Origin of the sequence: Paenarthrobacter sp. NPDC089322, from assembly GCF_040684895.1 — a bacterium.
Classification (GTDB): Bacteria; Actinomycetota; Actinomycetes; order Actinomycetales; family Micrococcaceae; genus Arthrobacter.
This window is the reverse complement of the sequence record NZ_JBFBGW010000009.1, coordinates 57,084-146,636: the sequence shown is the minus strand read 5'-3', so window position 1 is coordinate 146,636 and position 89,553 is coordinate 57,084. Positions and strand designations below refer to the sequence as shown.

Here is an 89,553-nt window from a genome sequence, read left to right as displayed (position 1 = left end):
GCCCAGATGTCTCCACTGATATCGGCAACGGGCCGGTCGCTCAGTTGGGGGGCTTCGCCGGCGGCCCACCGCCAAACCCATACATCCCCCGTGGCTCCTCCGCCGGGTGAGATTGCGTAGTAGACAGCGGCATCATCGATCGATCCGTAAACCACACTTTTTTCAGAGGATAGAGACGGGATCGGTGCATGGGCGAGCACGTCCCCGGTGCTTGGACGCACGACGACGATGTCCCCGCTGTATGCGCCCCTGTGGACCCAAGAGACCAGGTCATGGCCGGGGTTGCCGACTATGTCCCGAATGTCCCGAAACTCACCCCATTCACGGCCGACGCGGGCTTCTTTGGGTTCCAGCCAGGCGAGCATCCTGATGCTGTTTCCCCAGTCTGCCCAAACAAGCCTCGATGTCTCGGCATCGACATAGACCACGCCAGTGGAAGTCGTTGTGAATGATGCCACGCGAGCCGGTGGCCATCTGTTTTCCCCGACATAGAGGTTTCCCAAGGCGGTGTAGAACAGGGCATCCGGACCCCAGCCTTCGCGTGGGGCAACAGATAATTCAGGTTCAGAAGTCGAAGGCACCGGAAAGGGCGACGCGGGAAGCGGTCGCTCCCCATTCGGCTCCTCATACGTGCAGCCACAAACCCAAAACGCCAATCCCAGGCTGACAATGAGCGCTGCTACCAGCTCAAGCCCTGATTTACGGCACACCCAGCTGCTCACTTCCACACTTTGTGTTGGCAGTCGCGGGGAGTCGTTGAGCTCATCGGGTTCCACCAAGCCGCTACAGGGAACTGTGAGGCCCCGCAGCCGAGTGGCCCCGCGGGCGGCTCCGAGGTGGGAAGCCGTCGCCTCAAGTCTCCTCCGGCACAGAACCCGTGACAATAAAGAGATGCTTCTATGTCTTGTCAAGCGTTGGGATTCAGGCAGTTGCAGTTGACCCCCGTTCAGCGTTCATGCTTACCGTGCAGGGTAAACGTGCGTTCCACATATTGATGAGGATGGGTTGCCGCGGTTCGAATGTGCGGAACGGTGAAGGACCGGCTTGCGGGCGTGCCGCTCTCGTCTTCTCGTGATGGCTGGACCTTACCGGCCCCTGTTATGCCTCGGGGAATGTTTGGGGCGTCTCGCCGGAGAGAGCGCCGGGCGACTGTGCGCTAGGTTATGGCTCGCCGGCGATTTCAGGCGCTCAATCAGGAAGCAGGACCGTTAGTTCCCTTGGCGCTTCACGGGTTCGCGTTATCCTTCCGGTTGAAATATTTGGTTCCTGCTAACGATGCGCAGATCGGTAGCTATAGAATTCGCTGGTTGACGCGATGGTCGCGCATTGAATTTGGGGGTTGAGCCTGTTGGCTGCTCTGCTTTTTTCTTCGTTTTCCACAACAAGGGCTGGGCGTGGGGTCGTCTCCGCGGTGCTGGCTGTGGGAGCTGCCGCGTCGGTTTTGTGTGGGTTTTCGCTGACGCCGGCCCAAGCTGACACCATCACAGGCTCCATCCACCTAGAGTGGACCCCATTCGCTCTGGCGGTGAACGAAGCAACCGACAAGGTTTATGCCACGAGTAAGGAGACGAACTCCGTTCTCGTTCTAAATGGAGCTTTGAAACTGGAGCGGACCATCCCTGTCGGCTCACGGCCCCGTCAGTTGGCCGTGAATGAGAAGACCAACAAGGTCTATGTAGCCAACGATGGCAGTGCCTCTGTCAGCGTCATCGACGGCGCTACAGGTACGGCCAAGACCATTGCCGTACCCGAGGGGCCATACGGGATTGCGGTGAACGAGACCACGAATAAGATCTACGTCGCAACCTCCGGCTCCAACGGCATTACCGTGATCGACGGTGCGACGAATTCCACCACCGCTCTGCCGGCAAGTGGTTCCGGCTTCGCGGTCAATGAGAAAACCAACAAGATCTACTCGGTTTCCCGAGGCGGCAGCCAGGTAACAGTGGTCGACGGGGCAACGAACGCCGTCTCGACGATTCCTGTCTGTGACGACGTCCGCGGCGTGGCAGTGAACGATGCGACGAACACGATCTTCGCGACCTGCCTTGGTTCCAAGGCGATCGCGGTCATCAATGGCGGCACCCAAGGCGTCACTACGGTCCCGACCGGCGCCAACACCGGACCCAAGGAGATTGTGGTCAATCGCAACACCAACAAGGTTTACGCCCTGAATTCAGAGCTCGACAGCACGACCGTCCTTGATGGCCGAACCAATTCCGTCACCACCATCTCCACTGGGGCGAATGCCTCGGGCCTGGCCGTCAACGAGGTGACCGGCAAGGTCTATGTGTCCAACTGGTACGCCCAAAGGGTGGCCGTCGTTGACGGTACGACGAACGCCGTGGGCATCCTCCCCGGATTCAATTTGCCCGGGCAGATGGCAGTCAACACGAAAACCAACAAGATCTACGTACCCAACACTCCCGGGGGCTTCAGCGAACTCAGCAAAGACATCATTGTCATCGATGGTCGAAGCGTCGCTCCTACATTCACGTCCGGGCCTCCACCGGCTACGGGCACCGTCGGCACGTACTACTCCTCTGGGTTTACTGCCGCCGGTTCGCTGACTCCGCAATTCAAATTAGCCAGCGGCGCCCTGCCGCCTGGCTTGTCTCTCTCAACTGGTGGCGGCCTCTACGGAATCCCGACGAAGCCCGGGACCTTCACTTTCAGTGTTTCAGCCAGCAATGGTTACAGCCCCGACGCAACGAGTCCGGTATTCACCGTCACCGTCAAAACAGCGCCGATCACCCACGACTTCAACGGTGACGGGAAACCCGATGTCCTCTCACGCGACGCGAACGGAATTCTATGGCTTTACCCAGGGAACGGCGGCGGTGGCTGGCTGGCACGAGCCCGGGTTGGCCAGGGCTGGAACGAAATGGCATCGATAGTGGCCCCCGGTGACTTCAACGGCGACGGTAAACCCGACGTGATAGCCGGCGACACCACCGGAGCGTTGTGGCTCTACCCCGGCAACGGCCATGGCGGCTGGTTCCCGCGGGTCCAGATAGGCCAGGGATGGAATGCCATGTCGGCCATCACCGCAGCAGGGGACCTGAACCTGGACGGAAACGCAGACCTCGTCACCCGCGATTCAAGAGGCGTACTTTGGCTCTACCCCGGCAACGGGAAAGGCGGCTGGCTCGCCAGGACCGATGTTGGGTCGGGTTGGAACATCATGACTGCCGTGATAGGCCCAGGCGACTTCAACCCAGACGGCTACCCCGACCTTCTGGCCCGCGACGGCAACGGTGCCCTTCGCCTCTACCAAGGGGCGTCGACCTATTACAACGGCGGCCCGCGGCCCTACTACTCGGGACCCACCCAGGTGGGCACCGGCTGGAACGACATGACCGCTATCATCGGGCCCGGCGACTTCAATGGCGACGGCTACCTGGACATCCTGGCCCGTGACGCTACAGGAGCCCTGTGGCTCTACCCGAGCAACGGCCACGGCGGCTGGCAACCACGCACCATGGTCGGCTCCGGCTGGAACACCATGAACATGATCATCTAGCCGCCCTAAAAAGAACCATCCACAAACACATCACGGGCCGTCCGCAACCTCGAAAAAGAGTGCTTCGCTTCCCAGCCGGAGCCCACGCGTGGAACAGGTTTACCCCATCGCCGGACACCTCCCCGGACAACCCCAAGGCACCCCCTGATCCACCGGCACGTAACAGGACCACGAAACATCCCCCGGACGGGAGATTGTGGAGGCAGCATCTCCGTCCGGTAGAGGATCCTCTTGCGTTCCATGTCCTCGCAGGATGCGTCGGCTAATTTCGAAGTGACCTTTACATCGATGTTCTTGAAATTCTGGCAGCGCGGAGATACATCCATACGGCGACACCCAAGAGGACTACATTCATGGCCATAACCAGCCAGAAAGAAAATGTGGCCGGGCGTCCCTCCACCAACACGGCCACCGCATTGCTGGCCATCAACAGCAACGCAATGACGCCCATGAACACTGCCTGGCCTTTCGTCGGCTGATTCTTCCTTTGAGTGGTCATGCCCAGAGCCTAATCCCACGGTCCGGAGTCCATACTCAAAGCCGCAGCCTGCCTGTCCTGTTAGGCGATCCTAAGGGCGCTTGGTGCGTCCGGAGAGCCACCTCTACCGGACAGTTCTGCATCGGCTCGCACGCGATGCCCGACTGATGTTGGAGCATGTCACGACCGCGCCTCTGCGAAGTGCTTGTGGGCATTGGCATGTGGGGCGTCTGGGGAGCCCATATGCTTCGATGACGTTGTGCCCATTCTTCCGAAGACCGATGATTCACTACTGATACGTACCGATTTTGAAGGCGAAGAGACTTGGATTAGAGCCATGTTGACGGCCATATCACCGGATGACGCCGGGTTCCGTGCTTACGTTCAGGTCGTTGACGACAGTGGCTGGGACGGAGTCTGTTGGGAGGATCTTCGCCAAACGGTGACTGCCACCGGAAGCCAAGCCTCTGTTCTCTTTGTTGTCGATGAAGCGGCACTGGATCCTGGGTACCCCATCTTGGTTGTCGATCTAGTGGGCGATAAAGGGACTTTCCGCTGCATCGCCAGTGAAGTAGGCAACGTCGAAAACAACTTGAACATTGGCAACATGGACTGGGAAGACTTCGCAGGGCAGGCTGACGACGATGGAGTTTTCAGGGGTTTTCCTAAAAGGCTCAGCAGGATACACGTCCACTTCCAGCAGCACCATTAGGGGATCCTTTACCGGGCGGCTAGGTCGATGTCCGCGACCTGCCGTGCTCGGTGGCCTTAGCAAGTGCCGAGCGTCCATTTCGTCTGGCTGCCGGGCGTTGCCCTAGCGCCGTAACTCTGACGCGTAGCTTGCCAAGGAGTCCAGAGGGCGGCCGGAATCATAATCCTGGATGAAGACGGTGTTGAAGGGTATTTCCCCGTGGCCACGCTTGTATCCCAGCCCGACAGTTGTGGACCACGTCTTTCCGACGCTCTGAACAACGCGACGAAATGTCCCAAGTTCCGACAGCTCCGTTGACAGCACCTCGTCGGCGTGGGTGATGATGGTCAGGTACTTCCGCGCAGGTAGCCATTCCAGATCCCCCAGGCACTCCTTGAAGGCGTTCCAATTCCACCCGAAGTACTCAGGGAAGGAGAACTGCTCCTTGTACTCTGCGAACAATCGATCGAGCGTGCGCATCCTTGAACCATCCAGTTCAATGACTAGGACGTCGGCTTTGCTGGCGGCCTCGCGGATCAGCTCCACCTGTGACTCGATCAGCTGGTGAACCCACGGGGCGCCCAAGCTCGTTGCTGATTCGATGATTCTGGATATGGTCATCCGCTTATTCTGTACCAGCGATGGGAAAAACGACCCAGGATTTTGGGTCACTGGTACCAAAATCAATCCTCAGCGGACGCGCGGCGCTGGTCTCGGACGGCACGGTTCTCGCTTCACGCAGCACCGCTGCTGACCCCCAGCACGCGCCCGGTGAAGGATTCATCACCGGCCAGCGGTGAACGCTGTACCCGTGATGCAGCGGACGGGCTATATGCCTTCGATCTCGTAGCGTCGCTCGATGTCTGCAGTTGCCCTGCCCCATTCGCTCTCAGCGACGCGTTGCTGGTGGGCACGGAACGCTGCGGCGTCCTTAAACTGTTCATCGACCTGCCAGATCAGCGGGTTCTGAGTGGGGTTCACCTCGAAGGAAAGACATCCTGGCTCAGCGCGCGTCAGGTTGATGTGCAGGGGTAGGTGCTGGGCCACCACCGCGACCTGCTCTTGGTCACTGCAAAGAAGTTGGCCGGAGAGGAAGACATTGCTCACAACTCATCCTTGCATTCCGAATACAGCGCCAGGCATCGTCCCGTCGGAGGATCCTCTAGCGAACGCTCTGGTGCTCTCCTCTGCGAGCCTGGGCGTTAGGTCAGCCGCAGCCAGAGGGCAACGGCCACCTCATCGGCGGGCCCACAAAGCCCGGGCGTGGACACGCTTTTGAAGAAAATACTCTTGTGTTCAGCGGCGACTTCCCCACGTCGTGTGCCAGTACTCAGCGTCCTTGCTGTTGGAGCATAGGATGGCGTCCGGTTGCGGCGAAGCTGGCCACATCTCCAGTAGGTAATGATCGACGACCATTTCGGAGAATTCTCCGTCATGGCCTTCGTCGCGGCCTCTGGCGCTGGTCTGCAATCGGTAGCTGCCGGGCTTTACTTCGTGTAGATCACCGCTGTTCTCGTCGGCCCAGGAAGTCCACCGTATATGATGTCCCTCCGGAAGAGTGAAGGACACCGCGACGATGTCCTCCCACGGGGAAACAAGTACGCCGGCAATGGCATGTACAACCACCTGGGCCAGCTGACGCAATGGAGACCATTTGCTGAAGCTTCTTGAAGATATAGCCATATCAGATGCTGGCAAACCCAAAGACCCGAAGATCTGGCAGAAGTGGTTGGTTAGCACTGATTGGATCAAGTCAGGAAATTCTTCTAGGAATGTGTGGACCTCCTAAAATGGAAAGCACACGGTGGGTGCGTCACCATAGGTCCCGGAGGGCTGAGTAAAGCCAGTTGGCTGTACCTAGGAGTATTCATCGTCACCCACAGGTCACCCAGGCACAACAGAGCCCTGGCGAACTTCGCCGGCTTGTCCAAAGTAGTCGTGGATCGGTCAAGGATCCTCCAGCGGACATCCGGACTCAAACGGGCCGACACCCGATGTGGAGGCCTAAGTTTCTTTCTTGGCTTTCTGGTAGAACAAAGTAGGCTGGCGGAGTGCGAATCGACGGCGGCGAACTCTGGGCGTTGCTGCGCCGGCTGGATGACCCCGCGCACCTGGAGACGCCGCAGGGGTTCGACTGGGAGGCAGCTCGCCGACAGTTTGACGATCTCGTCTCCGGGCTCAACACCGCTTTTGGGACTGATTGTGGGGCAGATCGGAGTGTCCAGGACGCTACTTTTCACGCCCAGGTCATCGTTCCCGGCGATGCAACGGCTACCGGACGGGACCTCCTCGTCCGAGTCTCGAACTTCGGCAATCTTGCGGTGCTAGCGCTCGTAAACCCGGGAGCCTATGACCAAGAGGAGTTCGACGCGCTCGTTCACCAAAATGACGTCGCTCGAATTTCTAAGTCCTTGGACGAGGGGAATTACAACCTCGTTCCAGAAGCGCCACTGTGGAGACCCTACGACGGCCGTGTCCCAGCGGGGGTGTTCCTGCCAAACAAGCCGAGCTGGTGGACCAGGTATTTCGACTACCTATAGGTGCCGACGACGCCGCTCGCGACATTCTCAAGTCGGTTCTTTGTCCTTGGAAACGCGCCCATAAGCCGATCGCCTTCTGGAGCAAGCGACTCATGAATCCTCGACGGCTCGCAGAAGCTGCCGGAACTCTTCAAGCGCCACCGTACTCTGGCGATCAACGTCAAACTCATCTTCAACTGTCGCGGTGTCTGCTTCCGCGTCGAGCAGCACATTGAAGGCGTTGTACGTGAAGTATCGCCGCCCAGTTTGCAACTGTTCTATCGCCGTGTGGAGCTGAGCCCGGATAAAGTCGTTCAACTCCCCAGTAAGGAACTCGTCAAGGGGTGGCCGTGGCATGTCAGCGATCACCAAGTCGTTTCCGTGTCAGAAGCACGCGTTGATTTAACCTCAGGCGGTCGCGGAGAGTGCGAAGTCCGTCATTAAACTGTTGATGGGATGGCATTGAGTAACGGACATCATATTTTGGCAGACCTTTCCTTGAAGCCCACTGCTGAAGGGGGTTTACGAATGTCGCTACCTTCAGGGACACCCTCGCTGATATTTGAGTTCTACGACCAAAACGGCAGAACACAGTTGGGGGCGAGAGTAGAGACGGCTACGGGTGAACCCCTCCGTCCAGGAGAAGAAGCCTCAGGGGCAAGAGTCCATTTCTGGGCCCGATGAAGCGCGCATCTATGCCACAGAAGGCCAACAATTTGAGCTGTGGTACGGAAGACACGTCGGGCATGGCGTCGTTCAGCAAGTCCGCACGGAAGTGTGACTTTCGGCGCTAAGTGGCGGCGTTTTCGCGGCGGCATTGGGCGCATGGAGCAGCCCGCAAGGGCATCCTTGACCGGGCGCTGACAGATCCGCAAAGCCTTCAAGCTTGAAGATGTCTGTTTGCAGTAGCTCCGCTGGGCGCGCCGTCTCGTTTGTTTGATGAAGGCGCGAACGCCTTTAGCCTGTGGTTATGTCTTATGACCTTGCCGTGTATTTGCCCGAAGGCTTGGCGCCTGACGCTTTGTTTGCTCTAGTGGAGGCTTCGCCCGGGCTGCAGGTGGAGGATGAGACCGGCCCCGCCACGGACGGCCCACAGAACTGGCATGTATCGCGGGGCAAGAGGGCCGGCTACTGCTTCACAGTTGAAGGCCCGTTCCTGGTTGAACCGGAGGACGTCCCGCAGGAAGTGACCGCTGTTGTCCTTGGCGCTACGGTCATGTACTGCATTCTGGTTGAAGGCACCGACCCGGTTTCGATTCCGCACGCGGTCCGCTTCAGCAAACGCATGGCGAAAGAAGGAGAAGGCGCCGTTGTGGATGCTCAGACTGAAGAGGTCTGGCCCAAGACCAGCGGCCGTGCGGCAGCCAAGCCTGAACCTGGCACCATGGTCGACATGGTGGAGGTCCGCTGGTACCACCTCATGGACGAGGTTCGGGATGACTTTCCGCAGCGCTACCTGGATCTTGCCCGGCAGTATTTTCCGGAGGCAGCACCGAAGCGGTTCGGCAGTTACGAGCCGCTTCAGGGAAACGTTGCCCGGGACGGCGACCAGGCATTCGTGAGGTTCTTTGCCGAGGACAACAAAGTTTTTACGGCCGGGACGTTCCCTACCGCCGGCGCCTACTTCACCGGTGTTTTTGGCGGTCACCTGACGCAAGACCAGCCATTCAGGGAAGGCGATGTCCAGGCCGTTTCCCTGTCGGTCCATCGGGTTGCGCTGGAGGACCGTCGGTGGCGCGAGGCCGTGGAGCGCTTCTTTGTTGCAATGGCCATTGAGCTTCGCAGCTTCTACGCCACTGCCGAAGTTGATTCGGGATGGGGATGGAATGGGCGATCGCTGTGGTGCTACGCCTCGAAGCCCAGCCTCTATTTCCAGAAGGCCTGGGGGCGGTGGCTGGGCTTGAGTCCTCATCCGGTCTGGATGGCTTGGTTCTCGCCGTTGTATGCAGAACTTGTTCGCCCCCACCTTCAAGGAACGGTTCAGGAGTACCCGGAGGGTTTCCTGCATCGATTCAGTGAAGAGCCGTTGAGCAGGGAAGAGATCACGGAACGCTGGCCCGGCGCTGCCCAATGGGTGCCTGCCGAGTTGGTGGGTGAGATAAATCGCGATGGGGAAGTAATTGCTGAAGTCATGCCTGAACGGCTTACCCAAGTGCTCGTACCACCACCCCCGAAACCGAGCTGACCTTGGGCACAACAGCCAGACCTGAAAGAACTAAGGCCGAGGCGGAGAAGCGCCAAACCCTTTAGAACCCGCCGTAGGGGGATCCCTGATCGGGCGGAAGAGCAAGTCCTGGTCAGAAGTCCTCCGGCGTCACGCCATCTGTTTCCCGGATGAGGTGCGCGTCCAATTCCGGGTCACTCAGGACCCTCCCGGCGGTTGTGAGATCACAACCGATGATGAGGCTTCGGGCGTATATATCCTGGCCTATGCACCAGCTCAGGTCGTCCGGCCACCAGTACATGGGAATCCGGCCACTGGCCGTTATCGGGATGATTGGGGCGCCCGCTTCATCGAGGAGCTTTCCCGAGTACAACACCATGCCGCGATTGACCGGCGAGAAGTGGATCACGGCCGCGCCGTCTTCGCCCGAATATCCCTCCCAGCTGGCGAAGTTATAGCGGCCGGACCCGACGCCGAGCACGCGGATCAGGGCTTCTGCGACCGTCGGATGTGGATTGCCCATGTCCGGCTGCGCGTTATTGGCTGGCACTGCGTCGAGGCGGCTTGATACTTCCTGCCATTGCATCCATGGACTCGTCGTTAGTCCTGCGCGGCTTACGAAGTCGGACCACCTGACGAGGACGCCTTCGTGGACTTCAATGGGATTGAGGACGCGAACATATCGAGCGTAGCCGGGCGGGACTAGTGATGTGACCCTGTTGCCGGCGGCGTCGAGTGATCGCGCTAATGGCACAGCCGCCCGGTTGTCGGGTTCTTGGCTCAGAGAATGCATTCGGTGGCCCCCCTTTGGGCCACCCTATCTCTTATCCGCCGCACGCCGATGGTCTGTCGCATGGCACACGGGCGTCACGCATCTAGCTCTCGGTGAGCCAGGTCTATAGGCTTCACCCACCGGAGGCGATCATGCTCAGGGGGATCAGACATGCTCAAATACGATGAAATGTTGTTAATGCTGCGGCTCGAGCCACTTGACCGCTCGGCCAAGACGGCATTCGCCGCCGCTTGTGCCCAGCGCCTGGTGCCCTTATCCGACCGGTACGCCCTGCAAGTGGGCGACTCGTCGCGCCTGGCGCGGCTGGGCGTCATCGTCTCGGCAACCTGGGAAGCAGCCTCCGGTCGCGACGTCGAGGCGAGCCGTTTGAGCGAGGAGGCAGAATTGATGGTTCCGGACGAGGACGACGAAGGGTGGAGGGCCGGCAGGGCCTACGCCAGCAACGCTGCAACCGCTGCTTCCTATGCGCTGCGTACCTGGCTCACGAATGATCCCCAGGAGGCCGCTTGGGCAGCTCGGCAGCTCTTTGACGTGGCAGATCTCGTTTACTTTCAGGCAAACCCCGGCGGCAGTTTCGTTGCCGAGGAGCAAGACAAAGCGTCCTTGGAGTCTCCGCTCGTCCAGCCAGCCATTTCCGCCATCCATCGAGACCTTGAGGCTATTGAGAACGCGTGGCCCTGGTTGGAGGTGCGTCAGAGGGCCGAAGAGGAGGGCAGGGAGCGGGCGGCCTCTGTACCGTAGCGCGTGGACTTACAGTCCGGTGAGGGATCCCTTTCTCGCGAGATCCAGAAAGGGGGGCATGCCATGTCTACCTACCCGGCACTGGGAGAGATGCGAATGACCTCAAACGACTTGGAGGGAGATAGCCGTGAATGAGAGAGACGATAGTTTCCCACGCAGCAAGCGGACAACTGAGGCGTACCTCAGCGTCTTCAAGCCCCTGATCTGGAACGTTCCCCTTGTAATAGCCTTCGTCGTTTTCGCGCTGACAACGCGGCCTTCATTTGGCGACGCGGTTTCCGTGCTCATTTTGGCCGCCCTATTTGTTGCCATGTGCGTCCCTGTGGCTATCGCAGCGTCCCGACTTCCCGCCCTAAAACGTTCCGAACAGCAGGACAAGGAAAACCTCAACCGAGGACTTCGGCCAGATGGCAACCCCCTTTCATAACCTGGGGGATGATTTGGGGAAAGTAATCGCCGAGCAGACGTGCCAGTATTCGTCTGTAGCAGAATGGCTGTTCAGGGAAGGGACCGGGGCCCTCAAGCTCCCTCGGCAGGTCGGATCTCCACAAAACGGATGGGTGCTTGGATGAAGGCCAGGTCCAGCAAGGCGACATGGGATGGGCGTCGGAGCAGCGAGCAGCCGGGCAGTCGTCGACCTACAGCTGTGAGGATTCACCCAAGACCAGCGTCGGGCCATGGCTTCCCGAGCAGGAGAACTTAGGTCCATGTTGCCTGATGGGCGCTGGATGCCCGCTAAAGGATCGTCTTACGGGCCGTGATTTATGGAGTTGACCGTAGTTCACCAAAAGGCGTACTTGGTTCGGACTTCATTGCCGGCCCGGCTTAGCCGTGGCGTCTTCACGTAGTGGAGAATGTCGATCATGGGTGTTCTTTTTGACTACTTCTCTGCTGCCTCCGATGAGGAAGCAGCCACGGTGATCGATCGTGTCGGCGGTCCCGGATCCCAAGCGACGATCACTCCGCCGCCCGAGCCCCGGCGAGGCATCTTCGGACGCAAACGCCAACCGGCGGCACCGGCGACCGTGCCCCATCAGGGGGCGGCAGTGTTCGACACGGTATCGGGCAACGGTATTGATCCCGTGGTGCAGCTGGGAACACTAGAAGAGCTGCTCACCGGACGCTCCTTCGACGATGTCATGGACGATCCACGGAGCGGGCAAGCCCTCGCGGATCGGGATGGTGGGGAACGTCTTGTACTGACCCTCACGGATCCTCTCTCCACAGCGTTGGCGACCGCTTCCGACGAAGCCCTTGAGCAAGTCGCGATCCCATGGTCGGAGACTGAGGAGTTCTGGAACGCAGCTGACCCGGCGCTTCTTGCGGACTTCCTAAAGGATCTGGCCGGCCTGGCCCGACGATCCAAAGCGTCCGGGCAAGAGCTCTACTGCTGGGTAGGCGTGTAAGCAGCCCGTGGTTGGATTGCGTATCGGAAGCCAAGTGTTCCACGCAGATAGCAAGGGTTCCGCGGCAACGATGGAAGGAAAACTGATGAGTGAGACACTTCTGACCGCCGAGGAGTTGCCCGATGGTTTCGAGTATCCATCGGATTTCATCCGGTTTGTGGCCATGGAGATCATCTATCTTGAGCCGTGGTTCGTTCTGACTGATGAACGGTTGCGCGAGCGTTATCAGGGGCTGAAGAAGCGCTATCCCAACCGCAGACTGGTTCCGCTCGCCAGGCGCGAGGACAACGATGATGTTGCGTGCTGGGATCTTTCAACAGGCAAGATTTCAATTGTGCATGAATTTGCCGATCCAGGGTGGGAATCACGCGGTGACCGTGGATTTTCTGACTTCGCAGCGTGGCTGCATTCAGCTATCGACGAGATGCTTGAATTTCGCTGACGGACCCTTGCAGATCACCACCGAGTAACTGCAGAAAGCAGGAGGCACATGACCGACTTCCCGAAGCTCAGCCGGGCTGTATCGCATGCTTTACGCCACGAGCCCTGGCTTTATGAACTTGAGTTGGACGATGAAGGGTGGACATCTGTGGAGGACCTTCTTCAGGCGCTCCGGCGAGAGTCTCCCGATTGGGTTAACTTTGATGTCCCCGATCTCGAGGGTATGCTCCTGTCCTCGCCTAAGCGACGTCATGAGATGCGGGGCGACCGCATTCGAGCTTTTTATGGTCATAGTTTCCCGTCCCGCATAGTGAAGCCACAAGAAAGTCCACCTCAAAAACTGTTTCATGGGACATCAAGGAAGAGCCTTGAGGTCATTGAGTCTGAGGGTCTGCGGCCCATGCGACGCCAGTACGTTCACCTATCCGAGGACATCGAAATGGCCAGGCAGGTAGGACAACGAAAGGATACTGATCCGGTTGTCCTCGTCATTGACAGCGCGGCCGCTCACGGAGAGCACGTCAGCTTCTACCGTGGCGGCGAGAAAGTATGGCTGGCGGACAGCGTTCCAGCCAGGTACATCGCGGTCCTTCCGGAAGAAAACCGAGTTCATCTGCGCGGCCGTTGAGATGTCAGCCGCCCAAGTCGACGTCTGGATGTCCGTCGATTACGGACCCGACGAGGAATATCCCTCGGCTGCCTTCCGCTTCGTGACCCATAGGCCGGACGACCTGTGGGCCGGCGATTTGGAGGGCTTCAAACAACCGGTCCTTCGGATGACTTCTCAGCTGGACCGTAGAGATGGATGAAAATGATCATTGATTCAGCCACATTCATAGGCTGGTTGAAGGCAAACGATTCGCTCTCGGAGTCGCTCCTGCATAGTTTGTCTCTCGAAAAGCACGGCTATTCTGTACAGGCGGTTTTCAGACGAATAATCGATACTGACGGGAATCTCCTCAGTCCCTCATATGATGTTGAGGTTCATCTGGAAGCAGTGGACTCCCTGAATCTGCTAGGAGCCTTAATGGATGTTTCTGTGGAGCATCCTGAAGAGGTCAACTGGGGGTTCAGTGAAGTGTCTCTTGTCATTCTCGAGCCCGAGGCTGGTCGCTATCGCCTGCGTGTTCTCTGGGAAGGCTGGGATCGGAAAATAGAGATCCTTTGTCGTCGAGTGTGGGTGTCTCTACCCGATCACGTGGTCAATGACTAATCGTCGGTCACTAGACGCTACTGCTTCGGCTTAGTAACCGAGAGGCTTCCTCCGTGGCAATTGTGCTTTGGATTCCCTTGTTGCTCTGAGTGAAGGTTCTCCTCACTGTGGCGACAGAGTCTAGACAATTCCTGTTTCATTTGGCAGCCATTCACTGTGGGCTGTTTCCAAGGCTTCCCGTGCTTCGGGTGTCGGGGCGATGATGTCTGCTCCGCCGTCATAGGGAGCGTAGACCCATGTCATTGAGAGGTCGGTGACGATGAATTTGGCGACGTCCTCGGCAGCTTGTTCGAGAAGTCCAGTAAGTTGTCCGACCGTGTCGTAAGGCGAGACCCAGAAGTATGTTCCCGGGACTCTCCCTCCAGAGACGTCGTCGTGAAGGTCGGTGTCGAAGTGAACCCTCCAGGGCCAGGATCCGGGCATGTGCTTCTTTGTCCAGCCGCTGTAGTTGTCGTTTGTGTCGTAGTCCTGGCCGATGACTCGGATCCGGGTCGAACTCGAGATGGCAAGTAAGTCATTGAGAAGGGTTTGGTGGCGGTGCAACACCTCGCGCCGCTCTTCGCTATCGTCGGCGTAACGTTTGTCCTGTGGGAGGCTGTGCATCCTGACCCACAGGCCGGGTTTGTTGTCTCTGAGGCTGCTTCCGCTGGGTTCACACCCTGGCCACGCGGACTCCCACTGGTTTGTAAGTTCCTTCGCCCGCGGGCTGTTCTCGGCGTGCTTAGAGTTTCCGCCTTGGCGCCGCAGGCGGCGCCAACTGCTGATGAAGATCCACTTGACGCTGTAGCCGCGCAAGTTTCCAGAGAAGAAGAGCTTCCTAACTCTCAACAGCATCGTTTCGCTCTTCTTGTTTTCATCGGTCACTACCGGATCTTCACACATTCGGGCGGGTGAATACGACCGAAAGCTTCCTGCCGGACGGGAAGATCGAGTCATCCTCGACGTGTCCAATGAAGGTCCTTCCCCGGACCGCAGCCAGGATGCCCGGTGAAGGATCCCTTCCCGGAGCCAGGCATGCCTCCTTGCGTCGGCTTAACTACCGACCTCGCACCTTCGTCCGAATACGCTCAACACAGGGGATGGCGGAACCACCCCTCCTATCAGTTCGAACTAAGGGAGCGGGCAGCTGCGGTCAGTGCTGAAGGCATTCAATGAATCCGGGCCGGCATGGGAAGACCGCTCCGAAGATTTGCTGTTCATGCTCATGGAAGACATTGAACGAGGCGATGAAAAGTTTCTGGTAGTCGAGCGATTGGCGGATCGTAGCCAGCAAACGTACGCCCAGTCAGCACGTAACGCAGATGGAACTTATGTGGTGGAGTACCGCGATGGCAGCCCGCAGAACCATTTCGGCACAACTGTCGAAGACATCCGATCTGCACATTCCCTCATTACGGGATGGGCATTCGAATTGCCTGGCTGGAGGGATTCCGCAACTTGGGAGCGGATCAGCTTCGGCAGTTAGGGAATCACATGCCTGGCGTGGACACTGAATGCTGGTGTTATGAACTGCCCGGTGAAGGATCCCTGACCGGACATCCTCATCACGAAGGTGTTGCTATCCCTCGCCCGTTCTCCAGTGGGATAACGAAAGGCGCGAACCCTTCTCCGGCCTCCGTGACGACAAGATCGGAGAAGACGAGCTCGTGAAAATTGACGCCCCAAACATGCCCATCCACACCAGACTCTATGGCGGCGTCGTAGTCCAGCAAGCGTTCATCCAAGGAACTCGCCAACGTTTTTGGTGAGATAGCGGTCTTCACGGTGGTGCGAACACAGTGCGTGAATCGATAGGGAAGGTACTTTAGCTTGATCCCACTTCGTGGATCAGCAGACATGTATATGAACACGTCGTAGTCACGCAGATGCTCGGCGAAACTATGGAAGACGATCCGGTGCTCGGATGCTTCTTCAAACGCTGTTAACAATTCGTGGCCATTCACTCACAGATTCTCTCGCATCCCGCCCGACTGCGCTGCCGGTCTTGCCGATCATGGCGGACAACAAACCGCGACCGGAAGTCGGTGGCTCACCGGACGCTTCATAGCGTCCGCTTGGGGATCGGCTTACGGGCGTTAATGTGCGCTGTCTTACCGAGCGGGTGTGACAACATGTGTCCGTGTCCTTCGATGTGTACTTCCAGCGCTTCAAAGACGGCGACGTGGCCCCGGGGGGTGGCGAGAAAATGCGGCAGAACCTTCGGCCATTCATCGTGGATGAGGACCCCGAACGAAATTTTGCACTCGTGAAATACGGAGCCGGTTCGATCGACGCCTACCTTGGTGATGACAGTATGCTGGCCAATCACATCGTTGGCGACAGGCCCTGGGACCTGCTCGTTGAAGGAGCCCGGGCCGCTGGCTGGGTCATCCTCCCAGCGGGATGCCCACCCTGCATCACAGATGAGTCACAGCGAATTCACTTGCCAGAAGGCCTCGACCAGGGCGCGGTGACGGTGTCGTCAGGAGAAGAGTTGCTTCAGGTGATCCGCTCTCTGTGACAAGGTGTCCAGATAGGCGGAAAGCGTTCGTCATTGCGCAATCAATACGAAAGGCCGAGGTAAATTTTGGATCGAGCAGGACGCACGCCCCTCCACTACGCAGCTCTTGAGAATGATGTTTCGGCCATTGAAGCTCTCATAGCAAGCGGTTCATCACCGGATGTGCAGGACAAACAAGGCTTCACTCCACTTCACTTTGCAGCACAGGAGTACGCGGTGGCGGCTGCATCCACGCTACTCGACGCAGGGGCTGCAGTGGAACTGGAGAACTCCTATGGAAACACGCCGCTTTTCACAGCCGTTTTCAACTCAGACGGTCGCGGTGAGCTCATTAATCTCCTGCGAGCACACGGTGCTGATCCTCTCCACGTCAACAAGCATGGCCAGACGCCCGTCGGGCTGGCAAGGCTTATTGCCAACTACGAGGTCAGCAGGTTCTTCGTGGACCTGCCGGATTAGCTTGCTGTCTCTCAGCTCGAGCAGCGTGCGATGGCCAGGCTTTTGACCGCCCTTGGACATGTCCCTGTCCGGTCGGGATCCCTGACCGGACAGCCCATTCCTAAGCCATGTCGAACGTAACGTCCAGTGAGATGGGTCGCTGGTTTGTGCCAAGCGCCCATTTCCATCCGGCTAGGAGGGCTGCGTCCCGGAAGAAGTCTTCGGGGGAAGTGTCAAAGGACCACAGGCTACCGCTACCCAATGCCGTGGTATCCGGCGTTGGATCCCAATAAAAGGTGCATGACAGCTGCCATATCGAACCATCGTCGCCGGTCTCAATAAACTGACGCGAGAGGTTGACGCTGAATTCCTGGGTGCCCCGCAACCCGTATGTTCCGAACTGGGCCAGAATGCCGTCGCCATCCTCGTCTACAGGAGCGCAGTCGCTTGCTGAGACGGCTGCGAACGACTGGAAGGCCTTCATCACCGCTCCCAGGCTTACGGTGTTGCTGCCCTCAACGACATCTATATTCGCGAGCATCTGCTCTAGCCGGTCCTTCGCTTCTCGAATAAGCATGCCCTGATTATCCACGAGGAAAACGCCCGACCAGAGACGGCGCCAAACGGCACCTCAACTCAAGCAGCAACTCATCGCAAGTCGAGTCCGGGCCCAGCCGAACGACGTCCGTTAGCCGATCCTCCACCGGACATTGCACCTAGACCACCACCAAGCGCGCCGGACCCCGCTGTGGCCGCTTGAACTTCGTATCTTCGGCTTCTTCGTGGAACAAAGTATGCTGCCGGAGTGCGAATCGACAACGCGGAGCTCTGGGCACTGCTGCACCAACTGGACGACCCCGCGCACTTGGAGACGCCGCCAGGGTTCGACTGGGAGGCTGCACGCCGACAGTTCGACGGCCTCGTCTCCCGACTCACCACCGCCTTTGGGACTGCTTGCGGGGAAGATCGGAGCGTCCAGGACGCCACCTATCACGCCCAGGTCATCGTTCCTGCGGATGCAACGGCTACGGGCCGGAATCTCGTCGTCCGAGTCTCGAACTTCGGCAGTCTCGCCGTGCTAGCGCTCGAGAACCCGGGAGCTTACGACCAACAGGAGCTTGATTCGCTCGTTCACGAAAAGGATGTCGCGCGCATCTCTAAGTCCTTGGACGAGGAAAACTACGTTCTCATTCCAGAAGAGCCATTGTGGAAGCCCTACGATGGTTGTGTCCCCCCGAGGGTGTTCCTGCCAAACAAGCCGACTTGGTGGCTCAGGTACTTCGACTACCTATAGATACCTACGACGACGCTGGCGACAGTTCTAAGCCTCCATGCCCCTCCACGTTCCCGGGCTATGTTCACGACTTCTTGTCCGTGGAAGCGCGCGCCCGCAAGCGGATCCTTCAACGGGACAATGCCTCATTCCCTGCCAAGACCACCACGACCGCCCGATGCACCGTCGAAAAAGACGGCGCTGATGGGCTCGAAGAATGAGTCCCAGTCGGCGACCTCGGAGCCAAGGGTCGCGCGGTCATGATTTGCGTAGTTGGGCGGCGCCTCCGTCAGTCCCAGCACGTCCCCAGTAAAAAAGGCTGCGCTCTCGGCCTTCAGCGACAACTGGGCACCTGGAGCGGGCCACATTCCAAGCTGCAACGCGAAGAGTCCGTCAATCGATTGCGGCTCGCAGCCCGCAACAGTCCAGGCCGTCAAAGGAGTGTCCCGGCTGGGCCCCGACCACGTCATCTCACGGACACCATGGGCGATGAGGACTCCGGTGTTCGTCTCCCGCAATTGGAGGGCCACCCGAAGCTCAAACAACAATCCCGCCACGCCAGACAGAACGTCGAACTTAACGCCGAGGAGTTGCGCTTCTTGGAGGGCGCCTGCCTCCGTCAGCGGGTCCATCTCGGGCATCGGGGTGTACTGGCGAAGGTCGTAATCCGGGAGCAGAAGATCACCGATCCTCATCATGGCAGGGGAAGGTAGGCGGAGGAATGAGTGGAGAGCATCTTCTCGCCAACGAGCATGTTTGTGATTTGTCCAGTGCGGTTCATGTAGACAGGGTAGCGATCGGGGATCCGTGACCGTGCGGGTTAGCCATGTGAATTTTCTGAGTTTGGCGCAGTTTCAGATGGCCTCGGTGCGACCTGCATACTTGTCGGATGAGCGGACGCATTTTGTCAGGATTCAAGAAGAAGAGGCGGGCACCCCGCCAGGTCTGGAGCGATTGGCAGGCTGCCAACGAGGCAAACGATGCTGAGAGCGCCGAAAGGTTCGCTTCTGAGCTCCTCGACGTCGCGCCGCAAGTCTTCTTCAGTTGGTTCGAGGCAGGTTTGCTGTCGAAGGCCCGGGGGAAGTGGGCCGAAAGCGCCGAACGGAATCGGCGTGCACTGGCGTTGTTCACCGAAACGGAAGCAGCTGAGTTCGGTGGCGCCAACCCGGCTGCCTGGAATCTGGGAATCGCCGCTACCGCCTTGGGGGATTGGTCTACGGCCAGGGCGGCGTGGGCAGCGTACGGTTTGGCAGGGTTCGACAACGAGACCGGCCCCATCGACGACAACTATGGGATGACGCCGGTGCGGATCAACCCGGACCGGGCAAGCCTTCCACACCAGCTTCTGCCCGTTGCCGGCGAGACCGAGGTGGTGTGGTGTTGGCGGAGGAGCCCGGCCCACGCTGTGATCACGAGTGTGCCGATGCCCGAATCGGGCCACAGGTTCAGGGACGTTCTCCTCCATGATGGTGAACCCCAAGGGACCCGTCTGAATGAGGGGCGCGAGGTGTCGGTGTTCAATGAGCTCGAGCGGCTCGAAGCGTCCGAGTTTCCCACCTGGCAGGCTCAGATCAGCGGCGCAGGACGGGATGACCTTCAGGTACTGGCGGATACGCTTGGGCGCCGGGGACTCGGTCTGGACGAGTGGTCAGGAATTCGCATGATGTGCTCGGACTGCTCTCACGGCTCGCCGCGGGAAGGACATGACCACGCGGCACCGGCGTCGGATGCAACCGTTCTGGGCTTGGCGGGGCACGAATCGGATCTGCACCAGGCTATGGATGAGTGGCGGAAGTCCAGGCCGGCGGTTGAAGTCGTCAGCCTCGAACTGCTGTGGTGAATTGAGCCAACAACTCATCGATCGCCAAGTTTGTCCAGGACCGTGGCAGGCGGTTCCGGGGTTGGAAGGTCTTCGGGGATGACCACCCAAACGATGCCCTGCTCGCACCGACTCAAATGGCGCCCGCAAGCCGGTCCCTATCTGCAACAACCATGCCCTGACGTGCGGCTTGGCAGGGGCGGAGTTCGCTGTGTCCCATATACCCCGCCCGCAAAATTGCCCGGTGAAGGTGCCCTAAACGCTACACGCCAAACTGTCTCGTCTCATTCCTGCGACGAATGACCAGGAATCGGCTGGATCGCATTCCTGTGGATACATGGGCGACGTTTCTTACAACTGTGTCTCGAAACTCCATGGTCATCGGTTACACACAAGTTTCCACCGGGCAGCCGTCCACCGCCCGGTCGCGGGAGAACCTTCTCGCGCACTCGATGCGCTAGTTGGAGACGACACCAGGCGAGCTAGCAGCCCTCGAAGTCGCTGAGGACCTTCACCTTGGCAGCCGACCCGGAGGAGGGATCGAACGCGTAGCCGATCCACTCCTTGGCCAAGCGGCGTGCCAGTTCCACGCCCACAACGCGTTGGCCCATGGTCAGTACCTGGCAGTCGTTGGAAAGGATGGAGCGCTCGACGGAGAAGGAGTCGTGCGCAGCCGTGGCGCGGATGCCGGGGACCTTGTTGGCCGCGATGGCCACGCCGATGCCCGTTCCGCAGAACAGGATGGCCCGGTCAGCCTTGCCGTCGCGGATCATCTCACCGGCAGCGATGCCCACGTAGGGGTACGGCTTGGTGAAGTCCTCGTCTGCCCGGTTCACACCGAGGTCGAGCACTTCGGTGATCCGGGAATCGGCCTGCAGGTCGGCAAGGATCCGGTCTTTGTAGTCAACGCCGGCTTCGTCGGCGCCCACGATGATACGCATGGGGTTTCTCCTAGAGGGTGGCAGATACGGGAACTGCGGTGAAGTGGGGTCCGACGGCGGCAAACACCATCGCGAGGGACGTCGCCCCGGGGTCCGGGGTACCGATGCTCTTCTCGGCGAGGGGACGGGCGCGGCCCTTGAGCGGCCGGAGGTCGGCGGTTGCGGCAGCGGCGTCTGCGGAGACAGCGGCGGCTGAGGCCCAGGCTTCCGCAAGAAGCGTTCCAGTGGCCACGGCAGAAGTAAAGGACGAGGCAAATGGCAGCAGCGAGTCCACCATGGTCTTATCGCCGATCTCGGCCTTACCAAGGCTCGTGATCCGATCGGCGAAGGCGCGAACAGCGGCGGCGAGGTCGTCCGGCGTCGGGGTTTCTGCGTCACCCAGCCGCTCGCCAAAGGCGCGCAGTCCGGCTCCCCAGAGGACGCCGGAGGTTCCGCCGGCCTTGTCAGCCCAGGCGTCGCCGCCGGCGATCAGCACGGAGTCCGCCCCGGCACCGGCCGAGAAGGCGGCAGCAGCAGCCTCGAGTGCGGCGGCTGATCCGCGGACCATGCCACGGCCGTGGTCGCCGTCTCCGGCGATCGCGTCCATGTCGCCCAGCATCGATTCGGAGGAGCGCAGCAAGGCGGCAGTTGCTTCCAGAGCTGACAGGCATTGCACAGCGTACTCACGCGATTCTGCTGTGGAGGAATAGTCGGCGGCATCCGCCTGGACAACCTCCGCGGACGTGTCCTCAAAGGAAGCAACGTCGAACCCAACAGTCCCGCGTCGGAACGCCGGGGTCAGCGCCGGAGCGGTCCAGTACTGCTCAAGTTCGTCATCCAACCACGTCAAGGTAAGCGAAACGCCCGCCATATCCAGGGAGGTCACCAACTCCCCGACCTCCGGCATCACCAACGTGTGGCCGGCCTCGCGGAGGAGCGGAGCCACGGTGCGCCACAGGACGAACAGTTCCTCGTGTTTGGTGGAGCCGAGCCCGTTGAGGATCACGGCCACGCGCCCGCCCTCATACCCTGCAGGGGCCTCCGCCAGGACACGCTCCACCAGTTCACGGCCAAGCTCGACGGCGGTCGGCAGCTCCGTATCGAACAGTCCAGGCTCGCCGTGGATGCCAAGGCCCAGGCCCATGTGTCCTTCGGGAAGGCGGAACAACGGCTGCTCGGCGCCAGGAAAGGTGCAGCCGCTAAAGGCCGTGCCGATGGTCTTGGTGTGGCTGTTCGCTTTGCGGCCCACGCGAACCACGGAGTCAAGGTCCAGCCCGGCCTCTGCGGCAGCACCCATGACTTTGAAGACTACGAAGTCGCCGGCAATGCCGCGCCGTTTCTCGGCCTCACCCACAGGAGCGCTGGCAATATCGTCGGTGACCAGGACGTTCTCAGCCCGGATCCCCTCCGCGGCAAGGCGCTCGCTCGCCATCCCAAAGTTCAGGACATCCCCGGCGTAGTTGCCGTACGTGAACACAACCCCGGCCCCGGATTCCGCAGCTTTGGCCACGGAGTAGGCCTGTTGGGTGGAAGGTGAGGTGAAGATGTTGCCCACCACGGCGCCGTCAGCGAATCCCGGGCCGATGATGCCGGCGAATGCGGGGTAGTGCCCCGAACCGCCGCCGGTGATCACTGCGACTTTCGGGGTGGCCGGGCGGTGTCGACGCACGGCGCCGCCTTCGACCTGGCGGACGAGGTCCGAGTGGGCGTCGCAGAAACCGGCGAGGGCTTCGTCGGCAAAGTCGGCGGGATCGTTAAAGATTCTGGTCATGGTGGGGTTCCTTGAAAAGCAGAGACTAGTGGATGTGGCTGCCGCCGTTGATGTCGATGGTGGTGCCGGTCAGGTACGCGGAGTCCTCAGAAGAGAGGAACGTGATGACGGCGGCAACTTCCTCGGTGGTGGCGTTGCGGCCCAAAGGGATGCCTGCGTTGATCGCTGCTTCCTGCTCCTCGGTGCTTCCTACGCGGATGTTCGTGTTCACGGCGCCGGGCGTGATGGCGTTGACCGTCACGCCGGTCTCACCGATTTCACGGGCGAGTGCCTTGGTGAAGCCGAGGATGGCTGCCTTTGCTGCGGAGTAGGGCACCTTGCCGAACACGCCGCCGCCGCGCTGTGCGGAAACGGAAGACATGTTGACGATGCGGCCCCAGCCATTGGCGATCATGTCCGGCAGGAATGCCTTGGTGACAAGGTAGGTGCCTGTGGCGTTGACGTCCATGACCTTGTGCCACAGCTCGAGGGTGGTCTCCAGGAACGGGACGGGCGAGGTGATGCCGGCGATGTTGGCGAGGGCGCCAACGGGCGGGAGGTTTCCGGCTGCGACCTCGGCGGCTACGGCCGCCTGGGCTGCGGTTACGGAAGTCTCGTTGGCGACGTCGATCTCGTAACCGAAAGCGGGAACGTTGAATTCGTTGCCTATCTCGGCGGCAACCTTGGCGGACTTCTCGCCGTCGAGGTCCAGGATGACGACGCCCCAGCCCTGGCTTGCATAGCGGCGGGCGGTCGTGAGGCCGATGCCGCGCTCGGAGGTGGCTCCGGTGAGGACAGCGGTGCGCTGGATGGTGGTCATGATGCTCCTTGAAAGTGGTGGTTGGAAGTTCAGATGAGGTCTGTGATGAAGCTGGCTGCTTTGGCTGCGGCGGCCGGGCGTTCGTCGTGCGTGACGTCCCGGGTTTCGAGCTCCAGCGAAAAATGGCCGTCGTAACCGGCGTCCCGCAGCGCGGCAATCCCGCCGGCGAAGTCTGCCTCGCCGTTACCGATACTGAGGTTGATGTTCCCTGGCGTGGCGTCCGTGAATGCAACGGCGTCCCGAAGGTGGACATGCTTGATGCGCCCGCCGAAGCGCGTAACGAAATCCCCGGGATCTCCGCCAGAGGCGACGATGTGGCTGAAGTCCATGACGATTCCGACGTCGGATCCCGCCAGCCGGTCTGCCAGCAGCTGCGCCCGCTCCGTGTTCCAGCAAAGCCGGTAGTAGTGCAAGGACTCGGTCCACAGCTCCACTCCGACTTCCGCGGCGCGCTTGGACGCGTGGATCAACTGGGCGGCCACCAGGTCGATGTCTTCCTCGAGACTGCGCACGGGTTCGTGGTCGATCGCTCCGCAGGGCAGGACAAGTGCCTTCGCCCCGGTCTTGGCCGCCAAGGCGAGCAGCATCTCCAGGTGCCGTTCGCGTTCTTCCTGAGCGCCGCCGTCGAGCATAGCGTTCAGGTCCCCGACGTCCCCGTTGACCGAGCGGACGCGCAGTCCCGAGCTACTGACGACGGCGGCAACCGCCTCCACTGCCTCAGCGTCCAGTACGTAGGGCACATGGTCGCAGACCCCCGGAAGGGCGCCCAGGTCAATTTCCTCGAAGCCGAGGGCGGCCATGGTCTGCAGGGCGGTGGGCAGGTCCTGGTGGCGAAAGCTGATGGATGAACAGCCCAATCGTGAATGGAACATCGTCGTTGATCCTCATGTTGCGACGCCTCGTCCGAGAGACGCCTAAGTGATGGACACCACGTTAGCTAAGTTGACTGTCAACAGTCAACCTCCTAAGTTGACTGTTGACATTGCTGGTGGCGTCGGTCACAGTTGGACTATTATGTTGACTGTCGACAGTGTGGTTGCCGAGGACGTGGCCCACTCATCGAAAGGGAAATAAGCAATGAGCAATGAAGCTCTGACCATGCGTGGTCCGGTTCATGGAACCAAGGAAGCAAAGCGCGTCGCTGTCGGCTCAGGCGTCGGCGCAGTCATCGAAACCTATGACTTCATTGGTTTCGGCACCGCCGCGGCGCTGTATTTCGGTACGGCATTCTTCCCGGGCGCCGACCCGGTGACGGGCACCCTGGCATCCTTCGCGACCCTCGGTGTCGGCTTCGCCGCCCGCCCGCTCGGAGGCATTATCGGCGGCCACCTGGGTGACAAGCTGGGCCGCAAGCCCGTCCTTGTCGCATCGCTGATCCTCATGGGCCTGGCTACTTTCGCTATCGGCCTCCTGCCCACGTACTCGCAGGTCGGTCTCCTTGCACCGGCACTGCTCGTGATCGTCCGCATCATCCAAGGCCTCGCCTTCGGCGCTGAATGGGGCGGTGCCATCCTGATGAGCTACGAGCACGCGCCGTGGAAGAAGAAAGGCCAGTTCACGGGAATCGTGCAGGCCGGCTTCCCCGTGGGCCTGCTGCTCGCCAACCTGGTGTTCCTGGGCAGCGTAGGGCTGGGCAGCGAGTGGGCATGGCGCGTTCCGTTCCTCGCCAGCATCGTGCTGGTGGCCGTGGGCCTGATCATCCGGTCCAAGGTTCCCGAGTCCCCGGTCTTTGAGGACGTCAAGACCAAGGGCGACATTGTGAAGTCCCCCATCGTCGAGGTCATCAAGACCGACTGGCGCAACATCGTCCGTGGCATCGGCCTCCGCATCGCTGAAACTGCCGGCTACGCCGTGTCCGTGACGTACATGATCTCCTACCTGCACAGCAACCAGCTGGCCGACAAGACCCAGACCCTGGTTGCCCTCTGCATCGCGGCCGGCATAGGCATCTTCGCCACGTACGCCTGGGGCAGGCTCACCGACAAGGTGGGACGCCGTCCGGTCTACATCTGGTCCACCGCGTTCGCCGTGCTCTTCGGTATCCCGATGTTCCTGCTGGTCAACACCGGCCTGTTCATCTTCATCATCGCCACCATCGTGATCGCCTACGCCGTCTGCCAGAACTCCCTCGCCGGTGCGCAGGGCGCGTGGTTCCCGGAGCTGTTCCAGGCCAAGACCCGCTCGTCCGGAGCTTCCCTCGCGTACCAGATCTCCGCCATGGTTTCCGGCTTCACCCCATTCATCACCACCCTGCTGTTCGTCAGCTTCGGTTGGGTTGGACCGGCAGCGCTATTCAGCATCTACGGTGCCATCGGCCTGTGGGCAGCAGTCGTCACCAAGGAAACCTGGGGCAAGCGCGAGCGTCAGCTCGCCGAGGAAGCCGCCAGCAAAACTCCCGACACCGTAAACGCCTAAGCAACCACTCGACGTCGGGCGCGTTCTCCCCATCGGTACACGCCCGACTCCGGAAGGAAACCAGTGACTCTCTCATCAGTTGAAGCGGCCACCGCTTCCCCGGCCGCCGAGCGGGTAGACCGCATCCGTGCAGCCGCTTACCGAATCCGCCATCACGCCTTGAACATGGGCGAGGTCCAGGGCCAGGGCTATGTTGGCCAGGCTTTGGGTGCCGCGGACATGCTTGCCGCCGTGTATGGCGACCAGCTCACGTTCCGCGCCGAAGACCCGCACTGGGAGGGCCGCGACCGGTTCCTCCTCTCCACCGGGCACTACGCGATCGGGCACTACGCCGCGTTGGCGGAGGCGGGAATCGTTCCGGTCTCCGAGCTCGAAACCTACGGTTCCGACGATTCGCGCCTGCCGATGTCCGGAATGTCCACTTACACGCCCGGAATGGAAATTTCAGGTGGTTCCCTGGGCCACGGCTTGCCGATCGCGGTGGGGATGGCCCTCGGTCTGCGGGCACAGGGCTCGGCGTCCCGGGTGATCAACTTCCTTTCCGACGGCGAACTCGACGAAGGCTCCACTTGGGAAGCAGCCATGGGCGCGCACCACCACCAGCTGGGCAACCTCATCGCGATGGTGGACATCAACGCCCTCCAGGCCGACGGTGCCACGGACACCGTGCTCCGCACCGAGCCTGTCACCGAAAAGTGGGAATCGTTCGGTTGGTACACACAGCGGGTGGACGGGAACGACGTCGGTGCGCTGCTGGCTGCATTCGACAACATCGGCTCGGTTGCGGGTCCGGTCGGGCGGCCGTCCGTAATCCTGTGCGACACGAAGGTGGGCCGCGGTGTTCCGCTGCTGGAGACCCGCGAGAAGGCGCACTTCATGCGCATCGAAGAACACGAATGGCAGGTCTGCCGAGACCAGCTGACCGCAGGATACGAAGGGACGGCATCAGCATGAGCACTCTTACGACGGCGGCTGGTTCCGCAACGTCCGCAGCTTCGGCTTCTGCTTCGGCCGCCAAGCCGAAGCTGAAGACCTCCGCGATGATCGCGTCCTTCGCTGACCCGGGCCAGAAAACGACGTCTGCTCCGTTCGGGCACGCGTTGGTTGCCGCTGCTGAGGCTGATCCCAGGATTGTTGGTTTGACCGCGGACCTGGGCAAGTACACGGACATGCACATCTTCGCGAAGGCCTTCCCCGAGCGGTTCTTCCAGATGGGCATGGCGGAGCAGCTGCTGTTGGGGGCGGCTGCCGGTATGGCGGAGACCGGACTGGTTCCGTTCGCATCCACCTACTCGGTGTTTGCAGCGCGACGCGCCTACGACTTCCTGTGCTTGGACATCGCTGAGCCGAACCTCAATGTGAACATCGTTGGTGGGTTGCCTGGACTGACCACCGGCTACGGCCCGAGCCACCAGGCCACTGAGGACATGGCGATCTTCCGCGGCATGCCCAACCTGACCATCGTGGATCCATGCGACTCCGTGGACATCGAGCAGGCCGTTCCGCAGCTCGCGGCCTCCGAAGGTCCGACCTACCTGCGACTGCTCCGCGGCAACGTGCCCACTGTGCTGGACGAGTACGACTACAAGTTCGAGCTCGGCAAGGCCAAGGTCCTCCGCGGCGGAAACGACGTTGTGTTTGTTTCGTCCGGGCTCATGACCATGCGGGCTTTGCAGGCAGCCGATGCCCTGGCTGCCCATAACGTTGATGTGGCAGTGGTGCACACTCCCACCATCAAGCCGTTCGATTCTGAAACCGTGCTGGCTGAGCTGAACACGGATCGCCTCGCCGTGACGCTGGAGAACCACACCGTTGTTGGCGGTCTGTTCGAAACTGTTGCGTCCGCCGTCGTAAGTTCCGGCCTGGGGAAGCGCGTGGTTCCCATTGCGCTTCCGGACCAGTTCCTCGACGCCGGTGCGCTGCCGACGCTGCACGAACGCTACGGACTGTCTGTTGACCGGATCGTGGCGAAGGTGCTCGCTGAGCTGGGTTGAGTTTGTTGGATCGGGGCGCAGGACCGGCGGTACTGCCGGTCCCGCGCCCTTGCCCGTAGTATCAACTGTTAACAGTCGCCCACCGACATTCGAGGAAACATCATGGCCCTGAGCGCGTCCCTTCTGGGACTGGAGAAGAAGAGCCTGCGCGAACAAGCTCTTTCCGCGTTGCGCACTGCCATCACCAGTGGCGAGCTTGAGCCCGGACGGCATCTGGTGGAGACCGAGCTGTCCGAAATGCTGCAGATCTCGCGGGGGACGTTGCGTGAAGCGCTGCGCCAGCTTGAACAGGAAGGGCTGGTCTCTGCCGGCGCCCGCGGGCGCCTCTCAGTCCGGCATCTGGACGTCAAGGAAATCCGCGACATCTTCGCCGTCAGGGCTGTGCTCGAGTCGCTTGCCGCCCGGACGCTCAGCGAGTTGCCGGACAAAGAGACGGTGCTCGCAGAGCTGCGTGCCGCCGTCGAGAACATGGCCCAGGCTGCGAAGTTGTCCCTGGAGGAGCAGATCGAAACCGACCTCGAGTTCCACCGCACCCTCTGCCGCCTGTCCGGGAACGAGACCCTGCTGCACCAGTGGGAGTCGCTGGAGGGATCCATCCGGATGTCCATCATGTTCGCCGGCTTGGAGCGGGCCACGCGGAACATGAGCGTCGGGCGGCATCACGACATCGTTGCTGCCATCGAAACGGGCAACGCTGCCAAAGCGCGCGAGACGATCATTGCGCATATGGATGAGGCTGCCGAGAATTTGGTGGGGTAACTTCGGCAGTCCAGGCCGGCGGCTGGAACTGCGCTCCACCGAACATGGGGAAGGGCAACATGCCCTCCTGGTCGCGGAGCTGAGCCCAAGGCCGGTTGATGCCATGCGTGCCATAGCGGCGCAGCTGAGTCACGCGGTTGAGGTCCAGGACTGCGAACAAGACCTCCTCGCCGCCTCTGGCTTGCTGCATGATGGTGCCCTCGGGATCGACAATGACGCTCTCACCCACCGCTGAAGGGGCGGCGCCGTTGACGTTCACCACGTAGACCTGGTTGGCGAACGCGTTCGCTTGGGACATCACCAGTTCCATTGCCCTGTCACGGGTGGTGGTGAGTGTCGGCTGGATGATGACGTCGGCACCCAACCACGCCAGTTGCCGCGCAACTTCCGGAAAACTGCCGTCGAAGCAGATCGCCAGGCCAACGCGCCCGCAACCCGGGATGTCGAAGGTGACGAACGAATCGCCGGGCGTGGTTGTTTCGAAGGGGCGCCACGGGAAGAGCTTCCGGTAGCGGGCAACAATGTCGCCTTGCGGTGACACCGCGATGGCCGTGTTGTAGGTGTTGCCGTTGTCCGTCTCCAGTAGTGAGCCGGGGACCAGCCACACGTTCAGTCGGCGGGCCAGGTCCGAGATGCGGTCCGTCAGGGGGCTGGGTATGGGGCCTGCCGTTCTTGTCTCCGCCTCCGGGTCCGGGATCAGGAATTCACCGGGTGCCGAGAGCAACAGCTCCGGGGCGACGATGATGTCAACGTCAGGGCCCAACTTCTTGGCTGATTCGGCCTGGGCCGCAAAGCGTGCCCACGTGGCTTCCGGGTCATGGGGGACAGGGTTGGTCTGGATTGCTGCGATGGACAGGATGCGCATTTATGCCTCGGTTTCGTTGCTCAGGATGGTGTTGAGTTCATGGCGGCTGTTGACGTTGCCGCGGGGGATTGTCCTGCCGGAAAAGTAAGCGGGAAGGTGGCGCCGGATTGCGGCGGTGACTGCTATGCCAACCCCCTGCGCGCCGACTCCGATCCAAAACACGGATCCGATGCCGAGCCAGGAAAGGCCGACGTAGTCCGGGGAAATCATGTCGAAGGCGCTGTAGATGAATGCGCCGATCATCAGTACGGCGCCTGCGCCTGGTAGGACGCCCTTTGTGATTAGGGTGTTTGCGGACGAGCGCATGGCGGGGGCGAAGTAGACCACGGATGCCAGTGCCGTGGCAGCGTAGTAGGCCGCGATCAGGAGACCCACGGAGAGAATGGCCAGGCCAATGAAGTCCGGGTTGATGGCCGTGAGAAGCAACGTCACGGCAATCGTGATCGCTGCCCACCAGATGATGGAGGTGGTTGGGGTTCCCCTGAGTGGATGCATGCGGGTAGTGGCCTTGGGCAGCGCGTTGTAAGTGCCCATGCTCAGCCAGGTCCTGGGGGTGCTGACGGCTACGGTCATCAAGGCAGCCAATGCGGACAAGCCCACCGCCAGGACGATCACCTGGCCGAACACGCCGCCGGCCGCTTGCGGGCCTAGCACTGTGAGGACATCCGAGACCGTTTCCGGATCGGTGATTCCCTCAGTACCGGCAAAGCCGACGGCGGCCGTGGCAGTCGCTACGTAGAACACCAGCAGGATGGTGGTGGTGACAATCACGGCCTTGCCCGGCGTGCCCTTGCTGTCAGTCGTTTCCTCGTTCACGGCGATCAGTGCGTCCCAGCCCCAATAGATGAAAAGGCAGAGGATCACGCCGGAGACGAGTCCGGAGATGTCGCCGGTCTCGCCGGTCTCGCCGGGGGCGAAGGGGTTGAACCAGGAGAGATCCGGGTTTTCAGCTCCGGCGTTGGCTCCTGTGTGCATCGCCGCGAAAGCGGCGATGCAGAAACCCGCGAGTGCTACCAGTTGCAGGGCTATGAGGGCGTACTGGACCCACGTGGAGAGTTCGATCCCTCTTGCCGCGATCAATGCGCTCGCAGCAACCAGTCCGCAGGCAATGACAGCGACGGCGATTGGTTCTGCAGCCAGCCAGGATAGGCCCAGGAAGTTGAGCAGGTACGTAGTGGCCACTTGTGCCAAGGCGGCGCTGGCGAGGAACGTGGCAACTTGGGGGATCCAGCCTCCGAAGAACCAGCCTGCTGTTGGCCCGAAGACGCGGGTGATCCAGACGAAGACGCCGCCGCAGTCCGGCATCTCTTTGTTGAGATCACGGAAAGCGAACGCAGTGAACAGGATTGGAATGAAGCCCAGGAGAAACGCGGCCGGGGTGCTGGTTCCGACGGCGAGGACGACGAAACCCAGCGTGACGGCAAGGCTGTACGCCGGCGCCACCGCGGCAAGGCCCAAGGCCACTGTGGGGCCGATGCCGATGGCGCCGGACTTGAGTCCCTTGGTTTGTTTCTGCACTTGTGGCTGCTCTTGTGGGACAGGGGTTGGGGGAACGGGATGTGACATGGAGACTCCTCATCGAATCATAATTTGAATCACGTTCAAATTTTGAATGCCATTCAATATCTCTCTAGACTCGTTGTCAACAGGTCATCCGGGGAGTTGGTTGTGGGAAAGCTCGACAAGAAGGACATCCGGCGTCGCGAGATCGTCGCTGCGGCCCAAGCGGTAGCGGCGCGGGAAGGTGCGGAAGGAGCCACCCTCCGGGCAATCGCCGCCGAAGCGGGGATGGCCGCCAATGCCGTGCTCTATTACTACGGCAGCCACGCCGAAATCATCGCCGCGGCGCTTGAAGCTGCTTCGGCGAGGTTCCTCGAAAAGGTGGCTCACGCCGTCGAAGGTGAAGTTGGCCCAACGGCACGCCTCGCCGCAGTCATCAACGCGGGCACCATCGCGGACCTCGAAGATGATGTCTCGCGAATCCTGTATGAGTACTGGCCTCATTCGCTACGCGACCCGGAGTTGCGGCGCATCCAGGCGGAATTCAGCTCTGCCCAGCAACGCATTTACCGGGAAATCATCGAGGATGGGGTGCGAACCGGGGAGTTCGTTGCTGTTATCGAGCCCGACAAGATCGCCCGCACGTTGGTTGCGCAGGAGGACGGTTTGGTGATGGACGTACTGGCCGGGATTGTCGACGGCGAATATGTGCTGGATCTGTTCGGGAGCCTGGCGGCCGCACTGCTGGGGATCGAAAAGGCCGATTTGATGGCGTACTTGCAGGGGCGGACGGTGGGTGTGCGGGATTAGGGGCTCGCGGCTGGGGCTGTCAGGTTAGGGCTTGAGATTCTTTCCGGGGTTGTCAGAAAACCGTTGATTTGGATGCTAGCTTGACGGGTTTTGGGGTGGGGCCTGACGTCAGCTTGGGGTGTTCTCCGGCCTGACTCGCCTGGCCTGGGGGGGTGGCGGAACGCACGAAAACGCCCGGCTTTATAGAGTGGCCTGGAGCAATGGCTGGCGGGTTTGATGCACGACGCTGAGAGGAACGACGCTACCCGCCGTCCGGCGGGTAAGATGCGGTAAACCTGCCCTATTCGGCTGTTGTTCTCGTGTCATGCCGTTGCCAGACTGGGATTCCCGAAGCTCAAGCGAACGAAGGAGTTCCTATGGCGAACGTCTTTTCCCATCCGCACAGTGAGACCGTTGGATCGGTTGAATCCCGCCCCGAGTGGCCGTATGGTGAAGCTGCTTTCGTGACCGGTGCAGCGTCCGGCATTGGTTTGGGGATCGCGAGGGCGTTGGTCTCAGCCGGTGCGAAGGTCGCTCTTGCCGACATCGACGGTGCACGTTTGGCGGCTGTTGTTGAAGAGCTGAACAATGCTGGGGGACAAACGATCGGCGTCGAGCTTGACATTAGTGATCCGGATGCGTGGACAGTAGCGGCTGATCGTGCCGAAGATGCGCTAGGGCCGATCTCTATCCTGTGCAACAACGCCGGTGTCCATGGGGGCTCGGCCGTTGATCAGACTCCGCTGGAAGTCTGGCGGTGGGTAAACCGGATCAATGTCGAGGGGCAGTTCATTGGCGTATCTACGTTCTTGGCACGATTCAAGCAACGCGGAAAGCGGGCGCACATCATGAACACGGCGTCTATGTCGGCGCTCGTACCTATGGTCGACAACTCTGCATACACCGCGTCGAAGTTCGCCAGCTTGGGGTTCTCATTGGTGCTTCGCGATGAAGTGCGTGGCAGCGACATCGGAGTGTCTGTTCTGTGCCCCGGATCCGCCGCAACGCGGTTGAGTGAGACCGCGGAACTCGAGCAGGCCAAGTTGCTCGGTCGTGATCCGAACCTTGACGCGATCGCCCGCAATAGCGCCAGTCTGGCTCTCGGTGCAGACCCCGATCTCGTCGGCATCCAAGTGCTCGAAGCGATGCAGGACAGGCAGTTCCTGATCATCACCCATCGCGAATGGGAGCCGCTCGTGCTTCGCGTTCAGGATGAGATCCGCGGGGCATTCACTGAGTTCGACTCTCGCCATGGAGTGGACCCTGTGCCTGGGATTCTCCTCGGGGGCGGAAATCCGATCACGTCTTGAGCCCCGGTCGCGTCATGTCGCTCGGACAGGCATCATCGCAACCGACAGATGCCGGGCAAAAGGCTCGGATCACAGCCTCTCCAGTGGTGGTGGTTCCACTCCTGGCCCGTTCCTTATTTCTGTATGAAAGTCCCCATCCAACGAAGCACGGAGAATCACATGAACGCCGATCTGGTGAACCCGCCCTACGACCCCGAGCTGATGGCCAACCTGCAGTTCCCGCCACCCATTCTCACCGACGACGACTTCAAACAGTGGCGATCCATGCTTTCCGTGGACGAAGTTGAGCGTGACCGGGGGCTGCGCGCACTCTTCGGCCAATTCGACCTCTCCTACGAGGACCGCACTGTGCCAACGCCCGAGGGAGATGTCATTCTGGGGATCGTTCGCCCGCAAGGCTCGGAGAACCGCACCCTTCCCGTGCTTTATGACATCCACGGTGGCGGAATGATCCTCGGAACACGCCACACGACGCTGGTCCCCGAACGCCTGCAGTGGGCAGCCGACCACGGCTTGGTCTTGATCACCCCCGAGTACACTCTTGCTCCCGAAGCGCGTGCGCCACGCGCGGCAATGGAATGCTACTCGGCACTGCTGTATCTCACCGGTCATCCTGAGGAGTTCATGATCGATCCCTCTCGGATCATCCTCTCGGGGATCTCGGGAGGCGGAGGTCTTGCGGCGAGCGTCGGGTTGCTCGTACGGGACAAAGGGGGACCGCAGCTTCTGGGGCAGCTCCTGAACTGCCCGCAGCTCGAGGACCGTCACCAGACGCCCTCGTCGTACCAGTTCAGCGCAGAGCGAGGCGCGATCGACTCCTGGGTCCGCGAGACGAACATCTACGCATGGAATGCGCTCCTTGGCGAGGGCCACGAAGAGCGAGAAGTAAGCGTCTACGAGTCGCCAGCTCGTGCAGAGGATCTGCGGGGCTTGCCCCAGACATTCATCGACGTTGGGGGATGCGAAGTATTCCGTGATGCGGGCATCGCATACGCCTCCAAGCTGTACGCGGGCGGTGTTTCAACTGAACTGCATGTCTGGCCCGGCGGATATCACGGATACGAGACTTTCGCGGCTGAGGCGCCGGTCTCGATCCAGACGCGGGAGGCGCGCACCAAATGGCTGGCGCGAGTACTTGCCACCAGCAGTTCCGGCCAGGAGTGAGTGGACACGGAATACCCCCGCCAAGGATCAAGCTGCATGAAACCCACGCGAAGGAAACAACGCCATGGTCAGGAGCGGGATCGAAAAACGACGACCAGGAAGCAACATAGCCACCGCCTAGGGTGGCATTGGACAAAGGAGTTCAAATGGAGAACACGATCGCACGTCCGCCGTTTGACCCCGAGATCGAGGCCGCATTTGTCGCGATGGGCGGGATGCCCTCGTTCACACCCGAGATGATCCCGGTGCTGCGTGAGGCGCCGGTGGCGGTCGAGCGCGATCCCCGCGAGGTGCTGAGCGAACGGGGATTCGTGTTCAACGACAGGACGATCAATGGATATGACGGGGACGAGATCATTGTCTCGGTGATCACCAAGAAAGGGCGCACCGGTACTGGTCCTGGTTTCTTCCACATACACGGCGGCGGCATGATCCTGGGAGACCGGTGGGGCGGGGTTGCACAGTTCATCGACTGGGCCGAACGTTTCAATGGAGTGATCGTGACGGTCGAGTACCGACTCGCCCCGGAATTTCCGGATCCCTACCCGATCGAAGACTGCTACGCCGCGCTGCTGTGGACCGCCACACACTTTGAGGAATTCGGCATCGATGCTGCGCGGCTGGTCGTCGGAGGAGCCAGCGCCGGTGGCGGGCTCTCAGCCGGTGTGGCGTTGCTCGCGCGTGATCGTCAGGGGCCGACCATCCTCGGCCAGGTGCTGATGTGCCCGATGCTCGATGATCGCGACTGCACACCGTCGACTCTGCAGATCGACGGGCTCGGGGGATGGGACCGCACGTCCAACCAGACCGGCTGGGGAGCGCTGCTCGGTGACCGCAAAGGTACCGACGACGTTTCGATCTACGCCGCCCCGGCCCGTGCCACGGATCTGTCAGGGCTGCCGGCGGCGTACATCGACTGCGGAAGCGCCGAGGTCTTCCGCGATGAAGATGTCGCTTATGCAATGCGATTGTGGGAAGCTGGCGTCCAAGCCGAGCTTCACGTCTGGGCAGGCGGCTACCACGGCTTCGAGTTCCTCGCCCCGCACGCTGCGATCTCGCGGGAATCCGTCGCCACGCGCGACAAATGGATGAACCGCCTGCTAGGCGCCTGAAATCCGTCCTGCGCCGGTGCCCGCGACCGGCGCAGGACCGAGCATCTGCCCGAAGGAGCCGATATGCAAGATCTACTGGGCCGACTCACTGCTCTGGACCCGGACGCGAGCGAGACCCTCAAAGTCGTCTCGTACTTCGACACCCTGCTCGCTCGCTCGGTCGGCGTCGAAAGCATGCTCCGAGGCGCGGCCGTCCTCTCCGGGGTGGCCGTCGGATACCGGGACGGCCGGCAGGTCGTGCGAGTGCAGGCCGACGGCGAACGCATCGATCCCGTCGAACTTTCCGCCAGTTGGCCCGTCCGTGAGGCCGGCGGCGACGCGATCGTCTGGATCGAGAGGGAGGGCAACCCACATTCAAGCGATGCGATGATCCTCGAGCGGCTCGCTCTCGCAGTCGGGATCGTCCGGGCGCGGCGATCAATCGGCCAGGAGAGTTCAGTTGAACTCGCCCTCAGTACCTATGCCGCTGCAGATGAACGAGCAGCCGCGCTGTCAAGGCTTCGCCTCTCGGACATCCCAGTGATTGTTGTCGCATCTCCACCGGACCCAACACCATTGCCGCAACACCCCTCAGCCGTTATCGCGACCCTACACGGGCTTACCCGCGCCACGCTCCTTCCGAAGGGGCTGGATCCGAAGACGGCATGGCCGCAGGGCGCTGAACCACGCTTGGGCATAGGCCTGACCGGGACTACGCTGCCTGAATCCTGGGCATCCGCGATCACGGCTGCCCGGCTCACGAGCAAGAAAGAACCTGTCATCGCATCAGCGGATCTGGGAGCAGCCCTCATCGTCGCCCAGTCCGTGAAAGCAGCAGCGACGCATCCGGATGTGATTGCCCTGGCATCCTTGGACTCTCGCGATCTGGACCTCCTCGATGCCGTCGTGGAGGAGCAAAGCATACGAGGCGCAGCCACCCGTCTTGGCCGCCATCATTCCAGCGTGCAGGAAAGGCTCGCCACGGTGATCGATGCCCTCGGTTATGACCCCCGCACCTACCGCGGCCGCACCCGCTTCGCCCTCGCGAGGATGCTTTTCGCCCTTCGCGAGTGAAGATCAGCGCGACCGCAGGACGTCCCGCTCCCATGACTCACTAACCCGGTACTGGTAATAGTGCAGATACTTGCCGGTGCCTCGGGGGGCACCCGGTGCCTCGGGCGGGTGGTGGGGACGGCGTTCGAAGCTCAAGGCGCGTACCGCAGGGATGGCGTTGCCTGGGTTCGTGAAGAGCCGATTTTCGACGTCACACAACACCGTGTCTGTCGTTGCGTAGGCCCCAGCCAGCGCTTCCTCGTCACGGACCCCCAGACGCACAGCGCCGATGCGAGATCGGCCGTCAGGTCCTTCTGCGACGCCTGACTCGGGCTTCAGTGTCCACCGAACTGGAGCTGGTAGGTCGACCACACCTCGATGCGACGTTCATCGGAGTGCGGGCCGAACACGTACGGGAGTGAGCCGCGTTCCATACGGTCCTCCCTCCGCGGATCCGTGGTGTCGACACCCGAGAGTTGTCCACGGCCAGCGTGGCGCCAAGAGATAGGGACCGCAACGACTAGAGCCGCCCGAGCTCGACCAACTGATCGCTCTGCTGCTCGGGCCCATCTCCAGGACCAGGACGCTCGAGGGCCACGGGGCCGACGTAGGGCGCTGGGGGTCGACCGTCCTGCTGCGACTCGCACGTCGGCCATGAAAGGACGACTCCCGTACTTAAAACGCCGATAATGATATTATGTCGCGTAGAATGGTTGAAAGTTCAAGCATCTCGTAAGTTTTAGATTACCTCCCCATCTTGTCCTGCTCCCCACGTTCGCTCCCCCTGAAAACACAGCACTGGGACACTCGGGAAATTGCGCAGCAGGCTGTTGCGCAAATTGAAGCTGCGTGAACGCTGGCAGTGCCGAAGCTGGCAATACCTTGGGACCGGAATTGTTCGAGCTTGGACCGCGTCTTCAGGCCGCAGCTTGCGAACTTCTGAGCCTCGCCGGCGAAGGCGGCACCGTGGTCGTGCGCAGCATGGACCCGCTCGCCCGCAACCTGGATGATCTGCGCTATTTGGCGGTGGAGGCACAAGCCGTGGCATGCCAGATGATCGCATCGGTCCGGAATAGTAGGGTGCGGGAGCCCAGTGGACCACAAAAGTGGAGAGTGAAGGGGGAACTGTGATCGCAACGCTCAACCGGCTCATTGAATTCGTCGAAGAACACCTCACAGAGGACCTCGACATAACCCGTTTGGCAAGCAGCCTGGGTACAACCGAGTACCATCTTCGCCGAATGTTCTCGTCGTTGGCCGGCATGCCGTTGTCCGAGTACATCCGAAGACGACGGATGGCAGTCGCGGCAGCGGACGTTCTCGCGGGCGACGATCTATTGGGCACCGCGGTGAAGTACGGCTATGGATCTACTGAGGCATTCGGCCGGGCATTCAGGTCTGTGCACGGCGCCGGACCAAGTGACGTGCGCCGGAACGGTGGCCCCCTTCGAACACAACCGCAGCTCAGGTTCCGCCTGACAGTAGAAGGGAACACCACCATGGACGCCCGTATCGCAGATCGGCCGGCATTCCGGCTCGTGGGCTATTCGGCCCGTGTGCCGCTCATCCACCACGGCGCTAATCCGCACATCCAAGCACACATCGCTTCGTTACCAATGACCGAGCACGCCCGACTCAAGGAGCTAAGCAACACTGAGCCGGGCGGCCTCCTGCAGGTCAGTGCGGACGTCGATCCTGACTACGAGGAAGGCACCGAATTGACCTACCTTCACGGTGTCGCCATCACCGACCCTACGCCGGTACCTGAAGGACTCGACGTGATCGAGGTTCCCGGGGGTGCGTGGGCGGTGTTCCTTGCCAAGGGCGAATATCCGGCCGTGCTGCAGTCCACGTGGGCGGCCACGGCCGCCGACTGGTTTCCGTCCAACCCGTGGCGGCTGCGTCCCGGGCCCTCCATTGTGGCCGTTCTGGATCGCGCAGCCGATTTCAGCACAGCCACCTGCGAATTATGGCTGCCGGTGGAACGCGCCTAACCCCGCGGAAGGCCCGACGTCGGCACTCACGCGCTTGCCGACGTCGCCCTTTCTAGCCCCCCACCGGCTCGCCGGCATGGGCAGCGCCCCGCCGCCCCTGGGCCAGCAGCACCACCGGGATCAGCAGCAACGACAACGCCCCTCCGGCAAGGGCCAGCGTCCCATAGCCGGATGCCCCCACAACCACTCCGGACATCGCACCACCGCCGGCGCCGGCCAAGGCAATGAGGACGTCGATGCTCCCCTGGATCCGGGGTCGGTTCTTTGGCGTGGTGCCATCCACTACAAGCGCCGTGCCGGAGATAAGTCCAAAGTTCCAGCCAAGGCCCAGCAGGATCAGGGCGAGGATCAACAGCACCAGCGAATCGCCGGGCGCGAACGCCCCGAGCACACCCGCGGCCAGGAGCGTGACGCCGGAAGCCACGGCCATGGGCACCCTGCCCACTTTGTCCACCAGCACGCCGGTGAGCAGCGACGGCAGGAACATGGCGGCCACATGCAGGCCAATGACCAGCCCCACCGCGCCGAGGCCGTGATGGTGGGTGCGCATGTGCACCGGGGTCATGGTCATGATCGCGATCATGGCCACCTGCGTGACGATCATGACTGTCGCACCGACGTAGACGCCCGCACTGACGCGTTCGACGGCGGGTGGCGGCTCGGCGGGGTCGCCCGCCGCTGCTTGGGGTGCTTCGGCGGCTTCGAGCTCCCGGGCCAGCAGGTAAGGATCAGGACGCAGGAAAGCCACCAGGACGAAACCGGCCGCGAGGTAGGCGACGCCGGCCAGCAGGAACGGCCCGGACAACACCGGAAGCCCCAACGCTGAGGCGACCCCGCCCAACGGTTCCACCAGGTTCGGCCCTGCTACAGCGCCAAGAGTGGTGGAGACCATGGCGACGCTGATTGCTTTACCCCGGGTATCCGGCAGGGCCAGGTCGGCGCCCGCGTACCTGGCCTGCAGGTTTGTTGCTGTTCCGGCCCCGTAAACGAAGAGCATCACAAACAGCAGCAGCACGTTGTCCACGGCGGCCGACGCAACGACGCCCAAACCGCCGATCCCGCCGGCAACAAAACCGAAGCCCAGCCCCGTGCGCCGTCCCCAACGCTGCGTGGTCCTGCCCACCAAATACGCCGTCAGCGCCGCTCCAAGCGTGAACACTGCCGTGGGCAGGCCCGCCACTCCTTCGGAGCCGAGCATGTCCTGCGCCAACAAGGCGCCGACGGTGATTCCTGCGGCCAGGCCTGCACCGCCAAGGACCTGGCTGACCAGGACAACCATGAGCGTGCGCCGCTGGGTGCGCTCGCGGATTTCCTGCAGGTCACCGTCCAAAGCCGACATCAGCTGCCAGCCTTCAACAAATGATCCGGCAGCCGGTTCCCCGGTGCGCGTCCGCGAATTTCCAGCAACTCCCGGGCGTGTGCGTGCAGTTTCTTGTCTTCCTCGGACACTGGCACCCACGCCGGAATGGGCACAGCTGTTCCGGTTTCGTCCCGTGCCACCATGACCGTCAAGCAGTACGTGGTCAGGTTCATCTCGCGGGTCTTCGGGTCGCCGGACCGGACATGTACAGCGATATGCATGCCCTTGCCGCCGGTGTACACGAGCCGGGCCTCGACCTCCACCACATGCCCGATCAGCAGTGGCCGGTAGAAGCGAACGCCACCCGAGAAAACAGCTACAGTGTCCCGTCCGCAGTACCTGGAGGCGCAAACGTAGGCAGCCTCATCAATCCACTTCATCACGATGCCGCCGTGGACCTTGCCGCCCCAGTTCACATCAGTGGGGGACGCCATGAACCGCAGCGTCACGCGTTCGGCGGTACCGGCGTCGGTATATTCCTGCGCGTTCATCGCGTTGACGATCTGCTCGCGCACCTCAATGCGCGCCAGCGCGTGGTCCCGCGCCTCCACCTCTTTGGGCGTGGTCGGTTGGAACTGGGGGACAGGGATCGGCTTCCCGTCTGGACCGACCGCCACGAAAATCACCATGCATTGGCTGTGCATGGTCTCGGGCCCGCCCTTGGGATCGCGCGAGCTGACCGTGGTGTGGATGTGCATGGAAGAGCGCCCGGTGTAGACGATGGTGGACGTCACCTCAACCATGTCGCCGCTGTTGACGGGGTCGGCGAAGTGGATGTTGCCAACGTAGGCCGTGACGCAATAGGACTTCGCCCACCCAACGGCCGCCGCATACGCCGCTTTGTCCACCCACTCGAGGACGGTACCGGCGTCGACGGACCCACTATGACCCACATCCATGGGGGCGGCGAGGAAGCGAAGGGTTGCGGAGTTGGCGGGGGACTCGCTCATGCTGGCAGTTTACTGTCGCCGGGTTTCTGTTACGTGACCAAGTCGCGGCTCCGCTGTCCGGCTGGCCAGACGCAGTGCGGCGGCGAATCGGGCAAAGCCCGACGCCGGCACTCACCACGACGCCGGCACTCACCTTCCCCGGGACAGCGCCAGCTAGCCGCGCCGGAGGCCGAGTGTCGCGATCAGGTCTTCGTGGAGTTCGAACCAGACCCGGTGGAAGGAGTCCCTGTCCGTGGCAGTGATCCATGAGGGATCGGACGCTGCCTGCGAAAGGGCGTTATCCAGCCGCCGGGAGTAGCCCGAGAATCGAGGCAGGATGGACGTCAGCCGTGTCTCCAAGGGTGCCCAGGATGTGAGTGCTTGCTTCAAATCTTCCCGGGCCCGGCCAGCATCACCCCCGTTCATTCGGACGGCAGTGCAGGCGCTGACCACAGTTGCGTTCGGCCGGGTGAACTCCTGGTGCACCTCTTCGACTACCGTTGCGCCCCCATCCGTTCGCTCGAGTTCGGCCCGGAGCAGGCGTTCATTCTCTTCCCGGCCCAACTCCGACAACGACCAGCCGCTGGAATCTCCAAAAGTGTTGCGTGAGACAAAGCCATGCATCCCGGCGACGATGAGCTGCGCTTCCACCGTTTCCTGGTCTTGCGAAAAGCGTTCTGCCACCGGTTGTGTGTCGGCGAACCCCAAGAGCCGCACGGCGTGAAGTGTCAGGAGAATGTCGTTGCTCATTCGGCTGCGGGCCCCTTTATCATCACAGTCCCTTGTGATCCATCCACGGTCAGTAGTCCTCCGTCAGTCAGGGCATCCACCACATTCGTGACACCCAGAACAGCAGGGATGCCGTACTCGCGGGCAACTATCGCTGCGTGGGAGAGCATACCGCCGGTCTCCGTCACCACGGCGGACGCCAGCCCGAAGAGCGGCGTCCAGGCAGGATCGGTGGTTCGGCACACCAGAACATCCCCGGTGCGGAAGAGTTGGAAGTCGCTGGGCCCGTGGATGACGCGGGCCGGACCGTGGGCCACCCCGGCGCTGGCGCCGACACCTGTCAGAACAGTCATCTCAGCGCTCTCCGGATGCTTGTTGCCGACCTGAAGGTCGTCCATCCTCGCTGCGAAGTTCACCGATCATCGTGTTCTCCTTCTGCCCTGCGCCGGTAGCTTCCGCTCTGCCGGCCCACCCCTCAATATCTTGCTGTCAACGGCTTTTTTACGCCACTGGTGACATGATTTGCGGAACAAATGAGAATCAATATCATTTAACTCATGTCTCATCACCCCGCCCCGATTTCCGCACGCCCAACCACCCCGAGATGGCGCCGTCGCGGCACGAAGCCGCTTGCCGCCGTCGGGCTTTCCGCCCTGCTGCTCACCGCTTGCGCCGCCCCCGGCACCAATCCGGCCGCTGGCCCAAGCGAGTCCACAGCCGCAGCATCGAAGGAAAAGGAAGCCGGCGCCCCGACGCCTCGACTCGTCTACACCTATGACGGCGGCATTGCCGTAGTGGATGCGAAGACGCTTGAGCCGGTGGGTAACAACGCGGAACTCGAGGGCTTCAACCGCCTCAACCCCGCAGGCGACGGTCGGCATGTCCTGGTGTCCACAGGCGACGCTTTCCGCGTTTTCGACGCCGGCGCATGGACCGAACCGCACGGCGACCACAGCCACCACTACGTCGCCGACCCGCAGCTGACCGAGTTGAAATTCGAGGCCAGCAAGGCCGGTCACGTGGTGCGCCACGCGGACAAGACCGTGCTGTTCAGCGACGGCTCCGGCAAGGTGGAGACGTTCGAATCCAGTGCGCTCAGTGCCGCCGCTGAGGAGGGCAAGCTGCCCGCAACTGACGTTTACACCACGGCTGAAGCTCACCATGGGGTCGCGGTGGAGCTGGAGGACGGCAAGCTGCTGATCACCCTCGGCAATGAGGAAGGGCGCACCGGCATCGCCGTCCTGGAAGCGGGCAAAGGCCAGGCCCGCAAGGAAATAGTCCGCAACGAGGACTGCCCGGGCGTGCACGGCGAAGCGGTTGCCGCCGGGGAAGCCGTGGTGGTGGGCTGCGAGAACGGCATGCTGATCTACAAAGACGGCGCCATTACCAAGGTCGCGAGCCCGGACGCTTATGGACGCATGGGCAACCAGGCCGGTTCGGAGAAGTCACCGGTGATCCTGGGTGACTACAAGGTGGACAAGGCTGCAACGCTTGAGCGCCCCACCCGCATCTCCCTGGTCAACACCGAGACCGCCAAGCTTCAGCTCGTGGACCTCGGCGCCAGCTACTCGTTCCGCTCGCTGGGCCGCGGCCCGGCCGGGGAAGCGCTCGTGCTCGGCACCGACGGCGCGCTGCGCGTCATCGACCCGCTCTCCGGCACGGTCACCTCGACGATCCCCGTGGTTGGAGCCTGGGAAGAGTCCGAGACCTGGCAGGACCCGCGCCCCACGCTTTTCGTTCAGGGCTCGACGGCGTTCGTCACCGAACCTGCCACCCAGTCACTTCACGCTGTGGACCTGAAAACCGGGAAGGTGACAAAGTCCGCGAAACTGGAGCACGTGCCGAACGAGCTGACGGGCGTCCAGGGCTAAACGCTCTCTCACCTATGGCCCCCCGGGCGGCAACCGTCTCTCACCTATAGCCCCCGGGCGGCAACCGTCTCTCACCTATGGCCCCCTAAATCCCGACGTTCTCTCACTTTCTTGGTGAAAGTGAGAGAACGTCGGTCGATTTGGGGCCATAGGTGAGAGAGCGTTGGGGGGTGGGGTGGGGCTACGCGAGGACGCGCAGCTTGGAGCCCGGGCGGCCGAAGAGGGCGTTGTCGGCCGAGATCCTGCCTGCGCCGGCCAGGGCAAGAGCCAAGGCGGCGCCGGCGAACAGTAGGACGAGCTCGTATCCGCCGTTGGTGACGAAGACGCCGGCCGGAGCGTGCACCAGGAACAGCGCGCCCAGCATGTTGATGGTGAGAAGCGCCGCGAACACGCGGGTCAGGAGCCCGACAATCAGCGCGATGCCGCCAACGAGTTCCAGGGTCGCAACAATGGGCGCGATCACGGAAGCGCCAGGGACGCCCATCTGCGTGAAGGCTGCCTGGGTGCCGGCGAGGGTAAATTCATTGAACTTCTGCCAACCGTGCGCGGCGAAGAGAAATCCTGCGATAACGCGCAGGATGGTCAGGGCTGTGGTGGTCAGGGTCGACTTGTTCATGCACTCAACCCTTCCGGAAATAACTTGAAGAGTCAACTAATCGAGAAGTTTCGTGACCTATCCAACGCCTGGCGTTGCTCGACGGCCCCGCGGTTTCGCCTGCAGCCACGGCTGGAGCAAACGTGTAGTGATGGGCAGGAAGATGTACGTCATCAACGGGGTCAGGATCACGATGGTCAACAAAACGTGCAGAACCAGTGGCCACCGCTGAGTCAACGGATGCAGCAGGAAGTTCGCCAGCAGGCTCAACGGGAAGAACGGCAGGAAGATGCTGATCGCCTGCTTCCACCGCGGCGGGACCACCGTTTCCGGCACCACCACCGAAACGTCTCCGGGCTGCGAAAACCACCCTTCGATGCCCGTCCGGCGCTCCACCCGCGTGGTTTCCATCATGTCCCGGGCGCTGTCGATCCACCACCGCCGTTCTTCGGACTGCTCCCACGCCTGCAATGAACCGGCGTCCGCGAATCGATACAGCATGTGCCACTCGCTGGAATCGGCGCCGCTCCGAACCCAACCCGACCCCAAATATCCGGGCCATTCCCGAGCGAGCTCCTGCCCGGCATGTGCCCAGGCGTTTGCTTGCCGTGTATACCCCGGAAGAATGGTGCGCGCTACTGAAACTGTGACGGGATGCTCATGTGACACGCCCCCAACTTACCCGTCTCCCAGCGGACTACCCTTGTTTAGTGCCTGAAACCACAACCGCCCCCACGCGCTCAAACGCCCGCGAGATCCTGCGTCTTGCCGTCCCCGCCTTCGGAGCGCTGATCGCCGAACCACTCTTCCTCCTGGCCGACTCCGCGATTGTCGGTCACCTTGGGGTAGCGGAACTCGCCGGCGTGGGGCTTGCATCCACGGTCCTGCACACGGCGGTCGGGTTGATGGTCTTCCTGGCATATTCGACGACGCCGGCAGTCGCCCGAGCGATCGGCGACGGCAAGTTGGGCAAGGCCTTGGCTGCAGGGCGCGACGGCGTGTGGCTGGCTTTGTTGCTGGGCGTGGTGCTCGCGGTGCTCGGCTTCATCTTTGCCGAACCACTGGTGGGTTTCATGGGCGCCACCGGTGACGTCCGTGGGTTCGCCGTCGATTACCTGCGCTGGTCCATGCCCGGCCTTGCCGCGATGCTCCTGATTTTCGCCGGAACCGGTGTCCTTAGGGGACTTCAAGACACCCGCACGCCGCTGGTTGTGGCCACCGCCGGCTTCGCAGTGAACATCGCCTTGAACTGGTTCTTTGTGTATGGGCTGAACCTGTCAGTGGCGGGTTCGGCGATCGGCACAAGTATCGCGCAGTGGGCCATGGCCGCGGTCTACCTCGTCATGGTGGGCCGCAACGCCCGTCGCCACAACGTGTCCCTCAAGCCGGACTGGCATGGGATCCGGGCCATGACCAAGGTGGGTTCGTGGCTGATGCTCCGCACCCTGAGCCTGCGCTTGGCCATCCTCACCACGGTGGTGGTGGTCACGGCCCAAGGCGCGGTGAACCTCGCCGCACACCAGCTCGCGATGACCATCTTCTCTTTCCTGGCTTTTGCGTTGGATGCGCTCGCCATTGCCGCGCAGGCCCTGATCGGCAAGGAACTAGGTGCGCGAAACGCCGGGCGTGCCCGCGAACTCACCCGCACCATGGTCCGTTGGGGTCTCGGATTCGGCGTCATCACCGGCGTTCTGCTGGCCGCGGCCGCGCCGTGGGCAGGCTACCTCTTCACCTCCGACGCCGGGGTCATCAACGCGCTCACCCTCGCCCTCTGGGTCCTTGCGGTGGGTCAACCGTTGGCCGGCTACGTCTTCGTCCTCGACGGTGTCCTCATCGGCGCCGGTGACGCGCGGTATCTGGCGATTGCCGGCGTCGTAAATCTTGCTGTCTACCTGCCGCTCTTGGCGGCGGTCCACCTGGTAAGGCCCGACGGCGCGGCGGGGCTGGTTTGGCTGTGGCTTGCGTTTGCGCTGGGCTACATGCTGGCGCGCGGGGTCACTCTGGGGCTGCGGGCGCGGACCGATAAATGGATGGTGCTGGGTTCGCACTAAACTGGACGCGTGACTCTCCCAACAAATCCTGCCCGGACTCCATCTGCCCCGGTGGGCGAACCCTGGAAACCCGTGCTGATCCGCGCGGTGGTTGCGTTGGTGTTTGGCGTGGTGACCGCTTTCTGGAGCGGCCCGTCCGTCCAGGTCCTGGCGTGGGCAGCGGGACTGTACTTGTTGGCAACGGCAGGAGCTGTTTGGATGCTTCGGGCGCTCCCGGTGGCCGCTCCTGCAGCTCTGGCGATTGGTGGCGTGGGTGCGCTTGTGACGCAGTCTGATGCCGGCGTCGCGCTTTCCGCGGTGTTCGCGCTGGTGGTGCTGGGAGCCTGCGAACTCTTCCGCGGTATCCGCAAGCAGGACTTTCTGGCACGTGACTGGCTCATTTCGGGAGTCGTGACTGTGGGGACTGCCGTTGCGTTGCCGTTCTTCATCACGCTCGGCGCGCATGCGCTCTTGGGCGTGGCAGGCGGAGGTGCCATCATTGGCGGCGTGCTCTGGATCCTTTCCGGGCTCAGCCTGCGCCATGACACCCGTGCCGCCCGGTCCGGATCCCAGGCCGCTGCGCCGGGCGCTTCCCCTGAGGCCGTAAACTAGTAGCTGGACGTTCTACTCCTTGTAGAACTTTTGCAGACCGGCGGGGGCCGAACAGCCCGCCATCATTGGAGGAATGACCGTGGCAGACCAGACACCAGGAGAACCGCGCAAGATGCGGACCTCGGTCAAGGGACCGCTCATGTTCTCCGCGTTCTTCGGGATCCTGGCGTTCTTTGCCGTGCTGATTTTCGCCTCCGGCGGGAGCGCACGTGCCCCGCGTTTCGATCTCGCGTTCACCGGCGCCGGTATCGCGTTCATCGTGAGCCTCGTGGTGGCGGCGATGCTCTCCATGAGCCACAAGGAAAACGCCGAGCATCTCGGCAAGGGCTCCGGCGTCAACCTCAGCTCCAAACGCCCGAGCCGCGGTGGCCACGGTTCGGCGGGTTCGGCTGGGACTCCGGAAACGCCCGACGCCGACCGCTGACCTTCCAGCGCTTCCTCACCCAGGTGGGGGAGCGCTTTTTTCTTGCGCGTTTCGCTCCTGCCCACGCAGGCACCCGGCAGGGACGTTAGCCGATGATGGGCCGTTCCTCGGGCAACCGGTAAAGCTTAGGCCTGGAGGAAAGTGCCAAGGCGGAAGCAACCGTGATGGTGCCGATGCGCCCCATGAACATCAGCGCCATGAGCACCCATTGGGCGTTCTCCGGCATGTCGAACGTGATGCCCGTGCTCAATCCGACCGTGGCGAATGCGGAGATGCACTCGAAAAGGACACGCTCCAAGCCAAAGTTGGTGACCATCAGGAGCAAGAGGGTTCCACCGATGACGGCTGCCACACCCAGCAGGGCCACCGACAGGGCTTGCCTCTGTACCGCCGGAGAGATGGAGCGATGGGCGATAGTGACGTCATCACGCCCCCGGACCTCGTTCCATATGGCGAAGCCCAGGACCAGGAAAGTGGTGATCTTGATGCCCCCGGCCGTTCCGGCGCTGCCGCCCCCGATGAACATGAGGATATTGGTGACCATCAGCGTTTCCGGTGACGCGGCCCCGTAATCGATGCTGTTGAATCCGGCGGTACGGGGAAAGACGCCACCTGCCAGGGCGCCGAGGAGTTTCCCGCCGGGACTTAGTGGGCCAAGTGTCTGTTCGCGATCCCACTCGAACGCAGCGAACAGGGCAGTCCCAACAAGGAGGAGCAGCAGGGTTCCGTACACAGTCAACCGGATGTGCACAGTCCATAGCCTGACTTTCACGCCGTCCTTGAACAACGCGATCAACACAGGAAAGCCGATTCCTCCTACGACGATGGCAGCGCAGATCGGAACGATGATCCACGGGTCCTCGGCGAAACTGATCAGGTTGTCGCTGTACAGGCCAAAACCCGCATTGTTGAACGCCGAGACAGCATGGAAGCTGCCGTGCCACAGCGCAGTGGCGGGGTTCCGGTCGTAGGCGAACCAGAAGCGTGCGGTAAGGATGAGGGCGGTCATCGCCTCGAACGTCAGCATGATCCTGGCGACCCTGAACAACACGGAGCGAACATCCCCGAAGTTCAAGGTGTGCGTTTCGGATTGAGCCACGAGTTGTCCGCGGAGTCCCAAACTCTTGCGGACCATCAGTGCAAGCAGCGTTGCCAGCGACATGATTCCGAACCCGCCCACCTGGATCAGGCACATGATCACCCCCTGTCCGAAGGGTGTCCAGAACGTTGCTGTATCCACGGTGACCAACCCCGTGACGCAGACCGAGGAGACGGCAGTGAACAGTGCAGGCATGAACGGGTCCACAACCTGGTCGGTCCGGGAGATCGGGAGCATCAGCATCAGGGCACCCAGCACGATGACTCCCAGGAACGCTGCGGGAACTGTCCTTGCGGGGTGCAGCAGGGCGGCAGCGCTTCGTCCAGCACCGTCACGTCCCTTGCGCGGGTCAAGGCCCTTCGTCACTGGACGCGGGAGGGTCAGGCCGTCCTGCTTGTTGCCGCGTTTGACTCCCGTCTTCACGCGCTCTTCACATCCTCCTGGTTGATACCTCGCGGGCACATGGCCTCGAATCAAAGCATCATGGAAGAACGCGCCATTCTGAGTTGGATCGCTGGAATCTTAACGAAATCCATACGCCGGGAACGAAGCCGGCTGCCTACTCGCCTCCGCAGCTCCGCGGTTCCCTGCGCGCAAGGCGGGGGTGCTGCTCCTAGACGTAGTCCTGGGCACGTTCTTTGGCAATCTCCAGCAGGGTGGAGTGGAAGGCTACTTCCGCCGGAGCGTAGACCTTGTCCTGGCGTTGGGCCAGGAATACCCGCCGCAAAGGTGCCTCGGAACCAAGGCTGATGACACGGACATCGGGGTGCTGGAGGGCAACAGCGGTTTTGGGCACCATTGCCACCCCCATCCCAACACTCACCATGGCCTGGGCTTCCTGATAGTCGTTGGCCAGGAAGCCGATGGAAGGTTCGAAGCCAGCGGCGTGCGCAGAACGTTGCAGCACTTCAACCACGGGGTGCGCCTCGGCGCGGACGATCCAGGATTCCTTTCGTAGTTCTTCCATCCGTATCTCCTGACGGTCAGCCAAGGCGTGCCCCCGGGATACCAGGAGGACAGTGCTTTCTTGGAAGACCTCCGTTGTTCGGATCGAATCGTCATGGAACCGATTCCACGGGTAATCCCAAAGCAAACACAAGCCCGTGACGCCCGACTGCAAGTCGGCGACGAGGTCCTCGAAACGCGCGCTCCGAAGGGAAAGGCTGATGGCGGGGTACCGCTTCTTGAAGGAGCGAATGACCAGCGGCAGGAATGATCCGGCAAGGGTGGGGAATGTTCCAATGGTCAAGGAGCCGCGTTTGAGCCCCGCGATCTGGTCCAAATCCGACTGCGCTGCCCGCATTTGGCGGACGATCTTGCGCGCATGCCCAGCCAGGACCTGTCCTGCTTCGGTGGGGACCACGCCTCGGGAGCGGCGGTTCAAGAGGGGCTGCCCGACTTCCTGTTCCAGCTTCCGCAGTTGCTGCGAAACTGCCGACGGCGTGTACATCATGAGTTCGGCGGCCGCGGTGATGGAGCCCTGCTCCACCACTTCCACGAGCAGCGCCAAGCGGCGGATATCGAATAAATCGTTGTCTTCGGCCTTAAGCATCTCTATAACGCCCTCCATAGTCGCTTTATCCAGCTTAAACCACGGCTCATAGGCCGGAATTGTGTGGGACGGATTCAGCATCGCAGAGGTCCCAGCGTCTGTTGCAGGACCAAGCAGATAGGTGAATTAAGTTTCTCTACATACTCCCCCAGATATCCAACATTGTCTTCACTTGTGATCTGGCTCAATCTCGAAACATGCCCCTGAACACGTCGGGGAGTCGAAGAGCAAGGACAAGAGCATGAAGATCCAAGCGGAATGGATGCGCGGAGGAACCAGCAAGTGCTGGGTTTTCGAAGCTGCAGAACTGGAAGAGGCCCGGACGGCCCCGGACGTGCTGCTTCCCAGGCTCTTCGGCAGTCCCGACCACCGGCAAATCGACGGCGTAGGCGGCGCGACCTCGACCACCAGCAAAGCAATGATCCTCACTCGGCCCGTTGACGGCGATGTCGATGTCGAATTCACCTTTGCCCAGGTGGGGATCGAAGAAGCAGCGGTCGATTGGGGCAGCAACTGCGGTAATTGCTCGGCGGTGGTGGGCCTCTACGCAATCGAAAAGGGCTGGGTGACGCCAACCGGAGATTTCACCCAGATCGCTACCCGTAACACCAACACGGGCCAAATCATCATCCAGCGTGTGGGCACACCCTCAGGGGCGCTGCCCATCACTCCACAGGCACAAATGCCCGGGGTGCCCTTCCCCGGGTATCAGGTGGGGCTCGGATTCCAGGATCCGGCCGGAAAAACAACCGGCCAGCTACTGCCAACGGGCTTGGCTCTGGACGCGATGACAGCAGGCGGAAGCCTCTGGACTGTTTCGATGGTGGATGCCGGAGCTCCAGTGGTCATTCTCAGGGCAGAGGAGCTCGGCCTGGACCCGGAACGTTACGACACCTGGCGTGACGGGGTGGAACTTCAGCTACAAACCTTGGAGCAGATCCGGCGCCAAGCAGCCGTGCGAATGGGCCTCGCAGCGACCACGCAGGAAGCTGCGCGGGCCGTCCCCAAAGTCGCAGTCGTTGCATCCCCGGCCCGCTCAGACCAGGAAAGCGACATCAACGTCATGATGCTTTCGATGGGGAAGCCGCACCCCGCACTCGCCATCACCGGAAGCGTCGCGCTGACACTCGCCGCCCGCACCCCGGGCACTGTCGCCCATGAACTCACGGGCGGAGCCACCGGGGAAACCTTGCGGCTGCGCACACCATCCGGGGTCATCGCGACCTGGAGTGAGGAGCAGAACGGTTCACTCGTCGTCGGCGTGGACCGCACTGCCCGCACCATCGCCTCCACCACAATTCACCTTCCTGAGGTTCTCGACAGCACGGTCGAGCCTTCCCTTGCCGGCGCTACTCGATGAAGAGAGAGCATGATGACTAAAACAGCAGAGAAACCAGCAACTGGCACCATTGCGGACGGACGACTCCAGCCTCCCCGGCGTCGTCGTCGTATCCTGCTGGTGACGGCAGCCGCGATTACATTCCTGGGTCTGGTCGCCCTCCTCTTCGGAGGTGCCATTTTTGGCCCTGTGGCCGCCTCGGAATCGGAGCCGACCATGACCGCCACGCAGATCATCCCGCTCGTCATCCTCGTAGTGATGTTCGTTGTTGCTACGAAGTGGCCGTTGAACATAGGCGTCATGGGCCTCGTTGCGTCGTTCGGTGTGGGGTACTTCGTCCTTGGGATGACGGACAGGCAGATCCTGGAGGATTTTCCGGCCACCATCGTCCTGACGATCATCGGCGTCACCTACTTTTTCAGCATGGCCCAACGAAACGGGTCCATCGACATCATCGTCCAGTCCTGTGTCCGACTGGTCCGCGGCAAAACCATGCTCTTGCCCTGGGTCTTCTTCCTCATGGCTGCAGCATTGACCGCTCTGGGCACATTCAGCCCGGCTGCAGTGGCCTTGCTGGCGCCGGCCGCCCTCGGCCTTGCCTACGAGTCCCGAATCCACCCCGTTCTCATGGGTGCCTTCGTCATCAACGGAGCCCACGCCGGCGGCTTTTCACCGCTCTCGGTCGCAGGGGTGTTGGTCCACGACATCGCCCAAAAGAACGGCTTTCCCATCGACCAAGGCGCACTTTTCCTCGCCAGTTTCGCCCTCAACTTCATTCTCTCGGCCCTGACCATCGTGCTGTTCGCGCTCCTTGGCAAGCTACGGGACAAGCACGCCAACGAGTACGCCGGCCTGGACACGCCCCGCGTCGGACGTCCCAACGGCCAGCAGCTCCTCACCCTGGCACTGATCCTCGCGATCCTCGTGTGCACGTTGGGCTTCCACATGCCGATCGGCTTTGTTGCCCTGACAGCGGGCTTGCTCCTCGCCTTCGTCAACATCAAGGAACACAAGACCTTCATTGGTGGTATCTCCTGGTCAACCGTCCTCCTGGTGGCTGGCATGATTACCTACGTCTCCTTGCTCCAGCACGTTGGCGTGATCGACACCCTCGCGGAAATGGCGCTCGCGCTTGGTGCTCCCCTCTTGATCGCGTTGGTCCTCTGCTACGTCATTGGTGTGGGCTCTGCCTTTGCTTCATCCACAGCCCTCCTCACGGCGTTCATACCCATGGCGGGCCCGCTGTTGGCCACCAGTTCGCTGAGCGCCTCGGGAACCGTGGCCGCGCTTGCGATCGCCGCCACAGTTGTGGATGTATCGCCGTTCTCGACTGACGGAGCCTTGGTTGTCGCCAACGCCCGGGAGAACGACCGCCAGCGCGTCTACCGCCAGCTCATGATGTACGCAGGAGGAGTGGTGCTCGTGGCCCCCGCCTTGGCTTGGGTCCTGCTGGTACCCACGGGCATCATCTGAGCAGCAACACCAACAAAGGCAGGGCGCACAGTGCGTCCTGCCTTTGGCATGTCCGCGGCAAAGGTGCCAGGACTACTCGGCCTCCGCAGCTTTCCGCGCCCTGTACGCCGCAACGTGTGCACGGTTGGCGCAATTACCGGTATCGCAGTAGCGCTTTGAGCGGTTGCGGCTGAGGTCCAGGACTACGGCGTCGCAGTCTTCGGCGGCACACACAAGCATCCTGTCCATCTCTTTGCTACGGATGACGTCGATGATTGCCATGGCTGCTTCGGTACCCATCCGATCAGCCAAGGGGGCTTCCGGAGTGGTTGCGTGCAGGTGCCAGTCCCATTGGTCATGCTTCACCAGCTGGGGTAGTGCTTTCGCGTCGGAAAGAAGCTTGTTCACGGACTTCGCAGCGGTGTCTTCGTCGGCGGACCAAAGACCCGTCAGTTCGCTCCGCAAGCGCTTTACGCTGCGCAGTTCCGCGGTTGTCCGGGTCCGCGAACCGGAGAAACCTTCGGCCTGAAGGAAGGCATCCAAGTCCTCGACGGTAGCCAGCGAATCCTCTCCGTTTGCTGCTGTGTTGATCAAATGTACGACGCTGCGTAGCGCAACCTCGGTGTCAGGCGCAAAAAGCACTTTGACTCCTTACATGATTCGGGAGTACTGTCATGACCATAAGCCCACTTTACTCCTGACAGGAGGCTGCTGTGTCAGCTACAAAAACCAAGGCTGATGCAAAGGGTTTCCTGGCATCGGGACTCGGAATCGCCCTCTTCTCCTCAGCGGTTTTCGGCACGTCCGGCTCGTTCGCGAAGTCGATGCTGGAAACCGGCTGGTCACCCGGTTCCGCCGTCGCCGTGCGACTGACAGGTGCGGCGCTGATTCTGGCGATTCCCGCCGTCGTACTTCTCAAAGGCCGCTGGCACCAACTGAAGGACAACTGGCTGACTATCCTGCTCTTCGGCCTCATCGGGGTGGCCGGCTGCCAGCTGTTCTACTTCAACGCAGTGGAGCGCCTGTCCGTTGGCGTCGCGCTGCTGCTCGAATACCTGGCTCCGGTCCTGATCGTGCTGTGGCTGTGGATCGCCAGCCGGCGCCGGCCGCGCGCGCTAACTGCCGCGGGCGCGTTGCTCTCGCTGGGCGGGCTGGTCCTGGTCCTCGACCTGACCGGGGCTGTCAAAGTCGACTTCATCGGTGTCCTGTGGGGTTTGGCTGCGGCGGTCTGCCTGGTGATCTACTTCTTCATCACCGCCAAGGAAAACGACACCCTTCCCCCTTTGGTCCTCGCCTCCGGCGGACTCATTGTGGGCGCGCTGGTGATGTGGTTGGTTGGTGCGGTGGGCCTGCTGCCGATGACGTTCAGCACCGCGGACACCAAGCTTGGGCCGTGGACTACTCCTTGGTGGGTTTCTGCTGCCGGGCTCATCATCCTGGCTACCGTGTTGGCCTACGTGTCCGGCATCATGGCCGCACGGAGCCTCGGCTCCAAGGTGGCCTCGTTCGTCTCACTGACCGAGGTGCTGTTTGCCGTGGTTTGGGCTTGGCTGCTGCTGGGCGAACTCCCCGGCCCCATCCAGCTCATGGGCGGTGCCCTTATTGTGGGCGGCGTTGTCCTGGTCCGCGTCGACGAGCTTCGTGGCGACCGACGCGCCGCCCGCTCCGAAGCGGAGGCTGCCGCGGCCCGGGTCCTGGATCACGCGAACGACGTCGAACCCGTCCCCTCGGGGCCCGTCGCCAAGGCGCCGCGCGGCTAATGCGATGCGGGGCCGCTCTGTGCTCTTAACGCCGAATGGCCCGGACGCTGTGCGTCCGGGCCATTCCCAACTGTCTTAGTTGGAAGCCTGCTGCTGCTGCTCTGCGTTCTTCTGAGCGCGGTCACCGGCTTCGCGGAGGGCGTCAGCAACCTTCTTCAGGTTGGAAGCGTGGTTGCTGTCCCACTCGCTGCGGAACTTGTCAGCGTCCGGGCCCTTCCAGTCCGTGCCGTCAAGAGCACCCTTGAGCTGTGAGCGCTGCTGCTCGATGTTCTCTGCACCGGCCTTCAGCTTGTTACCGAGCTGGCGAAGCTGATCAACGTCTGCACCCCAAATAGCCATGAGATATCTCCTTCTTTTTTCGGACCCGAGCTCTTCGGCATCCCCAGCGGCCTCCGGCTCATCCGGAAGATCCATGACTAAAACCTATCCCGGGATTCGAAACTGCGTCGATGGGCACCCCTCCCCATGCAGCACTGCCCATAGTTAGCATGGGTTTATGTGCCGCAATATCCGGACCCTGCATAACTTCGAACCACGGGCCACATCGGCTGAAGTGGAGGCCGCAGCGCTGCAGTACGTGCGCAAAATCAGCGGTTCCACCAAGCCCTCCAAGGCCAACGAGGAAGCCTTTGCCGAGGCCGTCCACGAGATCGCCCACATCACGCAGCATCTCCTGGATTCGTTGGTGAGCCACGCCCCTGCGAAGAACCGCGACGAGGAAGCAGCCAAGGCAAAGGCCCGGGCTGCCGTCCGGTTCGGGACGGCGTAGCCCGGGCCTCAACCCGAATGTAAGTCGCAGCAGATGCCGTTTTGAGCCCTCAAAACGCGCTGTACTGCGACCTAGTTGGGCTTGCCGAAGGAGCGGAGCCGCAACGAGTTCGCGACCACCAGCACCGAGCTCGCTGCCATCGCTGCGCCCGCAATCATCGGGTTCAGCAGGCCAAGCGCCGCCACCGGGATTCCAATCGCGTTGTAGAAGAACGCCCAGAACAGGTTGGTCTTGATGGTGGACAAGGTCTTCCGCGACAACTCGATCGCCTGGACCAATTGGTTCAAGTCGCTGCCCATGACGGTCAGGTCCGAGGCCTCGATCGCCACGTCGGTTCCCGAACCCATCGCAATGCCCAGATCCGACTGCGCCAGCGCCGCGGCGTCGTTCACACCGTCCCCGGCCATGGCCACGGTAGCCCCTGAAGCCTGCAGCTTCCGGACAGCGTCCACCTTGCCTTCCGGCAACACCCCGGCGAACACGTCACCAGGTGAAATCCCGACGGCGGCAGCTACTTGGGCGGCGACCGCGGCATTGTCTCCGGTCAGGAGCATGGGACGGAGCCCTAGATCCTTGAGCCGCTGGATCGCGGCTGCGGAACCCGGTTTGATGGTGTCGCTCAAGCTCACGATTCCGGCCGGTTGGCCGTCCACGGCAACCCAGATGGCGGTTGCTCCGCCATTCTCCTGGGAAGCCAGTGCGTCCCTGTGTCCGTCCTCAAGGGCGATCGCGTTTTCCTCGAGCCAGCCCGAACGTCCCACCACAACTGTCCTGGCGGTGCCGTCCAGCTCAACGGTTCCCCGAACTCCGCCGCCCGGAGCGGAACTGAAGCCATCGACGCTTGGGAGAGTGCCGCCGTCGGGCCTTCCGTCCCTCGCGGCAGCGGCAATCGCGTGCGCGATCGGGTGCTCGGACGCAGCCTCGACGGCTCCTGCGAGCGTCAGGACGGTCGCCTCCGAGTGGCCGTTCAGCGCGACCGTGTGGTCAACTGCGAGCTTGCCACTGGTCACCGTGCCGGTCTTGTCCAGCAGGATCGTGTCCACGTGGCGGGTATCCTCGAGCACCTGCGGGCCCTTGATGAGGATGCCCAGCTGGGCGCCGCGACCCGTGCCGGTGAGCAAGCCAACGGGAGTGGCCAGTCCTAAGGCACAAGGGCAGGCAATCACGAGGACGGCCACCGCCGCGGTGAACGAGGCGTTGAGGTCGCCCGTGAAGAACAACCACAGTGCGAACGTCAGCAGCGCGATGACCAGCACGATCGGCACGAAAACCGCACTGATGCGATCCGCAAGACGGGCAATCGGTGCCTTGCCGGTCTGCGCCTGGCTGACCAGGCGACCCATCTGCGCGAGCGTCGTATCCGAGCCCACCCGCGTGGCACGCACCAGCAGCCGCCCGGAGGTGTTGATGGTTGCGCCCGTGACCGGGCTACCCGGCCCCACCTCCACCGGAACGGACTCGCCGGTCACCAGTGAAGCGTCGACGGCGGAAGCACCGTCCGTGACGACACCATCGGTGGCGATCTTCTCACCTGGGCGGACAACGAAGATGTCGTCCACGAGGAGTTGCTCGGCCGGAATCTTTTCCTCACGGCCGTCCACCAAGATCGTGGCATCCTTGGCGCCCAGGTTCAGCAGGGCCTTGAGGGCGTTGCCCGCCTTGGCCTTCGCGTTCGCCTCCAGATACCGGCCCAACAGCAGGAACGTGGTCACGACGGCGGCGACCTCAAAGTACAGCCCGCCACCGGACATGTTCTCCATGCCCGGGTGCTCCGTCATGCGCGGATCGGCGATCAGCTGCCACGCCGAATAGAGGTAGGCAGCGATGACGCCGATGGAAACGAGAGTGTCCATGGTTGATGCGAGGTGGCGCGCATTAACGGCCGCAGCCCTGTGGAACGGCCAAGCCGCCCAGCTCACCACCGGCAACGCCAGCGCGGCAACAACCCAGCCCCAATGAGCGAACTGGAAGGCGGGGATCATCGAAATGGCGAAGACGGGGACGGTCAGGATGGCTGCTGTGATGAGTCTTGGGCGGAGCGTTGAAGCGGCGGGGCCGTGGGCCATGTGGTCGCTTCCGTGGTGCGTTCCGTCCGCGGCGCCACTGGCGCCATGCTCTGCATGCTCGGTCGTTCCTCCCCGCGAGCTCCCTAACCTCGCAAGCTCGGTCAGGGAACCCTGCTCGCGTGGGCCCACCTTAGACGCATGCTGCCGCATGGCCCCACCGGCACCGCTCGTGGCAGCTTCGCGGCTGGCTTCTTCATCCGAAGGCGCTTGTACGCCTCCGTGACCGTCCTGGGGTGTGGAGGAGTGGTCGTGGCCCTCGTGTGTTTGAGAACGGGTGTGGGGGGCCGGGGTTGGGCGGAGGGTGGCTTTGTAGCCTGTCGCGTTGACCGTATCTACGATCTGTTGGTCTGTGACCGTGGACGGGACTGTGACGTGGGCGGATTCGAGGGGGAGGTTGACGCTCGCCTCGACGCCTTCGAGCTTGCCCAGTTTCCGCTCCACTCGATTGACGCATGAGGCGCAGGTCATGCCCTCAATGTCCAGCTCGATCACCCGGGTCTCGGGCGGGTTGAAGATCTCCTGGTTACTCAAGAGGGCTCCTAAGCTTCGTTGGCTACCACCAGGTAGCCGGCTTCTGCCACGGCCTCGCCAATTTCCGACGGCGAGAGCTCGCTGGTGGATGTGATGGTCACGGTGGACAGGCCGCCGGGGTTGAGGTCGACCGAGACGTCTTCGACGCCGTTGAGGGCTTCAAGTTCTTCGCTCACGCTTGAGACGCAGTGGCCGCAGGTCATGCCGGAAACGTTGACGTTGGTCTGGATGGTCTGGCTCATGATGCTCTCCTTGGTGGTGAGTTGAATGGTGTGGTGGGTCTTGGCGGAGTTACCGCAGCAGGCGCCCGATGGCATCGGTGGCCTCCTTCACTTTGGCGTCGATCTGTTCGGCGCGGGCTTCGGGATCGGGCTCGGAAGCGGCACCAACGACGCAATGGCCGATGTGTTCTTCGACGAGTCCCAGGCTTACGGCGTGGAGGGCCTTGGTGGCCGCAGCCACTTGCGTGAGGATATCGATGCAGTACTTGTCGTCCTCCACCATGCGTGCAATGCCGCGGACCTGGCCCTCAATCCGCTTCAGGCGGCGCAGGTAGGCGTCCTTGTTGCTGGTGTAGCCGTGGGGTGGGGCGACTGCCGGACCGCCGGTTGCATCCGTGGTGATGTCCAGATCTACGTGGCTCATGCCAACAATGTATACCCCACGGGGGTATCTGCACAAGTACCCCCTGGGGGTATGTGCCAAAAACAAAAGGCACGCCATCTCCTGTGCGGGGAGATGGCGTGCCTTCATTCCGGGAAGAAGCTAGAAGATCGCGCTGAAGCCGCCCCATCCCCAGCCGACCACTGTTTGCCCCTTCCAGTAGCCGCAATCGAGGCCGCAGCCGTTGATTCCTGTGCCATTGCCCCAGTACATGGTCATGGTCCCCTTGGCATCCACGCCAAAGACGTCCGGACTGCCGTCACCATTGAAGTCGCCTGGTCCACCCACCGTGACAACACTGTTCCAGCCCGAACCAACGGTAGTCCGGAAGTCAAAGAAGCCGGTATTGATCCCGGCGTACAGTTTGAGCTCGCCGGATGTGGTCTGACCCAGGATGTTGGCTTCGTGGTAGCCGGTCCACCAGCCCGGAGCAATGAGCCGTGAGTAGCCGCCCCAGCCCCAACCGACGGTCACGGGGGCTTTCCATCCTCCGTGGCCATCGCCGGGGTAGAGGATCAGCCGGTCCGAGCTGTCCCTGGCCAGAAGGTCGTGGGCGCCGTCGCGGTTGAAGTCTCCCGGCGCCACTATTTCTTTGAAGCCCTGCCAGCCCTGCCCGATCTGGCGGCTGCCTTTCCAGGCGCCGGATCCGTTTCCGGAGTAGAGGAACAGCTTGCCTGACCGGTCCCGCCCGATCACATCAGTGGCGCCGTCACCGTCGAAGTCGCCGGGAGCCAGGAGCGTGTCAAAGATGTCCCAGCCGCGGCCGATGGTCTGGGCGGGAAGCCAGCCACCTTTGCCGTTGCCGGGATACAGGAGCAGGTCACCCGATGCTGTGCGGGCGAAGATATCCGCGGTGCCATCAGCATTGAAGCCGAGACTGCGTTGCGTATGGGGAATAGGAACGTCGGCCGTCAACGTCTTTTGCGTCAGGGGTTCGTACATGATGTTGAGTTCGACGGTGAGCGTATGCCCCATGTCAGCTGCCGTGACAGTTCGGATGGCATTTGTGGCTCCTGGAATGACCACGCCATCGCGCTTCCACACATAGGTGTAGGCGGGCGTTCCGCCTTCGGGGGAGACCCATGGCGGGCCGGCCCATGTGGGGTAGACCTGCCCGCCCAGGACCGCATTGCCTGTCACCCACATGAAGTGGGTGTTCAGACGCCGCGGCATCGGACCGATGGGGTCGGAGGTAACCGTGGTTGGCACGTGGCCTTCGGCGTGGGCCGTGACGCGGACGGTCAGGACCTTACCGCCGATGGTGGCATCGAGTGATTTGGAGGTGGCTCCTTCGACTGGCGCGCCATCGATGAACCATTGGTATTCGAGCCGGGCGTTGGGGGGCGACATTCCCCCAACGTCCGCGACCGGCACCGTCTCCAAACCGTAGTCGGTGGCAATCTTCACCCCGGATGGAAACGCCACCGGTCTGAGGATCGCCTGAAGGTTTTGCACCGAGAAGTCGCCGTCTTCCAAGGGCGCACGATTCCCCGGGGATGGCATCATGACGCCGTCATACGAGCCGTTGCGGTGGTAAACGATGTTCGTCCCGCCGAGATAGGTGACAGTGGCTTTGTTCAGGGCATAGCGGCCGTGGAACGTGCTTGAGGTGATGGGAGCGGTCGCGACGCCGGAAGCTGGTTGTGCGGAGGTTGGGCCTGTCCACGTGAGGGACATTCCTGTAATTCCCGACTCATCCAGATAGTCCAGCTCCACGCGTTGCGCGGGGAGTCCAAGGGAGAACTTCACGGCAGCTGACTGTCCAGGTTCCACAGGAGCAATGGGCTCTTTCAACGCGGTGAATACGGGGGCCTCGCGGGGCAGCGCGGGATTCTCGATGTAGACGTCTTCCTCGTGGAAAGGGCCTAATGCGACAGCCGGGCCGATGAAGGAGCCGTCGCGCCGGAAGGACACCGGATCCCCATTGTGAACGCCAACCCCGATGTTCTGGATCTGAACGGGCCCATTTGGCCACGTGTCCACCGGGGTATCCAGTGCCACGGAACCGGATGTGGAGGGTGCCTGCGATTTCCACTCAGCGCTTGCGGTCCGCCTCTCACCGGTCCAGAAGGAAATCTCAACCGTCACCCGATTAACGGGCTTCGAGGCAGTGAACTCAAAAAGCGCCGGTTGGCCTGCCTGCAAGGTAGGCGGCGAGGTGCGCTTAAACGTGAAGACCAATGGGTCGGCGGCCATCGCCAGCGTGCCCGGCACCACCAGCAAAAGTGCGGCCATGGCAAGGCTAAGGACGACGGCGGCAGCGCGCCTTATGCGGGCAGGCGCAAGCAATGGAAGCGCGGAGTTCACAGATTCCCCCAATTCGGCCCTTTGACAAAGGCCAAGACAAAGTGATGGCTCACTCTACCAAGCGCGCGGGACGGCGACGCTCCGTTGCCCAAGAACGCCGATTTTGGTCCAGACCATAGGGCCAATGGCAGCCGAAACGAGCCTGCGGATCTCAGCGCAGCCAGGCTCCCGGCGGGCCAGTGCGAGGTTGGCGAGGCTAGTTGAGTAGCCGCGCGCAACCATGTAATGAAAACCGAGCCGATCCTCTGCGGCCCAGGCTTCGTAGTACTCGGACTTCTCAAAGAGCCGACGCCCTTCAACAGCCGTATGGACCCATAGAATCCGCCCGTCCTCCGTCACCGCGTCAACGGTGCCCCTGCAGATCGCTGCGCCCTGCTGCCGGATCTCCACGTGGGCTCCGGGCAGCGAACTCCAGTCGTCGATACGTCCGTTTGCCATGTCAGTACTCCTGTTCCCAGGGCTTACCCACTACGAAACCCTCTTGGAAGGGGCCGGTCGGGTCAAGAATGAGTTGGTCGAGGTTTAGCGGACGTAATCCGCGCCGGTGATATCTATGGTTGAACCCGTGCTGTGCCGGGAACGGCCCGATGCCAGGAACGCGATGACCTCCGCGACGTCCTCCGGCGGCGTGACCTCCCCGAGGGGAAGCCCCGCCAGGACCGATGGGTCTGTGGCGAGGTCACCGGCGATGTCCGTAGCCACCCAGCCCGGCGCCGGGTTCGCGCGCGCGAGTAAATGGCTCCTGGCGAGCCGGGACCCACAGTAGCGGTACTCCGCTTACCTCCGGCACCACATTTTCTTGGCGGAAGCTGGCCCCTCGATAGGTATACATATGTCGATCACCATCAAGTGGTGGCGACAAATGTCAGGCGGCAATCCGATGTGGGGCAGAGCTACCGTTGCTAGCAAGCCGCTACTGGCGTCCCCCGACCGACAACCTGAAAGCGAGAAGAAGCGTGTCAGTCAACCAAGAACTTCCCGTGCTGTCCCACTGGATCGGCGGCGCCGAGTCCCCGTCTGCGGGCGACCGCACCGCTCCGGTCTTCGACCCCGCCCGCGGCATCGAAACCAAGCGTGTGTCCCTGGCCAACGGTGCCGACATCGAGGCTGCGATCTCCTCGGCGCAGAAGGCTTTCCCGGCCTGGCGCGACCTTTCCATCACCAAGCGCCAGCAGATCATCTTCCGCTTCCGCGAGCTGCTCAACGAGCGCAAGGGCGAACTTGCCGAAATCATCACCTCCGAGCACGGCAAGGTCGTCTCCGATGCCCTCGGTGAAATCACCCGCGGCCTGGAGGTCGTGGAACTGGCCACCGGCTTCCCGCACCTCATCAAAGGCGAGCATTCAGAGAATGTCTCCTCCGGCGTCGACGTCTACTCCACCAAGGCGCCGCTGGGCGTGGTCGGCATCATCAGCCCCTTCAACTTCCCGGCCATGGTTCCGCTGTGGTTCCTGCCGATCGCGATCGCGGCGGGTAACGCCGTCGTCCTGAAGCCGAGCGAGAAGGACCCGACGGCGGCCAACTGGCTCGCTGCCCTCTTCAGCGAAGCGGGACTTCCGGACGGCGTCTTCAACGTCCTCCATGGTGACAAAGAAGCCGTTGACGGCCTCCTGGAGCACCCGGACGTGAAGGCCATTTCCTTCGTCGGTTCCACGCCGATCGCCCAGTACATCTATGAAACTGCCGCCCGCAACGGCAAGCGCGTCCAGGCCCTGGGCGGGGCGAAGAACCACATGCTTGTACTGCCCGACGCCGACCTGGACCTCACTGCCGACGCCGCCATTAACGCCGGCTTTGGTTCCGCCGGTGAGCGGTGCATGGCCATCAGCGTCGTGGTGGCTGTTGAGCCCGTTGCCGACGAGCTCATCGAAAAGATCACCTCGCGCATGGCCACCCTGAGGATCGGCGACGGCCGCCGCAACTGCGACATGGGACCGCTGGTCACAAAGCAGCACCGCGACAAGGTTGCCGGCTACATCGACGTTGCGATTGAGGATGGTGCCAAGGTTGTGGTTGATGGCCGCGGCATCACCGTGGACGGCGACGAGAACGGTTTCTGGCTCGGCCCCACCCTGATCGACGACGTCCCCGTCACCTCCCGGGTTTACAAAGAAGAGATTTTTGGCCCGGTCCTGGCCGTGGTGCGGGTGAAGAGCTACGAAGAAGGCCTGAACCTGATCAACAACGGCGCCTTTGGTAACGGCACGGCCATCTTCACGAACGACGGCGGCGCAGCCCGCCGCTTCCAGAACGAGGTGGAAGTGGGCATGGTGGGCATCAACGTTCCCATCCCCGTCCCTGTGGCCTACTACTCGTTCGGCGGGTTCAAGGACTCCATCTTCGGCAGTTCCAAGGCCTACGGACTCCAGGGCTTCCAGTTCTACACCCGCGAGAAGGCCATCACCTCCCGCTGGCTCGACCCGAGCCACGGCGGCATTAACCTCGGCTTCCCGCAGAATTAGCGGCCAGCTGAACATACGTCAGGGAATGGCACTGGTCCCTGTCAGCGAAAACCCCTGGCGCTCCGCGGCGCCGGGGGTTTTCTTGTGTAGGTGACGTGAGCGAGCGTTGGCCGGACGGGGGCGTTAGGTGAGAGAGCGTTGGCCGGAAGGGGGCGTTAGGTGAGCGAGCGTTGGTGGGTGTCGGGTCCGTCCTCCAGGAACTGGACCGCGGCGAACAACTCGAGCCTGTCGCGCATCCCGTCGAGGTTCAGCCCGAGGATTCTCCCGGCGGCGTCGATCCTGTTACGCAGCGTGTGCCGATGCACTCCCAACCGACGTGCCGTCTTGTCCCACACGCAGTTGTTCGCGAACCATTCCCGGACGGTGGCCAGCAGCTCGGTTTGTTCGGTGCGGTCGTGCTCGATCAGCGGCTGCAGCAAACCCCGCGCCACCGGACCTGCTTTCTCCTCGCGCAGGAGGCCCAGCATGCCACCCTCTGATAGCTCAGCAAATTCGACGACGGCCCTCCCCAGTTCGGTCGCGCGGCGCAGCGCCCGCGTGGCTTCTTCGAGCGCACCCGTGAGCCCGTCCATGCTGGTCTCTGCGGAAACCCCGCAGGCGCCATGGCGTTTCACCAGCTCGAGTACCTTCTCCTGGTGCGCGTTGCCGGCGAGAACCAGCAGCAGCTCACCGCGGAGGGCGTAGAACACGGCGCCGCGATAATCGTCGGCCAGCAGTTCCAGCGCTTCCAGCAGGTTAGGGGCGGGATTTTCCTGCCGTGACGCCGTTACAAGCAGCGGTTCCCGCGGCAGTTGGCCCCAGACTTGCCGGGCCGTTTTGACCGCGACGTCGGTGCTGCCCGCCAGCAATTGCTCGAACACGCCGGCGCGGAGGTGCCTCCGGGCGGTGTCCAGTGTGCGGGCCTGTTCCAAAGCGAGGCTGGCCAAGCCGATGACGCTGTTCACGATGTCTGCCCTGGCTGGATCCAGTGGCTCTATCGCGCCCAGGACCAAGGCACCCCGAAGGCTGCCCTTTCGTCCCAGGGTCTGAAGCGTCACCGATTGCCCGCCTACCTCAAGATGCGAGGCCGAGCGAGTGCCCAGATCCAGTGCCCGACGGACCTTCGCCGTAACTTCTCCGGCGATGTCCGAAGGAATCGGGCGGTTCCGTGGCATCCGCACGTAGTTGCCGGCGGCGTCGTAGAGCGCCACCCATGAATGCAGCTGCCGTTCCAGCTCGCCGAGGATCGACGTGAGGCCGTCCGGTCGGAGGGCTGCACGCGAGATGGCCCGTTGTGCCTGCAATGACCACTCGGACCGGGCGTGTTCTTCCTTGGCCAGATAATCCGCCACGGACCGGATGATCGCGATGAAGGGTGTCCGGTCGGGAACCTCCAACAGCGGCAGCCCGTGGTTTCGGCAGGCTTCCTCCAATCCCGGAGGGAGGGTTCCGTGGACGACCTGCGTGGCAAAGCCGAGCCCAACAATGCCGTGCTCAACGAGCCGCTGCACGTAATCCGAATACGCTTTGCCGTCCGCCGTGGTGCTTGACACCGGGAACTGTGTGCCGTCGGTGAGCAGGAGTTGCCCGGCGTCGAGGAAGGGCGTGGGGTCCCCAAGGTCGGAGCTGTGCACCCAGGAGATTGGTTCGTCCAGGACCGGCGCGCCGAGGTCCGGGACTACCAGGCGAAGTTTGAGTGTTCGGCTGCGAAGGAGGACATTCAGGCTTGGTGGCACGAGGAACCCTTGACTGTGAAAACGTCGATCGTGAATGGATGGATTGTACAAAGGTATAGCCTCGTGCGGGTCGCGTAAACCGGATGATGAAGGGACTCCCCAATCCGTCACCGAGAGGAACCGCCATGGTCGCCAGCCACGCAACCTTGCCAGCAGATCCAACCGCGGCCACTGTAGATATTGCCGCAACCGCCTCCAGCGCCATCACCAACGCCGACGCCGTGGCCTTGGACCGGGCGAACGTATTCCATTCGTGGTCCGCGCAGGGTTCTCTCAAGCCGCTGGTGATCGCGGGCGGCTCCGGCAGTGCGGTCTGGGACCACGACGGACGAACCTACCTGGACTTCTCGAGCCAACTGGTCAACACCAACATCGGCCACCAGCACCCCAAGCTCATCGCGGCCATCGCCCAGCAAGCCTCCACGCTCGCCACCTTGGCGCCGGCACACGCCAGCCACGTCCGCGGAACGGCGGCAGCGAAGATCCTGTCCCACGCGCCGTCGAACATGGAAAAGGTGTTCTTCACCAACGGCGGAGCAGACGCCAACGAGAACGCAATCCGCATGGCTCGCCTGCACACCGGCCGTGACAAGGTCATCTCGCGCTACCGCTCGTACCACGGCAACACCGGCTCGGCGATCGTGGCCACCGGGGACTGGCGCCGCATCCCCAACGAGTACGCACGTGGCCACGTCCACGTTTTCGGCCCGTACCTGTACCGCTCCGAGTTCTGGGCCGAGACGCCAGAGCAGGAAACCGAGCGCGCGCTGCACCACTTGCGCCGTACCATCCAGTGCGAGGGGCCGCAGTCCATCGCCGCGATCCTCTTGGAAACGGTGCCGGGGACAGCCGGCATCCTGGTTCCCACGCCCGGCTACCTCCAGGGCGTCCGGGAACTGTGCGACGAGTACGGCATCGTCATGATCCTGGATGAAGTCATGGCAGGCTTTGGCCGCACCGGTGACTGGTTCGCCTTCGACGCGTTTGACGTCACTCCGGACCTCATCACCTTCGCCAAGGGCGTCAACTCCGGCTACGTTCCCGTGGGCGGAGTGGTCATCTCCGGCGAGATCGCAGCCACCTTCGACGAGCGGGTCTTCCCCGGCGGCCTCACCTACTCGGGGCACCCGCTCGCGGCGGCTTCTGTTGTGGCTTCCATTGAGGCGTTCGAAGAAGAAGGCATCGTCGGCAACGCTTCACGCATCGGCCGCGACCACCTGGAGCCCGGCCTCCGCGCGCTCGCCGAGAAGCACAGCGTGATCGGCGACGTCCGCGGCCGGGGCGTGTTCTGGGCGCTCGAACTCGTCCAGGACCGCTCCTCCAAGACGCCCGTCACCGCCGAATACATGGGCCGCCTCAAAGCCGAACTGCTTCGCTTGGGCCTCCTGCCGTTCCTCGCCGATAACCGAATCCACGTGGTCCCGCCCGCGGTCGTCACCGCCGAGGAAATCGCCACGGCCCTGAACATTTACGATCAGGCGCTCACCGCCGTCGCGCGCTGAGTGAAGCGTTAAGGTTCGACGTCGGCACTCGGGTGAGTGCCGACGTCGAGCCTTATGTAGTGGCTGGCGATTTTCGAGATGACAAAAGACGCCCGGTTAATGCCGGTAAATATCCCGTCGATGGCCAATGGCTACAACGAGGACGATCAACTCGGAATCGCGGATCTCGTAGATGATTCGATAGTCCCCGGTGCGAACGCGCCAATCGTTGTCGCTGCCGACGAGCTTCTTGGCGCCAGGCGGTCGGGGTGATTCAGCAAGAATCTCTATGGCGGCCTGAATTCGCCGACGTGCCTCCGGAGGCAACTTTCGCACCTGTCGCAGCGCCGCAGGTGCCAGCTGCACGGCATAGGTCATGCGAGGCCTAATTCCGCCTTGACATCCTCCCATGGCACGGGATGGTCGCCGGACTCGGACATCTCGGAACGGGCCGCATTAGCCGCCCTCAAATCCTCGAGATCCTCCGCGGCTTCTATGAGACGGGCAAGATCCTCTGCATCAATCAAAGCGGCTACCCTGCGGCCCCGGCGGAGCAGGTACACAGGCTCGTGGCTGACTCGGGCTGTGTCTACTGCCTCGGACAGTCTGCTCCTCGCGTGCGTAACGGTCATTTCACTCATTGAGCAATTCTAGCCGAAATGTACATTTTGGCGCATCAGTCGCCCTTGTCTCTTTGCCTGTCTGCCCTCAGTCCGGAAGCAGACCTCCCAGGCAACGCGCGTAGTTGGCCATCGTGTCCTCAAAGGTCAGCAGGTCGACACGCCCGTCCGAAGTGACCTGCTCACCGTCCGCGTGGCCCAACACCGGCTCGCAGCTGGCGCCGTTCGCGCTGAGGATGGCGATGCCCCACGGGTGGCTTGGCTCCGCGACGTTGATGCCGGCCGCGTCGAAGGTGTCGCGAAGGACGTACCTGGTGACGGTCCTCCACGACTGCAGAAACGGCGGCCGCAACTGTTCGATGCCTTCGTCGTCGTTGTCCTGGTAGGCGCGGGCGAGGTTGGCGGACAGCTCGTCCCATTCGGCGGCGTCACGCACCATGAGGTGTCCGGCGCGGATTCGGGCAATGGTCTCGTTCAACGTCATGACGGGTCCCCCAAGATTTGTCGTCCTTGCGTCAGTAGAACGGACAGGACGGCAGCTTGATTCCCGGTTTCCGGAAAGCCCGACGTCGGCACTCAGCGTGAGTGCCGACGTCGGGCGCTAAGCGGTGCACGTCGGGGCCTGTTCATCCACGGGACGGTTCGGCTTCCCGTTCCCGTAGCCTGGCTCGCGTAGTTTGGCCGGTGCCCCCTAGCCAAACCGATCTGGAGCCTGACATGTCACTCACACAACGTGCCCTGGGCGTAGCCGCCGCCTTGGTCCTCATGTCCACCCCCGCCCTGCCGGCGCAAGCCGCACCGTCAACGCAGGATGAATCGTCCTTCACTTTCGGCGTGATCGGGGACGTGCCGTACGGTCCCGCCCAAGTTGAACGTTTCCCGCAGATGGTGACCGAACTGAACACCCAGGACGAGCTGAAGTTCGTCTCGCACCTTGGCGATATCAAGGCGGGATCCGCCCAATGCACCGATGAGTACTTCGCCGCTATCAAGACCCAGTTTGACCGTTTCGAAGCTCCGCTCGTCTACACGCCCGGCGACAACGAGTGGGTGGACTGCCACCGCGTCAACAACGGCGCCTATAACCCGCTGGAACGGCTCGACACGCTCCGCGAAATGTTCTTCAACACGCCGGGAAAGACCCTGGGCGGCACCATGCCGGTCAAGTCCGCCGTTGATCAGGGCCTGCCGGAGAACGTGACCTTCAGCAAGGAGCGGATCGCGTTCTCAGTCGTCAACGTCCAGGGCTCCAACAACTCTCTCGCGCCGTGGTCAGGTCTCGGGGAGACGGTGCCGAACGAGGCCCAGCTCGCTGAAGTTGAGGCGAGGACGGCCGCGGATGTCGCGCAATTGCAGCGCACCTTCGAAGACGCAGCGAGGACCAAGGCACGTGCCGTGGTGGTGATGACCCAGGCCGACATGTTCGATCCGTTCATGCTCTCGCAAGGCGCGGAAGCGAACCCGGAGTTGGTGAGCGGCTTCCGCCCGATCGTTGAAGCGATCGCCGCGGGCTCAGCGTCCTATGGCGGCCCCGTCTACATCTTCAACGGCGACAGCCACATCTTTAACGACGATTCCCCTTTGACTGCAGGCTCACCGTGGCTTGGTATTTACGGCGTGGACAGCGTGGAGAACCTTCGCCGCGTCACCGTTGAAGGCGCAGCAACCTCCAACGAGTGGCTGCGCGTGACGGTAGCTCCGAACAACGCTGCAGGCAGTGACGTCCTCAGCTGGGAGCGCGTCGCGTACACCTTCTGAACCACGCATTAACGCTCGACGTCGGCACTCCCCGTGAGTGCCGACGTCGGGCTTTCTATTCGCTCGTCTCGGTTTCTTCTACCGGGTCCTTGAGAAGCAGAGCCGTGCCTTGGAAAGCGCCCAACTCAAGGAAGAAACTGTGGAGGTCGTCCACCTGCGTGATGTCCTCGCCGCTGAAAAGGTCGTGGACCGTGGCGCCGGGGACCAAATGTGACGACTGGATGCTGCCGGCGATGTCCTGATCCGAGAAGTTCAGCACGGTCACCTCGAGGGCGCCGTCTGCAAGCTGGTTGACCAGGACCAGCAGGCCGCGGTTCGACACGTCCGGCACATCCAGAAGTGTGCTGGTGGCAATACCGGAGGTTTCCCTGACGCGAAGGATTTCCTGGAGCCTCTTGGCGTAGCTCTTGGGGTCCTTGAGTTGCTCCGGCAATGAACCGTAGAGGCTGCGGGCGCGGGGCATGCCGGCCAGGGAGGTTTTGGCGTCGGGGCTGGTGCCCATGAGGTCGTGGGCCCCGCGGTTGATCCAGCGGGTATCGCCCTGAAAGGTGAGTTCCCTGACTTTCTCCCGGTCCAAGGCGGTCACGCCGGTGAGGTCCCAACCGGAGAGCGCAAAGACGCCGGGTTGCAGCGCATTGTACATGGACAAGAGCACGTGGGCGTCCAGCACCTGCGCCTCTTGTTCCTTGGTGATGGCATCAGGATCCTGGATGCCGAGGGCCGCCATGATGAAACTGACCGTAGTGCAGGCGATGCCGTTGGTGGTGAAGACCGCGTTGTACGGTCCGTTTTCGCCGGTGAGGCGCTCGCGCATGGTCTCTTGGACCTTCTCGGCTATTTCAGCGCCCGTCAGTTCCTCGCCGCCGAGCTCGAACACGTCCTCGCGGTGGCCGGCGGCGAAGTGGAGAAGCTCATAGGTCAGCTCATCGTGGTTCTGGAGGGCGTGCACCAACGATGCCTGGTCCACGCCGATCTCCATGGACAGCTTTAAGGTGAGGCGCAGGAATTCCGTATCGCCCGTGACCAGTGAGTAATGGTAGGCGGGGCGCGTGATGAAGTCGTAGGACAGGTCGGGGCCGGACTCGGACTGCGCCTTGATGTCGTCAATGGTCAGGTTCAGTTCCTGGAAGGAGAACCCGCCCACCTTGCGGATCATGGAGCCGATCAATTGGTTCGCGGCCTCGGACAGTGGGTGGCCCTCGGACCAACCCGGCTGTTCTTCGGCGCTCTTCTCGACGCCCAGGAATCCGTTGGCATCCAGCCGCAGCGCCCCGGTGCCGAGGTCGAGCAGGGAGTGCAGGGCGTCGCCGACCACCAGGCGCATGCCCGCGAACGTAGGGTCGAGCCAGTTGATGGAGGGCTGCCCGGCTTTGAAGTAGTGCAGGTAAACCCAGCGGCGGGTCTTGCCCGTGGTGTCCACGATCGGCCGGGTCGCGCTCCAGTTGGTTTCCTTGACCCCGGGTTCGTAGAAGATCACGCGCTGGAGCCGTCCGATGATGTAGCCGGCTTGCTGCAGGGCCTTCTCGGTTTCCGGGCTGATGTTCACCGAGTCTTCGCCCTCGGGAACGTCGGGCAGCAGGTGCCAGTCTTCCTCCGGGATATCCACCATGTGATAGATGCCGGGGTAGTCGCGAAAGTTCATCTCGGCGAGGCGGAAGTCAGCGCCTTTGCCCGTGTGGCCCGGCACGATGTCGTCGATGATCGTGCCCTCGTGGTCCACCGCCACCTCGCACATGCGGCGGAACTCTTCCTCGGTGCCAAAAGCGGGATCGATCGCCATGCTGATGCGGTCGAAGTGCCCGTCCACACTGGGGGTTTGCGACCAACCCCGGATGCCGCCGGCGAGTTTCACCGGACCTGTATGGAGGCCGCGGATCCCGATCTCGCGGAAGGCCTCCCATAGCTCCGGGTCACCAAGTGCGGACAGGAAGGACTGGCCTTCCTTGGTGATGAAGGAGAGGGGATAGGCCGTGAACCACACGGGTGCGCGCTCAACGGCCGACCTCGGATTCGGCTTGGCGTACGCGTTCTGCCACATGCTGGCCTGGCCGGAGAGCTGCCGGGCCATGGTGTTGGCGTCTCCAAGCATGGATTGGTTCCGGAGCCAGTCCACGTACGTGGGGTTGCGGCCGTCGAACTCCAGCGAAGGTCGGGCGGCGAAAAACTGCCGACGGCGGGCGATCGGCCGTAGCGCTTTGGGCCGGGCGGGGTAGAACTGTTCGTCGAAGGTGATCTCGGCGGGCTCGGGGGCTGATTCTTCGGGCTGTGTTTCTTGTGGCGTCTCTGTTTGCGGTGCCGCGGGTTCTTCCCTGGCTGAATCCTCAAAATCGGCGATGGTTTCTGACACGCTCTCGTTGACTACAGGCTCCCGCACAGTCTTCTCCTTTACGTGGTCGCCGCGTCAACGCCGACCTTCCGAGGGGTCGTTCAAGAGGTCACGTACCCGGGCATGCCCGGAGTATTCATGCTAGTCATCGGAGCATGCGGTTTGTCGAACTTGGGGAGAAGTGAGTCTTTCGCTTTGCGGGCGGCTTGGGTTTCGGGACGGCCCCGCGGGACGTCCGCACCAGTGCTGCAGGGCCCGACGTCGGCGCCCGGGTTGGTGCTGACGGTGCGGTTTTGTCGGTGGTCTCCGGCGGGCGCGCTATGGAGTGTCAGGTTGAGTTCTAAGACTGTGGGTTGCTGGCGTCAGGAAAGGGCAGTTTGGACCCTACTGTGACACTTTCTGGAAGGGTTGGCGACGTCAGGTTGGGGTGTGCATCAACCTGGCTAGTCTTTGCTGCTGAAGGCGGCGTCGAAGCTGGTTTGGGAGGCGGGGAAGTCGAACTTCTTCAGGGCGGCGAGGGCTTCGGGGGCGCCGTGGAGGCGGTCCATGCCGGCGTCTTCCCATTCCACGGAGATGGGGCCGTTGTAGCCGATGGCGGACAGGGCCCGGAACGCGGATTCCCATGGCACGTCGCCGCGTCCGGCGGAGACGAAGTCCCAGCCGCGGCGGGGGTCGCCCCAGGGCAGGTGGGAGCCCAGGACGGTGTTGCGTCCGGTGAACCGGAGCTTGGTGTCCTTGCAGTCCACGTGGTAGATCCGGTCCTTGAAGTCCCAGATGAAGGACACGGGGTCGATGCCTTGCCACATCATGTGGGAGGGGTCCCAGTTCAGTCCGAACGCTTCGCGGTGCCCGATCGCTTCCAGCGTGCGCTGAGTCGTCCAGTAGTCGTAGGCGATTTCGGAGGGGTGGACTTCGTGGGCGAACTTCACACCCTGTTCGTCGAAGACGTCCAGGATGGGGTTCCAGCGGTCGGCGAAGTCCTGGTAGCCGGCGTCGATGACTTTCTCGGGGACCGGCGGGAACATGGCAACGTATTGCCAGATGGAGGAGCCGGTGAACCCGACCACGGTGTCCACCCCTAAAGCGCGGGCGAGGCGGGCGGTGTGTTTCATTTCTTCGGCGGCGCGTTGGCGGACGCCTTCGGGGTTCCCATCACCCCAGACACGTGAGCCGACGATGGCTTCGTGACGGAAGTCGATGGGGTCATCGCAGACGGCTTGGCCTTTGAGGTGGTTGGAGATGGCCCAGACTTTGAGGTTGTACCTGTCCAGGAGTTCGAGTTTGGAGTCGACGTAGCCTGGTTCGTCCCATCGCCAGGCGTCGAGGTGGTCTCCGGAGACGGCGATTTCCAGGCCGTCGTAGCCCCAGCCCGAGGCAAGACGCGCGACTTCCTCGAGGGGGAGGTCGGCCCACTGGCCGGTGAACAGGGTGTACGGGCGGGGCATGTCAGGCTCCTTCGGTGTGGGTCTGCAGTTGGATCAGTGAGCTCTTTGCGGCGGCAGATTCTTCGATGCCGGCCAGGATGTGCTGGACGTTCAGGCCCTCCTCGAACGACGGCGACGGCTGGGTTCCGTCCTGTATGGCTAGGAGGAAATCGCGGACCTGGTGGGTGAAGGTGTGTTCCCACCCGATGATGTGTCCTTGCGGCCACCATGCCTCAAGGTACGGGTGTTCGGGTTCGTTGACCAGGATCCGCCGGAAACCCTGCTCCCGCACGGGAACGGTCGCGTCCAGGAACATCAGTTCGTTGAGGTTCTCCAGATCGAACGTCAACGAGCCCGCAGTGCCGTAGATCTCGATCCGGAGACTGTTCTTCTGCCCGGTCGCTACTCGGGATGCCTCGACCGAGGCGCTGATGTTGCCCGTGAGTCCAAGAGTGGCCCAGACGGCATCATCAACTGTCACCTCCTCGAGGCCGTGGGGGCCAGGACGTTCGGCAACGAATGTGCGCAACGTTCCGGTGACTTCCGTGACCAGCTGACTGGACAGAAACTGGATCTGGTCGATGGCGTGGGAGGCGATGTCGCCCAGTGCTCCGGAGCCGGCGGTTTCCTTGCGGAGCCGCCAAGTCATGGGGGACTCGGCGTCGGAGAGCCAGTCCTGGAGGTAGGCGGCGCGGACGTGGCGGATGGCGCCGAGACGGCCTTCGGCGATGAGTTCCTTGGCCAGGGCCAGGGCGGGGACGCGCCGGTAGTTGAAGCCGATCATGGATTGGACGCCGCGGGCGCAGGCCTTGGCTGCGGCGGCGGTCATGAGTTCGGCTTCGGCCAGGGTGTTGGCGAGGGGCTTTTCGACCAAGACGTGCTTGCCGGCCTCAAGTGCTGCGATGGTGATTTCGGCGTGCATCCAGCCGGGGGCGCAGATATCAATGATGTCGATGTCATCCCGGTGGACCACCTCACGCCAATCGGTGGCCCACTCCTCCCAGCCGTATTTGCCGGCTGCGAAGGCCACTTTGGTGGCGTCCCGGCCCACGAGCACTTTCTGCTCGAAGGCCGGGACGTCGAAGAAACTGGCCACATTCCGCCACGCATTCGAGTGGGCCTTCCCCATGAAGGCGTAACCGATGGCGGCCACACCGAGTGGACGGTCGGAAGGCAGGGACGAGTGGGCGGGGGTGGTCATGTTCTTGTTCTCTTTCTCTCGCTTGGCGAGCTGCTAGAGCGTTGCTGTTTCGGGGGCCCAGTCCTCAGGGACCGCGGCCGAAACGGGGGCGTTGCTGGTGACGTCCACGAACGACCCAGACTCGACGGACTCGGCGATCGAGACCATGGTGTCCAGCACGTGGTAGGCGAGGTCGCCGGTGGCACGATGCGCTGAGCCGGCGCGCAGGGCGCGGGCCATGTCCAGCACACCTAGGCCGCGGCCGTTGGCCGGTCCGGTGGCGGGGATGATCTCAGGTTCTTCGGCGCCGGGACGCCAAAGCTTGAGGTCGCCGTCGAAATAGTTCGGGTCCGGCAGCGAGAGCGTCGCCTCGGAGCCCGTGATTTCCACGAAGCCCATCCGCAGGCGCGGGGACTCGAATGAGAATACGCTGTGGCTGGATTGTCCGCCTTCGAACTGCGCCATCGCGGAGACGTGGGTGGGGACCTCGACGGCGAATTCCTCCCCTGCCTTGGGACCGGAACCAACGATTCTGGTCTTCTTCGCGGCGGAGCCGACGGCGGCTACCTTACGGACCGAGCCAAAGGTCTGGATCAGGGCGGTGAGGTAGTACGGGCCCATGTCGAACAGCGGGCCCGCGCCCTGGGCGAACAGGAACGCCGGGTTGGGGTGCCAGGATTCCGGGCCGGGGGTCTGGAACGTGGTCATGCCGGTCAGCGGGGTGCCGATGTCGCCGCGTTCTATGATCCTGCGGGCGGTCTGCAGCCCGGCGCCCAGGAACGTATCAGGTGCGGTGCCCAAACGGATGCCCGCGGCGTCGGCGGACTTGAGCAAACCCAGCCCCGATTCGCGGTCCAGGGAGAAGGGCTTCTCGGTCCACACGTGTTTGCCCGCGTTCACGGCAGCCGTAGCCACCTCGACGTGCGCCGCCGGGATGGTCAGGTTCACGATGATTTCGACGTCGGGATGATTCAGTGCCAGCTCCGGCGCACCGAACTCAGCCACGCCGTATTCCTTGGCCCGCGTCTCGGCGGCCTCAACGAAGAGGTCCGCGATCACGTGGACTTTCAGGTCCGGGAAGGTGGTGAGGTTATCGAGGTACTGCCTGGAGATGTTGCCCGCGCCGATAACAGCGACACCAACAGGGCCCTTGCGGGTTGAAGGTGCGAACCTCATGCTGACGCCCCTTCCGTTGCTGCGGCGTTGAGGTAGTTCAGCGACTCGGTAACACCTTGGAAAATGTCGCCGGAGTAGTCATCGAACTCCACGACGCCTACCTCGAGGGACTTGGCTGCGGCGATGACGTCCAGCACCGGGATGGTACCCTGCCCGGCGGGCTGCTGTGCCGTGATGTCCGTGGTGGCCGGGCCGTCCTTGATGTGGATGAACTTCACCCGGTCACCCAGGCGGGCCAGCAATTCAACCGGGTCCTGGCCGCCCACGGCTGCCCAGTACGTGTCCACTTCCAGGACTAGTTCGGGGTCCAGGAGGGACTCGAAGTACTCCAGTGCGGTGGTGCCTTCGATGGTGGACTCAAGCTCCCAGGCGTGGTTGTGGTAGCCCACCCGGATGCCGTATCCGGCGCCCTTCTTCGCTGCTGCGTTGAGCTTGGCCGCGGTTGCCTGGATGTCCTCGGCGTTCTGCCAGTACTCGGCCGGAAGGTAAGGATCGATCACCGTGGCGATGCCCAACTCCTTCGCCGCTGCGAAGATCTCATCCTGGTCCTGGCTCAGCAACGGCGCATGGCCGGAAGGCGCGGTCAGTCCGTTTTCCTTCAGCGCGGCGCCGAGTTCCGAAGCCAAAGCCACAAAGTTGTACGGCTCAACCTGCGTAAAACCGATCTCGGCAACCTTCTTGATGGTTCCAGGCAGGTCCTCGGCGATCGCATTGCGGAGGGTATACAGCTGGAGTGAGTAAGACATGGGATTCCTTTCAAACCTCAGTAGGACTGGTACTTTTGTGCGCTGGTGATTCCGTCGAACCGACGAGGCCGGTCGTTTTTGGGCGCACTGTGGTTAGTGATGCCAACAGGGGATGGCAATTCGCACGGGGATAGCCGGGGGAATGGGCCGGGTTTTGCTGGTGCAGTGAAAAAAGACTGGTTACAGCGCCACCGTTCGGAAGCCACAGTTGCCGGAGGATGATTCGGGGGTGTTGGAGGTGCGGGCTGCGACGCGGTAACGGTTGCAGTAGGAGTCGTGGCACAGGTAGGAGCCACCACGCATGACGCGGCCGGCACCGATGGTGGGGCCTTGCGGGTTTTCAGCGGGGGAGTTTCGGTAGTACTTGGGAAGGAACCAGTCCGAGCACCATTCCCAGACGTTCCCGGCCACCTCGTACAGGCCGTAGCCGTTGGCTGGGAAGGATTTCACGGGGGCTGTGCCGAGGTGCCTGTCCTCGGTAGTGTTGTTTCGTGGGAAGTCGCCTTGCCAGATGTTGCATTGATGTTTCCGGCCGGGGGTGAGTTCGTTGCCCCATGCGTACCGTGCCCCCTGCAATCCACCGCGGGCTGCGTACTCCCATTCAGCTTCGGTTGGCAGGCGACGGCCGGCCCATTGGCAGTAGGCGAGGGCGTCGTTGTGGGAGATGTGGACCACGGGGTGGTCGGCTATGTCCTGCCACCGTGATTCCGGGCCAGTGGGATGTGCCCAGTCTGCTCCACGGATGTTCAGCCACCAGGGTGCGCCGGTGGCAGCGCCTAGTACGTCATCGCGACGTGCAGTGGAGAGCAGATGGAAGACGGCCGAAGAACCGAATTGCTCGGCTTCTGTTCGGTAGCCCGAGTCGGCGACGAATGCGGCGTACATAGCATTGGTCACGGTTGTGGTGTCGATGGAGAACGAGTCAACGCGGACTTGGTGGACGGGTGATTCACCGTCGCCGGGATACCCTTCCCCGAACGCGTCGCCCATCGCGAACCATCCGGCACTGACGCGGACATCACGGTGGATGCCTCTGGCAGACGCCGAAGGGTCGACGGCGACGGGGACCGCCGTCGTCGATGAGGTATGGCGTGAACCGCCTGCACAACAGCTTGGTCCCACGGGTTCAGGGCTGTTTTTCAAGGGGATCATTTTTTCTTTTCCGGTCCCGGTATTGGATGAGCGCCTCAAGGCGCTTTTCTGTCGCTTCGAGCCAGGCCATGAGGCTGTTGACCATGTAGAGGCCGCGTTCACTTTGCAGACGTACCAGCTCTTCGTGCCAGTACCGCTCGTCTTCATTTTCGTCTGGCCCGAAGTCTTCTTCTGCGAGTTCCATGGTGATGAGGTGGTTTTGGTGGTGGTCCCGGCGGAAACGCAATTCGGTTTGTACCAGTTCCAGGGCTTTTTCAGGGCTGTCTGTTCCAGCAAAGCGCAGTCTGACCTGGAAGTCGGGGTCCAGGGGGCGCATGGGTGGCTCATAGGGTGAGTCGATCCATTCCTGGAGCTTCCGACGTCCCTCGTCGGTGATCTGGTAGAGCTTGGCATCTGGCCCGGAATCGCGGGGGTCTGGAACCGGGAACGCCCACTGCCGGTCAACGAGTTTGCCGAGTTGGCGGTAGATCTGGGATGTCTGCGCGCTGTAGCCGACGTAGGGTCCGTGGCGGTCGAGCCACTTGCGGACGTCGTAGCCTGTGCGGGTACTGGTGCTGAGGAGACTCAGCAGGATGACCTCGAGCCTTCCAAGTGAACCGGCCGCTTCTGCCCGGGGGCGTTTGGCAGGCGTTTCCCTTTCGGCGGCAACTGTAGCCATTTTTACTCCTCAGCTGTGATCATTGCGAAACGCTTTCTCATCGCTTCTCGATCTTCCCCGCTAATGGGCACTTGCGCATGCCATGAGACGTGTGTTGCGGCATTCCCCGGGCTTAGGCTTTCCTCGAGATGCTTGGCGAGGTGGCCGCGGCCTGTGTTGCGCAGGTGTTGTGCATAGTCCTTTGGCTGATTGTAGAGCGTGGGGCCAACCTGCAGCGCGCCCTGCATGGGATCGGGCAGCGCACCCGGTGTTCCAGCGTAGAAGCCGAGCCATTCCAACAGGTTGGACCTCATCTGTGTGGCCAGTTCCGGCTCGCTGGTGATCAGGTTGTTCGTCAGGTATGGGTCGTCCGACACGTTGAACAGGGACTCAAGCTCAGCGCGGAAGCACCCCGGGTGGTAGGTGCGTATGTAGAGGTGGTCGCGGGTGCGGACTGCCCGCTGGTAGGTGTGGGCTCCATGACCCCAGACGAGGTACGGACGCGATTCGATGGTGCCGCCGCGGACAGCTGCAGCGTAGGATTCACCCTGCCATTTTCCGGGTTGCCGCTCTCCCAGCAGATCCAGAATGGTCGACGCGTAGTCGATGTTGTACAGGAGCGCGTCATTGCGGCTTCCGGCCACGTCGGGCTGATCTGTGATCCCTGGCCAGTGGATGATCATCGGAAGCCGGTGTACAGGTTCGGAAGCAAGGCCGTGTTCGGCATAGAGTCCTAACTCTCCGAACGACTCACCGTGGTCGGAAGAAACAATGATGGCAACATCCTCGGCCAGGCCCATCTTCTCGATCTCATGGCGGAGCCTGCCGAACTCTGTGTCCCAGAAATGAATAGCACCGTCGTAGCCGTTGATCAGGTGCTCAAAGTCGGCCCGTGTGCGGATTTCCTCCGGCATGTTGTGTGGAACCCGCGACTTCTTTGGTCCGCCGGAGTAGTGCAGATCCAGCGCACTGCGGGCACCGTAGACCTCAGCGTGCCCGTCGATGGCTTCCTGATCCGGCCATGAGGGGGCGGGTCCGGAGGCCGCGGCCTTGGCAGTCCATGATTCGTCCTGCAGGTAGTCGGTGTGCGGGTCCCAGTAAGTGACGTGCAAGTACCAGTTGTCGACGTTCCGGTGCTTGCCGATCCATTCCAGGGCCGCGTCGGTGATCATGTCCGCCGGCTCGTCGCCCATGTCCGGTGTGACCTGCACGTTCTCCCGGAAGTTGCCCATGAAGTAGTAGGCCCGGTGCCGTTCGGCAAAGGAGGATACGGCCGCGCAGGTGTATCCGGCCATGTTCAGTGCCTGCCCAAGGAGGGGCCGGTCCGGGTGTGGGGCGTGGCCGGCGTCCAGGCGGAACCGTGCGTCGTCGCCGAAGTGGCCTATGACGCCGTTGGTGATTCCGTGCTGGCCGCTGGTAAGCGCGGTCCTGGAAGGCAGGCACGGTGAGTCCGAGCAGTAGTAGCGGTCAAAGATGACGCTGCTCCGGGCCATTTCATCCAGGTTGGGGGTGATGTTCCTTGCATAGCCGTAGGCGCCAGTGTGGTCTGGCCGAAGCGAATCAACGTCTACGTAAATGATCTTCATCGATTCATTCCTGTCGTGTGGGATGCCGCCTGTGAGCGGTTGGCAAGGGGTTCGCCTTCCAATGGCTTAGTTATATCACTAGTGGAAATGCTTGAACAGCCATAACTGTTAGTTTTAGCCGCGCACCTATTTCACAAGTTGTATAACCGTAGGTCTTGTGTTGCGCTTCACAATCTGCCATTCTCGACTTACTGCTCAGAGATGAGCGGCAGGTACTGCGGCGAAACACGGCTGGGTGCCTCCACAGCTGAAAGGACGTAATGATGCGTTTTCAAAAGGCCGCTGTTGCAGCCGTGATCGCTGCCGGTCTTGCGCTGGCCGGTTGCGGTGGTGGCGGGAACTCCGGCGACACGGCGAAGTCTGCGCCCAGCCTGGTTCTCGGCAACATCATTCCCCCTGCCACGTTCGAGGCCAGGAACATCAACTGGGGCAACCAGTCCGTCTACTTCCAAGCTGTTTACGACAGCCTGCTGAAGCCCTCCTCCAACGGCAAGGACGTCGAGCCGAACCTCGCCACGCAGTGGGAATACAACGCAGACAAGACCGTTCTGACGATGAAACTGCGCGATGACGTCACCTTCACGGACGGCACTGCCTTCACCGCGGAAGTAGCCGCGCAAAACCTTCTTCGGTTCCGGGATGGAACGTCCCCGCAGAAGAGCAAAGTCGTCGATATGGCCGACGCTACCGCCAAAGACAAGAACACCTTGGAAATCACGCTGAAGCAGGCCAACCCGGCGTTCCTGATCTATCTGGCCCAAGCCGCTGGCATGCAGGAAAGCCCTGCTGCGTTCGGCAAACCCGATGTGCAGACCAACCCGGTCGGCTCAGGACCCTACATCCTGAACACCGGCTCAAGTGTCGTTGGCACCTCCTACAAGTTCGACAAGAACCCCAAGTACTGGAACGCCGACGCGGTCAAGTACGACACTCTGACCATCAATGTGTACAACGACGCGACCTCCCTACTGAACGCCCTGCGGGGCAAACAGCTGGACGCATCTGCCATCAATGACGTCAGCATCATTCCCCAGGTCAAAGCAGCCGGCTTCACCGACAACGGAAACGAGCTGAACTTCGCTGGCCTGATGCTGTTTGACAGGGCGGGGCAAAGCAACCCGGCGCTGGGCAAGGTCGAAGTTCGGCAGGCCATCAACTACGCCGTCGATCGTGATGCCTTCCTCAAAGTTGTCGGCCTCGGCTTCGGCAAGGTCACCGGGCAGGTCTTCCGTGAAGACTCCCCGGCCTACGACCAATCCTTGAACGACACCTATAAGTTCGACCCCGCAAAGGCCAAGGACCTGCTCGCCAAGGCCGGCTACCCCAACGGTTTCGACCTGACCATCCCCACTTCTCCTGGCTTCCCGAAGCAAATGTGGCCACTCCTGCAGCAGCAACTCGGGGACGTCGGAATCAAGGTCTCCTACACCGACGTTGGGCAGAACATCATCGCCGACCTCCAGAGCAAGAAGTACGGAGTGTCCTACTTCACCCTCCAGCGCGACGCCAACGAATGGCAGCTCATCAGCAACCTCTTGGCCCCCACTGCAACCTGGAACACCTTCAAATACCAGGATCCCGCCGTGGATGCGTTGGTATCCAAGATCCGCACCGCCGAAGGCGCAGACCGGGACTCCGCGCTGAAGGAACTCAACAAGTACGTAGTTGACCAGGCATGGTTCGCACCTTGGTACACCCCCACGAACTTCTTCGTCACCAACGCCAAGACCCAGGTCGAATTGAACCAGGGCAACGCTTGGCCCAACCTCTGGAACATCACCCCCAAGGCCTAGGACCACTGCCGGGGGCCACTTTCACGGCCCTCGGCAGCCCTACCACTGAAAGATCATCATGATTTCATTCATCGTGAGAAGGCTGCTCACCGGCATCGTCATGCTCGCCGCCATCACCACCATCGGGTTCACGCTCCTGTATCTTGGCGGCGGTGACATCGCCAGGAAGATCCTCGGCGAATCCGCCGACGCCCAAACCGTAACCCAAAAAGCACAGGAACTCGGTCTGGATCGTCCAGTGCTGGTGCAGTACGGCGATTGGGTAGTCCACGCCATTTCCGGAGACTTCGGCTACTCATGGTTCAGCGGCCAGACTGTATCGGCGGCGATCATCTCCCGCCTGTCCGTCACCCTGTCCCTCGTCATCGGCACCGTACTCGTCGTCGCCATCGTCTCGGTGGTCCTTGGGGTGCTCGCCGCGACCAAGCGGGGCTGGGTCGATAAACTTGCCCAGCTGCTCGCCGTCCTTGGCCACGCAATCCCTGGGTTCCTCTTCGCCGTCGGGCTGGTGCTCTTCTTTGCTCTTACCTTGGGTTGGTTCGATCCAACCGGGTATGTCCCCTTCACCGATTCGCCGACCGGATGGCTCAAGACCGTGACCCTGCCCGTAATTGCCCTGGCGCTGGGTGGCATCGCCAACGTCACCCAGCAGATCCGAGGCGCGGTCATCGATGCCCTGCGCAACGACTACGTCCGAACACTGCGGAGCCGGGGAATCCCCGAGCGCACCGTCATCCTCAAGCATGTCCTGCGCAATGCTGCAGGTCCTGCGCTGGCCGTCCTCGCTGTCATCTTTGTTGGACTCCTGGGCGGTGCCGTCATTGTCGAGCAGGTCTTCGCGATCCCCGGGTTGGGACAAGTAGCCGTGCAGGCCACAACCCAGGGCGATATTCCGCTGGTGATGGGGCTGCTCCTGGCCACCGGCGTCATCGTCATCGTCTTCAACCTCCTGGTCGATCTGGCCCAGGGCTGGCTCAACCCGAAAGTGCGTCTGTCATGACAAATCCTGCACACACCACCGATCCTGAAATCGTCGTCGCACCACGCGGTGGCGCAAAGGTCTCGCTGTTCCGCCGCGTCCTCCGTAACCCCTTGGCAGTAGCATCGATGGCATTCCTCGCCGTTGCCATATTCACCGCGGTTTTCGCCCAGTTCCTGGCCCCGCACGACCCCAATACAGCGGTGATCCAGAACGTGCTCGCCCCTCCAGGTGGGGACAACCCGCTTGGTGCAGACGGTTCGGGCCGCGACGTACTCTCCCGGTTGATCTTCGGCGCCCAGTTCAGTCTTGCCGGAGCCTTGGTCGCACTCCTGACTGCCATGGTCATCGGCGTGACCGGCGGCCTGCTCGCAGGCTATTTTGGCAAGTGGATCGACACGGCCTGGACATGGATCATCTCTCTGATGATGGCGCTGCCCACCATCATCGTTCTGCTGGCAGCACGAGCCGTCGTTGGACCCTCACTGTGGCTTTCGATGCTGATTTTCGGCGTCATGCTGTCTCCTGCGTTCTTCCGCCTGGTGTACGCCTCAGTCACGGCGGTCCGCAACGAACTCTACGTCGACGCGGCCCGAGTCTCCGGACTCAGCGACGGCCGAATTATCGCAGTCCACATCTTCTCGGTCGTTCGGGCGCCCATCGTGATCCAGTCAGCAATCGTGGGCGGCATCGCCTTGGCCGTCCAATCAGGGTTGGAGTTCCTCGGCCTGGGTGATATCAACGTCCCCACTTGGGGTTCAATGCTCAGTGACGGCTTCACCAACCTCTACACCTCTCCCATGCTGATCCTGTGGCCGGCCTTGGCCATCGGGTTGACTTTGATCGCTCTGACCCTGCTCGCCAACAGCCTCCGGGACGAGCTTGAGCGCGCCAACGCACCCCGTAAGCGGGGCAGCAAGAAGAAAACCGCATCAATCGCCGCTGACGTAAAAGCTGGGGACGATGTGATCCGCCATCCGGAACCGGCAGCTCGCGAAGGAGAAATAGTCCTCGAAGTCGCCAACCTGTCGGTCGGATACCCCAGCCCGGACGGAGGCACCAAGAAAGTCGTTCACGACGTCTCACTTACCGTCCGCCGGGGAGAAGTCCACGGCCTGGTCGGAGAGTCGGGTTCGGGAAAGACCCAGACCGCTTGGTCCATCCTCCGGCTGCTGCCCGAAGGCGGAAAAATTGTCGGTGGCTCCATCCACTTCCAGGGCAAAAACCTGGCGCAGCTGTCGGTGCGGGACATGGAGAAAATGCGGGGGCGAAAGATTGCCTACATCCCCCAGGAACCTATGTCGAACCTGGACCCGTCCTTCACCATTGGAAGCCAGCTCGTGGAGCCCATGCGCATCCAGTTGGGCATATCAGCCGCGGAAGCCAAAAAGCGTGCACTTAGCCTGCTGGCCCGGGTAGGGATTCCCAACCCTGAACGAACGTTTGCCTCCTACCCCCACCAAGTCTCGGGCGGCATGGCCCAACGCGTCCTCATAGCAGGTGCCATTTCCTGCAACCCGGACCTTTTGATTGCCGACGAACCCACAACCGCGCTGGACGTCACCGTCCAGGCAGAAGTTCTGGACCTCCTCCGGGACCTACAGTCCGAGTTCCAGATGGCGGTGGTTCTTGTCACGCACAACTTCGGCGTCGTCGCTGATCTCTGCGACAGGGTCTCCGTCATGCGTCTTGGACGGATTATTGAAACCGGGCCTACCGAGCCGATTTTCGAGTCACCCAGTCACCCCTACACCCAGGAACTCCTCGGTGCCATCCTCAGTGACGCGGAACCACGCGGTCCCCTTGTCGCTGCTGATGCCGCCACCAGCCAGAACGGAGCAGTCCGATGAACGAACCACTGCTGGACATCCAGAACGTCACCGTGGAATATCCCGGCCACGGCTTCCGGGGCAAGCCCTTCCGGGCGCTACACAGCGTTTCCGTAGATGTTCAAAAGGGCGAGTGCGTGGGCCTGGTGGGTGAATCAGGATCCGGGAAGACCACACTGGGCAGGGCAGTCCTTGGCTTGGCACCGGTGACGGGGGGAGCGGTGCTTTTCCGCGGAGAAGACATCTCGCACGCCAGCCGGGCCGACCGCCGTCAACTGGCCAGCGACATCCAAGTCGTCTTCCAAGACCCTTACACCTCACTTAACCCATCGCTGACCGTCGAACAGATCCTGTCTGAGCCGCTCGATGTCCGCAAGGTCCCCCGGGCTGAATCGTCCAAGCGGATTAAGGACCTGTTCGCCATGGTCCGTTTACCAGCCGACGCCGGAAACCGACTCCCCCGCGAATTCTCAGGCGGACAACGCCAACGCATCGCCATCGCCCGTGCCCTGGCGCTCAAACCGGCACTGATTGTCTGCGACGAGCCCGTCTCCGCGCTTGACCTCTCGACTCAGGCCCGGGTTCTGGAACTCTTCAAGGACATTCAGGAGCAAACCCAGGTCGCTTATCTCTTCGTGTCCCACGACCTCGAAGTCGTTCGGCACATCAGCCACCGTGTCGCGGTGATGTACCGGGGAGAAATAGTCGAATTTGGCGATGGGGATAAAGTCACCAGTCAGCCCCAGCACCCTTACACGCAGCGGCTGTTCTTTGCCGCACCCGTGGCCAACCCGAAGGCGCAGGCTCACCGCCGGGAGGAGCGCCGCCAGCTGCTCGCGACGCAAAACGCGTAGGGCACGGACCTAACGCGCAGAACAGTCGCGTCGGTATCGACGCCAGCAGAACAACGAAGAAGCCACCGAACACGCTCGTAACCTGGCCCGTGCGGTGGGAGGAGCTCCGCGTGACTACGGACCCACAAAACCTGGAACAAGCAAAGGCAACAGAGTGACAAACATCCTCTTGATCACCGCCGACGACATGGACGGCAACACTCCCGGCTCGTTCGGAGGCCCAGGTGACGCCACCCCCAACCTCGACCGGCTTGCCGGTGATGGGATGGTGTTCGGTCGCGCCCACGTACCGGCAGCGGTTTGCCAGCCAAGTCGCTCGGCCCTGATGACGGGGCTGTGGCCACACCGCAACGGCGCCGAAGGATTCGAACCCATCAACGACGGCATCGGCGTTATCAACGACCAACTGAAGCGGGCCGGATACAGGGTGGGGATCCTCGGAAAAGTTGGACACATCCAACCAGTTGAGCGATTCGATTGGGACATGGCGGTCGATATGCGCCAGCTGGGGCTCGGTCGGAGTCCCGAGGCCTACGGCACCCGTGCCGAGGAATTCATCACCGAAGCCTCCAAAGACGGCCACCCCTGGTTCCTGATGGCAAACGCGCACGATCCGCACCGCCCCTTCCACGGCAGTGCGGCAGAGCGCGAACTCTGGTCTGAGGAGGAACGGAGCGAATACCCCGAGCCGTCCAAGGTGTTTCGTGCCGACGAAGTGGACGTCCCCGGTTTCCTTCCCGACATACCCGGGGTCCGTCAGGAATACGCTGAATACCTCAGCTCATCGCGCCGGTGCGACGACGTCGTGGGAGCTGTTCTCGCCGCGCTGGATCGAAGCGGGGCAGCCCACCATACCCTCGTGATTTTTCTGTCCGACAACGGCATGGCGTTCCCGTTCGCTAAAGCGAACTGCTACCTCCGGAGTACCCTCACCCCTCTCATCGTCCGCTGGCCCGGCGTGACCACCCCGGGGAGCAGCAACGACGAGGCCTTCGTCAACATGCTGGACCTCTTCCCCACCTTCTGCGACGCCGCCGGTGTTCCCGTGCCCGAAGGTCTCGACGGCACCTCACTCACCAAGCTCCTCACTGGCAGGAGCGAAGAAGGACGGGACAGGGTTTTCACTGTCTTCCACGAAACCTCGGCCAAGCAGCGTTTCGAGATGCGCTGCGTTCAGGACACCCGGTACGGGTATATCTGGAACGGATGGGCCGAAGGCGGCGCCCAGTACCGCGCCGAGAATATGTGGGGCCTCTCATGGCCGGCAATGCTTGAGGCGGCCGAAAAGGACCAGGCCATCCGCCAACGGGCCGACTTCTACCTCACACGGGCACGGGAAGAGTTGTACGACCTGGCGGCCGACCCCGAATGCCTCATCAACGTCGCAGGCAATCCGGACCTCGAACCAGTCCTCACCCGCACAAGAAACAGCCTCTCCCGCTGGATGACCACCACAGGCGATCCAATGACCGCAGAATTCCACACGGGAATCGGCCTGGACGTTGACCAGACGGCCACCCCGGCCCCATGAGCGCTCCTAACATCGTGTGGATTTCCACGCATGACATCAACCCGGACCTTGGCTGTTATGCCGGGGAATGGCCGGGCGCCGAGTACGCGCACACCCCTAACCTGGACCGCCTGGCGGCCAACGGCGCCCGGTTCGACCGGGCATTCGCCGCTGCACCCGTTTGCGCGCCCGCCCGGTCAGCGATCATGACAGGCTGTTTTCCGAATGCCATCGGCACCATGCACATGCGCACAAAGGCCGTCCCGCCGCCTGAGGTGAAGCTCTTGCCCCAATATTTCCGGGAAGCAGGCTACTACTGCACCAACAACTACTTCACGGACTTTCAGGTGGACGTCCCACCGCTTGTTTTTGACGAGTGCAGTCCCTCGGCGCATTGGCGCAACAGGCCGGACAAAGACATGCCGTTCTTTGCAGCGTTCCACGGAATGACAACCCACGAGTCCCAGATATATCTCAATGAGGAGTCCTTCCTACGGTCGACCTCAAACGTCGCCCTACAGGACCGGCACGAGCCATCGACCGCTCCGCTACCGCCCTACTACCCCGATACGGAGGTCTTCCGGAAAGCCTGGGTCCGCTACGCCGACCTCATTACAGAGATGGACCACTGGGTCGGTGGCATCCTGGACCAACTGGAAGAAGACGGTCTGACCGAGAACACCCTGGTGGTCTTCTGGAGCGACCACGGCAGGGGAATGCCCCGCGCCAAACGCTGGGCGACCGAAGCGGGCCTCCGGGTACCCCTAATCATCCGGTGGCCCGGTGTCATCGGCCCCGGCACCGTCCGCACGGACCTTGTTCACACGATGGATCTTGCTCCCACAATGCTTGATGTCACCGGGCTGGGCACTCCGGCGCACATGCACGGCAAAGCGCTCCTGAAACCCGATGGCACCTTCACCAACCCAAACACCTACATCTATGGCGGCCGGGACCGGATGGACGAGTCAGAAGACACCTCCCGGACAATCCGCGACCCAAGGTACCGCTACGTCCGGAACTTCCATCCGGACCGCTCGCCCATGCCCCACATCGACTACCCCGACCATACAGCCACGTGGGCGGAACTCAGGCGGCTCAGGGGGGAAGAAGCCAGGCAGTTGGCCTGCGGCGAACTGCCCAGTCACTTGAGTGCCCTTCAGCGGAGCCTCGTGGCGGCGTCCAAACCCGCTGAGGAACTCTACGATCTCGAGCAGGACCCCCACGAGACCACGAACCTCGTCCACGAGCCTGAGCACAGGAAAGCCTTGGTCCGGATGAGGAAAGCACTCAAGGTCTGGCAAGACGACATACAGGATCTTGGCATGATGCCGGAACCCCACCTAATGGAAACCTGGCGGTCGGACGGTCGGGCTCCCGTGGTCGCAACTCCCACGCTGTCAGTAACGCAGGAGGGAGTGATGGCCACTTGCTCGACCCCCGGCGCCTCCATCGGATGGACTGCATTGCCCCAGCAGGAACAAACACCCCGGAAACTCATGGACAGGGTGACAGGGAGCCCCGAGGAAGACGGCCGGACCTGGAACCTCTACACCGCCCCAATACCGACCGGTGAGGCCAAAGTACTGAGGTTCAAAGCCTGGCGCCTCGGCTTTCGCCCAAGTGACGAAAGCCTGCTACCGGGGCCAGGACGCGAGTCCACCAAAGACATAGAAGGAGGACGGCTCCAAGAGAAGCCGCCGGTCCCCAGCGCGAACATCAATCTGCAGTGAAAGAAGGAACCATGGAAATCATCACCGTCGATCAGCGCCTTGAAGCGCTGACCCAGGAGCTGACCCTGGAGGAGAAGGTCCGGCTGCTTACCGGACGTGATTTTTGGACGACATGGCCGATGGAGAAGATCGGCTTGCGGAGGATCCTGGTCTCTGACGGTCCGACCGGCGTGCGGGGCGAGGCCTGGGACGAACGTCAGCCCTCCGTCAACTTTCCCTCCGCCACGGCGATCAGCTCCACCTGGGACCCGTCTATGGCCGACCGGCTGGGCGCGGCATCCGCGGTGGAGGCCCGGCGCAAAGGCGTCGACGTTGTTCTCGGCCCGACGATCAACCTGCACCGTTCCCCGCTGGGCGGTAGGCACTTCGAGGCCTTCAGCGAAGACCCCGTCCTGACCGCTGAACTCGCCGCCGCGTATGTGAACGGAGTGCAGCGCAACGGCGTCGGTGCCACCCCCAAGCACTACGTCGCGAACGATTCCGAAACCGACCGCTTCACCGTTGACGTGCAAGTCGATGAGCGGCCTCTGCGGGAGGTCTACCTGCTGGCATTCGAAAAAGCCATCGTCGAGTCCCAGGCCTGGCTGGTGATGAGCGCCTACAACTCCATCAACGGCACTACGGCCACAGAGAACGACCTGCTGGAAACCCCGCTCAACACCGAATGGGGCTTCGACGGTGTAGTGATCAGCGACTGGACGGCGGTCCGCACCATTGATTCCGCCCGCGCTTCCCAGGATCTGGTCATGCCCGGCCCGGACGGACCCTGGGGCGAGGCCCTCGTCGCCGCCGTCCGGGCTGGGGAAATCCCGGAAGCAAGTGTTGACCGGAAGGTCCTGCGGATCCTGCAACTCGCCGCCCGCGTCGGCGCCCTGGAGGGCTTCGAACCGGCCCAGGCAGAACCAATGGACCTCGAAGACCTGATCGCGTTCACCCGGGAAGCCTCCGCCGCCGGCACCGTGATGGTGAAGAACGACGGCGTGCTGCCGCTGAATCGTGCCGCTACGGGAACCGTGGCCGTCATCGGACACAACGCCAAGCACGCCAGGACCCAGGGCGGCGGCTCAGCAACGGTCCTGCCGGAGAAGACCGTCTCACCCCTGCAGGGCATCCGCGCCCGGTTCGGAAATGACAATGTCACCTACAGCATCGGCGCCATCGTCCAGGAAGGCGTTGTCGAACTGCCTCTGGACCAGACCACCAACCCCTCCACCGGCGAACCCGGCCTGCGGGTGAGCTTCCTCGACGACGCAGGCCATGAATTGTTCACGGAGGACCGCCGTTCCACGGCCTTGGTCTGGTTCGGTGGTGACGCGCCGGTCCGGGAATCCTCCGCCGTCCGGCTGCACACCGTCTTTACCCCGAACGAGTCCGGGACGGTCCGACTCGGTGCGGCCACCGTCGGTCAGACGCGCGTCTACGTCAACAATGCCCTTGTGCATGAAGGGAACATCAAGGTCGATGGCAAGGACATCGCCGAGTCTTTTCTCGCTCCACCGTCCTCGTCGGTCGAGATCCCCGTGAGCGCAGGTGTTCCCTTGGACGTCCTGGTGGAACTGAACACAGCTGACCGCACCGGACCTCTGGATAACGCCCTCAGTATCACGCTCGGTACCGAACCAGCCGATACGGACTCTGAGGTGTTGATCATCGAGGCCGTCAAGGCCGCGCGCGAAGCCGATGTCGCCGTCGTCGTGGTCGGCACGAACTCCCGCGTCGAATCCGAAGGTTACGACCGCACCACCCTGGACCTTCCCGGAATGCAGGACCGGCTGGTGCACGCCGTCGCGGCCGCAAACCCGCGCACCATCGTCATCGTCAACGCGGGCTCACCGGTGATCATGCCGTGGCGGCACGAAGTCGCGGCGATCCTGATCGGCTACTTCGGCGGCCAGGAATTCGGCAACGCTCTCACCGACATCATCACCGGCACCGCCGAACCGGGCGGCCGACTGCCCACCACATGGCCCGCCACCCAAGGCACCGTACCGGTGATCAAAACCACCCCCGACGCCCATGGAAAACTCCGCTACGACGAAGGCATCCACGTCGGCTACCGCGCCTGGCTCAAAACAGAGGCC

87 protein-coding genes (1 of these 87 cut by a window edge) are annotated in these 89,553 nt (G+C 62.3%); 43 read left to right on the top strand and 44 right to left on the bottom strand.

Going from position 1 to position 89,553, the window contains the following annotated elements; translation table 11 throughout:
- Positions 1-458: hypothetical protein (locus AB0N65_RS11675; RefSeq protein WP_364161302.1), on the bottom strand; the 458-nt coding region annotated here is incomplete at its 3' end.
- Positions 459-1,597: 1,139 nt separating this feature from the next.
- Here AB0N65_RS11675 and AB0N65_RS11670 point away from each other — a divergent pair.
- Both AB0N65_RS11670 and AB0N65_RS11665 read left to right on the top strand, forming a co-directional pair.
- Complete coding sequence (locus tag AB0N65_RS11670; RefSeq protein ID WP_364161300.1) at positions 1,598-3,523, top strand: FG-GAP-like repeat-containing protein; 1,926 nt, start codon at positions 1,598-1,600, stop codon at positions 3,521-3,523.
- Between the two features lie 353 nt (positions 3,524-3,876).
- Complete coding sequence (locus AB0N65_RS11665; protein WP_364161298.1) at positions 3,877-4,002, top strand: hypothetical protein; 126 nt, start codon at positions 3,877-3,879, stop codon at positions 4,000-4,002.
- A 528-nt stretch (positions 4,003-4,530) separates the two neighbouring features.
- Here the strand turns inward: AB0N65_RS11665 and AB0N65_RS11660 are convergent.
- The 3 genes from AB0N65_RS11660 to AB0N65_RS11650 form a co-directional block, all read right to left on the bottom strand.
- Complete coding sequence (locus AB0N65_RS11660) at positions 4,531-4,710, bottom strand: hypothetical protein (protein WP_364161296.1); 180 nt, start codon at positions 4,708-4,710, stop codon at positions 4,531-4,533.
- 105 nt (positions 4,711-4,815) lie between these two features.
- Positions 4,816-5,313: a barstar family protein gene (locus tag AB0N65_RS11655; protein WP_364161294.1), complete on the bottom strand. Its 498-nt coding sequence runs from the start codon at positions 5,311-5,313 to the stop codon at positions 4,816-4,818.
- Positions 5,314-5,520: 207 nt separating this feature from the next.
- A complete protein-coding gene (locus tag AB0N65_RS11650) occupies positions 5,521-5,799 on the bottom strand; it encodes an antibiotic biosynthesis monooxygenase (protein WP_364161292.1) in 279 nt (92 codons plus the stop codon).
- Positions 5,800-6,743: 944 nt separating this feature from the next.
- Between AB0N65_RS11650 and AB0N65_RS11645 the strand changes: the two genes are divergently transcribed.
- Positions 6,744-7,232 carry a hypothetical protein gene (locus tag AB0N65_RS11645; RefSeq protein WP_364161290.1) on the top strand — a complete coding sequence of 163 codons (489 nt, stop codon included), beginning with the start codon at positions 6,744-6,746 and terminating at the stop codon, positions 7,230-7,232.
- Between the two features lie 90 nt (positions 7,233-7,322).
- On the opposite strand, the gene AB0N65_RS11640 is transcribed toward AB0N65_RS11645, so the two are convergent.
- Positions 7,323-7,583 (bottom strand): hypothetical protein, encoded by a 261-nt coding sequence (locus tag AB0N65_RS11640; RefSeq protein WP_364161288.1) that lies wholly within the window; start codon positions 7,581-7,583, stop codon positions 7,323-7,325.
- Between the two features lie 598 nt (positions 7,584-8,181).
- Between AB0N65_RS11640 and AB0N65_RS11635 the strand changes: the two genes are divergently transcribed.
- A complete protein-coding gene (locus tag AB0N65_RS11635) occupies positions 8,182-9,396 on the top strand; it encodes a hypothetical protein (protein WP_364161286.1) in 1,215 nt (404 codons plus the stop codon).
- 112 nt (positions 9,397-9,508) lie between these two features.
- Here the strand turns inward: AB0N65_RS11635 and AB0N65_RS11630 are convergent, their stop codons facing one another.
- Entirely contained in the window at positions 9,509-9,961 is a 453-nt protein-coding gene (locus AB0N65_RS11630) for a hypothetical protein (protein WP_364161284.1), read from the bottom strand.
- A 357-nt stretch (positions 9,962-10,318) separates the two neighbouring features.
- On the opposite strand from AB0N65_RS11630, the gene AB0N65_RS11625 reads away from it, so the two are divergent.
- From AB0N65_RS11625 to AB0N65_RS11605, 5 genes are all read left to right on the top strand, one after another.
- Entirely contained in the window at positions 10,319-10,909 is a 591-nt protein-coding gene (locus AB0N65_RS11625) for a DUF416 family protein (protein WP_364161282.1), read from the top strand.
- A gap of 863 nt (positions 10,910-11,772) precedes the next feature.
- The gene (locus tag AB0N65_RS11620) at positions 11,773-12,315 is read left to right on the top strand and encodes a hypothetical protein (protein ID WP_364161280.1); all 543 of its coding nucleotides are present in this window, start codon (positions 11,773-11,775) and stop codon (positions 12,313-12,315) included.
- An 85-nt stretch (positions 12,316-12,400) separates the two neighbouring features.
- Positions 12,401-12,757 (top strand): hypothetical protein, encoded by a 357-nt coding sequence (locus AB0N65_RS11615; RefSeq protein ID WP_364161278.1) that lies wholly within the window; start codon positions 12,401-12,403, stop codon positions 12,755-12,757.
- Positions 12,758-12,805: 48 nt separating this feature from the next.
- The gene (locus AB0N65_RS11610; protein ID WP_364161276.1) at positions 12,806-13,384 is read left to right on the top strand and encodes an RNA 2'-phosphotransferase; all 579 of its coding nucleotides are present in this window, start codon (positions 12,806-12,808) and stop codon (positions 13,382-13,384) included.
- A gap of 183 nt (positions 13,385-13,567) precedes the next feature.
- Positions 13,568-13,969, top strand: a complete 402-nt coding sequence (locus tag AB0N65_RS11605; RefSeq protein ID WP_364161274.1) for a hypothetical protein — start codon at positions 13,568-13,570, stop codon at positions 13,967-13,969.
- Between the two features lie 120 nt (positions 13,970-14,089).
- Here the strand turns inward: AB0N65_RS11605 and AB0N65_RS11600 are convergent, their stop codons facing one another.
- On the bottom strand, positions 14,090-14,833 hold the full coding sequence (locus AB0N65_RS11600; RefSeq protein WP_364161272.1) for a hypothetical protein: 744 nt from the start codon (positions 14,831-14,833) through the stop codon (positions 14,090-14,092).
- Positions 14,834-15,104: 271 nt separating this feature from the next.
- Here AB0N65_RS11600 and AB0N65_RS11595 point away from each other — a divergent pair, with 271 nt between their 5' ends.
- The gene (locus tag AB0N65_RS11595; protein ID WP_364161270.1) at positions 15,105-15,434 is read left to right on the top strand and encodes a hypothetical protein; all 330 of its coding nucleotides are present in this window, start codon (positions 15,105-15,107) and stop codon (positions 15,432-15,434) included.
- A gap of 79 nt (positions 15,435-15,513) precedes the next feature.
- On the opposite strand, the gene AB0N65_RS11590 is transcribed toward AB0N65_RS11595, so the two are convergent.
- The gene (locus tag AB0N65_RS11590; RefSeq protein WP_364161268.1) at positions 15,514-15,912 is read right to left on the bottom strand and encodes a hypothetical protein; all 399 of its coding nucleotides are present in this window, start codon (positions 15,910-15,912) and stop codon (positions 15,514-15,516) included.
- 176 nt (positions 15,913-16,088) lie between these two features.
- Between AB0N65_RS11590 and AB0N65_RS11585 the strand changes: the two genes are divergently transcribed.
- Positions 16,089-16,469 carry a hypothetical protein gene (locus tag AB0N65_RS11585; RefSeq protein ID WP_364161266.1) on the top strand — a complete coding sequence of 127 codons (381 nt, stop codon included), beginning with the start codon at positions 16,089-16,091 and terminating at the stop codon, positions 16,467-16,469.
- A gap of 66 nt (positions 16,470-16,535) precedes the next feature.
- Positions 16,536-16,928, top strand: a complete 393-nt coding sequence (locus tag AB0N65_RS11580; RefSeq protein ID WP_364161264.1) for an ankyrin repeat domain-containing protein — start codon at positions 16,536-16,538, stop codon at positions 16,926-16,928.
- Positions 16,929-17,028: 100 nt separating this feature from the next.
- Here AB0N65_RS11580 and AB0N65_RS11575 read toward each other — a convergent pair whose 3' ends face one another.
- Positions 17,029-17,484, bottom strand: coding sequence for a hypothetical protein (locus tag AB0N65_RS11575; protein ID WP_364161262.1), 456 nt, complete (start codon positions 17,482-17,484; stop codon positions 17,029-17,031).
- Between the two features lie 228 nt (positions 17,485-17,712).
- On the opposite strand from AB0N65_RS11575, the gene AB0N65_RS11570 reads away from it, so the two are divergent.
- A complete protein-coding gene (locus tag AB0N65_RS11570) occupies positions 17,713-18,201 on the top strand; it encodes a hypothetical protein (RefSeq protein ID WP_364161260.1) in 489 nt (162 codons plus the stop codon).
- Positions 18,202-18,326: 125 nt separating this feature from the next.
- Here AB0N65_RS11570 and AB0N65_RS11565 read toward each other — a convergent pair whose 3' ends face one another.
- Positions 18,327-18,878 carry a hypothetical protein gene (locus AB0N65_RS11565; RefSeq protein ID WP_364161258.1) on the bottom strand — a complete coding sequence of 184 codons (552 nt, stop codon included), beginning with the start codon at positions 18,876-18,878 and terminating at the stop codon, positions 18,327-18,329.
- 191 nt (positions 18,879-19,069) lie between these two features.
- Here AB0N65_RS11565 and AB0N65_RS11560 point away from each other — a divergent pair, with 191 nt between their 5' ends.
- Positions 19,070-20,020, top strand: coding sequence for a tetratricopeptide repeat protein (locus tag AB0N65_RS11560; RefSeq protein ID WP_364161256.1), 951 nt, complete (start codon positions 19,070-19,072; stop codon positions 20,018-20,020).
- A 461-nt stretch (positions 20,021-20,481) separates the two neighbouring features.
- Here the strand turns inward: AB0N65_RS11560 and AB0N65_RS11555 are convergent, their stop codons facing one another.
- From AB0N65_RS11555 to AB0N65_RS11540, 4 genes are read right to left on the bottom strand one after another with little or no spacing between them, the layout of a single operon-like run.
- Complete coding sequence (locus AB0N65_RS11555; RefSeq protein ID WP_364161254.1) at positions 20,482-20,940, bottom strand: ribose-5-phosphate isomerase; 459 nt, start codon at positions 20,938-20,940, stop codon at positions 20,482-20,484.
- 10 nt (positions 20,941-20,950) lie between these two features.
- The gene (locus AB0N65_RS11550) at positions 20,951-22,690 is read right to left on the bottom strand and encodes a dihydroxyacetone kinase family protein (protein WP_364161252.1); all 1,740 of its coding nucleotides are present in this window, start codon (positions 22,688-22,690) and stop codon (positions 20,951-20,953) included.
- A 25-nt stretch (positions 22,691-22,715) separates the two neighbouring features.
- Positions 22,716-23,489, bottom strand: a complete 774-nt coding sequence (locus AB0N65_RS11545; protein WP_364161250.1) for an SDR family NAD(P)-dependent oxidoreductase — start codon at positions 23,487-23,489, stop codon at positions 22,716-22,718.
- Positions 23,490-23,518: 29 nt separating this feature from the next.
- On the bottom strand, positions 23,519-24,361 hold the full coding sequence (locus tag AB0N65_RS11540) for a sugar phosphate isomerase/epimerase (protein WP_364161248.1): 843 nt from the start codon (positions 24,359-24,361) through the stop codon (positions 23,519-23,521).
- A 205-nt stretch (positions 24,362-24,566) separates the two neighbouring features.
- Here AB0N65_RS11540 and AB0N65_RS11535 point away from each other — a divergent pair, with 205 nt between their 5' ends.
- The 4 genes from AB0N65_RS11535 (at position 24,567) to AB0N65_RS11520 (ending at position 28,657) form a co-directional block, all read left to right on the top strand.
- Positions 24,567-25,904: an MFS transporter gene (locus AB0N65_RS11535; RefSeq protein ID WP_364161246.1), complete on the top strand. Its 1,338-nt coding sequence runs from the start codon at positions 24,567-24,569 to the stop codon at positions 25,902-25,904.
- A gap of 63 nt (positions 25,905-25,967) precedes the next feature.
- Complete coding sequence (locus AB0N65_RS11530; protein WP_364161244.1) at positions 25,968-26,858, top strand: transketolase; 891 nt, start codon at positions 25,968-25,970, stop codon at positions 26,856-26,858.
- Positions 26,855-27,898, top strand: a complete 1,044-nt coding sequence (locus tag AB0N65_RS11525; RefSeq protein ID WP_364161242.1) for a transketolase C-terminal domain-containing protein — start codon at positions 26,855-26,857, stop codon at positions 27,896-27,898. Before AB0N65_RS11530 ends, AB0N65_RS11525 begins: the two co-directional genes overlap by 4 nt.
- A 99-nt stretch (positions 27,899-27,997) precedes the next feature.
- A complete protein-coding gene (locus tag AB0N65_RS11520; RefSeq protein WP_364161310.1) occupies positions 27,998-28,657 on the top strand; it encodes a GntR family transcriptional regulator in 660 nt (219 codons plus the stop codon).
- On the opposite strand, the gene AB0N65_RS11515 is transcribed toward AB0N65_RS11520, so the two are convergent.
- Both AB0N65_RS11515 and AB0N65_RS11510 read right to left on the bottom strand, forming a co-directional pair.
- Positions 28,614-29,522, bottom strand: a complete 909-nt coding sequence (locus AB0N65_RS11515) for a carbon-nitrogen hydrolase family protein (protein ID WP_364161240.1) — start codon at positions 29,520-29,522, stop codon at positions 28,614-28,616. The two genes, AB0N65_RS11520 and AB0N65_RS11515, sit on opposite strands and share 44 nt — an antisense overlap.
- Entirely contained in the window at positions 29,523-31,040 is a 1,518-nt protein-coding gene (locus AB0N65_RS11510) for an APC family permease (RefSeq protein WP_364161238.1), read from the bottom strand.
- A 150-nt stretch (positions 31,041-31,190) separates the two neighbouring features.
- Here AB0N65_RS11510 and AB0N65_RS11505 point away from each other — a divergent pair, with 150 nt between their 5' ends.
- The 7 genes from AB0N65_RS11505 to AB0N65_RS11475 all read left to right on the top strand — a co-directional run bounded on the left by AB0N65_RS11505 (position 31,191) and on the right by AB0N65_RS11475 (position 38,423).
- The gene (locus tag AB0N65_RS11505) at positions 31,191-31,832 is read left to right on the top strand and encodes a TetR family transcriptional regulator C-terminal domain-containing protein (protein ID WP_364161236.1); all 642 of its coding nucleotides are present in this window, start codon (positions 31,191-31,193) and stop codon (positions 31,830-31,832) included.
- A 356-nt stretch (positions 31,833-32,188) separates the two neighbouring features.
- Complete coding sequence (locus AB0N65_RS11500) at positions 32,189-33,121, top strand: SDR family oxidoreductase (protein WP_364161234.1); 933 nt, start codon at positions 32,189-32,191, stop codon at positions 33,119-33,121.
- Positions 33,122-33,280: 159 nt separating this feature from the next.
- Positions 33,281-34,285, top strand: a complete 1,005-nt coding sequence (locus AB0N65_RS11495; RefSeq protein ID WP_364161232.1) for an alpha/beta hydrolase — start codon at positions 33,281-33,283, stop codon at positions 34,283-34,285.
- A 146-nt stretch (positions 34,286-34,431) separates the two neighbouring features.
- Complete coding sequence (locus AB0N65_RS11490) at positions 34,432-35,397, top strand: alpha/beta hydrolase (protein WP_364161230.1); 966 nt, start codon at positions 34,432-34,434, stop codon at positions 35,395-35,397.
- Between the two features lie 63 nt (positions 35,398-35,460).
- Positions 35,461-36,450 (top strand): helix-turn-helix domain-containing protein, encoded by a 990-nt coding sequence (locus tag AB0N65_RS11485; RefSeq protein WP_364161228.1) that lies wholly within the window; start codon positions 35,461-35,463, stop codon positions 36,448-36,450.
- 828 nt (positions 36,451-37,278) lie between these two features.
- A complete protein-coding gene (locus AB0N65_RS11480; protein WP_364161312.1) occupies positions 37,279-37,560 on the top strand; it encodes a hypothetical protein in 282 nt (93 codons plus the stop codon).
- Complete coding sequence (locus AB0N65_RS11475; protein WP_364161226.1) at positions 37,557-38,423, top strand: AraC family transcriptional regulator; 867 nt, start codon at positions 37,557-37,559, stop codon at positions 38,421-38,423. Before AB0N65_RS11480 ends, AB0N65_RS11475 begins: the two co-directional genes overlap by 4 nt.
- 52 nt (positions 38,424-38,475) lie before the next feature.
- On the opposite strand, the gene AB0N65_RS11470 is transcribed toward AB0N65_RS11475, so the two are convergent.
- The 4 genes from AB0N65_RS11470 to AB0N65_RS11455 all read right to left on the bottom strand — a co-directional run bounded on the left by AB0N65_RS11470 (position 38,476) and on the right by AB0N65_RS11455 (position 41,794).
- Positions 38,476-39,762 carry an MFS transporter gene (locus AB0N65_RS11470; RefSeq protein WP_364161224.1) on the bottom strand — a complete coding sequence of 429 codons (1,287 nt, stop codon included), beginning with the start codon at positions 39,760-39,762 and terminating at the stop codon, positions 38,476-38,478.
- Positions 39,762-40,733, bottom strand: a complete 972-nt coding sequence (locus tag AB0N65_RS11465) for a hotdog domain-containing protein (protein ID WP_364161222.1) — start codon at positions 40,731-40,733, stop codon at positions 39,762-39,764. Before AB0N65_RS11465 ends, AB0N65_RS11470 begins: the two co-directional genes overlap by 1 nt.
- A gap of 153 nt (positions 40,734-40,886) precedes the next feature.
- On the bottom strand, positions 40,887-41,462 hold the full coding sequence (locus tag AB0N65_RS11460; RefSeq protein WP_364161220.1) for a hypothetical protein: 576 nt from the start codon (positions 41,460-41,462) through the stop codon (positions 40,887-40,889).
- Positions 41,459-41,794: a PEP-utilizing enzyme gene (locus AB0N65_RS11455; protein WP_364161218.1), complete on the bottom strand. Its 336-nt coding sequence runs from the start codon at positions 41,792-41,794 to the stop codon at positions 41,459-41,461. The genes AB0N65_RS11460 and AB0N65_RS11455 overlap by 4 nt, the downstream gene beginning before the upstream one ends.
- Before the next feature lie 204 nt (positions 41,795-41,998).
- Here AB0N65_RS11455 and aztD point away from each other — a divergent pair, with 204 nt between their 5' ends.
- Positions 41,999-43,312, top strand: a complete 1,314-nt coding sequence (gene aztD / locus AB0N65_RS11450; RefSeq protein WP_364161216.1) for a zinc metallochaperone AztD — start codon at positions 41,999-42,001, stop codon at positions 43,310-43,312.
- Between the two features lie 181 nt (positions 43,313-43,493).
- Here aztD and AB0N65_RS11445 read toward each other — a convergent pair whose 3' ends face one another.
- Both AB0N65_RS11445 and AB0N65_RS11440 read right to left on the bottom strand, forming a co-directional pair.
- Positions 43,494-43,928, bottom strand: coding sequence for a DoxX family protein (locus AB0N65_RS11445; RefSeq protein WP_364161214.1), 435 nt, complete (start codon positions 43,926-43,928; stop codon positions 43,494-43,496).
- Positions 43,929-43,985: 57 nt separating this feature from the next.
- Positions 43,986-44,576 carry an antibiotic biosynthesis monooxygenase gene (locus tag AB0N65_RS11440; protein ID WP_364161212.1) on the bottom strand — a complete coding sequence of 197 codons (591 nt, stop codon included), beginning with the start codon at positions 44,574-44,576 and terminating at the stop codon, positions 43,986-43,988.
- Between the two features lie 41 nt (positions 44,577-44,617).
- Between AB0N65_RS11440 and AB0N65_RS11435 the strand changes: the two genes are divergently transcribed.
- From AB0N65_RS11435 to AB0N65_RS11425, 3 genes are all read left to right on the top strand, one after another.
- Positions 44,618-45,958: an MATE family efflux transporter gene (locus AB0N65_RS11435; protein WP_364161210.1), complete on the top strand. Its 1,341-nt coding sequence runs from the start codon at positions 44,618-44,620 to the stop codon at positions 45,956-45,958.
- Positions 45,959-45,967: 9 nt separating this feature from the next.
- The gene (locus tag AB0N65_RS11430; RefSeq protein ID WP_364161208.1) at positions 45,968-46,549 is read left to right on the top strand and encodes a hypothetical protein; all 582 of its coding nucleotides are present in this window, start codon (positions 45,968-45,970) and stop codon (positions 46,547-46,549) included.
- Positions 46,550-46,622: 73 nt separating this feature from the next.
- A complete protein-coding gene (locus tag AB0N65_RS11425) occupies positions 46,623-46,973 on the top strand; it encodes a hypothetical protein (RefSeq protein WP_364161206.1) in 351 nt (116 codons plus the stop codon).
- A gap of 85 nt (positions 46,974-47,058) precedes the next feature.
- Here the strand turns inward: AB0N65_RS11425 and AB0N65_RS11420 are convergent, their stop codons facing one another.
- Together AB0N65_RS11420 and AB0N65_RS11415 are read right to left on the bottom strand one after the other, a co-directional pair.
- Positions 47,059-48,495 carry a potassium transporter TrkG gene (locus AB0N65_RS11420; RefSeq protein ID WP_364161204.1) on the bottom strand — a complete coding sequence of 479 codons (1,437 nt, stop codon included), beginning with the start codon at positions 48,493-48,495 and terminating at the stop codon, positions 47,059-47,061.
- Between the two features lie 190 nt (positions 48,496-48,685).
- A complete protein-coding gene (locus AB0N65_RS11415) occupies positions 48,686-49,624 on the bottom strand; it encodes a LysR substrate-binding domain-containing protein (protein ID WP_364161202.1) in 939 nt (312 codons plus the stop codon).
- Between the two features lie 241 nt (positions 49,625-49,865).
- On the opposite strand from AB0N65_RS11415, the gene AB0N65_RS11410 reads away from it, so the two are divergent.
- Positions 49,866-50,984, top strand: coding sequence for a PrpF domain-containing protein (locus AB0N65_RS11410; RefSeq protein WP_364161200.1), 1,119 nt, complete (start codon positions 49,866-49,868; stop codon positions 50,982-50,984).
- Between the two features lie 12 nt (positions 50,985-50,996).
- Positions 50,997-52,436: an SLC13 family permease gene (locus tag AB0N65_RS11405; RefSeq protein ID WP_364161308.1), complete on the top strand. Its 1,440-nt coding sequence runs from the start codon at positions 50,997-50,999 to the stop codon at positions 52,434-52,436.
- Between the two features lie 72 nt (positions 52,437-52,508).
- On the opposite strand, the gene AB0N65_RS11400 is transcribed toward AB0N65_RS11405, so the two are convergent.
- Positions 52,509-53,057 carry a CGNR zinc finger domain-containing protein gene (locus AB0N65_RS11400; protein WP_364161198.1) on the bottom strand — a complete coding sequence of 183 codons (549 nt, stop codon included), beginning with the start codon at positions 53,055-53,057 and terminating at the stop codon, positions 52,509-52,511.
- Positions 53,058-53,128: 71 nt separating this feature from the next.
- On the opposite strand from AB0N65_RS11400, the gene AB0N65_RS11395 reads away from it, so the two are divergent.
- Positions 53,129-54,175: an EamA family transporter gene (locus AB0N65_RS11395; protein WP_364161196.1), complete on the top strand. Its 1,047-nt coding sequence runs from the start codon at positions 53,129-53,131 to the stop codon at positions 54,173-54,175.
- Between the two features lie 75 nt (positions 54,176-54,250).
- On the opposite strand, the gene AB0N65_RS11390 is transcribed toward AB0N65_RS11395, so the two are convergent.
- Positions 54,251-54,514, bottom strand: coding sequence for a WXG100 family type VII secretion target (locus tag AB0N65_RS11390; protein WP_364161194.1), 264 nt, complete (start codon positions 54,512-54,514; stop codon positions 54,251-54,253).
- A 157-nt stretch (positions 54,515-54,671) separates the two neighbouring features.
- Between AB0N65_RS11390 and AB0N65_RS11385 the strand changes: the two genes are divergently transcribed.
- On the top strand, positions 54,672-54,944 hold the full coding sequence (locus tag AB0N65_RS11385; RefSeq protein WP_364161192.1) for a DUF2277 domain-containing protein: 273 nt from the start codon (positions 54,672-54,674) through the stop codon (positions 54,942-54,944).
- Between the two features lie 71 nt (positions 54,945-55,015).
- Here AB0N65_RS11385 and AB0N65_RS11380 read toward each other — a convergent pair whose 3' ends face one another.
- The 6 genes from AB0N65_RS11380 to AB0N65_RS11355 form a co-directional block, all read right to left on the bottom strand.
- Positions 55,016-57,541, bottom strand: a complete 2,526-nt coding sequence (locus AB0N65_RS11380; RefSeq protein WP_364161190.1) for a heavy metal translocating P-type ATPase — start codon at positions 57,539-57,541, stop codon at positions 55,016-55,018.
- Positions 57,542-57,549: 8 nt separating this feature from the next.
- A complete protein-coding gene (locus tag AB0N65_RS11375; protein WP_223935099.1) occupies positions 57,550-57,783 on the bottom strand; it encodes a heavy metal-associated domain-containing protein in 234 nt (77 codons plus the stop codon).
- A gap of 49 nt (positions 57,784-57,832) precedes the next feature.
- On the bottom strand, positions 57,833-58,186 hold the full coding sequence (locus AB0N65_RS11370) for a metal-sensitive transcriptional regulator (RefSeq protein WP_364161188.1): 354 nt from the start codon (positions 58,184-58,186) through the stop codon (positions 57,833-57,835).
- Between the two features lie 120 nt (positions 58,187-58,306).
- The gene (locus AB0N65_RS11365) at positions 58,307-60,511 is read right to left on the bottom strand and encodes an FG-GAP-like repeat-containing protein (RefSeq protein ID WP_364161186.1); all 2,205 of its coding nucleotides are present in this window, start codon (positions 60,509-60,511) and stop codon (positions 58,307-58,309) included.
- A gap of 54 nt (positions 60,512-60,565) precedes the next feature.
- Positions 60,566-60,949, bottom strand: a complete 384-nt coding sequence (locus AB0N65_RS11360; RefSeq protein ID WP_364161184.1) for a hypothetical protein — start codon at positions 60,947-60,949, stop codon at positions 60,566-60,568.
- 84 nt (positions 60,950-61,033) lie between these two features.
- Positions 61,034-61,213, bottom strand: a complete 180-nt coding sequence (locus AB0N65_RS11355; RefSeq protein WP_364161182.1) for a hypothetical protein — start codon at positions 61,211-61,213, stop codon at positions 61,034-61,036.
- A gap of 254 nt (positions 61,214-61,467) precedes the next feature.
- On the opposite strand from AB0N65_RS11355, the gene AB0N65_RS11350 reads away from it, so the two are divergent.
- Positions 61,468-62,973, top strand: a complete 1,506-nt coding sequence (locus AB0N65_RS11350) for a CoA-acylating methylmalonate-semialdehyde dehydrogenase (RefSeq protein ID WP_364161181.1) — start codon at positions 61,468-61,470, stop codon at positions 62,971-62,973.
- A gap of 155 nt (positions 62,974-63,128) precedes the next feature.
- On the opposite strand, the gene AB0N65_RS11345 is transcribed toward AB0N65_RS11350, so the two are convergent.
- Positions 63,129-64,688: a PucR family transcriptional regulator ligand-binding domain-containing protein gene (locus AB0N65_RS11345; RefSeq protein ID WP_364161179.1), complete on the bottom strand. Its 1,560-nt coding sequence runs from the start codon at positions 64,686-64,688 to the stop codon at positions 63,129-63,131.
- A gap of 125 nt (positions 64,689-64,813) precedes the next feature.
- Here AB0N65_RS11345 and AB0N65_RS11340 point away from each other — a divergent pair, with 125 nt between their 5' ends.
- Positions 64,814-66,190 (top strand): aspartate aminotransferase family protein, encoded by a 1,377-nt coding sequence (locus AB0N65_RS11340; RefSeq protein WP_364161177.1) that lies wholly within the window; start codon positions 64,814-64,816, stop codon positions 66,188-66,190.
- Between the two features lie 96 nt (positions 66,191-66,286).
- Here AB0N65_RS11340 and AB0N65_RS11335 read toward each other — a convergent pair whose 3' ends face one another.
- From AB0N65_RS11335 to AB0N65_RS11325, 3 genes are all read right to left on the bottom strand, one after another.
- Complete coding sequence (locus AB0N65_RS11335) at positions 66,287-66,547, bottom strand: type II toxin-antitoxin system RelE/ParE family toxin (protein WP_364161175.1); 261 nt, start codon at positions 66,545-66,547, stop codon at positions 66,287-66,289.
- Positions 66,544-66,810 carry a type II toxin-antitoxin system Phd/YefM family antitoxin gene (locus tag AB0N65_RS11330; protein ID WP_364161173.1) on the bottom strand — a complete coding sequence of 89 codons (267 nt, stop codon included), beginning with the start codon at positions 66,808-66,810 and terminating at the stop codon, positions 66,544-66,546. The genes AB0N65_RS11335 and AB0N65_RS11330 overlap by 4 nt, the downstream gene beginning before the upstream one ends.
- Positions 66,811-66,877: 67 nt before the next feature.
- Positions 66,878-67,273: a hypothetical protein gene (locus tag AB0N65_RS11325; RefSeq protein WP_364161171.1), complete on the bottom strand. Its 396-nt coding sequence runs from the start codon at positions 67,271-67,273 to the stop codon at positions 66,878-66,880.
- 233 nt (positions 67,274-67,506) lie between these two features.
- Between AB0N65_RS11325 and AB0N65_RS11320 the strand changes: the two genes are divergently transcribed.
- A complete protein-coding gene (locus tag AB0N65_RS11320) occupies positions 67,507-68,547 on the top strand; it encodes a hypothetical protein (RefSeq protein WP_364161169.1) in 1,041 nt (346 codons plus the stop codon).
- 55 nt (positions 68,548-68,602) lie between these two features.
- Here AB0N65_RS11320 and treS read toward each other — a convergent pair whose 3' ends face one another.
- The 8 genes from treS to AB0N65_RS11280 all read right to left on the bottom strand — a co-directional run bounded on the left by treS (position 68,603) and on the right by AB0N65_RS11280 (position 78,774).
- Positions 68,603-70,921 carry a maltose alpha-D-glucosyltransferase gene (gene treS, locus AB0N65_RS11315; protein ID WP_364161167.1) on the bottom strand — a complete coding sequence of 773 codons (2,319 nt, stop codon included), beginning with the start codon at positions 70,919-70,921 and terminating at the stop codon, positions 68,603-68,605.
- A gap of 395 nt (positions 70,922-71,316) precedes the next feature.
- Positions 71,317-72,318, bottom strand: coding sequence for a sugar phosphate isomerase/epimerase family protein (locus AB0N65_RS11310; protein WP_364161165.1), 1,002 nt, complete (start codon positions 72,316-72,318; stop codon positions 71,317-71,319).
- Between the two features lies 1 nt (position 72,319).
- Entirely contained in the window at positions 72,320-73,498 is a 1,179-nt protein-coding gene (locus AB0N65_RS11305; RefSeq protein WP_364161163.1) for a Gfo/Idh/MocA family oxidoreductase, read from the bottom strand.
- A gap of 33 nt (positions 73,499-73,531) precedes the next feature.
- The gene (locus tag AB0N65_RS11300) at positions 73,532-74,653 is read right to left on the bottom strand and encodes a Gfo/Idh/MocA family oxidoreductase (protein WP_364161161.1); all 1,122 of its coding nucleotides are present in this window, start codon (positions 74,651-74,653) and stop codon (positions 73,532-73,534) included.
- Entirely contained in the window at positions 74,650-75,399 is a 750-nt protein-coding gene (locus tag AB0N65_RS11295) for a sugar phosphate isomerase/epimerase (RefSeq protein WP_364161159.1), read from the bottom strand. The genes AB0N65_RS11300 and AB0N65_RS11295 overlap by 4 nt, the downstream gene beginning before the upstream one ends.
- 180 nt (positions 75,400-75,579) lie before the next feature.
- A complete protein-coding gene (locus AB0N65_RS11290) occupies positions 75,580-76,551 on the bottom strand; it encodes a formylglycine-generating enzyme family protein (RefSeq protein ID WP_364161157.1) in 972 nt (323 codons plus the stop codon).
- Positions 76,526-77,209, bottom strand: coding sequence for a PadR family transcriptional regulator (locus AB0N65_RS11285; RefSeq protein WP_364161155.1), 684 nt, complete (start codon positions 77,207-77,209; stop codon positions 76,526-76,528). The genes AB0N65_RS11290 and AB0N65_RS11285 overlap by 26 nt, the downstream gene beginning before the upstream one ends.
- Before the next feature lie 2 nt (positions 77,210-77,211).
- Positions 77,212-78,774 carry a sulfatase gene (locus tag AB0N65_RS11280; protein ID WP_364161153.1) on the bottom strand — a complete coding sequence of 521 codons (1,563 nt, stop codon included), beginning with the start codon at positions 78,772-78,774 and terminating at the stop codon, positions 77,212-77,214.
- A 260-nt stretch (positions 78,775-79,034) separates the two neighbouring features.
- Between AB0N65_RS11280 and AB0N65_RS11275 the strand changes: the two genes are divergently transcribed.
- From AB0N65_RS11275 to AB0N65_RS11245, 7 genes are all read left to right on the top strand, one after another.
- Complete coding sequence (locus tag AB0N65_RS11275) at positions 79,035-80,567, top strand: ABC transporter substrate-binding protein (protein WP_364161151.1); 1,533 nt, start codon at positions 79,035-79,037, stop codon at positions 80,565-80,567.
- A 58-nt stretch (positions 80,568-80,625) separates the two neighbouring features.
- Complete coding sequence (locus AB0N65_RS11270; protein WP_364161149.1) at positions 80,626-81,567, top strand: ABC transporter permease; 942 nt, start codon at positions 80,626-80,628, stop codon at positions 81,565-81,567.
- Positions 81,564-83,396 (top strand): dipeptide/oligopeptide/nickel ABC transporter permease/ATP-binding protein, encoded by a 1,833-nt coding sequence (locus AB0N65_RS11265; protein ID WP_364161147.1) that lies wholly within the window; start codon positions 81,564-81,566, stop codon positions 83,394-83,396. Before AB0N65_RS11270 ends, AB0N65_RS11265 begins: the two co-directional genes overlap by 4 nt.
- Positions 83,393-84,229 (top strand): ATP-binding cassette domain-containing protein, encoded by an 837-nt coding sequence (locus AB0N65_RS11260; protein ID WP_364161145.1) that lies wholly within the window; start codon positions 83,393-83,395, stop codon positions 84,227-84,229. The genes AB0N65_RS11265 and AB0N65_RS11260 overlap by 4 nt, the downstream gene beginning before the upstream one ends.
- Positions 84,230-84,383: 154 nt before the next feature.
- Positions 84,384-85,760: a sulfatase gene (locus AB0N65_RS11255; protein WP_364161143.1), complete on the top strand. Its 1,377-nt coding sequence runs from the start codon at positions 84,384-84,386 to the stop codon at positions 85,758-85,760.
- Positions 85,757-87,472 (top strand): sulfatase, encoded by a 1,716-nt coding sequence (locus tag AB0N65_RS11250; protein ID WP_364161141.1) that lies wholly within the window; start codon positions 85,757-85,759, stop codon positions 87,470-87,472. Before AB0N65_RS11255 ends, AB0N65_RS11250 begins: the two co-directional genes overlap by 4 nt.
- Before the next feature lie 11 nt (positions 87,473-87,483).
- Positions 87,484-89,553, top strand: partial view of a glycoside hydrolase family 3 C-terminal domain-containing protein gene (locus tag AB0N65_RS11245; RefSeq protein WP_364161139.1) — the 5' portion only. The gene runs 405 nt beyond the window's last position; 2,070 of the gene's 2,475 nt are visible here — the first part of the coding sequence; it begins with the start codon at positions 87,484-87,486; its stop codon lies off the right edge, out of view.

What these genes read in the sequence shown, in the direction of transcription:
- AB0N65_RS11665 (WP_364161298.1), top strand. Translation starts at nt 3,877, where the DNA reads ATGGCCATAACCAGCCAGAAAGAAAATGTGGCCGGGCGTCCCTCCACC.
- AB0N65_RS11660 (WP_364161296.1), bottom strand. Translation starts at nt 4,710, where the DNA reads ATGGTGCTGCTGGAAGTGGACGTGTATCCTGCTGAGCCTTTTAGGAAA.
- AB0N65_RS11655 (WP_364161294.1), bottom strand. Translation starts at nt 5,313, where the DNA reads ATGACCATATCCAGAATCATCGAATCAGCAACGAGCTTGGGCGCCCCG.
- AB0N65_RS11635 (WP_364161286.1), top strand. Translation starts at nt 8,182, where the DNA reads ATGTCTTATGACCTTGCCGTGTATTTGCCCGAAGGCTTGGCGCCTGAC.
- AB0N65_RS11630 (WP_364161284.1), bottom strand. Translation starts at nt 9,961, where the DNA reads ATGCAATGGCAGGAAGTATCAAGCCGCCTCGACGCAGTGCCAGCCAAT.
- AB0N65_RS11625 (WP_364161282.1), top strand. Translation starts at nt 10,319, where the DNA reads ATGCTCAAATACGATGAAATGTTGTTAATGCTGCGGCTCGAGCCACTT.
- AB0N65_RS11620 (WP_364161280.1), top strand. Translation starts at nt 11,773, where the DNA reads ATGGGTGTTCTTTTTGACTACTTCTCTGCTGCCTCCGATGAGGAAGCA.
- AB0N65_RS11615 (WP_364161278.1), top strand. Translation starts at nt 12,401, where the DNA reads ATGAGTGAGACACTTCTGACCGCCGAGGAGTTGCCCGATGGTTTCGAG.
- AB0N65_RS11610 (WP_364161276.1), top strand. Translation starts at nt 12,806, where the DNA reads ATGACCGACTTCCCGAAGCTCAGCCGGGCTGTATCGCATGCTTTACGC.
- AB0N65_RS11605 (WP_364161274.1), top strand. Translation starts at nt 13,568, where the DNA reads ATGATCATTGATTCAGCCACATTCATAGGCTGGTTGAAGGCAAACGAT.
- AB0N65_RS11575 (WP_364161262.1), bottom strand. Translation starts at nt 17,484, where the DNA reads ATGCTTATTCGAGAAGCGAAGGACCGGCTAGAGCAGATGCTCGCGAAT.
- AB0N65_RS11565 (WP_364161258.1), bottom strand. Translation starts at nt 18,878, where the DNA reads ATGATGAGGATCGGTGATCTTCTGCTCCCGGATTACGACCTTCGCCAG.
- AB0N65_RS11560 (WP_364161256.1), top strand. Translation starts at nt 19,070, where the DNA reads ATGAGCGGACGCATTTTGTCAGGATTCAAGAAGAAGAGGCGGGCACCC.
- AB0N65_RS11555 (WP_364161254.1), bottom strand. Translation starts at nt 20,940, where the DNA reads ATGCGTATCATCGTGGGCGCCGACGAAGCCGGCGTTGACTACAAAGAC.
- AB0N65_RS11550 (WP_364161252.1), bottom strand. Translation starts at nt 22,690, where the DNA reads ATGACCAGAATCTTTAACGATCCCGCCGACTTTGCCGACGAAGCCCTC.
- AB0N65_RS11545 (WP_364161250.1), bottom strand. Translation starts at nt 23,489, where the DNA reads ATGACCACCATCCAGCGCACCGCTGTCCTCACCGGAGCCACCTCCGAG.
- AB0N65_RS11540 (WP_364161248.1), bottom strand. Translation starts at nt 24,361, where the DNA reads ATGTTCCATTCACGATTGGGCTGTTCATCCATCAGCTTTCGCCACCAG.
- AB0N65_RS11535 (WP_364161246.1), top strand. Translation starts at nt 24,567, where the DNA reads ATGAGCAATGAAGCTCTGACCATGCGTGGTCCGGTTCATGGAACCAAG.
- AB0N65_RS11525 (WP_364161242.1), top strand. Translation starts at nt 26,855, where the DNA reads ATGAGCACTCTTACGACGGCGGCTGGTTCCGCAACGTCCGCAGCTTCG.
- AB0N65_RS11515 (WP_364161240.1), bottom strand. Translation starts at nt 29,522, where the DNA reads ATGCGCATCCTGTCCATCGCAGCAATCCAGACCAACCCTGTCCCCCAT.
- AB0N65_RS11500 (WP_364161234.1), top strand. Translation starts at nt 32,189, where the DNA reads ATGGCGAACGTCTTTTCCCATCCGCACAGTGAGACCGTTGGATCGGTT.
- AB0N65_RS11495 (WP_364161232.1), top strand. Translation starts at nt 33,281, where the DNA reads ATGAACGCCGATCTGGTGAACCCGCCCTACGACCCCGAGCTGATGGCC.
- AB0N65_RS11490 (WP_364161230.1), top strand. Translation starts at nt 34,432, where the DNA reads ATGGAGAACACGATCGCACGTCCGCCGTTTGACCCCGAGATCGAGGCC.
- AB0N65_RS11485 (WP_364161228.1), top strand. Translation starts at nt 35,461, where the DNA reads ATGCAAGATCTACTGGGCCGACTCACTGCTCTGGACCCGGACGCGAGC.
- AB0N65_RS11470 (WP_364161224.1), bottom strand. Translation starts at nt 39,762, where the DNA reads ATGTCGGCTTTGGACGGTGACCTGCAGGAAATCCGCGAGCGCACCCAG.
- AB0N65_RS11465 (WP_364161222.1), bottom strand. Translation starts at nt 40,733, where the DNA reads ATGAGCGAGTCCCCCGCCAACTCCGCAACCCTTCGCTTCCTCGCCGCC.
- AB0N65_RS11460 (WP_364161220.1), bottom strand. Translation starts at nt 41,462, where the DNA reads ATGAGCAACGACATTCTCCTGACACTTCACGCCGTGCGGCTCTTGGGG.
- AB0N65_RS11455 (WP_364161218.1), bottom strand. Translation starts at nt 41,794, where the DNA reads ATGACTGTTCTGACAGGTGTCGGCGCCAGCGCCGGGGTGGCCCACGGT.
- aztD (WP_364161216.1), top strand. Translation starts at nt 41,999, where the DNA reads ATGTCTCATCACCCCGCCCCGATTTCCGCACGCCCAACCACCCCGAGA.
- AB0N65_RS11445 (WP_364161214.1), bottom strand. Translation starts at nt 43,928, where the DNA reads ATGAACAAGTCGACCCTGACCACCACAGCCCTGACCATCCTGCGCGTT.
- AB0N65_RS11425 (WP_364161206.1), top strand. Translation starts at nt 46,623, where the DNA reads ATGACCGTGGCAGACCAGACACCAGGAGAACCGCGCAAGATGCGGACC.
- AB0N65_RS11415 (WP_364161202.1), bottom strand. Translation starts at nt 49,624, where the DNA reads ATGCTTAAGGCCGAAGACAACGATTTATTCGATATCCGCCGCTTGGCG.
- AB0N65_RS11410 (WP_364161200.1), top strand. Translation starts at nt 49,866, where the DNA reads ATGAAGATCCAAGCGGAATGGATGCGCGGAGGAACCAGCAAGTGCTGG.
- AB0N65_RS11405 (WP_364161308.1), top strand. Translation starts at nt 50,997, where the DNA reads ATGACTAAAACAGCAGAGAAACCAGCAACTGGCACCATTGCGGACGGA.
- AB0N65_RS11390 (WP_364161194.1), bottom strand. Translation starts at nt 54,514, where the DNA reads ATGGCTATTTGGGGTGCAGACGTTGATCAGCTTCGCCAGCTCGGTAAC.
- AB0N65_RS11385 (WP_364161192.1), top strand. Translation starts at nt 54,672, where the DNA reads ATGTGCCGCAATATCCGGACCCTGCATAACTTCGAACCACGGGCCACA.
- AB0N65_RS11375 (WP_223935099.1), bottom strand. Translation starts at nt 57,783, where the DNA reads ATGAGCCAGACCATCCAGACCAACGTCAACGTTTCCGGCATGACCTGC.
- AB0N65_RS11370 (WP_364161188.1), bottom strand. Translation starts at nt 58,186, where the DNA reads ATGAGCCACGTAGATCTGGACATCACCACGGATGCAACCGGCGGTCCG.
- AB0N65_RS11360 (WP_364161184.1), bottom strand. Translation starts at nt 60,949, where the DNA reads ATGGCAAACGGACGTATCGACGACTGGAGTTCGCTGCCCGGAGCCCAC.
- AB0N65_RS11340 (WP_364161177.1), top strand. Translation starts at nt 64,814, where the DNA reads ATGGTCGCCAGCCACGCAACCTTGCCAGCAGATCCAACCGCGGCCACT.
- AB0N65_RS11335 (WP_364161175.1), bottom strand. Translation starts at nt 66,547, where the DNA reads ATGACCTATGCCGTGCAGCTGGCACCTGCGGCGCTGCGACAGGTGCGA.
- AB0N65_RS11330 (WP_364161173.1), bottom strand. Translation starts at nt 66,810, where the DNA reads ATGAGTGAAATGACCGTTACGCACGCGAGGAGCAGACTGTCCGAGGCA.
- AB0N65_RS11325 (WP_364161171.1), bottom strand. Translation starts at nt 67,273, where the DNA reads ATGACGTTGAACGAGACCATTGCCCGAATCCGCGCCGGACACCTCATG.
- AB0N65_RS11320 (WP_364161169.1), top strand. Translation starts at nt 67,507, where the DNA reads ATGTCACTCACACAACGTGCCCTGGGCGTAGCCGCCGCCTTGGTCCTC.
- AB0N65_RS11310 (WP_364161165.1), bottom strand. Translation starts at nt 72,318, where the DNA reads ATGCCCCGCCCGTACACCCTGTTCACCGGCCAGTGGGCCGACCTCCCC.
- AB0N65_RS11305 (WP_364161163.1), bottom strand. Translation starts at nt 73,498, where the DNA reads ATGACCACCCCCGCCCACTCGTCCCTGCCTTCCGACCGTCCACTCGGT.
- AB0N65_RS11300 (WP_364161161.1), bottom strand. Translation starts at nt 74,653, where the DNA reads ATGAGGTTCGCACCTTCAACCCGCAAGGGCCCTGTTGGTGTCGCTGTT.
- AB0N65_RS11295 (WP_364161159.1), bottom strand. Translation starts at nt 75,399, where the DNA reads ATGTCTTACTCACTCCAGCTGTATACCCTCCGCAATGCGATCGCCGAG.
- AB0N65_RS11290 (WP_364161157.1), bottom strand. Translation starts at nt 76,551, where the DNA reads ATGATCCCCTTGAAAAACAGCCCTGAACCCGTGGGACCAAGCTGTTGT.
- AB0N65_RS11285 (WP_364161155.1), bottom strand. Translation starts at nt 77,209, where the DNA reads ATGGCTACAGTTGCCGCCGAAAGGGAAACGCCTGCCAAACGCCCCCGG.
- AB0N65_RS11280 (WP_364161153.1), bottom strand. Translation starts at nt 78,774, where the DNA reads ATGAAGATCATTTACGTAGACGTTGATTCGCTTCGGCCAGACCACACT.
- AB0N65_RS11275 (WP_364161151.1), top strand. Translation starts at nt 79,035, where the DNA reads ATGATGCGTTTTCAAAAGGCCGCTGTTGCAGCCGTGATCGCTGCCGGT.
- AB0N65_RS11270 (WP_364161149.1), top strand. Translation starts at nt 80,626, where the DNA reads ATGATTTCATTCATCGTGAGAAGGCTGCTCACCGGCATCGTCATGCTC.
- AB0N65_RS11265 (WP_364161147.1), top strand. Translation starts at nt 81,564, where the DNA reads ATGACAAATCCTGCACACACCACCGATCCTGAAATCGTCGTCGCACCA.
- AB0N65_RS11260 (WP_364161145.1), top strand. Translation starts at nt 83,393, where the DNA reads ATGAACGAACCACTGCTGGACATCCAGAACGTCACCGTGGAATATCCC.
- AB0N65_RS11250 (WP_364161141.1), top strand. Translation starts at nt 85,757, where the DNA reads ATGAGCGCTCCTAACATCGTGTGGATTTCCACGCATGACATCAACCCG.